The sequence below is a fragment of the Aromatoleum evansii genome (genome assembly GCF_012910805.1).
In the GTDB taxonomy this organism is placed as follows: Bacteria; Pseudomonadota; Gammaproteobacteria; order Burkholderiales; family Rhodocyclaceae; genus Aromatoleum; species Aromatoleum evansii.
Genome location: NZ_WTVK01000007.1, coordinates 1 through 113,415, shown reverse-complemented (window position 1 = coordinate 113,415; position 113,415 = coordinate 1). Strand labels below are relative to the sequence as shown.

Sequence of the window (113,415 nt, the reverse complement as noted above, 5' to 3'; positions counted from 1 at the left end):
ATTGCGTCAGGCCGAAGCCCCCGTCGGTGCGCCCCAGGCGCCAGCCGTCCATCATCGAGCTGACATTGTCGCGGCCGTCGCGCTGGATGAACACGAAGCGTGCCTTCGGGAACAGGGCATGCAGGTAAGGCACGCGCAGCGTGTTGATGCAGGTCTTGTCGAGCACCGGCCCCGCGCCGAGCCGTGCGTAGAAGTACGCCAGCACGCGGTCGCGGTGCTCCGGCCGTGCATCGTCCGCCGTCGCGGCCTCCGAGTCCCAGCCGTTGTTCAGCGGGCCACGCAGCCCGTTCCAGAGTTGCGGAATCTCGAAATCGAAGTGCAGGAAATGCCCCGATGCCGCGATCGTCTCGAAGGTCACCGTCGTTCCCGAGCGCGAGCAGCCGATCACGAATACCGGATCGGGCATTGCCGGCCGCGTGATCGACCAGATCGCCTCTTTCGCCCGCCACCCCAAGGCTCGCAGGTTCTTGTCGCGAATCTCGCGATCGAGCAGTTTCGGCAGCTTTGCGAGGACCGCTAGCGACATCGTTCCCTCTACTTGTAGTCGGCGCCCGAGAGCGATGTGAGCTCTTTACCGCCTTCGGGGGGACTGCCGTTACCGTTCAGCGCTTCCGTGTAGATGCGCTCAAGTTCACGCACTGGCTGATCCGTGAACCGGCTTTGCACGACCTCAAAAGCCATGTTCCCGAGTCTGAGTCGTTCCTCGGGGTGATCCAGGAGCCAGCAGGTATGGCGCTTCAGCGTGTCGAAATCCTCTCGGTCGAACAGCAGCCCATTAATGCCATCCTGAATGATCTCCGGCGTGCCTCCCGTGCGCGACGCAATGATCGGCTTCCTGGCGGCTGCCGTCTCGAACAGCACCATCGCGCAGGCTTCCTCGCATTGAGTCGGCATGATCAACACGTCCGCTGTCGTATAAATATTCTCGGGATCGGTCCGGTAGCCCAAGTAGCGGATTCTAGGGTCGTTCGTAATAATTCCATTGAAGTGCGCCGCGAACGCTGGATCCGTTTCCATCATCTCGCCTGCAATCAGAAACTTCACGTCCGGCCGTTCGATCTCCGCAGCAAGGCGAAGAAACAGGTCAATTCCCTTGAGGCGTTTGACGTGGCCCAGAAAGCCCACGACTAGATCGCTATCGGCGAGCCCGAGCTCGTCGCGAACCGAATGCCCACGGGTAAATCGCTCCAGATCCGAGAGGTTGTGTATTGCCTTCACGCGGCAGGTGCCGAATTGCGAGTGGGTGGCCACATACTCTGATACTGCGATGATGTGCCGCGCATGCTTTATGAACGGTGTCGGGTCGGGATCGACCATGTGAAAGTGCATGATCAAAGGAATTCGCAGCAATCGGGCGGCTACCACTTCGGGTGGTTTCCAGCCCAGCGACCCAATATTCATGTGGATCAGGTGAACTTTGTGGCGTCGCAGAAATAACATGCTGCGCATGACGTCCAGCGCAAACCTGAATGGGTTGCCGTTCCAGTCGTGCTTCGGACAAATGGCTGCTGCAATCCCTTTCTGGCTCAGGGTGTCGATCAATGCCCCCCGCTCAGTGACGACCACCAGCGGATCGAATTTGTCGCGATTGACACGCACGACGAAATTCAGCAGGGCGCGACTCGCGCCGCCCCAGTCCTCGTATGTCCCGAGGTAGTAGCAAACTCGTGCTGCCATCGTTGCCATCCGTGATTACCAATTCAAATGCCGAGCATTACTTGGCTACACATCCGACGTTTCCCGTTAGAAGACCTCTTGGGGGACGCCTGTAGATGATCTTTGATGAACCGATTCGATAAAGGAAAGATACTTCTTCGTTATCGTGGAAACAGAGAAACTGCTACTGGCCGCATTGTAGGCGGCCCTGCCAACGCTTTCGCGAAGTTCAGCATCCTGCGCCAATGTGCTCAACAGTTCGACCCGCTCATCGTCGTCGCGTGCGAGAAACCCCGTCTTGCCATTTTCGATCACCAACTCATCGGCGGCAGATAGGGTCAATTCTCCATGCGCGGACATTCAAGTCGTTCTCGCCGGTTTTTATTGGGCCGAAGCCGATTTTGATCCGGGAGGAAAAGGCACTTCGGGTCCGAAGCGATACCAGTTTGTGCGGGCTGACAAGTAGCATTTTGTCTTTGAGCCGATGTAGTTCGGTACGCATCGGTTGACCCTCCTGTCCTCAATGCGGGGGAGTGCCCACTCCCTGTGTCTGGTTGCCTTTTGCGCCCAATGCGAGTCTTGTGCGGATTCTGGATCGCATCAGACAACTCTAAGCGGGCGATCTCGATTGAGTCGAGGGCGTGGGTCACGCCCGAGAACGGGTGGCTCAAGGAACTGGCCCCTGCCCGCCGAGCAGAAGAAGGAGGCGTTGCGGGGGGGGGGGCACATGAACCGGCCACCCGCTTTCAGCGCCGCTTCGGGCGACGTCCTGCGCGGCATTGAAAGCGAAATGACATCAACCACGCCGTGCTCAACCAAATTGCACAACTTGATGAACACACGTACAGAGCCTGCGACAACGGCTGAGATCGTGAAACCTGCACGTAGGTCGGCTCGAAGTTCGTGATGTAATGGCGTGGCGGGTTGATCTGTACGGAATTCCTGGCTAGCCGATGGTGTGGCTGCAGGTCTGTTGGGGGGCGTCCGATGAATCTGACTACCGGCGGAGTCGAGCATGTAGCCTGCTTGAAGGAGGAAGCTGCGCTGCCCCTCGTTGTCGATCTTGACGGGACGCTGACCCCCTGTGACACCCTGCTTGAATCGTTGCTTATCTTGTTGAGACGCGATCCCGTGCAACTCGTGCGTTGCGCCTTGCGGCTCCGTCGAGGACGGGCGGCGTTCAAGGAGGCTGTTGCAGGTCGCGTCAATCTGCCGGTGCACTTGCTGCCGTTTAGGGAAGATCTGCTCGAATACCTCATTGACCAGAAGCGCCTGGGACGGAAGCTCGTCCTGGCAACGGCTGCGCATCGCTCGATCGCTGAGCGTGTGGCCGGTCACCTGCGGATCTTCGACCTGGTGATCGCGTCCACCGACACCAATTTGAAGGGGGGCGAGAAGTTGCGGGCGATTCAGGGGGCGGTCGGGGCGCAATTCGCCTATGCGGGCAACGACGAAGCGGATCTGCCTATCTGGGCCGAGGCCCAGGCAGCGGTCCTCGTCGGCGTATCGCGCGATGTCGCCACAAGCGCGCGGGAAAAGTGCCCTGTCGAGATCGAATTTCCCGGGCCACGAATGGACGTAAAGAGTTGGCTCAAGGCCCTCCGCGTGTATCAATGGGCCAAGAATCTGCTGATATTCGTGCCTCTGCTCACTTCGTTCAGTCTGTTCGATCCGAATGCCGTCGGCCTGACACTGGCTGCCTTCTTCTCGTTTTCTTTGCTGGCCTCTGCAAACTACGTCTTCAACGACCTTCTAGATATCCAGAGCGACAGGATGCACCCGAGCAAGCGGCACAGGCCCTTTGCGAACGGGCGCCTCGATCCCATTCGAGGAGCGGCGGTGGCGGCCGGCTGCGCGTGGGTCTCTATGTCGATGGCGTTTTTGGTCGGCAGCGGGTTTGCGCTGGCAATGCTCGGCTACCTTTTCTGCACCAACGCATACAGCCTGCATCTGAAGCGATACATTCTAATCGACGTGATTGTGTTGTCCTTGCTCTACACGCTCAGGATCGTTGCAGGGGGGCTTGCCATCGGGGTGACGATCAGTCATTGGCTCCTTGCATTCTCGGGATTCATATTCTTGAGCCTCGCGCTGATCAAGCGCTGTGCCGAGCTGCTGCTGCTCGACCGAGAAGGAAAACCGGCGCCGGCCGGACGCGACTACCGCCCTGATGATCTAAAGATTCTCTTCCCGGTGGGCGTTTGCGCGGGACTCAATTCTGTCGTGGTGTTTGGTCTATACATCACGGCGGCGGATACGCAGGCACGCTACGCCAATCCGGGTCTGCTTTGGTTCGCCGCAATCGGTCTTACTTACTGGATCACCAGGCTCTGGATCAAGACCTCGCGAGGTGAGATGCATGATGATCCGCTGGTATTCGCCGTAAGGGATTTCGGATGCCACAGTACGGTCTTGGCGATCGCGGTCATCGCCGTGATCGCCCATTCGGTGCCACTCACATGAAACTATTTCTGTTAGCCGTGGCGAGCATCCTGATCTCTGTGGCGGCGCAGTTCTCGCTGAAGGTGGGCATGAGCAGCAGTGTCATCCAGCGCGCACTGGCGAGCGACATCGGTCCGCGCGCGGTGCTCACGATACTCGCACATCCGGGGGTCGTGCTTGGGTTCGTCCTCTATGGGCTTGGGGCGCTGCTCTGGCTCGGCGTTCTTGCCCGCTGGGATGTGAGCAAGGCCTATCCGCTCGTCGGGCTCGGCTTCATCGTTGCAGTGCTTGTCGGTTGGCTCCACGGCGAGCAGGTCAGCACGATGCGAACGGTCGGGACTTTGCTGATCTGTAGCGGTGTCGTCCTCGTGGGCCGCAGCTGATCGGCCCTCCGGTCGTGGGAGTTGTCTCCTGCCACTGCTCCAGGCAAGTGGTGATGCGGTTCGTCGCGGGGTAGGTTGAGGGGTATGCGATGAGCAATGGGCGTTTTTCGGCATTGCCGTATTGGGCATGTGTCATTGGGCTGGTCGTCCTGGTGGAATGCCATCTCGTCGTCCGCGCGCTGCCGTTCCCTTATACGCCCGATAGTGCATCGTACCTCGACGATGCAGTGCGGATTCTTGCCGATTCGGGCCTCGGCGAGCCTCCGTCACACGGAGTGCCTGCACCGAACCCGCTATTCCCGCCAGGCTTCGCGTTGTCGATTGCTGCACTGGGGCTGCTGGGGTTCGATCTGCATCTGGCGGCCATGCTCATCGGCACGGCCAGTGCGTTGGCCGTGCCGGTCCTGCTTGTGATGGCATTCCGCCGTGTGCTCGACCCCACGGCGCGGGTAGTGCTCGCAGCGGCAGTCGTGACGACCCCGAGCTTCCTGACCCAATCGTTACTGGGACTGAGCGACCTGTTCGCCCTCGCTCTCGGATTAGGATCAATCGGGTTGGTGTTTCAAGGCCAGCGATATTCTAGTCTTGCGTTGGCTGGAGTCTTGGCCGGCTGTGCATACGCCGTGCGAAACGCGCATGCCGCGCTCTTGCTAGCGTTTCTGGGCTACTTCGCCATTGCGCTGTATCGGAACTGCGAACCGCGCCGCACCGAGTGTCTTCGCGCATTGGTCTTCTTCGCGGGAGTGGGGGCTATTGTGCTGCCCCTGCTCATGAGAAACTTGGCGACCTTCGGCGCGATCAACCCCTATGTGATGGGGCCGTCTACCATTGATGTCATCACCAATGCGCGCACGATGCTTCAGGAGTACGTCTTTGACTTGAGTGGCGTGCGACCTCTGGCAATCTATTTGGCATGGTCTGTGCCCGGTCTTGCCTTTCTCGCAATTCTTGCCGGGACTCTCGGCTGGCGCTGCAGAGGCTTGCTGATGCGGTTGGACGCGCGGAGCCAGAGGGCGCTGCTCCTCTGCGTGCTCTATGCGACGATCGGTTCGGCAATGGTGGTTGTTGCGCGTTCCAGGTTCGAATGGGGCGAGCCGATCAACGTCCGACACACACTCCAGTACTCGCCGTTCTGGTTCGCGGCAGGACTGCTTCTGTTGCGTGGGTGTGCGCCGCTCCTTCCATCTGGCGGTTTCTCTGCGCGCCGCATGGCCTGGGGGCTTACGCTCGTCGTGCTGGCGCTTCATCTGGTTTATCTCGTGAATTTCGATGGGCCGGCGCGGTTCAACGCTTTGCGTGCCGCCGCCGCGAATACGGCCTGGGAGGCGGGTCAAGCGATCGTCTGCAATACTCGTCGCAAGGTCATCAGCAATTGGCCGCATGTGTTCAGGATAGGGTGCGGAGTCCCGACGGCGCCTCTTGGCGAAGGGGCACGACTGCAGGAGATGATCGTGTCAATGCAGCGAGAGCGACCCCACGAGGAATGGATGATCGCGATCTTTCCGGGGCGAACCGGTTTTGGACCGGAGGGATTCCCGCTCCCGGCATCGCAGCGTGAACTACTGGAGAGGACGGGCGTCGCATTCGTGTTGAACGAGTCTCGTGGCGTGATCATGCTCCTTGATCCGCGCCCAAGATGAAAACCTGTCGCGCTTCTCTCTTACGCCGTGGTCGCGCGATGCGCGTGTGGTCCGTCGTGTCCTTTCACCACAAGCCATCCGCTCGCCTATAGGCGAGGGCGATGCCAGTATCCGACGATGCAGCCGAGCGTATTGATCGCATTCATGCTCTGTCTCAGCGAGCCCGGCTTTAGCGCGAGTTGCATGCCGACCGCTCTCGCTGTTTGGCGGATGAATTGCGAAACGAGGAATGGTGGCAGGTTGAACAATGTCCGGGCATAGTTCGGCAAGCGGTATCGCCCCTGCCGGACGCCAGCCAGATAGTGCAGCTTGAGAAAGTACCGCCGCGTCAGTTTCCAGTCATCGACGGCATGTCTGATCTCCATGTCCGGCCGATACCGGATTCGCGCGCCTCGCGCGAGCAACGCGCGGAACATCATCGCGTCTTCGCCCCCGCCCACGCCTTCGCCCGCCCGGTTGTACCGGACGTCGAAGCGCAGCAGGGGATCCTTCCGGAAGAGTTGCATGTCGTAGGCGATGTTTCCGCACCACACGGCCTTCGAATCATCCTCGATCCAGAACGGCTCGTTGCCATGGTTCAGCTCGCCGAGGAAACCGGCTATCTCGTCATCCAGCCATGCGGGCCGTTCGTTCGCGCCCAGGTCGACCGTGATTCGTCCGCCTGCGCATTGCGCTCCTTCGATAGCGATCGCGGAATGAGCCGCCCGCAATAGTCCCGGGAGCGGCAGTTCGTCGTCGTCGATGAACACGAGGATGTCGCTCCCCAAGGCTTCCTCAATTGCACGATTGCGCGCAGGGACGATGCCCTGCTGTGTCTCCGTGACGACTCTCAGGGGAGCGCCGGGCTCGCCGGCCAGTCGGTCTAACACGGCAGGCGTGTCGTCGCTGCTGTTGTTGTTCACCGCCAGGATCTCGAACGCGATCGGGGAGTCCTGAGCGCGCATCGCCCTGACCAGGCCGTCCAGCCGTCGCGCACGGTTGAATGTGCAGAAGGCGAAGGTGAGCTTCATTTCGAGCAGCTTCCGTTCGCGCGACTGCTTCGCACATCTCGCGACAAGGCATTCAGCAGCGCTCTGTGCACGCCGATGGGCAGCAGGGCCGGCAGAAGGTAGATCCAGTCGCGCCGCGTTACGAAACCCGCCCGCATCGCGCGCCTGAAGATCGCGCGCGCCGCCTCAAGGTCGCGTTTCCAGTACGCCTCATAACCTGTACGCAGCAGGTTGCCGAAGAGCAACTCGCGGCTTCGATCGCGCCCCAGAGTGGCGAGAAAAGCCGGGTGCGCCTCCAGATAGCGTTCCTGCGCCCGCAGCAATTGCAGTGCGGCGCGGGCGCGATCCGACGACGCCTGCACGCCGTCGTGAAAGTGATAGAACGCCAGAACGTCGGGCACTCTGACGATGGGGCGCGCAGCGGCGAGCTCCAGCCATAGCGCATAGTCTTCCGCATTCGTCAGGCTACGGTCGAACCCGCCGGCCGCGAGCACCGCGTCGCGGCGCGTCAGCGCCGCATGCACGGGCCAGCGGCAGCCGGCGAAGAGTTGCTCCTGCTTGTCCGGTCGCTCGTAGTCCGGCGGAACGAACGGCTGGCCGCGACCGCCGGGTAGCCCCAGGTTCTGCCATCCGCAATATGCGAGCACGGCGTGCGGGTTGGCCTCCAGCGCAGCCGTCATTCGCGCGAGAAAATCTGGTGCCCAGGTGTCGTCGGCGTCGAGGAAGGCGACGAGATCGCTACGCGCAAGGGCGAGCCCCGCATTTCTCGCTGCGCTCACGCCCTGATTCGACTGCGAGTGAACACGGATGCGTGGATCCGACACGCCGCGCAGCCACTCAAGCGTACCGTCGTGCGAGCCGTCATCGACGGCGATGAACTCCCAGTCGGGAAGGGACTGCGCGAGAACGCTGCCGACACTCGCGGGCAAGTGCCGCTCCGCATTGAAGCACGGCATCACCACGGAAACGGCAGGAACGGGGCGGATGGCGGACATGCTCAAGCCCGCAGGCGACGCAGCGCATAGCGTGCCACCTCCGGCCAAGCCACATCGTGGCTACCGAAGTAGAGCTTGCGCGCCAGACTGGAGGTGGAGTCGTGATTGAACACCGTCAACCTGCGCACTGAATACGGATTGCCGTCCCGCAGGGCCCAACCGGTGCGCGTCGTGCATGCCACGGCATAGCCCGCATTACGCACGGCACTGGCGCAGCGTGCGTCCCATGCGCCATAAGGATAGGCGAAGCTCGATACCGCGGCGCCCAGCACATCCTCCAGGGCGCTGCGCGAATCGCACAGTTCGCGCTCCATCGCCTCGTCGTCGAGCGTCGGCAGGCGCGCGTGGTTCACCGTGTGAGAGCCGACCTCCATGCCTGCGGCCTGCATTTCGCGCAACTCCCGCGCGTTCAACAGGCGCCCTGCCGGTCGACCATCGTCCGGCCACGTCGGTTCGCGCCCGAGCGACCCGGTGACGACGAACCACGTCGCGCGCATCCCGCGTGCGTGCAATGCCTCGCACGCCGCAAGGTTGTTCAGATAGCCGTCATCGAAGGTGATAACGGCGGTTCGTCCGGACGGTGGGTGGGCGTATGCAGCCAACTCCGCCATCGTGGGCGTTGCATAGCCCTCGTCCTTGAGGAAATCGAGCTGCGCGCCGAACCGACGCTTCGACACAGCCCACGGCCATGCCGGGGCTCCGACGGTCGTCTCCACGGAGTGATACATCAGCACCACAGGCCCGTGCGAGCCGGCGCGGCGATGAAGTGCAGAAGAGATCGGATCAACTTTCATCGCAAGTGTCGAACACCCGGAGAACTGTACTTTCTCACGAAGCGCACCCGGCGAACGTGCTACTTTACCCACTGGCCGGCAAATTCCAGTCGTCTCGGTGCGGCATGGGAGATTCTGCCGGGGACCCGTTCCTTTCGACTGGGGGATGCTTGAAATTAGCGGTCCTATTCTGGTTCTACAAGGAACCCGAGCTCTGCGAGAATCGGCTGGTCATCCTGCGGCGCAGGAATCCGCATGCGCGCGTGTACGGGCTGTACGGCGGCGATCCGGCCCAAGCGTCGGTCTTCCGTGAGCGCCTAGGCAAGTATCTCGACGACTTCTACGTTTTCGACCAGCCGCGAGACGCCCATTGGAAGTGGTATCACGGCGACCAGATGATCGTGCAGTGGTACCGCGAGCGCGGCGTCGATCTGGATTGGGACAGTATCTTCGTCGCGCAGTGGGACATGCTCGTCTTCGGTCCCTTGGAAAGGCTGTTCGCCGGGCTGCGTGAGGGCGAGATGCTGTTCTCGGGGCTGCGCCCGGTGCGCGAAGTCGATCCGTGGTGGTGGTATATCCGAGAGGGCTCGCCGGAACGGGCGGAGTACTTCCGATTCCTCGACTTTGTCCGCCAGGCACACGGATTTTCCGGCGATCCGCTGTGCGGCGAGTTCATCGTGGTCTGCCTGCCACGGGTATTCCTCGAACGCTACGCCGCCATCCCCAATCCGGATCTCGGTTTTCTCGAGTACAAGATCCCGATCTACGCGCAGGTCTTCGGTGTTCCCTTTTGCACAGCACACCCGTACAGCCCTTGGTGGGGCGACGATCCCACGACCAGGGATGCTCCGTTGCTTACACGTGCCCTGAACTCCGAAACCCGTGACGTGCCACTACGCAGCATCGTCGCGCACCTTGCCCTGCCGTGGGGGAACCGGATATTCCATCCGGTGTTCCGTGAGTATCCGCTCGATCTTGGTCATCGCCTTAGGCGACTTGGAGACGAGGCGTGCGAAGAGGTGTTGAAACCTCTTTGGTGGCGTCTGAGGCAGTACTAGAGGAGGAACTGGTAGCGTACGCTGCCATCGACATTGAGGTTCTGGCGCTCGACTTTCCCTGCTACATGCCGCTAAGAACCGATCTGCCCTTAAGGCGCCAACCGATGTGTCGTTCGTATACATAATCCGCAGCGACGGCAATCAATCTATCCCAACGCAATGATCTCGTTGGCAGGGATATTGCGCGATCAATAGCGGATCGTACCGACGAAGCCACTGCATCGCGACCATAATGCATGTCTATGAATTCCCGCCCCGCCGCCCCCAAGCGCGCCTGTTCATCGGCGTGTGCGGCGAGATACAGTAGAGCGTCCGCAAAATCATCCGCCGAATCTGCGATAAGGACTTCCTTGCTTGGAGTGAACCCCATCCCTTGTGCGCCGGTTGATGTGGTGACGACAGGCAACCCATGCACCATTGCTTCGCCAATCTTGCCCTTCATGCCAGCACCAAAACGCAGTGGAGCTACCGACACCGTCGCGGCGCGAAGATATGGGGCGGTGTCGGCAACCCAGCCGTGAACGCGGATCCCGTTTCCTTCCAATGCGATGATTGATTCGGGAGGCGCATCGCCGACAATGTCGAGAGTCGCATCCTTAAGAGAATCTCTCACGGTGGGCCACACTTCTCTGCAAAAGAACAGCATGGCATCAATATTCGGATCGTGCCGAAAACTTCCCACAAAAATCGCGCGCATTGTGCTCGGATGCTTTGCTTGCGCATCTGGGGGTAGAGGAGAAATGCGGGTGTGGATGTTAGGAATTACTGATACAGGAAGGGTGGGGATCTCGCGCTGGAGGGCTGAGCTGTCCTCCCCGCTTACGGCGATGACCATGTCCGCTAACCGGTAAATTGCAAGTTCCTGAGATTTTGTATTGCTCGCGCGACTAGCGTCGCTTTCGCTTCTTGATAAATCTGCTTTTGCTTTCAGGCGAAGATAGTGCAAATCTACCGAGTCAATTACTATTTTCGCCTGCGGTTGGAGAAATCGGGTGATCTCCAGCCACTGCATGGCGTAATAATAGAACTCAAAAAAAATCAAGTCAAAATTTGTGCTTCGAAGAACGTGCGGTACTGTGGTCTGAAAGATCTCAATCGATCTTTTAGATAATGTGTCGCGGTACCGAGTAATTTCCTCCGCGCCAACATGCGGAATCTGCCAATTTTGACCGACTGGGCAAAAAGACAAGGAGTGCCCTTGTTCGGACAAGATCTCAAGAATATTGAGTAGACGCAGGTCGCCCGACGCTCTGTCAAATAAGGGGTATGGCGAAATAACTAGAATCTTCATCTCTGCATGCCTCACGGAGGTCACGACGACAAGAGAATGCGGTCATGCATTTATGCTGTATCTGCGATCAATCTATGTATCAACGGTGCTATTGGAGAGGGTGTGCGGGTTCTTTCGAAAAGTCGCTAGTTAACTTTCCGTAACCAAATGCTTCCTGGAATGGTGAGGTTGTTTGTTGGCTTCTTTATGAACAAAGGCATGCTTTCGCGGATTGAATTGTTGAAATTCTCCACGATGTAGCTGTTGAAGAATACTATCTCGAAAGCATGATTAAATTGTAGAAATGCTCTTAAAATGTAGCACTCGTTCCAGAATCTTCCATCATAGATCCATGTGTCTGGGTACTCGAATGGAAAAAATATGTCGTGAATATGTACGTAAACGCCGGGATTAAGTTGCGGAAGAATTTCAAAAAACAAATAATTCACATCGCTTCCGATCCGACTGACATGCGTCGAGTCAATGAAAAGAATGTCTGATGGCCCGAGAGATTTGAAAATGTTGTAAGGGACGTCCTGCGCGAAAGAGGTGATGATGCTTAAATTGCCATTTTTCTTGTCTTCTTCGGTAAGTAACTGATTGAGTCTGTCCGGATAAGGCTCAATAAAGGTGAAGTGTGTCTCGGGGGTGAGAAACCGGTCGCGCGTATCAAGTGCGGCAGCCGATGAAAATCCAGACCCGATTTCAATAAACTTCCGTGGTTGTAGGTGTCGGAGTATGGAGTAAAGGCAAATTCCATCAGCGTATGCATAGAAGTCATTGTTTAGGTAGTAGCGACATTCTCTTGTGGGGTCTTCCGGGAATGGCATTTCGGAGTAGTGTGATTTAATTAACTCCAGAAAGTACATTTGTTGAGAAACGTTAAGGTCAATTCCCGGAAGGTGGTCGAATGATTTGTCAAATAGCTTGGCGTGTTGAAGCTTAATTTTGTCTAAGTCTGGGATTGTTGAATAGTAATGGCCTGGTGGGACGAAGCCCTTTTTCCAGAGATTGAGCTCTTTGGTCAAGCTAATTGTGCGAGTATTCAAAGAATGGAGTTCGTTTCTGAGATTCCTGGTGAATGGAATCTTGCGGGCGGCGTATTTCAAGATATTCTTCAGCATTTCGTGCCTTGTTTTCAGCTTCGCGACGAACTGCGATCAAAAGATAATACTGGGCTACGTTTGGGGTAGTGGGAGAGGTGATTGGAGGTGTCGTGCATCTACAGGTTCTTGCAGGAGATGCTGATGGCTCCAGTGTGCTTCTAGACTGAAGAATCCTCCCTGACATTCCGGCGACGATCTCTGTAAGTTTGAGCTCGTTACTCTGAAGTGGCAGAGGTTGTCGGCGTAAAATATATTCTTTATGGGTTCCTCGACATCTATGCTAAGTCGGGTTGCATACGCTCCTGGAAGTAAAGGAAAATTGTCGATTCTCATCGAGAATTCATGCGTCCCCTCGGAGAGTGTTTTTTTTCGTAGTGAGCCTGGTGTTATCGATGCCGTTAGATAAATGAAGTCTGTTGTGTGGAATCCAATGAAGAAGATTGGATTTCGTATCTCTCGATGTGCACGGATCTTGAAGCGGATATTTGCCGGTGCGTTATATTCGATAGTGTCTATTGTCTGCCCGGTTGGGTCGGTGAAGTTAAGGTCAAGCAGATCTGCTTCGCCTGTTGTTAGTGCGTTGCTTGCCTTCCCTTTGTCCTGCTGTGCGATGATGGTAACGTCACTTTGCTCAAAGAAGACGTTGCACACCAACTTGGCGTTTCCGTCTACTTTTATGGTTCCATGGTCCAGAAGAAGGACACGATTACACATTCTTTCTATTTGTCTAATGTTATGGCTAACGATTAGGACGGTTCTTCCTTGGCGCTTGATCAAGTTCTCCATGCGGTCAAAACACTTCCGCTGAAATGCAAGGTCGCCGACAGCTAGAACCTCATCGACGATCAAGATCTCGGACTCAACACTCGTCGCCACCGAAAACGCCAGTTTCACCTGCATCCCCGAGCTGTACCGCTTCACCGGTGTATCAATGAACTCGGCCATTTCCGCGAAATCGACGATTTCATCGAATTTACGGTCGATTTCGCGTTTCGACATGCCGAGGATCGCGCCGTTGAGATAGACGTTCTCTCGCCCGGTGAAATCGGGCACGAAACCGGCGCCGACTTCGATGAGTGGCGCGATCCGGCCATTGACCTTCACGGATCCGCGCGTCGGAGTGCTGATGCGCGCGAGCATCTTGAGCAGCGTCGATTTCCCCGCGCCGTTGTGGCCGATGATGCCGACGACTTCGCCCTGCTCGATGGTGAAGCTGACGTCATCCAGCGCCTTGAACAGGGGGCGTTCGGGCGCCGCGCGGCCGATAAGTCGCGCGCCGGCATTGAGCATGGTCTGCTTCAGGCTTTGCAGTGCCCCGAGCCGATATTCCTTGGTGAGATGTTCGACTTCGATAATCGGCATGTCGGTGGCTCAAATGACGTCGGCGAAGTAGCTTTCGGCGCGCTTGAAGTAGAGATAGCTCAGCGGCAGCAGCACCGCCACGAGCATTGCGCCCGGGACCATGGCGCCGACGTCGGGCGCCTGGCCGCGCAGCACGACGCTCTGGAACGCATCGATGATCCCGGCGAGCGGGTTCAGGGTGTAGAGCGTGTAGAGCAGGCCGGACCAGTCGCCCGCAGCCTGCTGGATCAGCAGCTTGTCCTTGACGAGCTGAAGCGGATAGATGACCGGGGACGCGTACATCAGCAGTGACAGAAGCACCGGCAGGGCTTGGCCGACGTCGCGGTAATAGACGTTGATCGCCGCGCCGGCGAAGGCGACCGCGAGCGAGGCGAGCACGGTGTAGGCGATGATGACCGGCACCCAGAGGAACTGCACGCTGGGCATCATGCCGTACCACGCCATCAGGCCGGCGAGGATCAGGAAGTTGATCCCGAGTTCGACGAGCTTGGTGACGACGGAGGTGAGAGGGAAGATCTCGCGCGGGAAGTAGATCTTCTTGATCAGCGCGGTATTGCCGACGACGCTGTTCACGCCCTCCGAGGCCGACTCCTGGAAGAAGGTCCAGGGCATGAGCGCAGCGAAGGTCAGGATGGGGTAGGGAATGTCGCCGCTGTCGATGCCGACGAAGCTCTTCACCAGGGTGAAGATCAGCATCAGCGTCACGGGCTTCAGCACGGCCCAGGCGATGCCTAGGTAGGCCTGCTTGTAGCGCACGGCGATGTTCTTCCACGCGAGCACGGCGATCAGCTCGCGGTAGGTGCAGAGTTCCTTCAGGCCATTCATCGGTTGGATCAACTCCCGGCGGGGCCTCGCGTTCAGTTGATGCGCAATTGGTGTGGCGACACTGCCTCGTTTCGACGCGATGAGCACGCCACCGCGGGCGTCCGCAATTGGACTGCGGAAACCCGACAAAATGCATTCTCCCAGCCCGTGATCGATCGGGCAGTGACATTTCACACTGTCGGGGCGTCCTTCTGCGCGCGTGAAAGCCGGGTGGAAGCGGGTCAGTGCGCGACGAAGAGGCGGTCGACCAAGGTCTCCAACCACGTTTGGGGCGCGGCCGCAGGCGACGCGCTGTCATCGAGCAGGTCGTATGTCTTGACCGATGGTGCATCGCCGATCTCGATGCGCGCGCCGAGTTGCCCGGGTGTGAACCACCAGCGTGTCGTGCGCCGCGGTCCCGCGATCTCGCAGCCCACCTCACCGCCCCGTTGCAGCAGACGCACGCGATGGGCGGGGCGCGTCTCCGCACTGGTCGGCAGCAGGACAACGAGGAAGCGGTCTTCGAGGGCGTCGTGCGCGGGCATGAGTTCGACCCTCCAGCCTCCCGCCTCCGGCGCCGGAGGCGGACGATGCATCGCCTCGACGAGTTTGCCTTCTTCGTCATAGTTGCGGCCATCGACGAAGAATTCGAATCCGCGCCCGCCCGTGGTCAGCAGGCGGCGTTCCTGCGGGAGCAGCACGCGGGCCTCGAGTCGGCCAGCCGACCGGGCCGCTCCGCGCGGCGGCGTACTGACGAAGAAGCCCTCGTTGTCGACCTCCGGCGCCGAGTTGGCGTGCAGGAGCCAGCGTTTGCGGAAGGCTGGGTCGGTGGCGCGCACGTCGTCGTAGATCACGATGACGTCGTCGATCCGGTCGTAGCCGAACACCCGCCACGCGCGTTCGACGCGGCGGCTGCGGTGCGAAGCTTCGCCTCGGGCGGAGTGGGCGTTCGTGTAGGCCGGGGTGAGGTCGGCGACTGCGACGGTGAGCGCATTCTCGTCGAGGAACCGGGCGATGCGCCCGGTGTGATAGAGCTCGCGCGCCTGCTCCCATTCGTCGCGGTCGATGGGCCCCGGGGCGACGTGCCAGCCGGAGCCGACGCGCCGCTGGCCGCCGTCGTTCGCGATGGGCCGCAGGCCCTCCGGGGTCGGGAGGGGGGCATCGTCGGCTGGATCGGTGACCGTGAGGGCGTTGTGAGCCACGGTCTGGTAGGCGTAGTTCATGTGGTGGTCCGAGCCGTAGCGCGGTCCGTAGATGCCGCTGTCGATGGCGAGCGGGCCGCCCTTGTCGATGGTGAAAGCGCCCTGGTCGAGATGGCTGTGCGACCAGAAGTTGTCGCCGGCCTTGAAAGTGACGTAGGTGGCGTCGGGCGTCCAGTCGCTGCGGGCGACGATCAGGCCGATGCCGTCGAAGTGCCGCGACAGGGGGAGCGCCGCGACGGCGCCAGAGTCGGTGAGCGTGCCGTCGGACAGCGGGCCCCAGGGCCAGCCGGTGGGCGTCGGGGCGACCGGCGCTGCGGCAAGACCATAGGCCGCGGCGTGGCGGTAGTGCAGGGCGAGCGGCGCGGCGTCGGGCGGGTGCCGCTGCAGGTTGCTTGCGTCGCCCGAGCGGATCTGGGTGCCGTCGGGGCGCGTGCGGTAGACGAGGAAGTCGAGGAAGCCGCGCAGCCCGGTCTCGGACGTGAAGAGATCCTCGCCGGTCGCGGCGAGCCACATCGCGGGGAGCGTGTAGACCGCCTGGCCGATGCCGACCGCGACGTATTCGCCGCCTTCGTGCCAGCCGCCGTGCGTGCCGAACACCTGGCGCCACACCGGAAGCACGTGCCGCGTCCACAGGTCGTGAGTGAAGGCCATGAGGGCGTCGCCGCGCGGGTGTTCGCGGTACAGGGCAATGGAGCACGCCATCAACGCCTGCAGCGGGCTGTTGTAGAGGATGGCGTTGTACGGGGAGAGGCGTTCGTGGCGGATGAAGTCGATGACGTACTGGCAGCCCTCGCCGAGCTTGTCCTGCAGGGCGATGCGCTCGGCGTAGCTCCACTGTGCGTGCAGCCAGTCGTAGGCGAGCGCGAGCGCCTTGACCTGGTCGTCGCCGCGGTCGATGAAGCGCATGTCCATCAGTCGGCGGTGCAGCAGGCCGAGATCCTGGCTGCCGGGGGCGGCCAGGGCTGCGAAGGCGACGGAATCGACGGGCCCCTTGCCTCCCCCTGCGGCATTGCGCCGCGCTGCAAGGTAGCCCGGATTGCGCGCCGCAAGTTGCGCCAGATCGGCCGCCGAGGGGTGCGGAAGCCGCGGATGGGCGTCGCGGAAGCCCGGCAGCGATAACGCCGGCAGGGCTTCGGGGGGCGGGAAGGTGGTGTGCGCGCCGTTGTCGGCGGGCGACCAGGACGCAGGCGGTCGGGTCGCGGCGACCACGGCGCCGAGCGCCGCGACCGGGAGCGCGACACCGAGGGCGAAACGCCACAGCGGGGTCGGTCCGCGGGGGGGCGATGGCGCGGCGGTGGAGCTGGCGTCCTGCACGCGGCGCAACACCCGGCTCGCCAGGGTATGGACGAGCCACACGCTCGCGCCTGCGATCAGGAGATTGGTCGGGTCTGGGTGCTTGGCGGCGGTGAAGAGCTTGAGGACTTCGATGCCGAGGCACAGGGCGACTGCGAGCAGGATCGCCGCGCGGGCCGCTCGCCGTCGACCGGGATAGGCGAGGGCGGCAGCGAGGCCGATCGGAGCGTAGCTTCCGGCAATCGCGAGCACGCTGCGCACCGCGGCGGTTTCGGAGGTGTAGTAGTGGTAATAGAAAGGCAGGAAGCGCAGTGCGGCGAGTTTTTCATTCGCGGCCCACAGCGGCTGGAGTCGCAGGGGCAGCACTTCGTTAAGGGCGAGCGCCAGCAGCAGATAAAGCGGCGCGCCCAGAAACACCACGCGGCGGGCAGCATCCGGTTCGATACGTAGTCGCCCCGCGATAGCGCTCCGCGCGAGGGATGCACCCCACGCCGCGCCGAGCCCGCGCGTGAGCACGGAGATCCCCTGTGTCGTGCCCGAAGCGAGCAGGATCTGCACGAGTTCGATCGCCAGGCCGAGGCACACCCCCGCGACGAGGCCGCCGATTGCGCCAGTCCGTAGCCGTTGCGATGAGCCTGCCCCGATCACCAGCAGCGCACCGAAGGGCATGGCCAGCACGGCCTCGGCGAGCAGCTTGGTGCCGCAGCTCAGCCCGGCACCGCAACCGGCCGCTGGCCCGAGCGCAAGGGTGCCCTCGGTGGCCAGTTTGGCGGCGAGTTCTGCCGTGGAAACCAGGAAGTCGTACGGGAAGAGGCTGAATGCGACGTAGCCGGTCGCGTAGAGCGCGAGCAGGGCGCGCAGGCTGTGCGTGCGGCCGCTGACGAAGCGCTCCCACATCGCGCCGAGGCGACGTCCCGATGCGAACCACAGGCCGCAACCCAGGCCGGTGCCGAGGAATTCCGCCACCAGATCGTTGAGCGAGACGGTGCGCGGCGGGAAATGGAGTTGCAGGAACTCGATGCCCACCGCGAGCGCGAGGCTGGCGCTCAAGGCTGCAGCCAGGGCCAGGATTCGTGGTGCCCGCCTGTCGTCCTGGATTGCGCCCGTTGCGAGGTAGGCGAGGACCAGATACAGCAGGATGTTCGCCACCCAGTCCGCGCGGGACGCCACCCCCAGCGAGAGATACGGGGTTGCGAGAAAGGCCTGCCAGGCATCGGGCCGGGGCTGGAAATCGAGCGGCACCAGACTGCCGTAGAACACGAATAGCGCCCACGCGAGCGTCGCGGCCGCATAGCGATTTCGCGTAACGGGGGCGGAAGCTGGCAAGGCGTGCTCCGGCGGAGGGCGGACGGGGGCGGGCGCCACTGCCGCCGCGAAGGGACTGCTTCGTATTATCGATCGCTCGCCCCGTGCGGACAATCGGCGTGACCGATTGCACTCGTGCCAGGCGTCACGCCAGCGAAGCGATCAGGGCACGTCTACACTGATTTGGTTTCCACCTTGTCGCGCTCGCCTGACGGTAACGTTCGCCCCTGGAGGATCGTCATGAAATTCCTGTTTGTACCCGTCATCCTGTCGCTTGCGGTGATGCCCGCCATGGCAGAGGCCGCGTGCACGTCGACCTCCCAGATAACGGATGCCGCTGCGCTAAGTACGCTGTTGGCGGGCAAGACGCTGTGCGCCACGCGCGGCACGGATCGATGGCAGGAGTTTCATCAGGCGGGCGGCGCCCTGATCGACTACAAGAAGGGGCAGACCGACCCGGTTGACCCGACCAAGCAGGTTGGTACCTGGACCGTGACCGGCAACGGTTCTGGCACGCAGGTGCGCTACAGCTACGGTCAGGGCGCGAACTATACGTACAAGGTGCATACCATCGTCCAGGACGCCAGCTACAGCCTTTGCAGCTCGACCGAGGATCTCGTGGTTTCGATGCGCGTCGGTCTGGGACCCTGCTAGACCAGCACCTCGACCACCGCCGGATGCCCCAGGAAAGCCTGCGGGCTCGCGCTCGCGCCATAGGCTCCGGACTGGAAGATCACGACGAGGTCGCCGACCAGCGCTTCGGGCAACGCCATGCGCTCCGCCAGCAGGTCGAGTGGCGTGCACAATGGCCCGACCGCCGTCGTTACCGTGGCGGCCGGTGCGTCGGCGCGATTGCCGATTGCCGTCGGATAATTCTTGCGGATGACCTGGCCGAAGTTGCCCGAGGCGGAGAGGTGGTGGTGCAGGCCGCCGTCGCACACGAGGAAGACTTGGCCGCGTGAGACCTTGCGATCGACGACGCGGCTGACGTAGATGCCCGCTTCGCCGACGAGGTAGCGCCCCAGCTCGATGACGAGGTTCGCGTCGGGCATGCGGCTTTGCGCAGCGTGCGCGATTTCTGCGAGATTCGCGCCGATCGGGCCTAGATCGAGCCGTGTCTCGCCGGGGAAGTAGGGGATGCCGAAGCCGCCGCCGAGGTTCAGCACCCGCACCGGTGAAGGTGCCGCGTCGGCGAGGCGGAGCGCGAGTTCGAAGCTCTTCTGCTGCGCCTCGACGATCGCTTCCGCGCGCAGGTTCTGGGAGCCTGCGAAGAGGTGGAAGCCCTCGAAGGAGAGCCCGAGACGGCCGACCTCGGCGAGCAGTTCCGGCACCGCCTCGGCATCGACGCCGAAGGGCTTGGGGCCGCCGCCCATCTTCATGCCCGAGCTCTTGAGCTCGAAATCCGGGTTCACGCGCAGCGCGACCCGCGCCGGCCAGCCGAGGCGGGCGGAAATGTCGGCGAGCCGGCGCAGTTCGCCGGCGGATTCGACGTTCAGCAGCACACCCGCCGCGACCGCCTGTTCGAGCTCGGTGTCGCGCTTGCCGGGGCCGGCGAAGCTGATGTCGGCCGGCGGGCAGCCTGCGTCGAGCGCGATGCGCAACTCGCCGGCCGAGGCCACGTCGAGTCCGTCGACGAGCTCGGCCATGACCCCGACCAGCGCAGGCATCGGATTGGCTTTCACGGCATAGTGCAGGTCGATCGCATCGGGCAGCGCCTCGCGCAGTTCGCCCACGCGCGCGCCCAGCAGTTGCCGGTCGTAGGCGTAGAAGGGCGTCTGTCCGACCCGCGCGGCAAGGCGCGTGAGCGGCACGCCGCCGACGATCAGCTCGCCGTTGCGGATCGGGAACTGCGCCATCGGCGCGTGGACGGGGGTGGGTTTGGCCGTGTTCACTGCGCGGATTCCTGTTGCTGGGTTTCGGTGGCAAGCAGCTTGCGGTCGATCTTGCCGTTCGGGTTGCGCGGCAGCGGGCCGCTGCGAACCTCGATGCGCGCCGGCACCATGTAGGCGGGCATGCGGCTGCGGCAGTCGGCGAGCAGCGCGGCCGTGTCGAGCGTGGTGCCCGGTGCGGGGGTGGCGACGACGCAGATCGCGTGACCGAGCGCCGGATGTGGCAGGCCGAAGGCGACGCATTCGCCGACGCGGCCCGTGCCATAGACGATCTCTTCGACCTCCGTGGGACTCACCCGGTAGCCCGACGTCTTCATCATCTCGTCGCGGCGGCCGATGAAGTACAGGAAGCCGTCCTCGTCGCGGCGCACGGTGTCGCCCGAGAACACCGCGATCTCCGGTATCTGCAGCCCCGCCTCGCGTCCGCCGATGCCCGCGGGCAGGGGCTTGTAGCGCTCGGCGGTCTTTTCCGGATCGTTCCAGTAGCCCATGCCGACGAGGGCGCCGCGCTGCACCAGTTCGCCCGGTTCGTTCGGCGCGCATTCGCTGCCGTCCTCGCGCAGCACCAGCACTTCGGCGTTCGGGATCGCCTTGCCGATCGAGTCCGGGCGACGGTCGATCTCCTCGGGTGGGAGATAGGTCGCGCGGAAGGCTTCGGTGAGCCCGTACATGAGGAAGGGGTGGGTGCGCGGCAGTTTCGCCCGCAGCGCCTTCAGCGTCTCGAAGGGCATGCGGCCGCCGGTGTTGGCGATGTAGCGCAGGTGTTCGCCGACGGTCTCGGGCCAGTCGAGCCCGGCGAGCTGGATCCACAGCGGCGGCACCGCGGTGAGTCCGGTCACGCGCTCGCGCACGACGGCGTTGAGCACGTCGCGCGGCAGAAGGTAGTCGATTAGCACGGCGCGCGCGCCCGCGTGGAAGGCTGTCGTGAGCTGGGAAAAGCCGGCGTCGAAGGACAGTGGCAGGGCCGCGAGCAGGGTGTCGCCTGCGTGGTTCTCGAGGTACTGCGCGACGCTGCGGGCGCCGGTGACGACGTTGCGGTGGGAGAGCACGACGCCCTTGGGGCGGCCGGTGCTGCCCGAAGTGTACAGGATCGCCGCCATGTCGGTGTCGATCACGCGGTGGCCGCTGCGCGGGGGGGCGGCGGCAAGATCGCTCCAGCGATGCACGGTCGCGCCTTCCACGGTCGGCAGCTCCGCCGGATTGCCGACCAGCACGATCTGGCGCAGGTCATGGCATTGCGCGAGCACCGCCTGCAGCAGCGGCAGGCGTTCGGCGCTCGTCACCAGCACGCGCACGTTGCAGTCGCGCAGGATATGCCCGACCTGTTCGCCCTTCAGCAGCGGATTGACCGGCACGAACACCCCGCCGGCGGCACTCGTCCCGAAGGCGGCGGCGACGAACTCGAAGCGTTTTTCGAGGTAGATCGCGACCCGTTCGGCACGCGCGAGGCCCAGTCCGAGCAGTCCCGCCGCGAATGCACCGCATTGCGTTTCGAGTTCCGCGTAGGATAGGGTTTGTGCACCGCGGGTTAGTGCCGCTTGCGCGGGATTGCGTGCGACGGCGGCGCGAATCAGGTCGTGGAGCAGGGCGGTCGGCATCATTGCGGTGGTCTGGGCTCGGCGTTGCGCATTCTTTCTCGCATGCAGGCGGCGCGGGCGAGTACGGACCGGAAGTATAATGCGCCGCTCTGCGCCCGCAGCCTGCGGACGCTTGTGATCGTAAAGTGTGTTGGTTGGTGCTGTGAGGTTTTTGCCTTGAACATCCAGGAACAGGTTTTGGCTCTGCTCGACGAAGTGTTGAGCCTCGATGGCCGTGGTTTGCAATTCGATGCCGACACGGCGCTGCTCGGCAGCGTGCCCGAACTCGACTCCATGGCCGTGCTCGCGGTCATCCACGCGATCGAGGAACGCTTCGGCATTGAGGTGCCCGACGACGAGATCGACGGCAGTTCCTTTGCGACCGTCGGAACCGTCGTCGATTTCGTCACCCGTCTCAGCGCCCGCTGAACCGTCTCAGAACGGGAAGAATACCGGCACCAGCAACAGGACGGCGGCCGAATAGGTCAGGCTGACCGGCAGGCCGGCGCGGATGAAATCCATCGTGCGGTAGCGGCCCGGCGACATCACCATCAGGTGGGTCTGGTAGCCGAAGGGGATCAGGAAGCCTGCGCTCGCCCCGTAGGCGATCGCCATCACGAAGGGCATCGGGTCGACGTCGAACGCGCGGGCGGTCGATAGCGCAATCGGGAACGCGAGCGCGGCAGCGGCGTTGTTCGTGATGACTTCGGTCAGCACGACAGTGATCAGGTATACGCCGACGAAGGCCCCGACTACGCCGTGCCCGTCGAACAGGCTGCGCATGGCGTCGGCGACCAGCTCGGCCGCGCCCGAGGATTCCAGCGCCTTCGCGATCGTGAGCGCCGAGCCTATCGTCACCAGCAGGTCGAAGGGAAAGCGCCGGCGCATCTCGCTCACCGACAGGATGCGCGTCGCGAGCAGGATCGCGAGCAGCACCAGCAGGCAGTTCAGCAGCGGCCAAATACCGACCGCGGACACCGCGATCGCGAGCGCGAAGCCGCTCAGCGCGAGCGTGCTCTGGCGCGGCGTCAGCCTCGGGCGCAGCACGCCGGTGTCGAGCAGGTGGAAGTTGCGGTCGATGTTGCGGTGCTGGGCGAAGTCGGGGCCGACGGCGAGCAGCAGCGCGTCGCCCACGCGCAGCGGGATTCGCCCGAGCTGGCCGGTCAGGCGCTTGTCGCCGCGCCGGATGCCGACGACCCCGGCGTCGAACTGCGAGCGGAAGTCCACTTCCCGCAGCGTGCGATTGGGCAGGATCGACTCGTTCGAGATCACCACCTCGACGAGGTTGGAGCCCAGCAGCGCGTCGGCGCGCGTGCCGAACACCTGCAGGCCGGGAATCTGCTGCAGCGCCTGCACCTTTTCGACCTGCCCGGTGAAGATGAGGACGTCGCCCTCCTCGAGAATCTCGTCCGGCCCCACCGGCGAAATCAGCCGCCCCTCGCGCTCGAGCTCCAGCAGGAACAGACCATCGAGGTTGCGCAAGCGGTTCTGCTCGATGCTGCGACCGGCCAGGGGCGAATCGGGGGTGATCTGTGCTTCGAGAAAGTAGCTCTGGCGGTTCTCCCGTGCGGCCGGTTCATGCGCCGGAAGTAGGCCCGAGCACAGCACCATCACGGCGATGCACGCGAGCGCCAGCGGAATGCCGACGAGGCTGAACTGGAACATCTTCAGCGGCGGGAGCCCCGCGTCGATCACGAAGGAATTGACGACGAGGTTCGTCGAGGTGCCGACAAGGGTCGTAACGCCGCCCAGGATCGCGGCGTACGAAAGGGGGATCAGCAGCTTCGATGGCGCCACGCGGCGTTGCTTGGAGACGACCCCCAGCAGGGCGCCGACGACTGCGGTGTTGTTGAGGGCCGCCGAAAACAGCGTCGTCACGGCCGACAGGCGCAGGATCGCTCGTGCCGCCCCCCCCCGCAGTACGAGATCCGAAAAGCGGTCCAGGAGTGGCGAGCGCTCCAGCGCCAGCGACACCAGCAAGAGCACGATCAAGGTGATCAGCGCTGAATTGGTGTAGCCGGTGAGCCACTCGCGCTCGCTGACGAGCCCGGCGAGGTAGTACGCCGCGGCCCACACGGTGAACAGGATCGCCGGTGCGACGCGGCCGCGGATCAGCAGCGCGAGCAATGCGGCAATGGATAGGAGGACTGCGTAGGCCGTCATCGGGATTGGGGCGCTACGCCTTCTTCAAGGCCCCATGCGGCGAAATGGGGGTTCTCGAAACCCCGCTTGGCATAGGCGAGCGGACGCCCGTCCAGGTCGGTGACGTGCCCGCCGGCGGCAGCGAGCACCGCATGGCCGGCGGCGATGTCCCATTCCATCGTGCGCCCGAGCCGGGGGTAGAGGTCGGCTTCGCCGGCCGCGATCAGGCACAGCTTGAGCGAGGAACCGGCGCTCGCGAGCTTGGCGACCTTGCGGTCCGCGAGAAAGGTGTCGAGCGCCGCGGCGTCGCCGTGCGAGCGGCTGGCGAGCACGGTGAGCCCCTCGGCCGGCGGCACGCGGCAGGAGATTGAACGGCGCCCGTTTCCATCCTCGACGAAGGCGTCGCCCCCGACCTCCCCGGCATAGAGTTTGTCGAGAGCGGGCGCCAGAACCACGCCGAGCAGCGGCCGGCCGTCTTCGACGAGGGCGATATTGACCGTGAATTCGCCGTTGCGCTTGATGAACTCCTTGGTGCCGTCGAGTGGATCGACGAGCCAGAAACGCCTGCCGATTGCCGGAACCCGCCCCGCTGCGACGGCCTCTTCGGCCACCACCGGAACGTCCGGCGTGAGCGCTGCGAGCCCCGCGAGGATCACCGCCTCGGCGCGTTCGTCCGCCTCGGTGACCGGCGATGCGTCATCCTTGCCGCGCACCGAAAAGTCCGTCGCATAGACCGACATCACGACATCCCCTGCGTCGCGCACGATCGGCAGCAGTCGCTCGAGGAGATCGGAAAGGGGAAGAGCATTTGACACAGGTGTGGCTCCAGCCGGTTGGTATACTTGACGACGCGGCATTGTAGGCCCGATCACGCGGGCCGGCTGTGCAATTCATCGTCATCACGAGGACATCGATGTCTCTTACCCACCTGCAGCGTCTCGAAGCCGAAAGCATCCACATCATGCGCGAGGTGGTCGCCGAAGCGGAAAACCCGGTGATGCTGTATTCGATCGGCAAGGACAGCGCCGTGATGCTGCACCTTGCGATGAAGGCCTTCCACCCCGCGCGCCCGCCGTTCCCGCTGCTGCACGTCGACACGCGCTGGAAATTTCGCGACATGTACGCCTTCCGCGACGAGATGGTGGGCAAGCTCGGGCTGGACCTCATCGTGCATATCAACCCCGACGGGGTCGCGAAGGACATCAACCCCTTCACCCACGGCTCGGCGATCCACACCGACATCATGAAGACCGAGGGCCTCAAGCAGGCGCTCGACAAGTACGGATTCGATGCGGCCTTCGGCGGCGCACGCCGCGACGAGGAGAAATCCCGCGCCAAGGAGCGCATCTTCTCCTTCCGCACCGCGCAGCACCGCTGGGACCCGAAGAGCCAGCGCCCCGAGCTGTGGAAGCTCTACAACGCCCGCAAGCACAAGGGCGAGTCGATGCGGGTGTTTCCGCTGTCGAACTGGACCGAGCTCGACATCTGGCAATACATCTACCTCGAGAAGGTGCCCATCGTGCCGCTCTACTTCGCCGCCGTGCGCCCGGTCGTGGAGCGCGACGGCGCGCTGATCATGGTCGACGACGAGCGCATGCCGCTGCATCCGGGTGAAGTGCCGATGATGAAGAAGGTGCGCTTCCGCACGCTCGGTTGCTACCCGCTGACCGGCGCGGTCGAGTCCGAGGCCGACACGCTGCCCGCGATCATCCAGGAGATGCTGCTGACCAAGACCTCCGAGCGCCAGGGCCGTGTCATCGACCACGACTCGGCCGCCTCGATGGAAAAGAAGAAACAAGAGGGGTACTTCTGACATGGCCCACATCTCGGATCTGATCGCCACCGACATCGAGCAGTACCTGCAGGCCCACGAGAAGAAGAGCCTGCTGCGCTTCATCACCTGCGGCAGCGTCGACGACGGCAAGAGCACGCTGATCGGCCGCCTGCTGTACGAATCGAAGATGCTCTTCGAAGACCAGCTCGCCGCGATGGAAGCCGACTCGAAGAAGTACGGCACCCAGGGCGAGAATCTCGACTTCGCGCTGCTCGTCGACGGCCTCGCCGCCGAGCGCGAGCAGGGCATCACGATCGACGTCGCCTATCGCTTCTTCTCCACCGACAAGCGCAAGTTCATCGTCGCCGACACGCCGGGCCACGAGCAATACACGCGCAACATGGTGACCGGCGCCTCGACCGCCGACGCCGCGGTGCTGATGGTCGATGCCCGCCGCGGCGTGCTCACGCAGACTCGGCGCCACAGCTACCTCGTGTCGCTGCTCGGCATCCGCCACATCGTGGTCGCGATCAACAAGATGGACCTCGTCGACTACGCCGAGCCCGTGTTCCGGCGCATCTGCGACGACTACCGCAGCTTCGCCGCCCAGATCGGCCTCGATGACGTGACCTTCATCCCGATGTCCGCCTACAAGGGCGACAACATAATCGAGCCCAGCGCCAACATGCCCTGGTATCACGGCACGACGCTGATGGGTTACCTCGAAACCGTCGAGGTCGACGACGAGCGCTTGCAGAAGCAAGCCTTCCGCCTGCCCGTGCAGTGGGTCAATCGCCCGAACCTCGATTTCCGCGGCTTCGCCGGCACCGTCGCCGGCGGCATCGTGAAGCCCGGTGACCGCATCCGCGTCCAGCCCTCGGGCAAGGAAAGCACGGTCGCGCGCATCGTCACGCGCGACGGCGACCTGGAGCAGGCCGTCGCCGGCCAGTCGATCACGCTGACCCTCGCCGACGAGATCGACATCTCGCGCGGCGACGTCATCTCGACGGCCGACTCGCCCGCCGGCTCGGCCGACCAGTTCGAGACGACGCTCGTATGGATGCACGACGAGCCGCTGCTGCCTGGGCGCCCCTATCTGCTCAAGATCGGGGCGAAGACCGTCACCGCGACCGTCACCCACATCAAGTACCAGGTCAACGTGAACACCCTGGAGCACGTGGCCGCGCGCACGCTGGACCTCAACGCGATCGGCGTGTGCAACCTCAGCCTTGACCGCCCGATCGCCTTCGATCCCTATGCCGACAACCGCGACACCGGCGGCTTCATCCTCATCGACCGCCTGAGCAACGCGTGTGCAACCTCAGCCTTGACCGCCCGATCGCCTTCGATCCCTATGCCGACAACCGCGACACCGGCGGCTTCATCCTCATCGACCGCCTGAGCAACAACACCGTCGGCGCGGGGCTGATCCACTTCGCGCTGCGCCGCAGCCAGAACATCCACATGCAGCACGTCGATGTGGACAAGACTGCGCGCGCCGCGCTCAAGCACCAGAAGCCGTGCGTGCTGTGGTTCACCGGCCTGTCCGGCGCCGGCAAGTCAACGGTTGCCAATCTCGTCGAGAAGAAGCTGCACGCACAGGGTTATCACACCTACCTGCTCGACGGCGACAACGTGCGCCACGGGCTCAACAAGGACCTCGGCTTCACGGAGGCCGACCGCGTTGAGAACATCCGGCGCGTGGCCGAAGTGGCGAAACTGATGGTCGATGCCGGCCTCATCGTCATCACCGCCTTCATTTCGCCCTTCCGTGCCGAGCGCCAGATGGCGCGCAGCCTGGTGGCCGAAGACGAATTCCTCGAAGTGTTCATCGACACGCCGCTCGAGGTCGCCGAGGGACGCGACGCCAAGGGTCTGTACAAGAAGGCACGGCGCGGCGAACTCAAGAACTTTACCGGGATCGACTCCCCCTACGAGGCGCCGGAAGCGCCCGACGTGCGCATCAACACCGTGACGATGAGCGCCGACGAGGCGGCCACGTATCTCGTGTTGGAGTTGCAGCGCCGCGGCGGTCTGGGCGACTGAGGCGACTGAGGGCAGCAAAAAGCCGGAACTCCCTTGCGGGCAGTTCCGGCTTCCTTGTGCGTAATCCGCGGGCTTACTTGCTCTTGATCATCGTGCCGACGCCGTGGTCGGTCAGGATCTCCAGCAGCAGGCAGTGTTCGACGCGACCGTCGATGATGTGCACCGACTTGACGCCGTTGCGCGCCGCATCCAGCGCCGAGCCGATCTTCGGCAGCATGCCGCCCGACAGCGTGCCGTCCTCGACGAGGCCGTCGATCTGGCGCGGCGTGAGGCCGGTCAGCAGATTGCCGTCCTTGTCCAGCACGCCCGGCGTGTTCGTCAGCAGCACCAGCTTCTCGGCCTTGAGGATCTCGGCGAGCTTGCCGGCCACCACGTCGGCGTTGATGTTGTAGGTCTCGCCCTCCTCGCCGACGCCGATCGGCGCGATCACCGGGATGAAGTCGCCCTGGTCGAGGAAGGAGATCAGGCTGGGGTCGATCTGCGTGATCTCGCCGACTTGGCCGATATCGACCAGGTCTCCCGGCGGTGCGTCCTTCTTCTGCATCATCAGCTTCTTCGCGCGGATGAAGTTCGCGTCCTTGCCGGTCAGGCCCACGGCCTTGCCGCCCGCCTGGTTGATGAGATTCACGATCTCCTTGTTCACCTGGCCGCCCAGCACCATCTCGACGACTTCCATCGTCTCGGCGTCGGTCACGCGCATCCCCTGCACGAACTCGCCCTTCTTGCCGACGCGTGCGAGCAGGTTCTCGATCTGCGGACCGCCGCCATGCACCACGACCGGATTCAGTCCCACCAGCTTCAACAGCACGACGTCGCGTGCGAAGCAGTCCTTCAGCTTCGGATCGGTCATCGCATTGCCGCCGTACTTGATGACGATCGTCTTGTCGAAGAAACGCTTGATGTAAGGCAGGGCCTCCGCGAGGATCTCGGCCTTCAGGGCGGGCGTCACCTTATCGGTGTCGGGGGAGTCGGACATGGCAGCTTCCTGGATGATTGTGCGCCGCCATTTTAAAGAGTCATGCTGCAAAGCAGAAGCCGCAATCCCCCTTTGCGGAGGATTGCGGCTTGCCGGACGCGCAGCAGTCGGGACGTCAGTCGATCGTCAGCCGCTTCACCTGCTCATGTGCCTTCTTGGGCAGGCTCAGCTCGAGCACGCCATCCTTGAACTTGGCGCTCGATTTGGCTTCGTCGATTTCCTGGCCGAGCTGGAAGCTGCGCGACACCTTGCCGAAATAACGCTCGGTGCGCAGCACACGCTCGCCTTCCTTGACCTCCTTCTCCTGCTTGCGTTCGGCACTGATCGACACCACCGGGCCGTCGATGTGCACGTGAATATCCTCCTTCATGATGCCCGGCAGTTCTGCGTGGACCTGGTAGGCGTCGTTGTCCTCCTTCACATCCACGCGCATCTGGGGAGCTTCGCTGACGCCGCCGCCGATATCGACCGGACGGACGAAGAAACCGCGCAGCAGGTCATCGAAGGGATCGCGACGAATCAGGTTGCTCATGGCTTTCTCCTCTCTGACAACAGGGTCTTCTCATCCCAAATATAGATACGGGATGCGGCATTTCAAGAGAGAAGAGGGCCCCTGGCGTGCAATCGCGGATTCATCTGAGCGGCCCCTCGATGAAATAAATCCGCATTCATCCGAGCCGTCGAGCGTCACATCGACATGTCGGCGCGGCGGGGCATTCTTTGCCCGCGGAATGCCGGCGGGCGAGCCCGCGCGTCGGAGTGTGGCGTTGCCGCCCGCGATCATGGTTCCGGACGAAGGTGCGGGTTAGTAATGCCCGGCGTGCCTGAAGGCGATGTTCCTAGCGTCTGCCGCCTGCCGGGAAGTGATCGGGCAGGTTCAGGATCGCATCGCGATTGGTCCACGAGAAGACCTTCGCCGCAGCGGCGTCGCGCGGCAGCCAAAGCGTCGCGTCGTGCTCGTCGGGCGCGAGCGTGACCGGCTGGCCCTCGGGCACGCACAGGCTGAAGACGTGCTCGAGATTGTGGGACACCTCCGGCGCATAGCGGTGGCGCCACTCCTCGCGGATCGCGAAGCGGTTGCAGTGCCGCCAATCGACGAGGTCCTGCAGCCGGGCCGCGATCCCCGTTTCCTCGCAAATCTCCCGCAGCGCCGCTTCCGCAGGCGATTCTCCCGGCTCCAGGCTGCCGGTGACCGACTGCCAGAAGCCCGGCGGCGACACGCGCTGCAGCAACAATACGTCGAGCGCCGGCGTATGTACCACGACGAGCACCGACTCGGGCAGCTTGTAGGCCATCGCTCGCCTCAGAATCCGCGCAGACGGGCGATACCGTCGGCGGTCAGCCCGACGAAGATCCAGAAGGGAACGTCTTGTGCGGCCCAGTCGCCGGCCGCCTCCCCGAGAATCTCGAGCGCCTCGAGAAAGTCCCGTTCCGCGGCGATGCGAAATCCATCCGCGTGCTCGAGGATCAGCACGTGGCCTTGGGCCGGCCACCAACTCATGTCCGTCGCACAGTCCGCAAGGGCGTCCCAGTTGTGGCCGAACCAATCGGGAAATCGCAGTGCCGCAGCGACCCGGCGCAGGAACTCGGCCTTGTCCCGGCAACCGGACAGGTCTGCACGCGCGACTCCCAAGCCCACCGCAGCGGCTGCGGCGGCTATGGCGCCCCCGCCGTCCGCCGGCAAGTGATACACCCCGGCGCCGGAGGTCTGGTGCAGTCTGTCGGCGAGTCGATCAAGGTCGTCCATCCCTTTCTCCCGCTTCAGCGCCGCGGATCGATGCGGCGGAAACTGCGATAGTGATCGGCGGTGTAGTAATACACCTCGGGAGGATTCCCCCCCGTGACGATGCGGCGCGCGCCACGGCCGTTCTCGCCCGGCGTCGGCACGGTGTATTCGCGGTAGTAACCGCGCGGTTTCTCGGGCAGCAGGCGCTCCCGGTTCTGGAACACTGTGCCGTCCTTGCGATAGGGAAAAGGTCCGCCACGGTCGATCAGCGCGAGCGTCGCCTGCGCCTCGCGCGGGAGCGCGTCGGTCGTCGCGTTGTCCGGCCCGCGGCCGCATCCCGGCAAGGCTGCGAGCGCCGTTGCAGCGAACAGCGCGAATCTCAGTATCAGTGCCCGCAAGTGAATCTCCTGATGGCTGGTCGGATCGGGGGGCCGGAATTCGGCCCTCCCGGGATCAACCGCCCTGGCGCGGATTGTATTTCCTGACCAGCTGCTGCATGAAGCCGCTCAATGCATCGAGACGCGGGTTGCCGGGGTCGAGCCGCCGCGTGCGCGCGATCAGGCCGCGAGCCTGGGCCGCCAGGCGCTCGTTCCAGCCGCGGTTCTCGATGTGCCGCAACAGCGCGAGTGCGGCATTGAAGAGCACGTGCGGATTTCCCGGCATCTTCTGCACCGCGGCCATCATCTCCCGCACTGCGCCGTCGAAGTCCCCGGCCTTGACCATGTCTGCGCCGGCGGAAATCAGCCCGCGCACCTCGACATGGACGCGCTCCTCTAGCTCGTTCGACAGCTCGCCATGCCCCCGCTCCTGCAGGATCGCGCGGGTCTTCTCCACCGTGCGCTCGTCCGCTGCGTTGCGCAGGATGTCGATCACCAGCTGGCTGCCTTCGGCCTCCATGTGGTTGTCCAGGCAAGCCTTGACGAGCTCCTGCTTCATGTCGGTCGACAGGGACGACAGCGCCGCACCTGCCTGCAGCGCATTCTGGAGCGCGGCCTGCGCGAGATCCCCCGCGCCGGTGCTGGTGTGATACAGGGCCTTCGAGAGCGAGGCGCATACCGGCGTCGCCGCCATCCCGCCCATGCTCGACTCCAGATCGCGGATTGTCGCCTGCGCTTCGTCGGTGCGGCCCTGGCTGAGTTGTGCCCGGACCAGATGGACGTGGTCTTCCGGGTCGCGGAAATCCGAGTATTTACCCTTGCGCACAACCTCGGCGAGCGTCCGCTCGGCAGCAGCGCCGTCACCGGCGGTGAGCTGCACACTGCCCAGGTGGCGCAGGCGTCCCAGGCGGTGCGGCGACAGCGCGACGGCGCTGGTCAGCACGTCGCGCGCCTCCTCGATGCGCCCCGTTTCCTCGCGCGTGCGCGCGAGCCAGTCGTAGGCGTCGACGTATCGGCTGCTTTCGGCCACCAGTGCGCTCAGGATCTCTTCCGCGCCGGCGTAGTCCTTCCTCGCGAACAACATCTTGGCGAGGCCGAGCCTTGCCCACGGCACCACCTTGGCGGCGAGAATCTCGCGGTAGATGCCCTCGGCCTGTTCCACGTGCCCGAGTGCGGCGTGCAGTTCCGCCTCCAGGCGCAGGAAGTCGATGCGGTAGCGCGGGTGAGTTTCCGCCCGGGTCGTGCAGACTTCGATCGCCCGCTGCGTTTCGCCGGCCTCGATGAGCCGGTAGACGGGCAGGAAAATCTCGCGTTTTTCCAGCGCCCGCAACAGCCGCATGTGCAGCATGTCGGGGGTGAGCGGCTTCAGGATGTAGTCGTTCGGCGCGAGCTCCGCCGCACTGACCACGCGTTCGTAATTGCGCTCGCCCGTGATCATGATGAACAGCGTGTCGAGCGGAATGATCTCCTTGTTGCGCAGATCCTCGAGCAGGTGTTGTCCGTCCTGGCCATCGCCAAGGCTGTATTCGCTCAGGATCACGTCGAAGCGTCGGTCGCGCAGGCGGCTGATGGCCGCCCCGGCAGAGGGGGCGAACTTGACGTTGGCAATCCCGAAGCTGTTGAGCATCGACCGCAACTGGCTGCGCATGCCCTGGTTGCTTTCAACGATGAGGAGATTCAGGCGTTCGAGGTCTGCCATGGGATCGATTGGGGCTGAACAGGTGACGCCACGTCGGGGGCGTTTCCCAAGCTTACGGCAATGTCGGGGAAATTCTGTAGCTTTTCCGCGTATGCCGCTGCTGATGGCACGCACGGCCCAAAGAAAAAGGGCAGATGGTCGCCCATCTGCCCTCCGATGATGCTGCGCGCGTGAGCGGTCAGGCCTTGGCGACCTCGACCTGCGTCTCGACCTTCTGGCGCAGACGGATGTGAAGTTCGCGCAGCTGCTTCTCGTCGACCGCGCTCGGCGCGTCGGTGAGCAGGCACTGAGCACGCTGGGTTTTCGGGAAGGCGATCACGTCGCGGATCGACTCGGCGCCGGTCATCAGGGTTACGATGCGATCGAGGCCGAACGCAAGACCACCGTGCGGCGGCGCGCCGTACTTGAGCGCGTCGAGCAGGAAGCCGAACTTGACCTGCTGTTCCTCCGGACCGATGTTGAGCGCCTCGAACACGCGCGACTGCACCTCTGCGCGGTGGATACGCACCGAGCCGCCGCCGATTTCCCAGCCGTTGAGCGCCAGGTCGTAGGCCTTCGCGAGGCATTCGCCGGGGTTCGACTCGAGCAGTTCGACGTGGTCGTCCTTCGGGCTCGTGAACGGGTGGTGGCAGGCGACCCAGCGCTTATCGTCCTCGTCGTATTCGAACATCGGGAAGTCCACGACCCACAGCGGACGCCAGGCGTCGCCGGTGACATAGCCCTTCTCGTGGCCGAGCTTGATCCGCAGGGCGCCGAGGGCGTCGTTGACGACCTTGGTCTTGTCGGCGCCGAAGAAGATCAGGTCGCCGGATTGCGCACCGGTTCGCTCGAGGATCGTGCGCAGCGCGGTCTCGTGCAGGTTCTTGACGATGGGCGACTGCAGGCCCGCCTCGTTCGGCTGGGTGGCGTCATTGACCTTGATATAGGCGAGGCCCTTGGCGCCGTAGATGCCGACGAACTTGGTGTATTCGTCGATCTCGCCGCGGGTGAGGGAGGCGCCACCCGGTACGCGCAGCGCGGCGACGCGACCGCCGCTGGTCGCCGGTCCGCTGAACACCTTGAACGCCACGTCCTGCACGGCATCGGTGACTTCCGTGAGTTCCAGCGTCACGCGCATGTCCGGCTTGTCCGAGCCGAAGCGGCGCATCGCCTCGGCATAGGTCATGCGCGGGAACGGATTCGGCAGTTCGACCGCGAGCGCTTCCTTGAACACGAAACGGATCATGTCTTCCATGATCGCGGTGATCTCGGTCTCGTTCAGGAACGAGGTCTCGATATCGACCTGGGTGAATTCGGGCTGGCGGTCGGCGCGCAGGTCCTCGTCGCGGAAGCACTTGGTGATCTGGTAGTAGCGGTCGAAGCCGGCGACCATCAGCAGCTGTTTGAAGAGTTGCGGCGACTGAGGCAGCGCGAAGAACTGGCCCGGATGCACACGCGAGGGAACGAGGTAGTCGCGTGCGCCCTCGGGCGTGCTCTTGGTGAGCATCGGCGTCTCGATGTCGATGAAGCCCTGCCCGTCCAGGAAGCGGCGGAAGGCCATCGCCACCTTGTAGCGCAGCATCATGTTCTTCTGCATCTGCGGACGGCGCAGGTCGATGACGCGATTCACCAGCCGCACGTTTTCGGACAGGTTGTCGTCATCGAGCTGGAAGGGCGGCGTCGCAGAGGCGTTGAGCACCTCGATCGTGTGGCAAAGCACCTCGATCTCGCCCGAGACGAGGTTGGCGTTCTCGGTGCCCGCGGGACGGCGGCGCACCTTGCCGGTGAGGTTGATCACGTATTCGTTGCGGATCGACTCCGCCGTACGGAAGGTGTCGGCGCGGTCCGGGTCGCACACGACCTGCACGAGCCCCTCGCGGTCGCGCAGGTCAATGAAGATGACCCCGCCGTGGTCACGGCGGCGGTGGACCCAGCCGCACAGGGTCACGGTCTGGTCGAGATCGGCGGCGGTTACCTGTCCGCAGTACTTGGTTCGCATGGGTTCAGTTCCGAAACGAAGGCGCGGCCGCTACGGGCCGCGAGGTTACTCATTCAGGAGCGCCGGGCGCGCTGGAGCGATGTGCGGGGAAGGTGCCACCACGCCCATCGAGATGATGTACTTCAGGGCTTCATCGACACTCATGTCGAGTTCGATTACGTCTTCCTTGGCCATCATGAGGAAGAAGCCCGAGGTGGGGTTGGGCGTGGTCGGCACGTACACGCTGACATGCTCGCCCTTGAGGTGATTGGCAGCGTCGCCGCCGGGTTTGCCGGTGAGGAAGGCGATCGTCCATGACCCCTGGCGCGGGTACTGGACCAGCAGCGCCTTGCGGAATGCCTGCCCGGAGCTGGAAAACAGCGTATCGGAAACCTGCTTCACGCCGTAGTAGAGCGACTTCACCACCGGGATGCGGGCGAGGAGGGCTTCCCAGTAGCGGACGACCTTCTGGCCGATGACGTTGGCCGCAATGAGACCGGTGCTGAGCAGGATGACAAGGCCGACGACGAGGCCGGCGCCGGGAATGTCGAAGCCGAGCAGGCTCCTCGGCTGAAGGCCGTTAGGCAGCCACTCGATGATCTGGTCGAGCGTGCCGACGATCCACGCCAGGACCATGAAGGTGATCGACAGCGGGATCCAGATCAGCAGTCCGGTGATGAAATACTTTTTCACGTGCCGCGGACGCCCTCAGCCCGGGTGGCAGGCGCACGCGCCGCCACAGCCGGCGGGCGCAGCGGCGGGTTCTGCTTTCGCCGGCGCGGACGAGCCGCTGCCCTTGAAATCCGTCGCATACCAGCCGGTGCCCTTCAGCTGGAAGCCCGCTGCGGAGAGCTGCTTCTGATAGCTGTTCGCGTTGCAGGACGGGCAGACGGTGAGCGGTTCGTCGCTCATCTTCTGGAGATGTTCCTTCTGGAACCCGCAGCTGTCGCAACGATATTCATAAATGGGCATGGCAACCTCCGGAAATCAAGCTTCGAAGTCTAGCGCAACGCAGCATTGGCGAGAAGGGAGGCGCCGGCCGCGCGCATGGCAACCATTCCGATATGGGGGCTGGGGCGCAGTATTCAAGCTCGCGTTAGAGGTTGCCGAGGTAGGCGCTCGTCAGGCTCTGCCCCCAGAACATCGCCAGCACGCCGGCCGCAGCAAGATAGGGGCCGAAGGGGATGGGGACGTTGCGGCCGTGTCGCGCAAAGACGATCAGGCTGATGCCGACCGCCGCGCCGACCAGCGACGAGAACAGGATCGTGAGCGGCAGCATCTGCCATCCCAGCCAGGCCCCGATGGCGGCGAGCAGCTTGAAATCGCCATAACCCATGCCTTCCTTGCCGGTTGCCAGCCTGAACAGCCAATACACGGACCACAGCGCCAGGTAGCCGGCCATCGCACCGATCACGCTGGTGGAAATGTCCGCGTAGGTCCCGCCGAGGTTGAGCGCGAGTCCCAGCCACAGCAGGGGCAGCGTCAGGCTGTCGGGCAGAAGCTGGGTGTCGAGGTCGATGAAGGCCAGGGCGATCATCGTCCACACGAAGACGAGGGCGCCGAGGCTGGCGAAGCCGAAGCCGAAGTGCCAGGCCGCGTAACCCGACAGGACGGCCGTCAGCATTTCGACCACGGGGTAGCGGCGGCTGATGGGGGCGCTGCAATGGCGGCAGCGCCCGCGCAGCATCAGGTAGCTGACAACCGGGATGTTCTCCAGCGCGGTGATCAGGTGCCCGCAATGCGGGCAGCGCGAGCGCGGGGTGGCGAGGTTGAAGGTTTCCTGCTGCGGGAGCGGTTCATTGCGCAGTTCCGCCGCCTGCGCGTGCCATTCGCGCTCCATCATCTGTGGCAGGCGATGGATCACGACGTTCAGGAAGCTGCCGACGAAAAGGCCGAGGAGCGTGGCAAGGAAAGTGAAGACGATCGGGTCGCGAAGGAAGTCTGGCATGGTCGTGCTTGTGTGGCGCCGCCCGGCGCGTCGGGGCCGGGCGGCAGGGAGGGGTCAGACGACCTGGCCGAGCTTGAAGATCGGCAGGTACATCGCGACGACGAGGCCGCCGATGACCACGCCGAGGAAGACCATGATGAGCGGTTCGAGCAGGGTCGACAGGCCCGCGACAGCGTCGTCAACTTCCTGCTCGAAGAAGTCTGCGACCTTGCCGAGCATGGAGTCGAGCTGGCCGGACTCCTCGCCGATCGACACCATCTGCACGACCATGCTGGGGAAGACGCTGGAGTTCTGCATCGCCACGGTCAGGCTGGTGCCGGTGCTCACTTCGTTCTGGATCTGCTTCGTCGCCGTCTGGTATACATAGTTGCCCGAGGCTCCGCCGACTGAATCGAGGGCTTCGACAAGCGGCACACCCGCTGCGAACATCGTCGATAGCGTGCGCGTCCAGCGCGCGATCGTCGCCTTCAGGACGATATCGCCGACGACGGGCAGTTTGAGAATTATCCGGTCGAGTGCGATCTGCATCGCCGTCGAGCGCTTGTACGTGTAGCTGATTCCCGTGATGACGCCCGCGATGAGGCCGAACACGACGTACCAATATTCTACGAACGCGTCGGAGATGCCGATCACGACCATTGTCGGCGCGGGCAGCTCGGCACCGAAGCTCGCGAACACCTTCTTGAACTCGGGCACCACGAACAGCATGATCACCGTCACGACGATCGCAGCGACGACGATGACCGCCATCGGATAGAACATCGCGGACTTGATCTTGCCCTTGATCGCGAGAATCTTTTCCTTGTAGGTCGCGATGCGGTCGAGGAGGCCGTCGAGGATGCCCGCCTGCTCGCCGGCGCCGACCAGGTTGCAGAACAGTTTGTCGAAATACACGGGATGCTTGCTGAAGGCCTGGGAGAGGCTGGAGCCGGTCTCGACGTCGTTGCGCACCTCATTGAGCAGGCGTGCCAGGCTGGGGTTGCCGGAGCCCTTGATGCCGATGTCGAAGGCCTGCAGCAGTGGTACGCCGGACTTCATCATCGTCGCCAGCTGACGCGTGAACAGCGCGATGTCCTTGTCGGTGATCTTGTGCCCGCGGGACATCTTGGCCTTCTTGACCTTGAGGACCTGCACGCCCTGACGGCGCAGCGTGGCCTGCACGACCGACTCGCCGCTGGCGCGCATTTCGCCGCGCACCTGCTTGCCGTTCTTGTCCTTGCCTTCCCACGTGTAGAGGGTTTCCTTGGGGCCGGCAGCGGCGCCTCTGGCTCGGGTGGTGGTGGTCGCCATGAGCGTTCGATGTTCCCTATTCGTTGGTGGTGGCGAGCACTTCCTCGAGCGAGGTTGCACCCTGTTTCACTTTCAGCAGGCCGGACTGGCGCAGGTCGCGGACGCCTTCGCGCTGAGCCTGTGCCGCAATGTCCATCGAATTGCCGTTGGTCATGATGATATGGGCAATTTCCTCGGAAATGGGCATCACCTGATAGATACCCAGGCGCCCCTTGTAGCCGCTGCCCTTGCAGCGTTCGCAGCCGACAGGGCCGTAAGGGCGCCAGCTGCCGTCGAGGTCCTCGCCGCTGAAGCCTGCCTCGAGCAGGGCTTCCACCGGGATATCGACTGGTTGCTTGCACGTGCACAGGCGTCGCGCCAGGCGTTGTGCGGTGATCAGGATGACGGAGGAAGCGATGTTGAACGGGGCGACGCCCATGTTGCGCAGGCGCTCGAGCGTGGTCGGGGCGTCGTTGGTGTGCAGCGTCGACAGCACGAGGTGGCCGGTTTGTGCCGCCTTGATGGAGATTTCGGCAGTTTCGAGGTCGCGGATTTCGCCGACCATGATCACGTCCGGATCCTGGCGCAGGAAGGCGCGCAGCGATGCGGCGAAGGTCAGGCCGGCCTTGTCGTTCACGTTGACCTGGTTGATGCCGGCCAGGTTGATTTCCGCCGGGTCCTCGGCCGTCGAGATGTTGACGCCGGGCTTGTTGAGGATGTTGAGGCAGGTGTAGAGCGAGACGGTCTTGCCCGATCCGGTCGGTCCCGTCACGAGGATCATGCCGTATGGGCGTTCGATCGCATCGAGCAGCACCTTTTTCTGCTCCGGCTCGTAACCGAGCGCGTCGACCCCCAGCATCGCGGAGGATGCATCGAGAATACGCATGACGATCTTTTCGCCATGCAGGGTCGGCAGCGAGGACACGCGGAAGTCGATCGACTTGTTCTTAGACAGGACGAGCTTCATGCGCCCGTCCTGCGGGATGCGCTTTTCCGAAATATCCAGGCGCGAGATGACCTTGATGCGTGCCGCGATCTTCTCCTTCAGGATCAGCGGCGGCTGGGCGATTTCCCGCAGGATGCCGTCGGTGCGGACGCGGATGCGGTAGTACTTTTCGTACGGCTCGAAGTGGATGTCGGACGCGCCTTCATTGATGGCGTCGATCAGAACCTTCTGGATGAACTTGACGACCGGGGCGTCATCGACTTCCGCGGAGGCGTCCTCGCTGGCCTGCTCCGTGGCCTCCTGGTCCTGCAGGAGGTCCATGTCGAACTCTTCGCCCGTCAGGTCCTTGAGCGTGTCCTCGGTCGATTCCGACAGGGTTTCGGCAAGGCGTGCCAGGCGATCGGCCTCGACGACGATGAGGTCGACCTGCATCCCGGTCTGGAAGCGGATCTCGTCGAGCGCGCGCATGTTGGACGGATCGGCCGTCGCAACGGTGAGGCGGTTCTGGCGTTTCCCCAGGGCGACGACCTGGTGCTTGGCCATCAGCTTGCGGTCGATCGCATCGCGGGGGATGCTGGTGCGATCGACGGACGAAATGTCGAGCAGCGGGTAGCCGAAGGTCTCGGCGGCGAACCAGGCGACGGCCTTGGTGGTCAGGAGTTTGCGTTGCGCAAGTTCGAGGATGAAGCCGTTCGGGACGTTTGCCGCGCTTTTGGTGCACGCCGCCGCATCGGCTTCGGTGAGCCGGCCGTGCTGGATCAGTGCTCGCGCGAGTCCGCTCAGGGCGGTCTGGGGGTTTGCTGCCATGTCCCGGTCTTAGCTAACTGACATTCGATCTTGCCCGCCGCGTAAGGAATTGTAAAGGTCGCGGTCGAAACGTCCGGCGGCAGTCGGGGCCGCCCGCCCTCGCTCAGGTGGCGCGCCCGAGCAGCACCTCGATCACGAAACGGCTGCCGACATATGCGAGAACCAGCGCAATGAAGCCCGCCAGTGTCCAGCGCAGCGCGACGCGGCCGCGCCAGCCCCAGGCACGCCGTCCGACCAGCAGGGCCCCGAAAAGCAGCCATGAGACGATTGCAAAGACGGTCTTGTGGTCGAGGCGGAAAGGCTGCCCGAACAGCGCTTCCGAGAACACGACCCCGGAACCCAGGGTAAGGGTCAGGAGGATGAACGCGATGCCGATGAGTCGGAACAGCAGCGTCTCCATCGTGAGCAGCGGGGGCAGGCTTGCGAAGGTCTTGGTGAGCCGCCCGCTGTGCAGCTGCCGCTCGGCGATGGCCATCAGCATCGCGTGCAGCGCCGCCAGCGTGAAAACGCTGTAGGCCAGCATGGCCATGATGAAGTGGGCGCGGAACCCGGGGCTGCCGGCATTGACGAGGAGGTGCTGTCCGCGAAAAACGAGGGGCAACAGGCTGCCCGCAACCCCGGCGGCGACGACGAAGCCGTGCAGTCCGTCGAGGCGGGCGTAGAAGGTTTCGATCCAGTAGAAGCAAACCGCCAGCCAGATGACGAGCGATACGGCGAAGCCGAAGCCGAAGCGCATGCCTTCGCCAGGAAATAGTTCTCCCTGTAGCGCCAAGCCGTGGGCGACGATCGCGCCGAACATCGTTAGCCGCTCCGCGACCGACATGCTGCGCCGCGGCTGGTTCGGCGCCGCTCGGGCCGTGACTCGCCAGAAGTGGGCACCCAGGACCGCGTAGAGCGTCGCGGCGAACAGATGAAGTAGAATGGTTTGCATAGTTCCCCGCAGTTTACTCCAAGGCCTAGGGCCCCAGCCAATATGCTCGACAATCTCACTCAGCGCCTGTCCAAGGTCGTCAAGACCCTGCGCGGCCAGGCTCGCCTCACCGAAGACAATATCCAGGATGCAATGCGCGAGGTGCGCCTTGCGCTCCTTGAGGCGGACGTGGCCCTGCCCGTGGTCAAGGACTTCATCGCGCGGGTGAAGGAGAAGGCGGTCGGCCAGGAAGTCGTCGGCTCGCTGACGCCCGGCCAGGCGCTGGTGGGTGTCGTGCACGACGAGCTCAAGGCGCTGATGGGTGGAACCCACTCCGGCCTGAATCTGGCTACGCAGCCACCGGCCGTGATCCTGATGGCCGGCCTGCAGGGCGCCGGCAAGACGACCACCACCGGCAAGCTCGGCAAGCTGCTGCACGAGCGGATGAAGAAGAAGGTGCTCGCGGTCTCGGCGGACGTCTACCGGCCCGCCGCGATCGAGCAGCTGAAAGCAGTGTCGGCGCAGGCGGGGATCGATTTCTACCCGACGACGCCTGACCAGAAACCCGTCGATATCGCCCTCGCGGTCGTCGATCATGCGCGGCGCCACTACTACGACGTGGTGCTGTTCGATACGGCCGGCCGACTCGCCATCGACGCCGCGATGATGGACGAGATCAAGGCAATCCATGCCGCGATCAACCCGGTGGAGACACTGTTCGTGGTCGATGCGATGCTCGGCCAGGACGCGGTGAACACGGCACGGGCGTTCAACGAGGCGTTGCCGCTGACCGGTGTCGTGCTCACCAAGCTCGACGGCGATGCGCGCGGCGGCGCGGCGCTGTCGGTCCGCCATGTGACCGGCAAGCCGCTGAAGTTCGCCGGCGTCGGCGAGAAACTCACCGGCCTCGAGGAATTCCATCCCGAGCGCATGGCCAGCCGCATCCTCGGCATGGGCGACATCCTCGGCCTTGTCGAGGAGGCGCGGCGCGGGGTCGATGAGGAGAAGGCGCGCGCTTTCGCCGAGAAGCTCAAGACCGGCAAGGGCTTCGACCTCAACGACTTCAAGGAGCAGATCGCGCAGATGCGCAAGATGGGCGGGCTTGCCTCGATGATGGACAAGCTGCCCGCGCAGTTCTCGCAGATGGCCGGAAAGTTGCAGGGCGGCGTCGAGGAGAAGGCCATCGGGCGCATCGAGGGCATCATCAATTCGATGACGCCGCTGGAGCGTGCCAAGCCGGAGCTCCTGAAGGCGAGCCGCAAGCGGCGCATTGCGGCGGGGGCGGGCGTGACGGTGCAGGAAGTCAATCGCCTGCTCAATCAGTTCGAGCAGACGCAGAAGGTGATGAAGCAGTTCTCCAAGGGCGGCATGCAGAAGATGATGCGCGGCATGAAGGGTATGCTGCCCGGGATGATGCGCTGAGAGGGGCTGGCGATGCGCGAGATCCTGCTTGCGTTCGGACGGGCGCTGCGCAGCCTTGGGCGCAAGGGGGTGTTCGTCCACCTCGTGTGGCCCAGTCTGTTGGCCGTCGTCGCCTGGATGACGGTTGCGGTCCTGACATGGTCCCCGCTGGTCGAGACGGTCGTGGCCTGGATTCAGGGCTGGGCCTTCGTCGGCGAATGGATCGCCGCGTCCGAGATCGGCGCCACCGCCACGCTGATCGTCGTCGAGATCGCGCTGGCGCTTGCCTTCCTGCCGCTGATCTACGTCACGGCGGCCCTGCTGGTCGCCGTGATCGCACTGCCGATGATGCTCGAGCAGGTGGCGCGCAAGGATTATGGCGAACTGGAGTTGCGTCGCGGCGGCTCGAACTTGGGCAGTGCGTGGAATGCGACCGTCGCGGGGCTGCTGTTTCTGCTAGGCATGGTTATCTCGCTGCCGCTTTGGTTGATCCCCGGGGCGGGTCTTGTCGCGTCCGTGGTGTTGACCGCATGGCTGAACCAGCGAGCCTTCGGTTATGACGCGCTGATGCTGCATGCCGATCGCGAGGAGCTCAGGCGGCTGCCTCGGGTGCAGCGGACGTCGATGCTGCTGCTTGGCGGCGCATGCGCGCTGCTTGCCTATGTGCCGTTCGTCAATCTCGTGGCGCCCGCGTTCTGCGGTCTGGCCTTTGTTCATTTCATGCTCGAAGCGTTGCGGCGCGAGCGCATCGAGCGGGGCGTGACCGTCCTCGACGCGCTGTCGGCTCCGCAGGTGCGGGAATAGCGGATGGCGTTCGGCGCGATCATCATCGGTGACGAGATCCTGTCCGGGCGGCGCAGCGACAAGCATCTGGCGAAACTCGTCGAGATGCTCGGTGCGCGCGGACTCAGGCTCGCCTGGGCGCGATATGTCGGCGACGACGCGCAGCGGCTTGTCGCGACGCTGCGTGAGAGCTTCGCGACCGGCGATGTGGTATTCAGCTTCGGGGGCATCGGCGCCACGCCCGATGACCGCACGCGCCAGAGCGCGGCGGCCGCGCTCGGTGTCGAACTTGCGCTGCACCCCGAGGCGGAGGCGATCCTGCGCGAGAAATTCGGCGCCGAGATTACGTCGCATCGCCTGCAGCTCGGCACCTATCCGCAGGGCAGCGCGATCATCCCGAATCCGTACAACCAGGTGCCGGGCTTTTCGATCCGCGGGCATTACTTTGTGCCCGGCTTCCCGGTGATGGCGTGGCCGATGATCGAATGGGTGCTCGATACGCAGTTCCGCCACCTTCACCATGCCGATGATTTCACCGAAGCGGCGATCACAGTGCTGGATGCCATGGAGGGAAAGCTTGTCGATCTGATGGAGGCCGTGACCGCAGCGTTTCCCGAGCTGGAGCTGTTCAGCCTGCCCAGCGTGCCGACGGCGCCGGGCGAACTGCGGACCATCGAGCTTGGCGTGAAAGGCCCCGCGGCGAGCGTCTCGGCTGCAATGGCGCGCATCTGCGCAGAGGTCGGAGCGCGCGGATACGCATGGCAGGCGAAGGCGTGAGCCGAGCCGCGGGTCTGGCGCGCCCGTCGCGGCCGGCGACCGAGGAGTCCCGCAGCATCCGTCTCGGCGAACGGGATCTCGACTATGTGCTGCGCCGCTCTCCGCGACGCAGCTTCGCGCTGCAGGTCGATCAACGCGGGGTTCGTGTCGCCGTGCCGTGGCCCGCGACGCAGCCCGAAATCGACCGCTTCATCCGTAGCCACCATGACTGGCTGGTGGGGAAGCTCGCCGCGCGGGTGCCGCTCGCGGCGATGGCAGTCGAGGATGGTGCCCTGTTCCCGTTGCTGGGCGAGACCTGCCGCCTGCGCCTCGCGGGCGGTGTACGTTCCGCGCGCTGGCGCCTGGGGGTGGACGGTGTCGAAGAGCTGGTAGTGCCCGACGGCGCGGGCGCCCGCAAGGCACTCGTCCGTGCGCTGCGCGCGCGTGCCCTGCCGTGGTATGGCGAACGTGTCGCGGAGTTCTGCTTCCGGCTCGGCCAGGCCGTGCCTCCGGTACGCCTGTCCTCGGCACGCACGCGCTGGGGCAGTTGCAGCAGCCGCAGCGGTATCCGTCTGCACTGGCGCCTGATCCACCTGCCGCCGGCACTGATCGACTACGTTGTCGCCCATGAGGTGGCACATCTTGCCGAAATGAACCACTCGCCGCGTTTCTGGGCTGTCGTGGGCGCGCTCTATCCGGACTGGAAGGCGGCGCGCGCGCGACTGCGCGACGTCGGGCGGGCGCTGCCCGTCATCGATGGCGCCGACGCGGCGCTTCTTGCTGAAGACTGAAGAGGACCGTTGAAATGAGACTGCTTCATACCATGCTGCGCGTTGGCGACCTCGATCGTTCGATCAAGTTCTACACCGAGGTCCTCGGGATGCGGCTGCTGCGGCGCCACGACTACCCGGAGGGGAAGTTCACGCTGGCTTTCATCGGTTACCAGGACGAGTCCGCCGGCGCCGTCATCGAGCTCACGCACAACTGGGGCGTGGATTCCTACGAGATGGGCAATGCCTTCGGCCACATCGCGCTGGCGGTTCCCGATGCCTACCGTGCGTGCGACGAGATCCGCGCGCGTGGCGGCAAGGTGGTGCGCGAGGCGGGGCCGATGAAGCACGGCACGACCGTGATCGCATTCGTCGAGGATCCGGACGGCTACAAGATCGAGCTCATCCAGCACGCCTGAAAGTATTCTCTGATGCCGTCAGGGTAATGTCAGTGTCATGTAAAATGGCGGTTTGGCCTGAACCGGAACCGCCCATGGATTTTGCTCCACTGCTTCGCCCGCTGGCCGGTAATCGCTGCGGCGAGGACCTCACCTTCTCTGCGCTGTTCGACGAGATCCAGGAGGCGCGCCGCTGCGACGACCCCTCGGTGAGTCAGGGCGAGTGGGTGAGACCGCTCAAAGAGGCCGACTGGCCGCGCGTTGCCCGTCTTTGCGAGGATGCGCTGGCATCCAGGGCGAAGGATGTCCGTCTCGCCGTCTGGTTGACCGAGGCGGTGGCGCGAACCCGCGGATTCGCCGGTCTCGCCGATGGCTACCGCCTGGTGGCCGGCTTGTGCGAAGCGTATTGGGATGACATCCATCCGCTTCCCGACGACGGTGACCAGGAGATGCGTGCCGGCAATCTCGACTGGCTGGTGGCCCAGTCCCGCCGCATCGTGCGCGATACGCCCATTACCGATTCCCCGCGGGGATCCTTCTCGATGGGTGATCTCGAATCCGCGCGTAATCTGGCCGCCTGCCTGGAGCGGAACCCGCAGGAAGCCGAGTTCCTCATGCGTGCCGCGCCGGTGACGCTCGATCAATTCGAGGCCGCGCGCCGCGACACGTCCCGTGATTTTTTCAGCCGCGTTGCCGCCGAGGCGGAAGCGGCGCGGGGGGCGCTGGACGAGCTGGAGCGGGTCGTGGATGCCAAGCTCGGACTGGATGGCCCGGGTTTCGACGATGCACGCCAAGCGCTCATCGAGGTGCTGGAGACCGCGCGGCGGTTCGGTGGCGAGGCGCCGGCCCCGACTCCGCACTTGCTCGGGGCTGCGCCCGCGGGCGGCGGGCGCAGCCCCGCCGGTGAGCGGGCACCGGGTGCTGCGGTTCAGGGGGTGATCGCTACGCGGGCCGATGCGATAGCGCGGCTCCGCGAGGTGGCGGACTTCTTCCGACGCACCGAGCCTCACAGTCCGGTGGCCTATCTCGCCGACAAGGCGGCACGCTGGGGCGAGATGTCGCTGCACGAGTGGCTGCGCACCGTGGTCCGCGACGACGGGGCGCTCTCGCACGTGGAGGAGCTGCTCGGGCTCGTGTCCCAGGATGTGCCCGGGCGCTGAACGGCCGGGCCCGGGTCACTCGGCAAGCCGGAATTCGATCCGGCGATTGCGCGCGCGACCCTCCGGCGTGTCGTTGGGTGTCACGGGACGGTCGGGGCCGGCGCCCCGCGCGCTCAATCCAGCCGCCGGAATGCCCTTGCCCGTAAGGTAGTTCTTCACCGTGTCGGCACGGGCGAGACTCAAGGCGATGTTGGCTGCCCGGTTTCCGGTGGAGTCCGTATGTCCGATGATATCGACGCGGGGACGCTCGAGTCTGGCAATGACTGCAGCCATTTCGTCGAGGATGGCAACGCCGGTCGGCGTCAGGATCGCGGATCCGCTCTCGAACTCGACCACGCGATCAGCAAGCGTCTGATCGAGCATTGCCTGCGCGCCGGCTGGCACGCGCAGCCCGTTATTGACCGTGTAGGTCGGATTGAGCGCCGTCGCAATCTCGCTGGCGAGCTGCTGCCGTCGGGCTTCGTTGGCAACGTTGCCGCTGATCGTGACCTGGGTGCCGTTGACCTCCAGCTGGCCCTGGCGGACGTCGCGGATGCCGTTCCCGAGGGTCTTGACGACGTGGCCGCTCCAGCCCGGTGGCGCGACGACGCCCCCCGAGTCCAGACGGTCGACAACCTTCTCTGCGCCATAGAGTTCGCGCAGGCGGGAAATGATGGCCACGCGGGCGCTCTCGTCAGGTACCGTGCCCGTGACGTGTACCAGACCGTCCGACGCGAGGTTTTGCGGTGGCGGTGCGCTCATGCCGGCCGCGGCATAGAGCAGCCCCGCCGCGAGTGCGAAACTGAGCTTCAAGATCATTCTCCGAAAAATACTTCCCTGAAGGTGGCGAGCCCCATGGCGAGGGACGTCCCGGGCTGGGCGAGATAGCTCGACAGCTTGGCGATTCCGTAGTCGCCGGTCAGGTCCGGGTGCGTGTCTATCCACTCGGGATCTTCCAGGCTCACGACGGCGTCGGGTGCGCTTGCCGGCGAGATCAGGCTGACGAGGGGCAGTGGCGAGGCACCGTTGAAGCCGACGGTCAGCGTGTTGCGTCCCGCAACCGGTGCCTGCAGCAGCTGGAGTTCGCAGGAGGTGTTGCGGAGAAAGCCGTTGATGAGGTTTACCCAGACCTGCGCCAGCCCGTCCCGCAGTCCGACATCGTCCGGAAGGGGCAGCCGCAGGCCGCGTTCGATCGCGGGCCGGTTGCTCCCGAGCAGCGGACGCAGCAGCACGCCGAGGGCGAGGATGATGCGGCGGGCCTGTCCATTACCGCCGTCGTGTCCGAGCAGCCGGTCAAGGTCAGCCATCGTCGTTGCGTCGGGCATTGCGCTGGTTCCCGACGGTTGTGCGATGTGCGCGAGCTCCTCGCTGCAGTCTATGCGCGCAAGGGCGTGCAGCATCGACGCGGGTTCCTCGGCCGTTCGAGCCAGGCCGACCAGGTGCCCGAACTTTGCCCACAGCGAGGACAGGGCCAGTGGCCCGGGCGGGGCGTGTCCGGCCTCCGACTCGATCGTCGACGCGACGAGAAAGGGGAAGCGGCGGGACGATGCGTCGTGGCTCGGCTGCAGGTGGCCGACGACGGAGAGGCGGCTGCGCGGACCGACGAAGGCGAAGTGCACCGGGCTCATGCTGTCGTAGGGAACGCGCCAGCGCGGATCTGCCGACAGCTGGTTCATGCTCTCCGAGATCCAGCGATCGAGCATCGCGATGAGTTGCGTCGATCCGCCTCCCTTCACGAAATCGCCACGCGCGGGCAGCTTGCCGAAATAGCCTGTGGCGTGGATGGCAGCCGCCTTCATTGCACGCCCCCGCGCTGCTGAGTCGCGGTTGCGAGCGTGGCCGCGCCACCGGGGGCGATGGCGGCCTGTGTCTTCGCGTCGTCTCCGGCTACGCTGGCGGGGAGCGGGGCGTTGCGGCCGCCCCTGGGGCTGGTCTCTTTGCCTGTCTGCACGTCCGGGCTGCTCACGATCTTGAGCGTGACAGGCACCGACACCTCGCCCGTCTGCCAGGCGAGGTTGAACGAGCCGTCCGCGTTGCGTGTGCGCGTGGCCGAGTTGATCAGCTTTTCGAGCCCGAAGCGGCCGCTGAAGTTGGCGACCTCGATTTCCTGTCCGTCGAAGGTCGTCGCGACGACTCGCGCGCCGGGAGTTCCCGCCGGATTGGGCCACACGAAGGTGGCCCACTGGGCGGCGCCGTTGCGGTAGCGCAGTCTTTGCCCATCGATCTCGATGGTGTATTCGGTCGTGCCCGGCGAGGGCTGCGGCAGCATCCGGAAGCTCGTCTGCGCAACCGGCGCGGCCGGGGTGGCGCTGCCGCCCTCCAGGGGGGCGACCCAGCCCGGGAAAGCCGCGAGGAATTCGGGGCGCAGGCGGATACCGAGATCGCCCCAGGTCCGCGCCTCGATATAGTCGCCGCGCCGCACCATCAGCGGCCCGATGCTGCTAGCCGCGTACTTCGAGATCGCGCCCTCCGGGCCGAAGATCTGCGCGATCTCGGCCGGCGTCGCTTCGATTCCCGACGCGGCGTCGAACGGATACTTCCCGGCAAGCTGCCGGCCGAAGGGCTCATGGACGTTCGCGATCCAGCCCTTGTCGAGCTCCCGCTCGGCCGGGCCGATCAGGGCTGCGAAGGTCTGCAGCAAGGGGCGCACCAGTAGCGGGCGGAGCACTTCACGCTGATTGTCGGGCATGCCCGTCAGCATCTGCTCGTCCACGAACCGCAGCGTGTCGGCAAGTTCCGAGTTGCCGCCTTCGATCGTTTCGCTCATCAGCTTCACGGCGCCGGGACCCGGGTCGCCCTGGTTGGCGAGAAGATTGAGGCGCGTCCGCAATCCGGAAAGCCGGCGCAGGTACAGGTCCAGTATCGATTCCCCGTTGTCGCGGCGCGCAATCAGACGACCGACCCCGGCGAATTCCTGGCCGATGGCGCCCATCGGGCTGGCTGGAGCGGTCGTGGAAGTGGGGACCTCGAGCGTGACCGGCGCGGGCGACATGCGCAGGATCGACTGCTTGAACCATTCGATGAAGCCTTTTTGCGCACGCGCGGCTACCGCATGGCTGACCCCGGGGTTGTCCCAGGCGGTCTGCTCATCCACCGTCCGCAGCAGTTTCCCCAAGGGAGATGCGGCCACGTCGCCGAGGCGATTCATGGCCGCCACGGCGGCGGGGAAGCCGTCGAATCCGCTGACGCCGATGCCTGTGACGAATTTCTGCCATTCCTGGACGTATTCCTTCTTGTATTTCGCCACGAGCATCTTCTGGATCTGCTCGGGACTGCCGGCGAGGGAGAGGTCGTCCTTCGCGCTGGTGTCGAGGACCCAGTCCGTGCTGCGCAATTCTCCCGTCGCAGCATCCTTGATCGCGTCCTCGACATAACTGCGCCACGCTTCGGCGGTGAATGTGCCGGAGATTACATGGCTGCCACTGACCAGGCCGGTGTCGTCCGGCCCGACGAGGTTCGCGACCGTCACGGGCGGGAAGCGGGTGGCCGCCCGCGCCTTGATGTCGCCGTAGACGCGCTCGATTGCGGGCATGCCGCGCACCACATGGCGCAGCGTCGCACGCGTCTCGTCGATCACCGAGAGCTTGCCTGCGATGGTCGGCCAGCCGGGGTCGTTCGCATGCCGCAGATGGAAACTGATGATCCGCTCCGCGCTGCGCATCATCTGCTCGCGCGGCATGGAGCCGCGATTGGCATCCAGCCAGGTCCGCCAGTAGCGGCTGAGCTGATCGGAGAGATGGCCGACCTCGGTATGCGCCCGGTCGCCCAGCATCAGATAGGTCTTCAGGGCGTTGTAGGCGTCTTCGACGTTGGTCGGCGAGGTTTCCTTGTACGGCTGCGCCTCCTCGGGCGCCTCGCCCGCAACCGCCCCCTGGCCGGGGGTGTCGCTCGGCCGCAGCCGGCCGGCATTGCGATTGACGGCTGCAAGGAAACCTTCGATGCTCTCGCTCACCGGGCGGAGCATGATTTCCCTGACGCCCCGGTAGTACTCCTCGAGCAATCTGGATTTCACTTCATTGCCCTGGAACAGCCCGAGGCCGAGCGAACGCGACGGTTCCGTGTCGAAGCGTTCGAGCTGTGCGATGCGCTCCTGGAGCAGTTCGAGCGCTTCGAGCCGCGACTGCAGGTCGACGCGGTCTTCCTGAATGCGCACGGCGCGTTCGAGGTCGGCGCGGACGTTGTCGACGAGGCTGCGGTTGTTGGCGTAGGACCAGCTCCATCCCGCCAGCGAAAGGCCCAGCAGCGCCGCCGCTGCCAGCGAGGTGGCGTGATGCAGGCGTTTCTTGCGCCGGCTCGCGTAGTGCCGTACCAGGTTGCGGTCGGCGAAGATGACCTTCGAGAAGAGATCCTTCAGGAAAAAGCCGTTGTTCGAGGCGATCCGTGCAGCAGCCGGGCCATCGCCGGCAAGTCCGAAGCGCTTTTCCACCCGCTCGCTGGAGCTGCTGGGCGTCTCCCCGCTCTGGATCGCCGAGGTGATGTAGAAGCCGCGGAAGATCGGCTTGAACTGGAAAGGGTTCTCCTCGAACAGAGTGGCGATGAAGGACCGCAGGGCCGGCTTGATTGCGGCGAACTCGAGCGGGAACGTGAGCAATCCGGGCGGCATCCGTTCGCCGCGGGCAATCGACATCTGAGCCACGCTCATTTCGCGCAGCCCTTCATACAGTTCGTCGAAGTGGCGGTCGAACAGCCCGATGGCGTCGTTGCTTCCAGCGGTTTCGTAGGGCAGGGTCGCTCCCCACACGCGGTCGCGCTCGTTCCAGTCCACGTCCTGGAAGAACTCGTTGAACCCCGCGATGAGGTCGGCCTTCGAGAACATCACGTAGATCGGCGCGAACACTTCGAGCCGTTCGGTGAGTTCCTGAACCCGTTGGCGCAGATTCTTGGCCAGCGTGATCGCGAAGCCGGGCGGATTGCGGAGCAGCTCGCCGACGCTCACCGTGACGATGATGCCGTTGATCGGCGCGAGCGGACGATTCTTCTTCAGCAGGTCGAGAAAACCCAGCCATTCCTCGCGGTCCTCTTCGTGGACGGAGTAGCGGCCGGCGGTGTCGAGGAGGATCCCCTCGGTCGTGAAGAACCAATCGCAGTTGCGCGTCCCGCCGAGCCCCTGCACGACGCTGCCGGCGGCATCGCCGAGAGGGAAGGTGAGCCCGGAGTTGACGACGGCCGTGCTCTTGCCCGCCGCGGGGTTGCCAATCGTGATGTACCACGGCAGCTCGTACAGCGCGGCGCGTCCGGAGACCAGCCCCAGCTTCGATGTCTTGATCGTGCGGATGGCTTCCTTCATGCGCCGGCGCAGGGTTTCGATTTCCCCCTTCGTCCGGCCTTCGCCATCACCCGTGCGCGGGTCGAGCATCCGTTCGAGTGCGGACTCGGCGAGGCCGGCCCGGCGTCGCCGCCAGGCCCACACGGCGATCCAGAGCGCGAGGAGGGCGCACGAGGCGATCGCCGCCCAGGTCAAGGCGAGTTCAAGCGTTTCGGCACCCAGCATCAGGAAGCCGGCGAGGGCCAGTACGCCGATGAAGGACAGGGTGCGCGAGTCGGTGAGAAAGGTGCGGAGATAAGACATCGGTCAGGTGGCGTCAGGAGCAGGGTCTGGCTTTGGCGCGGGGGACGTGGGCGCCGGCGGGCGGGCGTCGACGATGATCGCCGCGCGGGCGTTGGGGGATTGGCAGGTCAGGCACAGGGCGACGCCCTCGTTTGCGCTGGCGGCCTCGGCCGCACAGAGCAGCGTCACGAGTCCGCCGATCGGCGCGCTAAAGCCTGTCGCGTTTCCGAGACTGAGCATGTCCGCCAGCGGTTCGAGCGTCGGGAAGCGTTCCGAGAGCGTCCGCAGGAGATCCTTCGTGATCGGAGCCCGGTGGTCGGCGTCGGCAAGTACATTCGAGACGCGCGCCGCGTCGATTTGCGTGTCCGTCAGGATGGCGTCGATGAGGCTGCCCAAGAGGGGGGCGCCCGCCTTTGCCCGGGAAGCATCAGCGGGGCTGACTCTGCCTGAAGCAGCGTGCGACAGGCGGGGCGACGACAGGCGCCCGACGAGGGCCGCTCCCGCGCGGTTCGCGAGCACCAGCACCGCTGCCGCCTCGCCCGGGATACGGCCGTCCTGCGTGCTCGCCGTAAACAGGTCCGATGCGGCCTCCCAGGCCGCAACCGTCCGCTCGTCGACATGCGACACGGCGCCCAGTACCAGTGCAAAGGCCGGGGAAGACAGGCGGTCGAGCTCGTCAGCCAGGGCGTCGATGAGCTCGAAGGCATGGGCGTCATCCCGCGGGTGGTGGAATCGAACGTCCGTCGCCGCAATGTCGCGCGGAGCGAGGTGCTCGCGCCGTAGCCAGGTCGCGAGGCGGTCGCCGTGTGCGTCCTCCCTCTCCCGGTCCGAAAGCCACAGGACGATCCGGATTGCAGGGGCGGGAGCGATGAACTCCGCAAGGTCGTCGAGCGCACGGGGGAGTGCGCTGTGCAGCAGTGCCAGCGCACGCGCATCCTGTTCTCCGTCAGTCAGACAAATGTCGACGGAATGGTCGTGCGGCGTCCCGCCGGGATCCTCGGGTGAAAGGTCGGCGACGCGGGCGGCGAACACGGGAAAGCCATGCGCATCACGGAGGTCGTCGTCGAGCGCCGGGGCGCATCCTTGCCGGGCTGCATCGAGTACTTGCGCCGCCTCGGTGCCGTGCGCGCACTGCAGGGCGAAGGCGATCAGGTATGTTTCCGGGCGATGCGCGGGGGCGGATGCAGCGGCTGGCCGGGTCTCGCTGTTTCCGCTCGCATGGGCAACCGTGGCGGCAGGGGGCTGGCGCAGGTGCTCGATGACGGTGCGCAGGAGCCAGAAGCCGGCCAAGAGCGTTGCCGGCAGGAGGAGCAGATGCGTGGCGAGTTCAACCGTTCCGGGTTCGTATCCGACGGCCCGCCACCAGCCGAGGACGAGCGCCCAGACCAGTGCGGTCGCGAGAACTCCGAGGACGACGGGCCTCAGTACGAAGGCGAACATGGGATCGCGACCCGGCGTCAGTCGACCGTGAGCGCCTGCGAGGCGATCAGGATTGCGCCGCAGGCAGTCCTGTCGCCATGGCGCGCGGCCGGACGCCCGTCGATGAGGGTGGTCGGGTCGCCGGTCGCGATGACGGTCACGCGGCCGTGCCCTTTGCGCGGGCAGGTGACCTGGTCGCCGACTCTTGCGATGCCTTTGCCATTGCAGTCGCTACTGAGCGAAGCGCCGATCACGGTGCCGCCGTGATCGGTCCGGTCGCCGATGACGATGAATGGACGTGCCATGGGAAATGGATCCTCCTGGTTGCTGGTGGGTGTTGCGGGCCGGCCTGTGCTTCGGTTCAGGAACGTCCGGCCGGAAGCGCTTCGCGGCGGCGCAGTTCGACGTGCCCGAGATCCATCATCTTCCAGCGTCCGCCCCAGGTCAGGCCCGCTGCCTCGGCGAGCACGCCATAGAATTCGTAGCCGCGCATGGCCCAGGGGTCGCGTTCGGAGATGACGAGTCTGCCGTCGCGCAGGAATGCGACATCGGCGGCGAGGCCGTGCTGGTGATAGCTCAGGTTCGGGGCGGCCTGGGTGACGGAGGGGCCGCGCAACAGCAACTCCGCCTGACGCTCCGGGCTGCGATAGCCTTCGAGCAGTACTGCCTGGTAACCGTGTTGCTCCTCGAGCAGTTTGAATACGGTGAGCAGGCGTTGCCGGAACTCGCCATCGAGCAGATTCCAGTCCCGACTCGCATTCCCGAGCGACGGCCTGAGCATCTCGACTTCGGTCGTGGCAAAGACGGCGGGCGGAAGCGGAGGTGGCGGTGCGAGGTGCTCTCCGGCCAGCAATGCGGCGATCTTGCGGTCGGGCGGCGTGTCGTCCGGAGCGAACTCGAAGATTGCCCGTTGCGACAGTGCGAGCACGGCCAAGGGCGGTACGAGGGCGAGCACGAGGGCGGAAAACGCAACCGGGCGGTTTTCGATCAACGGAATCGAAATCCCGGTGCCCCCGTAGCGCACGAAGCCGAGACCGGTCGCCACGAACCTGATGGCGGCCCGGAACCTGCCTTGCAGGGCTGCGGCAATTCCATGAATGCGTGCCGATCCGCCGGCAAGAAAGGTGGGGCGACGCGCCGGATGGCGGATGAGCGCCAGTCCGATGCAGACGAGCGCGAAGTATGCGACCGGGGCGGCGAACAAAAGGGGTGAATTCACGGTGCCGGGGCTGGGCAGGGAAATGCCTGTGTCGTTACAATCGGCTATTGTATATGAATATGGCAAATGGATCGGTGCTCGTGATGTCTGATGCTTTCAACGGAACAGCCGCCGCGATGGCGGCTCAGCCCCTGCCCAGCCTCTTTGCGTCGAGTCTGCGCGCGCAAGGACCTGGTGATGTTCGAATCCTCGACGAGCTGTCCGCGGACAGAGGATTGGGGGCGCGAGGGGGGAGGGCCGGCGTGGTTCTGGCCGCCGGTGCCGCGCTGGCGGTCGTGGGCGTGCTGTTTTTCGCGATGTGGGAGTCCTGGCGTGCGCCCGTCGGCGAAAGTGCAGGCGGACGGGAGCCCTTGGATGTGGTCCCGGTGAGTGCGCCGATGGAGACGGAAACCCGTCCGGAGCGCCTGCCTACGGTGCAGGCGTCCGTGATGCCGCCCGTGCCGGAGTTCCGTGCGCCGGCAGCGACCATCGTCGAGATGCCGGCGCAACGCGTTGAGCCGCCGAGAATCGTCGACAGCCGGTCGGGCGGGGTGAAGCGCGTTGCGCAACGGGAGGTGGCGCGCGCCTCCGCTGCAAGCGCGAAGCCGAAGCCGGGCGGGGAGCGCGCGGCGGAAGCGAGGCGTGGCGCTCCGCCAGTGCGGATGCAGCCGGCTGTGCCGAAGCATGCTGAAGAGCGGGTCGATGCTGACGTCCAGGTGATCGAAGCAATCGTCACCCGCGCGCGCTGACATCGATATCACCGTCCTCATTGAATCTTCGGTCCCGCGCGCGCGGGGCAGGATCGCTGCCCCGGGGGTGAGGATCGGTGCGGCAGAAAATGAAAACGCCAAGACAAGTCATTGTCTTGGCGTTGAATTGGTGGAGCCGGGGGGAATTGAACCCCCGTCCGCAAGCCCTCCACAGACAGCTCTACATACTTAGCCAACCTATTTGGATTTAACTCCTGTCTTAGCCGGTCGGCAGGCCGGACAGAAGCGAGTCACCTTACCTTTAGCTGTTGCGCCAAGTGGCCCGGCGCAACTCGCGAGTCTCTGTAAATGACACTGCAGCGGCTCAGCTTACGCTGAGACCACCCGGCCCAGAGACCTGCCGGTGCAGCGCCCGCCGGGATTAAGCGGCGAGAGCGAAACGCTCGTCGTTGGCGTTTGTTTGTTTCCAGATGGATTTACGAGGTGACTGGTCCTCGGTATGCACTGCGCTGCTTTGCGACCCACGTCGAAGCCAGGTCGGCCCCTTGTGTATCACGCTACGAATCTGGTGGCGGTACACCCGATTTCAAGTGCCAGTCTAGCACTTTTTGCACCGGCGACCGGAAACTTTCGCTTCCCGGTCGCGCGAGTCCGTTCTTGCGTTTGCGTCAGGCCTCGCGTCGTGCCTGAAGCATGTAATTCACGCTCGTATCGTGACCCAGGGAATAGGTCTGGGTAAGGGGGTTGTAGCTCATTCCGAGGAGCTCGGCGCTCTCCAGTCCGGCATTCCTGCAGAAGCGTGCAAGTTCCGACGGCTTGATGAACTTTGCGTACTCGTGCGTTCCCCGCGGCAGCAGGTTCAGGATGTACTCCGCGCCGACCACGGCAAACAGATAGGCTTTGAAATTGCGGTTGAGCGTGGAGAAAAAGACTTGCCCGCCCGGTTTGACGAGCTTGGCGCAGGCCGCGACGGTGCTGGCGGGGTCGGGGACGTGTTCGAGCATCTCCATGCACGTCACGACGTCGAATTCGCCGGGATGCCGCGCAGCGAACTCCTCGGCGCTGCAGTGCTGGTAATCCACCTTGTGCCCCGATTCGAACAGGTGCAGGCGGGCGACGCCCAGCGCTTTTTCAGACAGGTCGATCCCGGTGACCTGGGCTCCCAGTGCCGCCATGCTTTCTGACAGGATCCCCCCGCCGCAGCCTACGTCGAGGACGCGTTTGCCCGCGACGTTCGCGTGGCCGTCGATCCAGCGCAGCCGCAGGGGATTGATTTCATGCAGGGGTTTGAATTCGGACGTGGGGTCCCACCAGCGGTGGGCGAGGTCGCTGAATTTCTGCAGTTCGGCCGGATCGGCGTTGGTATTCATGGCTCGGGTCTCGACTTTGTTCGGGCGAAGACGCTATTGGAGCAAGGGGGAGGCGGAAATGAAAAGGCCCTGCCGAAGCAGGGCCTTTGACCGAATCAGGCGGGATTACTTCGTGCCGACCAGTTCGATTTCGACGCGACGGTCCGGCTGCAGGCACTCGATCAGCTTCTTGCGGCCCAGCTTGTCCGAGCAGTTCTTGCCGGTAACCGGCTGGCGCTCGCCCTTGCCTTCGGTGTAGACGCGGTTGGCTTCGATGCCCTTGCTGACCAGGTAGGTCTTCACGGCGTTGGCACGGCGCTCCGACAGCTTCTGGTTGTAGGAATCGGAACCCAGACGGTCGGTGTGACCGACGGCGAGGATCACTTCGAGCTTGATGCCCTTAGCCTTGGTGGCGAGGTCGTCGAGCTTGGTCTTGCCTTCGGGCTTCAGCACGGCCTTGTCGAAGTCGAACAGCGCGTCGGCGGACAGCTTGACCTTGTCGGCGGTGGGCTTCGGCGTGGCGGCGGCGGGAGCCGGTGCAGCCGCGGGAGCGGCGGCCGGAGCCGGTGCGCACTTGTCCTTCGGCACGATGTCGCTGTCGCACTCGCAACCGACCGGCAGTTGGCCCGCCATCGCGGTGCCGGCAGCAGCCGGGCTCCAGTAGCCGGTGCGCCAGCACAGGCCGGTGCCGCTGCGGGCGACGACGTTGCGGCCGTCGATCAGGTAGGGGATTTCACCCTTGCCATCCACCACGACGTCTTTCACCTGGGCAAAGACAGTGGATGCGGAGAGGCCGATCGAGGCGATGGCGGCCAGGGCGAACATCTGCTTTTTGGTCTGTTTGATCATAATTTCCTCGTCGATTGGCAAGAGGATGAATAGGGTAACAATTAAGCCTGCCAAGGCTGATGCGTTGATTCCCGCGACAGCAACTCGCAGCACATATCCAGTTCAGTTACTAAGTCTAGTTTGCCACAGCGCGGCAAAGCCAAGCAATTCCGTGTCGTTTAATTGCAACACTGCATTCCCTTTATCCACGCGGATCTCGCCCGCAACCCATACGTGCGAGACATGTTCGCGGCCCGCCACGTGCACGAGGTGGGACGCCGGGTTGAAGCACGGGCGGGTCTCGAAGGTGTCGAGGGCGATCGCGCAGAGATCGGCTGCCTTCCCTGCTTCGATGGAGCCGATGCGGTCGCCGAGGCCAAGGGCTCGGGCACCGTTCAGGGTGGCCATGCGCAGCGCGGCATGCGCGGGCAGGGTGGTGGCGTCGAGCGTCGATACCTTGGCGAGAAGGCTGGCGTGGCGGATTTCCTGGAACAGGTCCAGGCGGTTGTTGCTCGCGGCGCCGTCGGTGCCGAGGCCGGTGAGGATGTCCGCCGCCTGCAGCCTGGCGAGCGGTGCGATGCCGCTCGCGAGTTTCATGTTCGAGGTGGGGCAGTGGGCAATGCTGCAGTGGTGGCGCTGCAGCAACTCGATGTCGGAGTCGTCGAGATGCACTGCATGCACGCCGATGAAATTTTCGCCCAGCAGGTCGAGTCCGGCCAGCCTCGCCAGCGGGCGCTTGCCGAATTGGGCGATGGAGTCCGCGACTTCCTGTGCGGTTTCGTGGATATGGGTGTGAATCGGGATGTCGAGCTCTGCGGCAAGGGCTGCGATGCGCACGAACGTGGCGTCCGAGACGGTGTAGGGCGCATGCGGCGCGAGGGCGAAGCCGATCAGCGGGTGGTTCTTCCACGCGTCCCTCGCAGCGAGGCCCTTGCGCAGATAGTCGTCGGCGTCGCTGGCGTAGGGCGTCGGGAATTCGAGCGTGGTGAGGCCGATCACGGCGCGCATGCCTAGCAGGTCGAAGGCCTCGGCGGCTGCGGCGGGGTGGAAGTACATTTCATTGCAGGTGGTGGTGCCGCCGCGCAGCATCTCGGCGATCGCCAGCAAGGTGCCTTCGCGCACGAAAGCGCTCGAGACGTGCTTCCCTTCGGCGGGCCAGATCGCTTCCTGCAGCCAGCGCATCAGGGGAAGGTCGTCCGCGATGCCGCGCATCAGCGCCATGGGGCTGTGTGCGTGGAGGTTTACCAGGCCGGGAATGAGAACGTGATCGGACAGGCTGATGCTGCGGTCCGCGCGGTAGCGGGTGCGGGCGAGCTCCTGCGGGAGAAGATCCATGATCTTTCCGCCGCGGATCACTACCGCGTGGTGTTCCAGCGTCAGGTTTGCGGGTTCGACGGGAATGACCCAGCGTGCATTGATCACGAGGTCGGCGGGTTGGCTCACCGTGAAGTCTCCATGTAGTGGTCGGGCGGCGTGTTGCCCGCCTGCCAGCCGGTCCGGGGGCGGGAATCGCGGATGGCGCGGTTTTCGCGACGCGCGGGCGGTCGCCGGGCGGCTGTGCTTCCGATTTAAGCACATGGGTCGGGGGCGAACAATTGCGCACCTGAACGGCGCGGGCGGGAGCCGCGGTCGGCGTGTTAAGATTTAACGTTTTTACCTCGCCGTTTTTGCCGTCGCCGCCAAATGACTTCGTTTGCCAAGGAAACTCTGCCCATCAGTCTCGAAGACGAGATGCGGCACTCCTATCTGGACTACGCGATGAGCGTGATCGTCGGGCGTGCATTGCCCGACGCCCGCGATGGTCTGAAGCCGGTGCATCGACGCGTGCTGTACGCGATGCACGAGCTGTCGAACGACTGGAACAGGCCGTACAAGAAGTCGGCCCGTATCGTCGGCGACGTGATCGGCAAGTACCATCCGCACGGCGACTCGGCGGTCTATGACACGATCGTCCGCATGGCACAGGATTTCTCGCTGCGCTACATGCTGGTCGACGGTCAGGGCAACTTCGGCTCGGTCGATGGCGACAATGCCGCGGCGATGCGTTACACGGAAATCCGGATGGCGCGCATCGGCCACGAGCTGTTGGCCGACATCGACAAGGAGACCGTGGATTTCGGGCCGAACTACGACGGCTCGGAGAAGGAGCCGCTGATCCTGCCGGCGCGGATCCCGAATCTGCTGATCAACGGTTCGTCGGGCATCGCCGTCGGCATGGCGACGAACATCCCGCCGCACAACCTCGGCGAAGTGATCGATGCCTGCCTGTTGTTGCTGAACGAGCCGGCGACCGACATCGAGGATCTGATCCGCGTCGTGCAGGCGCCGGACTTCCCCACCGCGGGCCTGATCTACGGCCTGTCCGGGGTGCATGACGGATACCGCACGGGGCGCGGGCGCGTGGTGATGCGCGCACGCACGCACTTCGAGGATCTGGAAAAGGGCAACCGGCAGGCGATCATCGTCGACGAGCTGCCGTATCAGGTTAACAAGCGCACGCTGCTGGAGCGGATCGCCGAACTCGTCAACGAGAAGAAGATCGAGGGGATCAGCGAGATCCGCGACGAGTCGGACAAGTCCGGCATGCGCGTCGTGATCGAGCTCAAGCGCAACGAGGTGCCCGAAGTCGTGCTGAACAACCTGTTCAAGCAGACGCAGTTGCAGGACACCTTCGGCATGAACATGGTGGCGCTGGTTGATGGCAAGCCGCGCACGCTGAACCTGAAGCAAATGCTGGATTGTTTCCTCGCGCACCGGCGCGAGGTCATCACCCGGCGCACGGTGTTCGAGCTGCGCAAGGCGCGCGAGCGCGGGCACATTCTGGAAGGCCTGGCGGTCGCGCTGTCGAACGTCGACGAGATCATTGCGCTGATCAAGGCGGCGCCGACGCCGGCGGACGCGAAGCGTGAGCTGATGGCGCGGCAGTGGCGTTCCGTGCTGGTCGAGGAGATGCTGACGCGCGCGCTGGCCGACAGTTACCGGCCGGAAGGACTGGCTGCCGAATTCGGGTTGTCGGCACAGGGCTACCGCCTCTCCGAGGCCCAGGCTCAGGCGATCCTGGAACTGCGCCTGCAGCGACTGACCGGTCTGGAGCAGGACAAGATCGTCGCGGAGTACCGCGAGGTCATGGATCTCATCACCGATCTGCTCGACATCCTCGCGAATCCCGCGCGCATCACCGCGATCATCGTCGAGGAGCTGGGCGCAATCCGCAACCAGTTCGGCGACCCGCGCCGCTCGGAGGTCGTGCTCAACACCGGCGAGATCAACATCGAGGACCTGATCGCTCCCGAGGACATGGTGGTCACGCTGTCGCACGGCGGCTATTTCAAGCGCCAGCCGCTGGCGGATTATCGCGCGCAGCGCCGCGGCGGGCGCGGCAAGCAGGCGACGGGGATGAAGGACGACGATTTCATCGACCACCTCTTCGTCGCCAACACGCACGACTACATCCTGTGCTTCTCCAGTCGCGGGCGCGTGTATTGGCTGAAGGTATATGAAGTGCCGGAAGGCACGCGCAATTCGCGCGGGCGCCCGATCGTGAATCTCTTTCCGCTGCTCGAAGGGGAGAAGATCAACGCGGTCCTGCCGGTGCAAACCTTCGACGACAATCACTTCGTGTTCATGGCGACCGCCGAGGGTACGGTGAAGAAGACGGCGTTGACCGCCTTCGCCAATCCGCGCAAGGCGGGCATCATCGCCGCGAGTCTGGATGATGGCGATCGCCTGATCGGTGTTGCGATTACCGACGGCGAGAGTGACGTGATGCTGTTCTCCGATGCCGGCAAGGCAGTGCGTTTCCCCGAGTCCGACGTGCGGCCGATGGGGCGCGAGGCGCGCGGGGTGCGCGGCATGACGCTGGAGGAAGGGCAGCAGGTGATCGCGATGCTCGTCGCCAAGCGCGAGGACCTGTGCGTGCTGACGGCGACCGAGAATGGCTACGGCAAGCGCACGCCGGTGGCCGAGTACACTCGCCACGGTCGCGGTACGAAGGGCATGATCGCGATCCAGACGTCCGAGCGCAACGGCCGTCTGGTCGGGGCCTGCCTGGTCGAGGAGACGGACGAGGTGATGCTGATCTCGACCGGCGGGGTGCTGATCCGCACCAAGGTGCAGGATATCCGCGAGCTCGGGCGGGCGACGCAGGGCGTCACGCTGATCAACCTCGATGCCAGCGATACGCTGGCGGGCATCGAGAAGGTGGCCGAGTCGGAGGCAGACGAGACGACGCTCGGCGAGCAGGCGGACTCCGCCGATGCTCAGGATGAGGCAGGCGACGACGTTCCCGCCGAATGAGACGCGCACTAGGAGTGACTGGATCATGACCCGGGTGTTCAATTTCAGTGCCGGTCCCGCGGCCTTGCCGGAGCCGGTGTTGCGCCAGGCCGCCGAGGAGATGCTCGACTGGCACGGCGCCGGCTGCGGCGTGATGGAAATGAGCCATCGCGGCAAGGAGTTTACGTCCATCATCGAGCAGGCCGAAGCCGACCTGCGCGAGCTGATGGCGATTCCACGTAACTACCGCGTGCTGTTTCTGCAAGGCGGGGCCACGCAGCAGTTTGCGCAGATTCCGATGAATCTGCTGGGCGGCGGTTCGGCGGACTATCTCGTGACGGGGACCTGGTCGCAGAAGGCGCACAAGGAGGCGCAACGCCTCGCGGGGGCGCTGGGTGGCAAGGTGCGTCTCGTCGGTAGCACGGAATCGTGTGGTTTCACTCGGGCATTGCGGGCCGACGAGCTCGCGCTCGATCCGGACGCCGCCTACGTCCATCTGTGCACCAATGAAACGATCCACGGTGTGGAGGTCGGCGATGACGACCTGCCTCGGTCCGCGGCTCCGCTCGTGGGCGACATGTCCTCGCACATCCTGTCGCGGCCGACCGACGTCAGCCGTTACGGCCTGATCTATGCCGGCGCGCAGAAGAATATCGGTCCCTCGGGGCTGGTCATCGTGATCGTGCGCGAGGACTTGCTGGGGCGCGCAAGCCCGCTGACGCCGACCGTGATGGACTACAAGGTCATGGCGGACAACGGTTCGATGCTGAATACGCCGCCGACGTACAGCATCTACGTCGCCGGGTTGGTGTTCCAGTGGCTGAAGGTCCAGGGGGGACTGGCTGCGATGGAGCGGCGCAACGTCGAGAAGGCGGCGCTTCTGTACGATTTCATTGACGGCAGCGGCTTCTACCGCAACATGGTCGAGGTTCGGAGCCGCTCGCGCATGAACATTCCGTTCCTGCTTCCGGACGACGCGCTGAACGATGCGTTCCTTGCGGGTGCGAAGGCCGCGGGGCTGACGCAGTTGAAGGGTCACAAGTCCGTCGGCGGCATGCGTGCCTCGATCTACAACGCGATGCCGGTCGAGGGCGTGCGTGCGCTGGTGGAATACATGCGCGGATTTGCCGCGCAACATGGTTGAAACGGCTTGAGCTGCCCCGGGCGGGGTGAAGAGGCGAGCATGAGCGACGAACTGCAGAATCTCAGGAACAATATCGACCGGCTCGACGAGGAGATCCTCGCGCGCCTTGCCGAGCGCGCGCGCAGTGCGCAGCGCATCGGCGTGATCAAGCAGGGGAACCTGTATCGCCCCGAGCGCGAGGCGCAGGTGCTGCGGCGCCTTGCCGCCGCGAACCCCGGCCCCTTGCCCGACCAGGCGGTGCAGCGGATCTTCCGCGAGATCATGTCGGCCTGCCTCGCGCTGGAGCATCCGACCAAGGTGGCCTACCTGGGGCCGGCCGGCACGTTCTCGGAGAGTGCCGCGCGCAAGCATTTTGGCGGCGCCGCGGCGCTGATGCCGACAGCGGCGATCGACGACGTGTTCCGGGCGGTGGAGGCGGGGAATGCCGACTATGGCGTCGTTCCCGTAGAGAACTCGACCGAGGGTGCGGTGGGTGGGGCGCTGGACCTGTTGCTCGCCAATCCGCTGAAGATCTGCGGCGAGGTGAACCTGCGCATCCATCAGCACCTGTTGTCGAAGGCCGAGGGGATCGGGGCGGCAAAGCGCCTGTATTCCCACGCCCAGTCGCTCGCGCAGTGCCATGAATGGCTCAACCGTAACCTTGCGCACCTGTCGCGCGTGCCGGTGGCGAGCAACGCCGAGGCCGCGCGCATGGCCTCCGAGGACCCGGAGTCGTGCGCCATTGCCGGCGAGGCGGCGGCAGAGCTGTACGGGCTCAACGTACTGGCGGCGAACATCGAGGATGATCCGAACAATACGACGCGTTTCGTGGTGATCGGCGATCATGATGCGGGCCCGTCCGGCGAGGACAAGACTTCGCTCGTGTGCTCGTCGCTGAATCGTCCCGGGGCGATGCATGCGCTGCTCGAGCCTCTGGCGCGGCACGGCGTCGATATGACCAAGCTGCAGTCGCGCCCCGCGCGTGGCGGGCTGTGGGAGTACGTGTTCTACGTCGATATCGATGGCCATCGCGAGGATGCGAACGTCTCTGCGGCGTTGCAGGAACTCAACGAGCGCGCCGCGTTCGTCAAGATCCTTGGCTCCTATCCGGTGGCCGCGATCTGACGCGTCGCCTCGGGCGCGAGGCAGGCTGTCGTGCCGGACGTCCGGCGAGGCGTGCGTCTGCCTCGTCGGCAAGTGATGGATGAGGGACGCGGATCCCCGGAGTTTCGTGCATGGGTGTTATCGACAAGCTGGTGGTGTGCGGCGTCGGCCTGATCGGCGGGTCCTTCGCGCTGGCGCTACGGCGGGCAGGAATGGTGCGGCGTATCGTCGGCATCGGGCGTAGCACGGAGTCCCTCGCGCGCGCGGTCGAGCTGGGGGTGATCGACGAGGTGTGTGGCGACTGGGCGTCCGCGCTCGACGGCGCGGACTTCGTGTTGCTCGCCCCGCCGGTCGGCCAGATGGACGCCGTCATGGCGGCGATGGCGCCGCATCTGGCGCCGGGCACGGTCGTCACCGACGCCGGCAGCACCAAACGTGACGTAATCGAGGCGACCTATCGTCATCTTGGCGGGCATCTCGCGCATACGGTGCCGGGGCATCCCATCGCCGGCGCCGAGAAGAGCGGCGTAGAAGCGGCTTTCGCGAGCCTGTACGACGGCCGGCGGGTCGTCGTCACGCCCTTGCCGGAAAACGAGCCGTCCGCCATCCTGCGCGTCCGCGAGGCCTGGGAGGCCTGTGGGGCCGTGATCCACGAGATGCCGCCGCAGGAGCATGACCGGGTGTTCGCCGCGGTCAGCCACCTGCCGCACCTGCTCGCATTCGGTCTCGTGCACGATCTTGCGGGGCGGGCCAACGCCGAGCAGCTGTTCAGCTTTGCGGCCGGCGGATTCCGCGACTTCACCCGTATCGCGGCGAGCCACCCGGAGATGTGGCGCGACATCTGCATTGCGAATCGCCAGGCGCTGCTCGCCGAGCTGGACCAGTACCTCGCCGAGCTCGCCTACATGCGCGCCTTGCTCCTGTCGGGAGATGCGGCTCGTCTCGAACAGCTATTCAGCGAAGCGCGCCATGCGCGCAACGTGTGGGGCGAGCAGTTCGCCAATTCCGCCAACCCAGCTGCAAGGTCGGAGTGACCATGGAATTTCTTGATTTGCCGCCGCTGCTCGGCGCGAGCGGGTGTGTCCGCCTGCCCGGATCCAAGAGCATCTCGAACCGTACGCTGCTGTTGGCGGCGCTGGCCGAGGGCGAAACCGACATTCGCGACCTGCTCGCGTCGGATGACGTCGAGCGCATGCTCGAGGCGCTGCAGGCGCTCGGCGTCGAATGGTCGCGCGACGGCGAGAGCGACAACTATCGCGTACGCGGCGTCGGCGGCCCCTTCCCGGTGAAGGCCGCCGATCTCTTTCTCGGCAATGCGGGGACTGCGTTCCGGCCCTTGACGGCGGCACTGGCGCTGTCCGGTGGCGAGTACCGGCTGTCCGGTGTGGCGCGCATGCACGAGCGCCCGATCGGCGATCTGGTCGATGGCTTGCGCGAGATCGGTGCCGATATCACCTATGTCGGCAATGAAGGCTTTCCGCCGCTCCACATTCGTCCGGCCGCGATCCGTCCCGGTGGCGTGGTGCGTGTGCGCGGCGACGTTTCGAGCCAGTTCCTGACGGCCCTGTTGATGGCGCTGCCGCTCACGGGTGTCGAGACGACGGTCGAGGTCGTCGGAGAGCTCATATCGAAGCCCTACATCGGCATCACCCTCGATCTCATGGCGCGTTTCGGCGTCGTCGTCGCGCGCGAGGGCTGGCAGCGTTTCACCGTGCCGGGCAACGCCCGCTATCGTAGTCCCGGCGTCGTCTTCGTCGAAGGCGATGCTTCGTCGGCCTCGTATTTTCTCGCGGCGGGCGCGATCGGCGGCGGGCCGCTGCGCGTTGAAGGGGTCGGGCGCAGCAGTATCCAGGGGGATGTGCGTTTCGCGGAGGCGCTCGAGCAACTCGGTGCCCGCATCGAGATGGGCGACAACTGGATCGAGGCGCGCGCGCCCGACGGGGGGCGCCTCAAGGCCTTCGACCTCGATCTCAACCACATCCCGGATGCAGCAATGACCCTGGCGGTCGCCGCCCTCTTTGCCGACGGCCCGTGCCGCCTGCGCAATATCGCGAGCTGGCGGGTCAAGGAGACCGACCGCATCGCGGCGATGGCGAACGAACTGCGCAAGGTCGGCGCCACGGTCGAGGAGGGGCCCGATTACCTGTGCGTGACGGCGCCTGCGCGGCTCGTCCCGGCGGCGATTGACACCTATGACGACCACCGCATGGCGATGTGCTTCTCGCTCGCGGCGCTGGGGGACTGCCGCGTTCGGATCAACGATCCGAAGTGTGTGAACAAGACCTTTCCGACCTACTTCGAGCGCTTCGCCGAAGTCACCCGCCCGGTGCCGGTCATCGCGATCGACGGGCCGTCGGCGTCCGGCAAGGGCACGGTCGCGGCGCGGGTGGCCGAAGCGCTGGGCTACCACTGCCTCGACAGCGGATCGTTGTATCGGCTCGTCGCCCTCGCGGCGATGCGGGCGGGAGTGTCCTTCGACGACGAGCCCGACGTCGCGGTGCTGGCCGGCTCGCTGCCGGCACGCTTCGCCGAGGGGCGCGTGTTCCTTGGCGACGAAGACGTTACCGAAGCCATCCGGACCGAGGAAGCCTCGGTCGGCGCTTCGAAAGTGGCGGTGTTGGCGGAGGTGCGTGCGGCCCTGCTCGACCGTCAGCGCGAATACCGTCATGCGCCCGGCCTGGTCGCCGAGGGGCGGGATATCGGTTCGGTGATCTTCCCCGATGCCGGTACCAAGTTCTTCCTGACGGCCACTGCCCAGGCGCGCGCGGAGCGGCGCTATAAGCAGTTGATCGAAAAGGGAATGGCTGCTAACATGGAAAGTCTTCTGAAGGATCTTCAGGATCGGGATGCGCGCGACGCCGCCCGGCCCGTGGCGCCCCTGCAGAAGCTGCCGGATGCGGTGCTTCTCGATACCACCGAAATGGACGTCGAGCAGGCCGTCGGCTTTGTGCTTGACCGGGTCCGCTCCTGACGGGGTGTTTCCGCTGAAGGTGGGTCGCCGGCTCCGGGTTCCGGGGCGATCCGTTCTTATCAATCTACCGCTGGTGGCCGCTTTCGGGCGGCTTTTGGATTTCAACTCCTTATGACCTCTGTTTCCTCCGTTTCCGATTCCATGGAAAATTTCGCCGCGCTGCTCGCCGAGAGTGAGGCCCGTCAGGACATGCGTCCTGGTGAAGTGATCACCGCCGAGGTGGTCAGCATCGACCACAACTTCGTGGTCGTGAACGCCGGCCTCAAGTCCGAGAGCTACGTTCCCATCGAGGAATTCCGCGACGACCGCGGTGAGCTCGAAGTCCAGGTTGGTGACTTCGTGCACGTCGCCATCGACGCCCTGGAAGACGGTTACGGCGAAACCCGCCTGTCGCGCGAGAAGGCCAAGCGCATCGCCGCCTGGAACGATCTCGAGAAGGCGCTCAACGAAGGCACGCTGGTCAAGGGCCTGATCTCGGGTCGCGTGAAGGGCGGTCTGACCGTCATGACCAACAGCATCCGCGCCTTCCTGCCGGGCTCGCTGGTCGACATGCGTCCGGTCAAGGACACCACGCCGTACGAAGGCAAGGAATTCGAATTCAAGGTCATCAAGCTCGACCGCAAGCGCAACAACGTCGTCGTGTCCCGCCGTGCGGTGCTCGAGGAGACGATGGGCGAAGAGCGTGAAAAGCTGCTGGCCAACCTCAAGGAAGGCACTGTCGTCAAGGGTATCGTCAAGAACATCACCGACTACGGTGCGTTCGTCGACCTGGGCGGCATCGACGGCCTGCTGCACATCACCGACCTGGCTTGGCGTCGTGTGCGTCATCCGTCGGAAGTGCTCAATGTCGGCGACGAGATCGACGCCAAGGTGCTCAAGTTCGACCAGGAAAAGAACCGCGTCTCGCTGGGCCTCAAGCAGCTGGGCGAAGATCCGTGGGTCGGCATCGCTCGCCGCTACCCGCAGGGCACCCGCCTGTTCGGCAAGGTCACGAACATCACCGACTACGGCGCGTTCGTCGAGGTCGAGCAGGGTATCGAGGGCCTGGTTCACGTGTCCGAAATGGACTGGACCAACAAGAACATCCACCCGACCAAGGTTGTCCAGCTGGGCGACGAAGTCGAAGTGATGATCCTCGAGATCGACGAAGACCGTCGCCGCATCTCGCTGGGCATGAAGCAGTGCATGTCGAACCCGTGGGACGATTTCGCGATCAACCACAAGAAGGGCGACAAGGTGCGCGGCCAGATCAAGTCGATCACCGACTTTGGCGTGTTCATCGGCCTGGATGGCGGCATCGACGGCCTGGTGCACCTGTCGGATCTGTCGTGGAGCGATACGGGCGAAGACGCTGTGCGCCGCTTCAAGAAGGGTGACGAGGTCGAGGCCGTGGTGCTGGCGATCGATGTCGAGCGCGAGCGCATCTCGCTGGGCGTCAAGCAGCTCGAAGGCGACCCCTTCACCAACTTCATCGCCACCCACGAGAAGAACAGCCTCGTGCGCGGTACCGTGAAGTCGGTTGATGCCCGTGGCGCCGTGATCGCGCTGAACGAGGATGTCGAAGGTTATCTGCGTGCTTCGGAAGCTGCCGCCCATCGTGTCGACGATCTGACCACGGTGCTCAAGGATGGCCAGGAACTCGAGCTGATGATCATCAACGTGGATCGCAAGACCCGTTCGATCAATCTCTCGATCCGCGCCAAGGACCAGGCCGAACAGAGCGACGCGATGCAGAAGCTGGCTTCGGATACCGCCTCCAGCGGTACGACCAACCTGGGTGCGCTGCTGAAGGCCAAGCTGAACGAGCAGAAGCAGTAAATCTGATCGGTCATGACCAAATCGGAGCTGATTGCGAGGCTCGCGGCGCGTTTTCCGCAGCTCGTCGCAAAGGATGCCGATTACGCGGTCAAGATGGTGATCGATGCGATGTCCGATGCGCTCGCGCGCGGGGATCGCATCGAGATCCGCGGGTTTGGCAGCTTTGCGTTGAATTACCGCCCGCCGCGTGTCGGGCGTAACCCGAAATCGGGTGACAAGGTGCATGTGCCGGAGAAGTACGTGCCCCATTTCAAGGCAGGCAAGGAACTGCGCGAACGCGTGGATATCGCGGGTTGAGCGTGGAGTTCCGAAATTTGCCTCGTGATCGACAGGGAAGGCGGCGTGAGCCGCCTTCTTTTTTGTCATCTGCTCGGGGATAATTCGAACCCATGCGTATCCTCATGTGGTTCTTCCGCCTTCTGTTGTTCTTCCTGCTGTTCGGATTCGCAGTGAAGAACGACCATCTCGTCGGCCTCAAGTTCTTCTTCGGAAGTGCCTGGCAGTTGCCGCTCGTTTTCGTAATCCTGGTGACCTTCATCGCGGGTGCCCTGCTGGGGGTGACTGCCACCTTCGGTTCGCTGCTGCGCCAGCGCCGCGAGATCGGCCGCCTGCGCCGCCAGCTCGCGCGCGCCGAGCGGGACCGTCAGGCCGCCCCGGGTGTCGCCGCTCCGCCCGCGTCCGAGATGCAGGCACCGGAAACCTTCTGAACCGATGGACATTGAACTTTGGTGGTTTCTTGCCCTGCCGCTGTTTTTCGCGCTGGGCTGGCTGGCCGCGCGCATCGACATCCGCCAGGTCGTGCATGAGTCGCGCGCGCTGCCGCGTTCCTATCTTTCTGGCCTGAACTTCCTGCTCAACGAGCAGCAGGACAAGGCGATCGATGCGTTCATCGAGGCAGTGAAGATCGATCCGCAGACGATCGAGCTGCACTTTGCGCTCGGCAGCCTGTTCCGGCGGCGCGGCGAGACCGACCGTGCCATCCGCATGCACCAGAATCTGGTGGATCGTGAGGACCTGTCCGAGGAGCAGCGGCTGCAGGCCTTGGCCGAACTCGGGCAGGACTACCTCAAGGCAGGCCTGCTCGATCGTGCGGAAGCCGTGTTCGCGCAACTGCGCAATTCCCGCCTCAACGATCTCGCCATGCGTTATCTGCTGGAGATCTACCAGCAGGAGAAGGACTGGGCGAAGGCGGTGGAAGCGGCCAAGGCCCTGCCCGATCACGAGAGTGTGATGTGGCGCAAGGAGGTGGCGAACTTCTACTGCGAACTTGCGACGTCGGCCCTCGCGAGTTCGAAGTACGAGGAAACGCAGAAGTATCTGGACGAGGCCTTCTCGATCAACCGGCGCTGCGTCAGGGCGAGCCTGGTTCAGGGCGACCTGCTGGCTGCGCAGGGGCGTTACGAGGAGGCGATCGACGTGTGGAAGCGCGTCGAGAGCCAGGATCCCATCTATCTGGCGCTGGTCGCCGAGCGCGTGATGGACGCGCATGCGAAGCTGGGGCGGGTCGAGCAGGGGCAGACGCTGTTGCGCTCATGGCTCGAGCGGCATGCCTCGCTGGATCTTCTCGACGAGGTCTTCCACTGGGAGCTCGAGAAGGAGGGGTCGCGCGCCGCGTACGATCTGGTGCGCGAGGAGTTGCGGCGCAATCCGACGCTGCTGGGTCTCGACAAGCTCCTGGAGGCGGCGCTGCTGCATGCGCCTTCCGAGCAGCGCGGCGACATCGAGCTGGTGAAGCAGCTCATCCACGGCCATACGCGCAGGGTGGCGCGCTACCGTTGCGCCGAGTGTGGCTTCAAGGCGCGCCAGTTCCAGTGGCGTTGCCCCGCCTGCGGCGGTTGGGAAACCTACCCGCCGCGGCGCACTGAAGAGTACGATCTGGCGCCGTGAGCGCCGCGCGCTGATCGAGGTTTCCGGCGGTTCGCGGAATGCGGGCCGCTTTCCATTTCCCGTGGGGTAATTGATGAAGATCACCGTGGTCGGTACCGGTTATGTGGGCCTCGTCAGCGGCGCCTGCCTCGCCGACGTGGGTAACGACGTGCTGTGCCTGGATGTCGATCCCGCAAAGATTCGCATCCTCGAGGAGGGCGGGATCCCGATCCACGAGCCGGGCCTGCTGGAGATCGTGCGACGAAACGTCGCAGCGGGACGCCTTTCGTTCACCACTGATGTGGAAATGGCAGCCAGGTTCGGTGCGATACAGTTCATCGCCGTCGGCACGCCGCCGGACGAGGACGGATCGGCGGATCTTCAGTACGTGCTGGCGGCGGCGCGCAACATCGGCCGTCACATGGACGGTTATCGGGTGGTGGTCGACAAGTCGACGGTGCCGGTGGGCACGGGCGACAAGGTGCGTGCTGCGATCGCCGCCGAACTCGGGGCGAGGGGCGCCGACCTTCCGTTCAGCGTGGTGTCGAACCCGGAGTTCCTGAAGGAAGGGGCCGCGGTCGAGGATTTCATGCGCCCGGACCGCATCATCGTGGGGGCCGAGGATGAGCGAGCGATCCAGGTGATGCGGGAACTCTACGGACCGTTCCAGCGCAACCACGAGAAGCTGCTGGTCATGGACGTGCGCAGCGCCGAACTGACCAAGTACGCGGCGAACGCGATGCTGGCGACCCGCATCAGTTTCATGAACGAGCTGGCGAACCTGGCCGAGGCGCTGGGGGCCGATATCGAGCTGGTGCGTCAGGGCATTGGCTCGGATCCGCGCATCGGCTGGCACTTCCTGTACGCCGGCTGCGGCTACGGCGGTTCGTGTTTCCCCAAGGACGTCAAGGCGCTGGTGAGCACCGGGCGCGAGCATGGACGGGACCTGCTGATCCTGAACTCGGTCGAGCAGGCGAACGACGCGCAGAAGCTGAGAGTGGTGGACAAGATCGTGGCACGCTTCGGATCCGATCTTTCGGGAATGCATTTCGGCTTGTGGGGGCTCGCGTTCAAGCCCAATACGGACGACATGCGCGATGCGCCGAGCCGGGTGGTGATTGGTGAGCTGTTCCGCCGCGGTGCAACGGTGTCGGCCTACGATCCGGTGGCGATGGGCGAGGCGCGGCGCATCTTTGGCGACGAGCCGCGGCTGCGTTACGTCGACCGTCCGATGGCGGCCCTCGAGGGGGCGGACGCGCTGGTGATCGTGACGGAGTGGAAGGAGTTCCGCAGTCCCGACTTCGGCCGGATCCGCGAGCTGCTGCGTCATCCGGTCGTGTTTGACGGCCGCAACATGTACGAGCCCGCGACGATGAAGCGCGCCGGCCTCGAGTATCACGGGATCGGTAGACGCTGACAGGCGCGCCGCGCACCGATGGCGCTATAAGCTTATGCCGGGGGCGGGTTATCGATTCGGGGGGCGGCGGCTTAAGATCGGGGCGGACCAACCATTCCGGAACAAGGCAAGATGGATTTCAAGACGCTCGACGATTATGTGGGTCAGACTCCGCTGGTGCGCCTGCAGCGCATCGGGGCGGGGCGCAACAACGTGATCCTGGCCAAGCTCGAAGGCAACAACCCGGCCGGCTCGGTGAAGGACCGCCCGGCATTGTCGATGATCGTGCATGCCGAGCGGCGCGGCGACATCCGCCCCGGCGATACGCTGATCGAGGCGACGAGCGGCAACACCGGCATCGCGCTGGCCATGGCAGCCGCAATCCGCGGCTATCGCATGATCCTGGTCATGCCCGAGAACCAGAGCGTGGAGCGTCGCCAGACGATGCGCGCCTTCGGCGCCGAGCTGGTGCTGACGCCGCGCGAGGGGGGCATGGAGATGGCGCGCGACGTCGCCGAGCGCATGCGCGACGAGGGCAAGGGCATCATCCTCGACCAGTTTGCCAATCCGGACAATCCCTTGGCGCACTACGAGGCGACCGGACCGGAGATCTGGGAACAGACGGGCGGACGTATCACCCACTTCGTCAGCAGCATGGGAACGACGGGCACGATCATGGGTTGCTCGCGCTTCCTGAAGGAAAGGAAGCCTTCGATCAGCATCATCGGCTGCCAGCCCGAGGAGGGCTCGCAGATCCCCGGCATCCGCAAGTGGCCCGAGGCGTATCTGCCGCGCATCTACGAGAAGCCGCGCGTGGATGCGCTGGAGTACGTGAGCCAGGCCGATGCCGAGGAAATGACGCGGCGGCTTGCGCGCGAAGAGGGTATCTTCGCAGGCATTTCGTCGGGTGGGGCGATGCACGTGGCGGTGCGGCTTGCCGCCAGGCTGGAGAATGCCGTGATCGTCTCGATCGTGTGCGATCGCGGCGACCGTTATCTGTCGACGGGCGTATTCCCCGGCTGACGATCTTTCTGGAGACTCGCGGATGCCGGTGCTCGTATTCGATATCGAAACCATTCCGGATGTGGCCGGCATCCGTGTGCTCAACGGCCTGCCCGAGGACTTGAGCGACTACGAGGTCGCCGAGTTCGCGTTCCAGCAACGTCGCGCGGCGGGCGGGAGCGATTTCCTGCAGCATCACCTGCAGCGTGTGGTGACGATCTCCTGCGCGTTGCGCGATGCGAACCAGTTCCGCGTGTTTTCGCTGTCGGAGCCAGACAGCGGCGAGGGGGAGATCATCCAGCGCTTCTTCGACGGCATCGAGCGCTACACGCCGCAGATCGTGTCGTGGAACGGCGGCGGGTTCGACCTGCCGGTACTGCACTACCGCGGGCTGCGACATGGGGTGTCCGCTCCGCGCTACTGGGATCAGGGTGAGGGGGATTATCACGACTCGCGCGATTTCAAGTGGAACAACTACATCGGTCGGTATCACAGCCGGCATCTCGACCTGATGGATCTGCTGGCGATGTACCAGCCGCGCGCAAACGCGCCGCTGGATGAGCTCGCCAAGCTGATGGGCTTTCCGGGCAAGCTCGGGATGGACGGTTCGGCAGTGTGGCCGGCCTGGCAGGAGGGACGGATTGCCGAGATCCGCGACTACTGCGAGACCGATGTGGTGAATACCTATCTCGTGTATCTCGGTTTCCAGCGCATGCGCGGCCAGCTCGACACGGCGGCGTATGAGGCGGAGCTGGATGTCGTACGCCAGTCGCTCGCGCGCATCGATGCGCCGCACTGGAAGGAATTTCTCGCCGCCTGGCCGGCGGCTCGCACATAGGGAGGTATCCGGATGTCCCTGATCGCCACCATCGTCATCGGTTTCATCGTCGGCCTGCTTGCCCGCCTGCTGCATCCGGGGAGGGATGGCCTCGGCATCATCATGACGACGCTGCTCGGGATTGGCGGCGCGATGCTTGCGGGCTACGGCGGCCAGTTTCTCGGGCTCTATCGCCCGGGCCAGCCCGCCGGCTTCGTCGGCTCGGTCATCGGCGCGATCGTGATCCTGTTCGTCGTTTCGCGACTGAAGAGGTAAGCGCCTGCGTAGAGCGAAACGGCCAGCGCGAGGCTGGCCGTCGGTGTTGTTGGCCGAGGCGGTTGGGCCGCCCCGGGGCGCTCAGTAGACGTCGTGCTGCGTGTTGTACACGTTGAAGTGGCCGGTCGGCGTGATCAGCTTGGGATCCTTGATCACGGTCTTCAGCTCCAGGGTCTTGTCATCGACGACGACGATCGCCGACTCCTTGTCCTTCGCCGACCATACCGAGAACCACACCTCGTCGCCCGCCTTGTTGTACTCGGGCTGCACCACGCGTTTGGCTCCATCGTCCTTCAAGCCGGCCCAATCGCCGATCGGCAGGACCTTGTAGCCGGCCTGCAGGTTCTTCAGGTCATACACGGCGACCGACTGGCTGACCTTGGCCTCGGGATGCAGCGGGTTGTCGACGTAGAGGTGCTTGGACTTCGGGTGCGTCTTGATGAACAGGGAACCGCCGCCCTGGCTCTTCAGGTTTTCGACCAGCTTCCAGGCGTACTGCTTGTGGTTCTTCGGGTCGGTGCCGACCAGCGCGATCGACTCGTCGCCGAGGTGGCCGGTCGCCCAAACCGGGCCGTACTTCGGATGGACGAAGTTGGCGCCGCGTCCCGGGTGCGGGATCTTGCCCACTTCGACCATGCCGGCGAGCTTGCCTTCCTTGGCGTCGATCGCGGCGATCTTGTTCGACTGGTTCGCCGCCACCATGAAGTAGCGCTTCGACGAGTCCCAGCCGCCGTCGTGCAGGAAACGTGCGGAGCCGATCTCGGTCATCTTCAGGTTGGTGATGTCGGAGTAGTCCACCATCAGGGTCTTGCCCGTTTCCTTCACGTTCACGACGAACTCGGGCTTGAAGTGCGATGCGACGATGGAGGCCACGCGCGGTTCCGGATGGTATTCCTGCGTGTCGACGGTGAGGCCGCGTGTCGATACGATCTTCAGCGGCTCGAGCGTGTCGCCGTTCATGATGACGAACTGGGGCGGCCAGTAGGCGCCGGCGATGGCGAGCTTGTCTTCGTAACCCTTGAATTTCGACGTGTCGACCGAGCGTGCTTCGAGGCCGATACGGATTTCGGCGACGTTGTCGGGTTTCTCCATCCACAGGTCGATCATGTTGACGCGTGCATCGCGGCCGATCACGAATAGATAGCGACCCGAGGCGGAAATGCGGGAGATGTGTACCGCGTAGCCGGTCTTGACGATGTTGATGATCTTCTTCGTGTCGCCGTCGATCAACGCCACTTCGCCGCTGTCGCGCAAAGTGGTCGAGAAGATGTTGGCGATGTTGTAGTTGTTCATCTTCTTCGTCGGCCGTTGCGCCGGCGGGACGATGACTTTCCATGTCTGCTTCATTTCCGCCATGCCGAATTCGGGTGGCGTGGGAGCGGTCTGCTGGATGTAGCGGGCCATGAGGTCGACTTCGTCGTCGGTGAGTTCACCCGAGGTGCCCCAGTTGGGCATGCCGGCAGGCGAGCCGTACTTGATGAAGACCTTGAGGTATTCCGTGCCGCGCGGCAGCGTGATGTCGGGAGTGAGCGGCTTACCGGTCGCCCCCTTGCGCAGCACGCCGTGACAGCCCGCACAGCGCTGGAAGTAGATGTTGCGGGCCTTGTCGAACTCGGCCTTGCTCATTTTCGGCGCGTCGGGGTTGGTGTCCTTGTACAGATCGATGTCGGCGATCGGCGAGCCGCCAGCGTGGTATTTGGCTTCGGTATCTTCCACGTGCTTGTCGGTGCCCTGCGCGAAGGCCTGGGAGATGGCCAGCGGCAGGCTGGCGACCAGGAATGCTCCGGTGATCCAGTTACTCTTCATGCTCATGACCTATCTCCTTTCAAGAAAACACTTGGACGCGGGAATTTGCCAAGTACGTTGTTGACGGGTATTCATGCCGTCAGCGCAAGCTCTTCGGTTTGCCGTTCCGTGCCGAGCAGTGCGTGAAGCGAGACGATCGATCCGATCATGATCAACGCCGGCGACTTGAGTCCTGCCTGCTTTACGGATTCTGCGAGCCGGTCGAGCCGGTCGGCGAGGACGACCTGCCGGGCCGTCGTGCCGGCATGCACGACCGCTGCAGGGGTGTCGCCGGGAAGCTTGTGGGCGACGAGCTGCCGGCAGATGATGTCGAGCGCGCCCAAGCCCATGTAGATCACGACTGTCTGGTTGGGGCGCGCAAGGGCCGGCCAGTCGAGGTTTACGGTGCCGTCCTTGAGGTGTCCGGTGGTGAAGATCACCGATCGAGCATGATCGCGATGGGTGAGCGGCATGCCGGTACAGGCGGAGATGCCGCAGGCGGCCGTGATGCCCGGCACGACTTCGCACGAGATGCCGTGTTCGAGCAGTTCCTCCATCTCTTCGCCGCCGCGGCCGAACATGAAGGGGTCCCCGCCCTTGAGGCGCACGACGTCGAGGCCCGTGCTGGCGAGCTCGACCAGCAGGTCGTTGATCTGGTCCTGCGGGAGAGAATGATTGCCTGCTTCCTTGCCGACATAGATCAGGCGGGCGTTGCGGTTGACCAGCTCGAGGACGCCGTCGCCGACGAGGTGGTCATACACGACCACCTTCGCGCTGCCGATCAGGCGGGCCGCCTTGAGTGTGAGCAATTCAGGGTCGCCGGGGCCGGCTCCCACCAGATACACCTTGCCGGTCGGGCGCGATGCGTCGCCCGCGCTGCACTGCCTCGGGTCAGGGACGCGATTGTGCATGCTCATGGATGGCTCTCCAGGACGCCGCGCGGCCGTACCAGCGCGGCTGGTTCTTGTGTGGCAATTCAGCTGTCAAGCGCCGACACTGTATCCCTACTCGCCGCCGGGGAAATTAACCGATATCAAGGAGCGCAAGATGATGCGTCTCGATACTTGTCTCGCCGTTTGCGGTTCGGCTTCGCGCATTCGCCGCGAGACGCACGGGGCGGGCGATCAACCTTGAGGAGGTGGCGGCGTGGCGCATGGGAGGTATCGGAACGTTTTCCTGGCTTCTATTGCCGTCGCTGCAGCATCGCCGGCCAGCGCGCAGGATGCGTTGCCGCAGGTGCAACCCGAGCGCGTCCGCGAGCTCGTGCATCTGGTGCGCCAGGACTGTGGTTCCTGCCATGGGCTGACGCTGCAGGGCGGGCTGGGGCCTGCGCTGACTCCCCCGGCCCTCCGCGACAAGCCCCGTGAGAGCCTCATAGCGACGATCCTCGGGGGGCGGCCCGGTACGCCGATGCCCCCGTTCCGCGGCATCGTCGTGGAAGAGGAGGCGGCGTGGATCGTGGATCGGCTTTCCGAAGGATTCCCGGCGGATCAAGGGGCCGCGCGCTGAGGGCGTCTGCGAGTCGCCGGCAGCCCGTCATGAGATGAGGATCGTATGCTGCACCTGATCGTTAAATACATGTGGTGGACCGTCCCGCTGTTGCTGCTGTCGGCGTGCGCGACTCCGCAGCCGGTCCTGCGCGGCACCGGGGACCTGGGTGTGGTGATCGAGCGCGCGACGGGGCAGGTGCAGGTGATCGAGACGTCCGGGCGCAAATCGCTGGCGCAGGTGTCCGGGCTGGGCGACCTGTCGCACGCGTCGGTGGTGTTCTCGCGCGATGGCCGTTACGCGTACGTGTTCGGGCGGGATGGCGGGCTGACGAAGGTCGACCTGCTGACCGCCACCATCGCAAAACGCGTCGTGCAGGCGGGCAACTCGATTGGCGGAGCGGTCTCCCAGGACGGGCGCCTGGTGGTGGCGCAGAACTACGAGCCGGGCGGCATCAAGGCCTTCGACGCGGATACGCTGGAGCTCGTGGCCGACGTGCCGGCCGACTATGGCACTGAAGGCAAGCGCTCGAAGGTCGTGGGGCTGGCGGATCTGCCGGGCAATCGCTTCGTCTATTCGCTGTTCGACGGGAACGAGATCCGCGTCACCGACCTGTCGGATCCCAGGAATCCGAAGACGCAGCGCTATCCTGCAGGAAAGCAGCCGTACGACGCCCTCGTGACGCCTGACGGCCGTTACTACATCGCGGGGCTCTTCGGCGAGGATGGGTTGTCGATGCTGGATCTGTGGCAGCCGGCGCAGGGGGTGCGCACCATCCTGCCCGGCTACGGGCGAGGCGAGCAGGCCCTTCCAGTCTACAAGATGCCCCACCTGCGGGGCTGGGCGGTGGCGGCGGGGCGCGCCTATCTGCCGGCGATCGGCCGCCACGAGGTGCTCGTCGTCGAGCTCGGAAGCTGGAAGGAGGTCGCGCGCATTCCGGTGAAGAGCCAGCCGGTGTTCGTGATGGCGCGGCCGGACGGACGCGAGGTGTGGGTGAATTTCGCGTTCCCGGACAACGGCTGGATGCAGGTCATCGATACGTTCAACAACAGCCTCGTCGATACCCTGCAGCCGGGACGGGCGATCCTGCACCTGGAGTTCACGCCCAAGGGCGAGGCGGTGTGGATCTCGGCGCGGGACGACAACAAGGTCGCGATCTACGATACGGGCACGCGACGCAAGCTCGCGGAGTTGCCGGCCGCGAGTCCCAGCGGGATCTTCTTCACCAGCCGCGCGTTCCGCACAGGGTTCTGAGTATGAGTTGTCATGGGGTGCGAACGGGCGATCTCGCCACCGCAGGCGTTCCCGATACGACGATCGGCGCGTCGAGCTTCCGTCTCCTGAACGACTACCAGCGCGAATTCCCGCTCGTGTCGCGACCATTCGCGAGGATCGGGGCGGAATGCGGTCTGGGGGAGGAGAAGACGCTGGACGCGCTGCGCGCCTGGCAGGCCTCGGGTGTCGTCAGCCGTGTAGGGGCGGTGTTCGCGCCGCGCCGCATCGGGGCGAGCGCCCTTGCGGCCCTCGCGGCGCCGGTGGAGCGCCTCGACGAGATCGCCGCGCGGGTGAGCGCCATCGCCGAGGTGAACCACAATTACCAGCGCGAACACGCCTACAACCTCTGGTTCGTCATCACCGCCGCATCGTCGGCGCGGCTCGAGGAGATCGTCGCCCGCATTGACAGCGAGACCGGCTGTCCCGTGATCGTGCTGCCGCTGGAAGAGGAGTTCCACATCGACCTCGGCTTCGACCTGAGGGGAAGCAACGGGCGTGCGGTCGACAGGGTGGCAGGCTCGCCCCCGGTCCCTGTCCCCGAGGCCGCCTGTGCCTTGCCGGGCCTGGAGCAGTCCCTGATGCGGGCACTTCAGGAAGGATTGCCGCTGGAGCCCCGTCCTTTCGATGCGCTGGGCCGCAAGGCGGGGATCAGCGAGGCGATGACGCTCGAACTCATAGAGCGCTGGCTCCACGAGGGCATGGTCAAGCGGTTCGGCATCGTGGTGCGCCATCACGAGCTCGGTTTCCGCGCCAACGCGATGTGCGTGTGGGACGTCCCGGACGAGGCGGTGAGCGGGATCGGCCGGCTCGTGGCCGCGGAGTCCGCCGTCACCCTCTGCTATCGGCGCCGCCGGGCGCTGCCGGCGTGGCGCTACAACCTCTTCTGCATGATTCACGGTCGCTCGCGGGAGGCCGTGCGTGCGGCGCGTGACGATATCGCGGCTCGCCTCGGGCTCGATCGATGGGCGCACGAGGTGCTTTTCAGCTGTCGCCGTTTCAAGCAGACGGGCGCCTGCTACCTCCCGGATACGGGCAAATGAGCGGCCGTCGCGCGCCCGCCGAGGCACCCGCCGTGCTCGACGACATCGATCGCGCGCTGATCAACGCCTTGCAGGGGGACTTCCCCCTGTCCCGGCAACCCTTTGCCGAAGTCGGACTGCGCCTGGGGCTCCCGCAAGAGACCGTCCTCGCCCGCGTGCAGCGCCTGCTCGACGCGCGCGTGCTGACGCGCTTCGGTCCGATGTTCCAGATCGAACGTATCGGCGGCGCCTTCTGCCTCGCGGCGATGAGCGTCTCGGAAGCGGCCTTCGAGCACGTGGCCGCACAGGTCAACGGGTTCCCCGAAGTTGCCCACAACTACCGGCGCGAGCACGCGCTCAACATGTGGTTCGTGCTTGCCACCGAGCTTCCGGACGGCATTGCCGAGTGTGCGCGCCGCATCGAGGCAGCGACGGGACTGCCGGTGTTCCTCTTCCCGAAGGAGCGCGAGTACTTCGTCGAAATGAAGCTGGAGGCATGAGGCCCGTGATCGCCGACGACCTTGAACGCCGCATCATCGTCGCAACCCAGGGCGGCCTGCCGCTGGTTCCCGATCCCTGGGGCGCGGTCGCCGCTGAACTCGGTGTGTCGCCCGAGGACCTGCTTGCGCGGATCGGTTCGATGCTGGAACGAGGGGTGATCCGCAGAATCGGGGCCGTGCCGAACCACTACGCGATCGGCTACACGGCCAATGGCATGAGCGTGTGGGACATCCGCGACGAAGCGATCGACGTGGTGGGCGAATGGCTGGGCAGCCTTCCGGCGGTCACTCACTGCTATCGCCGCCCCCGCCGCCTGCCCGATTGGCCGTACAACCTGTTCGCGATGGTGCATGGTCGCAGCCACGAGGCGGTGCGCGATCAGCTCGACGAGATCGCGGCCCACCTCGAGTCGCTCTTCCCCTCCGCATGTCGCGCCCGCGACGTGCTCTTCTCCTCGGCGATCCTGAAGAAGACCGGCCTGCGCATCCGCGACGCAGGCTGATCGACTCTTCCTCCGCGCGGCTTCATGCCGTCATGATTGCTCCGGCCTTTGGTCGGAGCAGCATCGCTGCGCATGTCAAATACATATATCCACTTGCCGTCTGGGGAAATTTAAGACACATCAAAGAACCCCAAAGTCATCAGGTCAATACTCCGCGCCAGTTGTTTGACATTCAGTGTCGCTTAAGGAGAGAAAGGTGCAAAACCACAATTGGATCGGAAAGACCCTGGCTCTGGCGTTGCTGCCGATGGCGGTCGGCGCGGCGTGGGCGCAATCGGCTCCGGAAATGACCGCCGACGAAAAGGCGAAGGCCAAGCAGATCTACTTCGAGCGCTGCGCCGGCTGCCACGGCGTGCTGCGCAAGGGTGCGACCGGCAAGAACCTCGAACCGCACTGGACCAAGACCGCGGCCGACGGCACGAAGACCGAAGGCGGCACGCTCAGGCTCGGCACCGACCGCCTCGAGAAGATCATCTCCTACGGTACTGAAGGCGGGATGGTCAATTACGACGACATCCTGACCAAGGAAGAAATCAACATGATGGCGCGTTACATCCAGCAGACGCCGGATGTGCCGCCCGAGTTCTCGCTGCAGGACATGAAGAACAGCTGGAAGCTCCTCGTTCCGGTTGCCGAACGTCCCAAGAAGCAGATGAACAACATCAACCTGAAGAACGTCTTCGCGGTGACGCTGCGCGACGCCGGCAAGCTCGCGCTGATCGATGGCGACACCCACAAGATCTGGAAGGTGCTCGACACCGGCTACGCGGTGCACATCTCGAGGCTGTCGGCATCGGGCCGCTACGTCTATACGGTCGGTCGCGACGGTCTCACCACCATCATCGACATGTGGTACGAGGAGCCGAAGACGGTCGCGACCGTGCGACTCGGTTCGGATGCGCGCTCGGTCGATACGTCGAAGTTCAAGGGCTACGAGGACAAGTACCTGATCGGCGGCACCTACTGGCCGCCCCAGTACTCGATCATGGACGGCGAAACGCTGGAACCGATCAAGATCGTCTCCACCCGCGGCCAGACGGTCGACGGCGAGTACCACCCCGAGCCGCGCGTTGCCTCCATCGTCGCGTCGATGGTCAAGCCCGAGTGGGTCGTGAACGTTAAGGAGACGGGGCAGATCATGCTCGTCGACTACACCGACATCAAGAACCTGAAGACCACGACGATCGAATCCGCCAAGTTCCTGCATGACGGCGGCTGGGATATGTCCAAGCGCTACTTCATGGTCGCCGCCAACGCGTCGAACAAGGTCGCCGCGGTGGACACCAAGACCGGCAAGCTCGCGGGCCTGATCGACACGGCCAAGATCCCGCACCCCGGTCGCGGCGCGAACTTCATGCACCCGCAATTCGGGCCGGTGTGGACCACGGGCCACCTGGGCGCGGACGTGATCTCGGTGATCTCGACGGCTTCGGACAATCCCAAGCACGCCAAGTACAAGGACAAGAACTGGAAGGTCGTGCAGGAGCTGAAGATGCCGGGCGCGGGCAACCTGTTCGTCAAGACGCATCCGAAGTCCACGCACCTGTGGGCGGATGCGCCGATGAACCCCGAGCGCGAAATCGCCGAGTCGGTCTATGTGTATGACCTGAAGGATCTCGGCAAGACGCCGACGCGACTGGACGTCGCCAAGGATTCGGGCCTGCCGGAAAGCAAGGCGATCCGCCGCGCGACGCACCCGGAGTTCAACGAAGCGGGCAACGAAGTCTGGATCTCCCTGTGGGGCGGCAAGACCGACCAGTCGGCGATCGTGATCTACGACGACAAGACCCTCAAGCTGAAGAAGGTCATCACCGACCCGGCAATCGTGACGCCGACCGGCAAGTTCAACGTCTTCAACACGATGCACGACGTTTATTGATCGGTTCGCCGGTCGCCTGATTGGCCCCCCCGCGCTTCGTGCGCGGGGGCCGGGAAGGGAGAAGGAAGTGTCATGACAGAAAGAGACGACAAGCAGCCGGAAGGACGGAGAGGCTTCTGGGCTTCGTTGTGCCGCCCGAGCTCGAAGTATTCATTCGGGGGGCTCCTGATCGTGGGGTTCGCGATCGGCGTGCTCTTCTGGGGCGGTTTCAACACCGTCCTCGAGGCGACCAACACGGAGGCGTTCTGCATTTCGTGCCATGAGATGCATGACAACGTCTACCAGGAATACAAGAAGACCATCCACTACACGAACCGCACCGGCGTGCGTGCGACCTGCCCCGACTGCCACGTGCCGAAGGACTGGACGCACAAGATGATCCGCAAGGTGCAGGCCTCGAAGGAAGTCTGGGGCAAGCTGACCGGCACCATCGATACGCCCGAGAAGTTTGCGGCCAAGCGCCTCGAGCTGGCGCGCAACGAGTGGAAGCGCATGAAGGCCGCGGACTCGCGCGAGTGCCGCAACTGCCACAGCCTCGAGAGCATGAATGCGGACTCGCAGAAGCAGCGGGCGCGCAAGCAGCACGAGATGGCGCGCGAGGACAACATGACCTGCATCGACTGCCACAAGGGCATCGCGCACACGAAACCCGAAGGGATGACTGAGGAAGACGACCTGTAAGCCACGCATGCAGGCCTCCGACTGAATCAACTGAGGAATCGACGATGAAGAAAACGATAATTGCCGGCGTTGTCGGCGCAATCCTGACTGGCGCCACAGGTGCGGCAATGGCGGCGGCTCCCGACTGGGGCAAGGTTCCCGCGAAGGACATCACCGTGTTCTATCCGGGCGTATCCCCGATCGAGTGGATCACCAAGGGAACGGAGCACGGTGGTGCGCGCGGCATGAAGAAGGGTGAAACGTGCGCCGACTGCCACCATTCGGAAACGGCCGACATGGGCAAGAAGATGGCCAGCGGTCAGAAGATCGAACCGACGCCGATCGCCGGCAAGGCGCCTTCGATTCCCGTCAAGGTGCAGGCCGCTCGTGACGCCGACAACCTCTACGTGCGCTTCTCCTGGAAGCAGCCGCCCGCATCCGGCGGCGCCAAGATGGACGCGAAGAATCCGGTCAAGGTCGCCTTCATGCTCGAAGCCGGCGGCAAGGTCGAACTGGCCGATCTCGGCGGCTGCTGGTCCACCTGCCACATCGACTCGCGCACCATGCCGAGTGCCGCGGACACGAAGCTGAAATATGTGAAGGGCGGATCGCTGGCCGAAGGCAAGTTCTACGACCTGTACCAGTGGCGCAGCGGAGAGAAGAAAGGCTTCAACGGCTACGTCGCGGACAAGCGCGTGATGGAAGGCGGCCAGGCGCTCGTGAGCGCGGACGGGAAGCTCGAGGGCGACACCTGGACAGTCGTCTTCGCGCGCAAGCTGGCAGGCGGGGAAGGCGACGTCGCGCTCGAATCGGGCAAGACGTACAACTTCGGCTTCGCCATCCACGACGACAGCGCAGCCGGTCGCTTCCACCACGTTTCCCTCGGCTACAAGCTCGGCATCGACGCGAACGCCGATATCACCGTCGCGAAGTAAGGCGCGCTCAAATGCGCCGGCCCGGAAGCCGCCTTTCCCCGTTCGCCGGGGAAGGCGGCTTCCGCCTTCTCCAACCGGACTTTTGCGAGGGATGATCGTGCATCCAATCAACCGGGCCTTGCAGGCAGGCGTGTTTCTCGTGATCGGGTTCGCCGACATCGCGTGCGCCGCCGAGCACGAAGTGAATATCGCGGATTACAAGTTCAGCCCGGCGGTCGTGGAAATCCGGGCAGGCGACACGGTTACCTGGATCAATCGCGAGAAGCGGACCAGCCATTCCGTGGCGTTCGATGCCAGCGGCGAGGAATCCGAGCGCTTCTTTCCCGGCGAGAAATGGTCCCGCGCCTTTCCGCAGGCCGGGCGTTACGAGTACCACTGCGGACCTCATCCCGAGATGAAGGGCGCTGTCGTCGTCACCGAGTGAAGACAGGACGGGGTGCCGCCCGTCCGCGGACCTTGACCGGCGTCATTTCCCGCAAGGCTGCGCTTCGCTGTAATGGCAGCACTGAGGAGAGTCCCATGTTCCGCATCTCGCACTTCATCCGTGAACTCGACCACCCGACGCCCGTCGCCCCGCGGCGCAATCCGCCCGGCCCGGTGGTCATCTGGAACCTGATCCGACGCTGCAACCTCACCTGCAAGCACTGCTATTCAATATCGGCCGACAAGGATTTTCCCGGCGAACTCTCCACCGACGACGTCTTGCGCGTCATGGACGACCTCAAGGCCTTCCGCGTCCCGGTGCTGATCCTGTCCGGCGGCGAGCCGCTGCTGCGTCCCGACATCTTCGAGATCGGGCGTCGCGCGAAGGCGCTGGGCTTCTACGTCGGCCTGTCGAGCAACGGCACGCTGATCAACGACAGCAACATCGGCGCGATCGCCGACACCGGTTTCGACTACGTCGGCGTGAGCTTGGACGGCATCGGCGCGACACACGACAAGTTCCGCCGCCTCGAAGGCGCCTTCGAGGCCTCGATGGCCGGCATCCGCCTATGCCTCGCGCGCGGCATCAAGGTCGGCGTGCGCTACACGATGACCGAGGACAACGCCCACGACCTGCCGGCGCTGCTGCGTCTGGTCAAGGACGAGGGCATCGACAAGTTCTACTTCTCCCACCTCAACTACGCCGGCCGCGGCAACAAGCACCGTGCCGACGACGCCCGTCACCAGACCACGCGCGATGCGATGGACCTGCTCTTCGAAACCTGCCTCGACCTCCATCGGCGTGGCATCGAGAAGGACTTCGTCACCGGCAACAACGATGCCGATGGCGTCTATCTGCTGCACTGGGTCGCCCGGCGCTTCCCGGAACACGTCGAGCACATCCGCGGCAAACTCGTGCAATGGGGCGGCAACGCCAGCGGCGTGAATGTCGCCAACATCGACAACCTGGGTGTCGTCCATCCCGACACGATGTGGTGGCACGTTCCGCTCGGCAGTGTCCATGAGCGCAAGTTCTCCGATATCTGGAGCGACCTCTCGAACCCCCTCATGGCCGGACTCAAGCAGCACCCGCGCGTCCTTTCCGGGCGCTGCGGCGCCTGCCGCCATCTCGAGATCTGCAACGGCAGCTCACGGGTGCGCGCGCAGCAGATCACCGGGAATGCGTGGGCCGAGGATCCCGGCTGCTACCTGAGCGACCAGGAGATCGGCCTGGAGGCCGGGGAGAGCCGCGGCGAGCGCATCGTCACCACCCCCTTTGTTCCCCGCCGGCGCACCTCCTGATTTGAGGCCTCCATGAAATCCACGCAAACCCTGCCGCTTCCCGTGCGGCGAGTCCTGATCCTGTCCGGTTTCCTCTTCGGTGCGGCCCTTGCGCTGCACGTCGCCGACTCCCGCGCCGCCGAAAGCCCCCAAGCCACCTACCAGCAACACTGCGCGGCCTGTCATGGCCCCGACCGCCTCGGCGCGACAGGCCCCGCACTCCTGCCCGAGAACCTCGCTCGCCTGCGCAAGGAGGAGGCCGCCACGGTGGTCCGCGACGGTCGGACGGCCACCCAGATGCTGCCGTTCGGTGCGCTGATCCCGCAGGATCAGATCGCTGCGCTCGTCTCGTGGATCTACACCCCGGTCGTTCCCGCACCCGCCTGGGGCGAGGCCGACATCCGCGCCTCTCGCATTGCCCACATCGATCCCGCGACGCTGTCCGCGAAGCCGGTGTTCGACGCCGATCCGATGAACCTCTTCCTCGTCGTCGAAACCGGGGACCACCACGTGTCGGTCCTCGATGGCGACAAGCTCGAGCGCATTCACCGCTTCCAGAGCCGCCACGCGCTCCACGGCGGGCCCAAGTTCACCACCGACGGCCGCTACGTGTTCTTTGCCTCGCGGGACGGCTGGATCAGCAAGTACGACCTGTGGAACCTCAAGGTCGTCACCGAGATCCGCGCCGGCATCAATACGCGCAACGTCGCGGTGTCGCCCGACGGCAAGCACGTTGCGGTCGCCAACTACCTCCCGCATACGCTGGTGCTGCTCGACGGGGATCTCAACCTGCTGAAATCGATCCCCGTTACCGACCGCGACGGCAAGACGAGTTCGCGCGTGTCCGCGGTCTATGAAGCCACCCCGCGCAACAGCTTCGTCGCGGCGCTCAAGGACGTTCCCGAGATCTGGGAGATCAGCTACAACCGCCACGCCGAGGAGATCCCGACCGGCTACGTGCACGACTTCAAGTACCGCGAAGGCGCCTTCGTCCCCGGCTACCTCAATCCCCGCCGCACCACGCTCGCCGACCCCCTCGACGACTTCTTCTTCACGCAGGACTACTCGACCGTCCTCGGGGCCTCGCGGGATGGCGTCGGACAGGTCGTGCACCTCGACGTCCGGCGCAAGATTGCCGACCTCGCCCTCGACGGCATGCCGCACCTCGGTTCCGGCATCTCCTGGGATTGGCAGGGGCGGCGCGTCATGGCCAGCACCAACCTGAAGGCCGCCGAAGTCACCGTCATTGATCTCAAGGACTGGAGCGTCGTGAAGCGCATCCCGACCCGCGGTCCCGGCTTCTTCCTGCGCAGCCACGAGAACAGCCGCTACGCCTTCGTCGATTCCATGATGAGCCGCGAGGCGAAGAACACCCTGCAGGTCATCGACAAGCAGACGCTGGAGATCGTCAAGGAACTGAAGGCCGCCCCGGGCCAGACGCTCGCGCACATCGAATTCACGCGCGACGGCCGTTACGCACTCGCCAGCCTGTGGGAGATGGACGGCGCGCTGATCGTGTATGACGCGAAGACGCTCGAGGAAGTGAAGCGCCTGCCGATGAAGAAGCCGGTCGGCAAGTACAACGTCTGGAACAAGATCACGCGCGAGGAGGGCACCAGCCACTGATCGGCCGCCGATTTGCGCGGTGAGGGTGGTATCGAAAGATTTTTTGCGAAAGGTGTTGCGCAAGCAGGAATCGATGCCTATAATGCGCAGCTCTTAGCAGGCGCGTAGCTCAGCTGGTTAGAGCACCACCTTGACATGGTGGGGGTCGTTGGTTCGAGTCCAATCGCGCCTACCAACGTATGGAGCAGGAAGGTGATCTTCCGAACTACTACTGAAGCCGGAAACTGAAAAGTCGGGCTCCGCTGTAGTGCTCTAGGAAGAAAGTGCGGCCCGTCCGCACTTTTTTTTCGTCCACGTTTTTCATCGTCTGCTTATTGCCACCCCTTCGAGGCCTAGAGATCATGCCGAACATCACGCTCCCTGACGGTTCCGTACGCAGCTTCGACCATCCGGTGACCGTGCTCGACGTCGCGGCATCGATCGGTGCCGGTCTCGCCAAGGCGTCCCTTGCCGGCAAGGTCGACGGCAAGCTGGTCGACCTCTCGCATCGCATCGAAGGGGATGCCTCCTTGGCGATCGTCACCGACAAGAGCGAAGAAGGCGTCGACATCATCCGCCACTCGACGGCCCACCTGCTCGCGCATGCGGTGAAGGAGCTTTTCCCTGACGCGCAGGTCACGATCGGCCCCGTGATCGAGAACGGCTTCTACTACGACTTCTCGTACAAGCGCCCCTTCACGCCGGAAGACCTCGAGAGCATCGAAAAGCGCATGGCCGAGCTCGCCAGGCGCGAGATCCCGGTCGCGCGCGAAGTATGGTCGCGCGACAAGGCGGTCGAGTTCTTCAAGTCGCAGGGCGAGAACTACAAGGCCGAGATCATCGCCTCGATCCCGCAGGGCGAGGATGTCTCGCTCTATCGCCAGGGCGATTTCATCGATCTGTGCCGCGGTCCGCACGTGCCCTCGACGGGCAAGCTCAAGGTCTTCAAGCTGACCAAGCTTGCGGGCGCCTACTGGCGTGGCGATTCGAAGAACGAGATGCTCCAGCGCGTGTATGGCACCGCGTGGGCGAAGAAGGAAGATCTCGAGAGCTATCTCCACATGCTCGAGGAAGCCGAGAAGCGCGACCATCGCAAGCTCGGACGCCTGCTCGATCTCTTCCATCTGCAGGAAGAGGCGCCCGGCATGGTGTTCTGGCATGCCAACGGCTGGACGCTGTGGCAGCAGGTCGAGCAATACATGCGCCGCACCATCCTCGAAAACGGCTACCAGGAAGTGAAGACGCCCCAGATCGTCGATCGCTCGCTGTGGGAGAAGTCCGGTCACTGGGGTATGTATTCCGACCTCATGTTCACGACGCAGTCCGAAAAGCACGACTACGCCGTGAAGCCGATGAACTGCCCGTGCCACATCCAGATCTTCAATCAGGGTTTGAAGAGCTATCGCGACCTGCCGTTGCGCATGGCCGAGTTCGGCTCCTGCCATCGCAACGAACCGTCGGGCTCCTTGCACGGCATCATGCGCGTGCGCAACTTCGTGCAGGACGATGCCCACATCTTCTGCGCCGAGGACCAGGTGCAGGCGGAATCCGCGGCCTTCATCAGCCTGCTGCAGAAGGTTTATGCCGATTTCGGCTTCACCGAGATCCTGATCAAGCTGTCCACGCGTCCGGAAAAGCGCGTCGGAACCGACGAACAGTGGGATGCGGCCGAGGCTGCGCTCGCGGCGGCGCTCGATGCGCAAGGGCTCGCCTATGAGCTGCAGCCGGGCGAGGGCGCCTTCTACGGGCCGAAGATCGAGTTCTCGCTCAAGGACTGCCTCAATCGCGTGTGGCAGTGCGGCACGCTGCAGCTCGACTTCAATCTGCCCGTGCGTCTCGGTGCCGAATATGTCGCCGAGGACAACACGAAGAAATTCCCGGTGATGCTGCACCGCGCGATCCTCGGCTCGCTCGAGCGCTTCATCGGCATCCTCATCGAGCACTTCGCCGGCGCACTGCCGCTGTGGCTCTCGCCGGTGCAGGCCGTGGTGCTGAACATCTCCGAAGGTCAGTCGGAATATGCGACGGAAGTCACAAAACGCTTGAAGCGGGCGGGTTTCCGGGTCGAGGCGGATTTGCGTAACGAAAAGATTACCTATAAAATCCGCGAACATAGCGTGCACAAGCTGCCTTACCAGATCGTCATCGGCGAGAAGGAAAAGGCGGCAGGCCTCGTTGCCGTGCGTGCCCGAGGGGGCCAAGACCTTGGCCAGATGACCCTCGATACCCTGATCGAGCGTTGGCAGCGCGAAGTTCAAGCGCGGTCGGCCTCGATTTGATTTTTGGCATTCGTGGAGAACTGAACCATCGCTCAAGAGAAAAAGCAGCGCGTCAATGAGGAGATCAGCGCGCCCGAAGTTCGTCTGCTCGGTGAAGACGGCGAACCGATCGGTATTGTTTCCCTGAGAACGGCTCTCGAGGCGGCAGAAGAAGCCGGCCTCGATCTTGTCGAAATTGCGCCGATGGCGCAGCCCCCGGTCTGTCGTGTGATGGACTTCGGCAAGTTCAAGTATCAGGAACAGAAGAAGGCCCACGAAGCCAAGCTCAAGCAGAAGCAGGTGCAGATCAAGGAAGTGAAGCTGCGCCCGGCGACTGACGAGAACGACTACCAGATCAAGTTGCGCAACCTCAAGCGCTTCCTTGAAGAAGGTGACAAGTGCAAGGTGACGCTGCGTTTTCGCGGTCGGGAAATGGCGCACCAGGAATTCGGTCTGCGTCAGCTCGAGCGGATCAAGGCCGATCTGGAAGAGCACGGCCAGGTCGAGCAGATGCCCAAGATGGAAGGGCGTCAGATGGTGATGGTCATCGCGCCGATCAAGAAGAATCGCTGATCGCGACGAAGAATCTGCCTTCCTCCCTCGGGCGGGAGGCAAACCCCGGCGAATGTTGGTCGCCGGAAAACAAGTGGTGTCGGGTTGAAAATGCGCCGCAGGGCGACGCTACCTGACGTCATTCATAAACTTTGGAGTTAGCAATGCCGAAGATGAAGACCAAGAGCGGAGCCGCCAAGCGGTTCAAGGTCCGCGCTAGTGGTGGGATCAAGCGGTCCCAGGCGTTCAAGCGCCACATCCTTACCAAGAAGACCACCAAGAGCAAGCGCCAGCTGCGCGGCATGACGGAAGTCCACGCCGCCGACGAGAAGCTGATCCGCGCCATGCTGCCTTACGCTTGATAGGAGACCGCCATGCCCCGAGTTAAACGTGGTGTAACCGCCCGCGCACGTCACAAGAAGGTTCTCGATCAGGCCAAGGGTTACCGCGGCCGCCGCAAGAACGTATACCGCATCGCCAAGCAGGCGGTGATGAAGGCCGGTCAGTACGCCTACCGTGACCGTCGTCAGCGCAAGCGCCAGTTCCGTGCCCTGTGGATCGCCCGTATCAACGCCGCTGCGCGTGAAGTCGGTCTGACCTACAGCACCTTCATGAACGGCCTGAAGAAGGCTGCGATCGAAGTTGACCGCAAGGTGCTGGCCGACCTGGCCGTGTTCGACAAGCCCGCTTTTGCGGCGCTCGCAGATCAGGCCCGGGCCAAACTCGCTGCGTAATCGAACGCAGCACGAAAAAAGGAGGCCTGGCCTCCTTTTTTTTTCCTGAATTTTCCACGGCAAGCAAATGGATAAGCTCGATCAACTCGTTCAACAGGCTGCGGCCGAGTTCGCCGCGGCAGCGGACGGCGCCCAGCTGGAACAGGCCAAGGCGCGCTTTCTCGGCAAGACGGGCGTGCTCACCGAACAGCTCAAGGGGCTCGGCAAACTCGCGCCCGAAGAGCGCCGCGCAGCCGGTGCCGAGATCAACCGCGCCAAGGACGCGATCGAGGCGGCGCTCGAAGCCCGCCGCAATGCCCTGCGCGAAGCCGTCCTGCTCGCCCAGCTCGCCGCCGAAGCGCTCGACGTGACGCTGCCCGGGCGCGGCACCTCGGTCGGCGGTCTGCACCCCGTGAGCCGCACTCTGGAGCGCATCGAAGGGCTGTTCCGCTCGATCGGCTTCGTCGTCGCCGACGGCCCCGAGATCGAGACCGACTGGCACAACTTCACCGCGCTCAACACGCCGGAAAACCACCCGGCGCGTTCGATGCACGACACCTTCTACCTCGAAGGTAACGACGAGGTGCTGTTGCGCACGCATACCAGTCCCGTGCAAGTGCGCGCGATGCTCGATCACGCCGCTCGCCATGCCGGGGCCGAACACATGCCCGAGCTGCGCATCATCGCGCCGGGCCGCGTGTACCGCGTCGATTCCGACGCCACACATTCGCCGATGTTCCATCAGGTAGAAGGCCTGTGGGTCGGCGAGAACGTCAGCTTCGCCGACCTCAAGGGCGTGATCGCCGACTTCCTGCGCAAGTTCTTCGAAACGGAAGACCTGCAGGTGCGTTTCCGTCCCTCGTTCTTCCCTTTCACCGAGCCCAGTGCCGAGATCGACGTCGCCTTCATGAGCGGCGCGCTCAAGGGGCGCTGGCTCGAGATCGCCGGCTGCGGCATGGTGCATCCGAACGTGCTGCGTTTCGGCGGCATCGATCCCGAACGCTACACGGGCTTTGCCTTCGGCATGGGGCCGGATCGCCTCACGATGCTGCGCTATGGCGTCAACGATCTGCGCCTGTTCTTCGAAGGCGACCTGCGCTTCTTGAGCCAATTCAGGTAATCGAATCATGCAATTCTCGGAACAGTGGCTGCGGAGCCTCGTCAATCCTCCGCTCGACAGCGAGGCGCTCGGACATCTCCTGACGATGGCCGGCCTCGAGGTGGAAGAATCCGCGTCGGTTGCGCCGCCCTTTACGGGCGTCGTCGTCGCCCGCATCGTCGAGGCGGAAAAGCATCCCAATGCCGACAAGCTGAAGTTGTGCAAGGTCGACGCGGGGCAAGGGGAGCTGCTGCAGATCGTCTGCGGTGCGCCCAATGCGGCCGTCGGCATGAAGGTCCCGTGCGCCGTCGTCGGTGCGAAGCTGCCTGGATTCGAGATCAAGGCCGCCAAGCTTCGCGGCGTGGAGTCCTTCGGCATGCTGTGCTCGGCGCGCGAGCTGGGCTTGTCGGAAGATCACGCCGGGCTGATGGATCTTCCGGCGGATGCGCCGATCGGCACGAGCCTGCGCGACTACCTGGCGCTCGACGACACGCTGTTCACGATCAAGCTCACGCCCAACCGTTCGGATTGCCTGAGTCTGCTCGGGGTCGGACGCGAGGTTGCGGCGCTGACCGGCCAGGCCTTGTCGGCACCGCTGGTCGTGACGATTCCGGCGACGATCGACGACCGTCGCGCCATCGTCCTTGATGCGCCGGCCGCGTGCCCGCGTTATTGCGGGCGCATCGTGCGCGGTGTCGATGCGAAGGCGCCGACGCCGGACTGGATGAAGCAGCGGCTGCAGCGTTCCGGCATCCGTTCGATCAGCGCCCTCGTCGACATCACGAACTACGTGATGCTCGAGCTCGGCCAGCCCCTGCATGCCTTTGACAATGCGCGCCTGTCCGGTGCCATTCACGTGCGGTATCCGCGCGAGGGCGAACAGGTGCTGCTGCTCAACGAGCAGACCGTCACCCCGGCGGCCGACACCCTGCTGATCGCCGACGAGGCGCGTGCCTTGGCGTTGGCGGGCATCATGGGGGGGGAGGACAGCGGGATCACGCTCGACACCACCGACATGTTCCTCGAGAGCGCCTTCTTTGCGCCCGATGCGATCGCGGGACGCGCGCGCAGCTACGGTTTCGTGTCCGACGCGTCGCACCGCTTCGAGCGTGGCGTGGACTTCGAGCTCGCGGCCAGCGCGATCGAGCGCGCGACGCAGCTGATCCTCGAGATTTGCGGCGGCGCCGCGGGGCCGGTGGTCGAGGCGGTGTCGAAAGAACACCTGCCGGCGCGCAAGCCGGTCCGTCTGCGCCCGGCACGCGCCCGCCGCCTGCTCGGCATCCGCCCCGATGACGCCGAGATCGAGAAACTCCTCAATGGAGTGCACCTCGGTGTCCACCGGGAGGGAGAGGACCTGTTGGTCGTGCCTCCGTCCTTCCGCTTCGACATCGAGATCGAAGAGGACCTGATCGAGGAGATCGCGCGTCTCTATGGTTACGACAATATCCCGGCGGTGCCGCCGCAGGGAGGGCTGGCGATGCTGGACCGTTCCGAGTCCGGCCGCAGCGCCTGGGATGTCCGGCATCTGCTGGCCGGACGCGACTACCAGGAGGTCGTCAACTACGCATTCGTCGAAGAGGCATGGGAGCGCGACTTTTGTGCCAACGAGACGCCGATTCGGCTCGCCAACCCGATCGCCAGCCAGATGAGCGTGATGCGCAGCAGCCTCATTCCGGGGCTTGCCGGCAACCTCGTCGCGAACCGCAAGCGCCAGCTGAACCGCGTGCGCGTGTTCGAGATCGGGCGCTGCTTCGAACGCAAAGCGGACGGCGAGCCCGTCGCGGGCTTCCATCAGCCGGTGCGTGTCGCCGGTCTTGCGGCCGGGCCGGCGCTGCCCGAGCAGTGGGGCGCGCCGACGCGTAATGTCGATTTCTACGACGTCAAGGGCGACGTCGAGGCGCTGTTCGCCCCGCGCGCACTGAAATTCGAGCCTGTTTCGGAGCCCGCGCTCCATCCCGGTCGCGCTGCGGCGGTGCTGCTCGACGGGCGTCGCATCGGCGTCGTCGGCGAACTGCATCCGGTGTGGGTGCAGCGTTATGACCTGGGCACTGCGCCGGTGGTGTTCGAGCTCGACATGGATGGCGTGCTGCTCGCCGATCTGCCCGCTTATGCGGAGATCTCGCGGCAGCCCGCGGTGACCCGCGACCTCGCGCTGGTGGTCGAGCAGGCGCTGCCGGTGGCGCGCGTCATCGACGTGCTGAAAGAGTCCGCGCCGGCCATCGTGAAGGCGGTCGAACTCTTCGATGTGTACCATGGCAAGGGCATCGATCCGGGGAAAAAGAGCCTTGCGTTCAGGGTGTTGATGCAAGATACTCAGCGGACGCTTGAGGATGCGGAGGTGGATGCCGCAGTCACTGCGATTGTGCGTCACGCTGAAACTGTGCTCGGTGCCCGCTTGCGTGGATAGTCCCAGAATGAACGTAACCCTGACCAAAGCAGAGCTGGCCGACATGCTGTTCGAGCGTGTCGGCCTCAACAAGCGTGAAGCCAAGGACATGGTGGAAGGCTTCTTCGAGGAGATTCGCCTGGCCCTCGAGAAGGGCGAGTCGGTGAAGCTCTCCGGGTTCGGCAACTTCCAGCTGCGCGACAAGCCGCAACGGCCCGGACGCAATCCGAAGACGGGCGAGGAGATTCCGATCACCGCCCGCCGTGTTGTCACCTTCCATGCCAGTCAGAAGCTGAAGGCAGCCGTGGAGCAGCTGAGCGATGCAGGCAAGCAGCCATAACGAGGCCTCCGGGCCTCTGCCGCCGATTCCGGCCAAGCGCTACTTCACGATCGGTGAGGTGAGCGAGCTGTGCGCGGTGAAGCCTCATGTGCTGCGTTACTGGGAGCAGGAGTTCACCCAGCTCAAGCCGGTGAAGCGCCGCGGCAATCGCCGCTACTACCAGCATCACGAAGTGCTGCTGGTGCGTCGCATCCGAGAGCTCCTGTACGACGAGGGTTTCACGATCTCGGGTGCGCGCAACAAGCTCGGCGAGTCGGCAATCCATCAGCAGGAAGAGGCGGAGGAATCCGATCGGCTGCGTGAAGCCCTTGCCGGGGTGCGGGCGGAGATCGTCGCGACGCTCGCCGTGCTGAAAGCGTGATTCGGCACTGGCAAATTCCATTTGTGCTGCTATAATGGCGGCTTGTGTCGGGGCGTAGCGCAGCCTGGTAGCGCACTTGCATGGGGTGCAAGGGGTCGCGAGTTCGAATCCCGCCGCCCCGACCAATAAATTCAAACAAGAACCGGCCGCTGGCCGGTTTTTGCTTTTCTGCACTCCGTCGGGGTGGCCGGGCGAGGGTGTGTCGGTGTGCTAAGATGCTTCGCCGCTTCTGCGATACATCCGGCCTCGCGTCGTGGCTTGTATCCCTCCGAACGGAAAAAACATGCGCATTCTGGTCAGCAACGACGACGGTTATTTTGCTCCTGGCATCGCCGCCCTGGCGGCAGCCCTGGCCGAGGTTGGGGACGTGACCGTCGTGGCGCCCGAGCGCGACCGCAGCGGCGCGAGCAACTCGCTGACCCTCGATCGCCCCCTGTCGCTGCGCCGTGCCGCCAACGGGTTCCATTTCGTCAATGGAACGCCCACGGACTGCGTGCATCTTGCCGTGACCGGAATGCTCGATCACCTGCCGGACATGGTCGTGTCGGGGGTCAATCACGGCGCCAACATGGGTGACGATACGCTGTATTCCGGTACCGTCGCGGCAGCTACCGAGGGCTACCTGCTCGGCGTGCCGTCGATCGCGATTTCCCTGGTGAGCAAGCAGGCGAGCGATTTTTCCGCCGCGGCGCGGGTGGCGCGGGACCTCGCCGCGCGTTTCCAGCGCGAGCCGTTCCGGCAGCCCGTGCTGCTCAATGTGAACGTCCCGGATCGACCGTACGAGGAGCTGCGCGGACACAGGATCACGCGGCTGGGCAAGCGCCACAAGGCCGAGCCGGTCATCCGCAGCGTCACGCCGCGCAACGAGACGGTGTATTGGGTCGGGCCCGCGGGCCAGGCTGCCGACGCCGGTGAAGGAACCGACTTCCACGCTGTGGCGGAAGGCTATGTCTCGATTACGCCGCTGCAGATCGACCTGACGCATTACAACCTGATGTCGGGGGTCTCGGAGTGGCTGGCGCGATGAGCCTGCGCCGCCCGGATGCGGGCCAGGCCGCGACACGTGCGCGGGGCCGCATGGTGGAGCGTCTGCGCGCCCAGGGCATCCGGGATGAAAAGGTGCTCGCGGCGATGATGCAGGTGCCGCGGCACGCCTTTGTGGAAGAGGGGCTGGCGTACAGCGCGTATGACGACACGGCCTTGCCCATCGGCTATCAGCAGACCATTTCGCAGCCCTTCGTGGTGGCGAAGATGATCGAGACGCTGCGCGCCGGCCGCGAACTCGGGCGGACGCTGGAGGTCGGAGCCGGTTGTGGTTACCAGGCCGCGGTGTTGTCCTTCGTTGCTACCGAGGTCTATGCGGTGGAGCGCATCCGGCCCTTGCTCGATGTTGCGCGCGAAAATCTCCGGCCCCTGCGACTGCCCAACGTGCGCCTGAAATGTGCCGATGGCACGATGGGTTTGCCCGAGGCGGCGCCATATGACACGATTATTGTTGCGGCTGCCGCGCCGAGCGTGCCGGCGTCACTCAAGGAGCAGCTTGCCCCGGGCGGGCGGCTCATGCTGCCGGTGGGAGGCGCGGAGCAAAGGCTCGTGATGATCGAGCGGCAGGGGAATGTTTTCAGGGAGAGTCGCCTCGAAGCTGTGCGGTTCGTCCCATTATTGACTGGTACGGAATGAATGATTCAGTGAAGTTTGGTCCTGTGCACCGCTGGTTGACGCTATGCGGTCTGGTCGCCGTCCTCGTGGGATGTGCGGCCCCCCGGCCTGCCCCCGTCAGGGACGGTACGCCACCGCCTGCGGCCGAGGCTGCCGTCGGTGCGGTGCCGAAGGCCGAAGCTCCGACGCACGTGGTGCGTCCCGGGGATACCTTGTTGGGGATTGCGCGGCAGTATGGCGTCACGGTGAAGGATCTGGTCGCCTGGAACGGCCTTGCGGACCCTAACCAGATCCATGTCGGTCAGGCCTTGCGGGTCGGCGCTGCGCCGGCCGCGAGCCCTGCCGCTGCGGCCGGTGCGACCTCCGGCGCGGTGGCGCAGCCGATCGCCATCACGCAACCGGTCGACGTCCAGGCGGTAAAGGCTCCGGGCGAAGCCGCGCCGCCGGCGGCGGGCGGCCTCAAGCAGGAACCGCGCGGGGGCAAGCAGCCATATAGCGACGAGGCTTGGGCCTCGCTGAATCCGCGCGCGAGCGCCCCTTCGACGCCTCCCCCTGCTGCGCCGGAGCCGGACAAGGCGCCGGGCAACACTGCGTGGCTGTGGCCGGCCTCCGGCCAGGTGATCGAGACGTTCGATGAGAGCACGAACAAGGGCGTCGACATTGCCGGCAAGGCCGGGGATCCGGTGGTGGCCTCGGCGGGCGGCAAGGTGGTGTACTCGGGAAGCGGCTTGCGCGGCTATGGAAAACTGGTCATCATCAAGCACGATGCGAATTACCTTACAGCCTATGCGCATAACCAGCAGCTGCTGGTGAAGGAAGGCGATTCGGTGTTGAAAGGCCAGAAGATTGCAGAACTCGGAAGCACCGACGCTGATCGTCCCAAGGTGCATTTCGAGATCCGCAAGCAGGGCCGCCCTGTGGATCCGCTGAAGTATTTGCCTGCACGCTGACGAGGAGGCTATGTACGATCCGGCAAGTCATGACGATGTAGAGAGTCAGGAACCGGATCTGCCCCTCGAGGTGGAGGTTTTTGTCGAGCGTGCCGCGCCGGCGTTCGAGAACGAGTTCCTCAGCGACGTCACCCAGATCTACCTCAACGAGATCGGCGCGAATCCGCTGCTGACCGCGGAAGAGGAGGCAGCGTTGGCGCGGCGGGTGAGGGTGGGCGATTTCCAGGCCCGCCAGACGATGATAGAGCGCAACCTGCGCTTGGTCGTCAATATCGCCAAGCATTACCTCAATCGCGGCATTCCGCTGCTCGACCTGGTCGAGGAGGGCAACCTCGGCCTGATGCACGCGCTGGAGAAGTTCGATCCCGAGCGCGGGTTCCGTTTCTCGACCTACGCGACGTGGTGGATACGCCAGAACATCGAGCGCGCGATCATGAACCAGTCGCGCACGATCCGCCTGCCGGTCCACGTGGTGAAGGAACTCAACCAGGTCCTGCGCGCCCAGCGCAGCCTGGAGGCGGCCGGCAACGGCGAGTTCACGCTGGAGCAGGTCGCGACGATGCTGGACAAGTCGGTCGACGAAGTGCGGGCGATCCTGTCCCTTAGCGAGCACACGGCCTCGCTGGATGCGCCGCTGGATATCGATCCGACGCTTTCGATCGGCGAGTCGCTGGCCGATGATCAGGCCGCGTCGCCCGACCTGTCGATTCAGGATGCCGAGGTCGAGGCGCTGATCCGCGAATGGATCGGCATGCTCAACGAGAAGCAGCGCCTGGTCATCCGTCACCGCTACGGGCTGGACGAGTGCGAGGTGATGACGCTGGAGGAACTCGCCGCACGTCTGTCATTGACGCGCGAACGGGTGCGCCAGATCCAGCTCGAGGCGCTGAGCCAGTTGCGGCGCACGGTCAAGCGGCGCGGCATCTCGCGCGACGAGCTGCTCTGACTTGCCCTGGCACCTGCTCCCGTAGCCGGTGCGTTTCTCCTACCGCTCCGTGGTCGTGCTTGCGTACTGGTCGCGCAGGGCGCGTGCGAGTTCGTACACGGCCATCGCGTAGAAGCTGCTTTTGTTGTAGCGGGTGATCACGTAGAAGTTGCGGTAGCCGAGCCAGTATTCGGTGGGGGCGCCCGGAGTGGCGAGGTCGACGAGCGTTGCCGGTGCTGCCGGAGGGTTGGCGCTGGCGGCGACGATTCCGGCGGCGGCGAGCGCCTCGGGCGCGAGTGAGGGTTCGATGCCGGCATCGACGAGCGCCTGCGCGTTCGCTTCGGCAGGAACGAGGGCGGGGATGGCGACGGTTTCGCCGCGCACCCAGCCGTGGCGCGCGAGGTAGTTCGCGACGCTGCCTATCGCGTCGATGGGCTCGTTGTCGAAATCGATCTGGCCGTTGCCGTCGAAGTCCACGGCATAGTTGCGGATGCTGCTGGGCAGGAATTGGGGGTAGCCGAGCGCGCCGGCGTAGGAGCCGTAGTAAGAGAGCGGGTCGCGGACCTGTTCGCGGGCGAGCAGGAACAATTGCTCCAGCTCCCCGCGGAAGAGCGCCGCGCGCGGCGGGTAGTCGAAGGCCAGGGTGGCGAGGGCCGAGACCGTCTCGAAGTTGCCAGTGTTCCGCCCGTAAAAGGTTTCCACGCCGATGATGGCGACGATGATTTCGGGCGGCACGCCGAACTGATCGGCGGCCTTCTGCAGCGCGCCGGCGTGCGCCTGCCAGAAGGCGATGCCGCCTTCGATGCGCTTGCCGTCGAGGAAGCGTGCGCGGTAACGCTGCCACGAGCGCGTGCCGGGTGTTGTCGGCGGGCGGATGAGGTCGATGACGCGGGACTCGTGGCGGGCCTGTCCGAGCGCTGCGAGTACCGCACTGCGCTCGAAGCCGTGTTTTTCCTGCATCGAATCCGCGAAGCGCAGGGCTTCGGGGTGTTCGGCATAGGTGCCGCTGGCGAGTCCCGGCAGCGAGATCAGCCCGAGGCTCAGTGTTGCGGCGGCAAGGGTTCGTTTCATTTCAGCTTCAGTCTCCGGATGGATCGGGCGAGCAGCCGCACGCTGCGCGGGTCGGCCGGTTGTGCGCCGTAGCGCAGGCTGGCGTAGCGTTCGCTGATCGCGCGCAGGGGGGCGGCGCGCCCGGGAAAGGTCATTGCCAGCCGTTTGCCGTAATCGAGCGGCCCTTCCCACGGGTGCCTGCCCGCGCCGTGGCGGGCGAGCTTGCGGGAAAAGCGTGCCCAGGCGGCGTCGAGCGGGTCGCGACGCCTGCGCTGCGCAAAGGCCCAGGCCATGAGCAGCAGCATCAAGGTCGTCGCCGAGACGCCGAGGAGCATGGCCAGCATGCGCCAGTCGGGCTGGCGGAATCCGATCCGTTCGAGCAGGTCGCGTTGCCGGTCCGAATTGTATCCAAGAACCCATTGGTTCCATGTATTCGACAGGGCTTCCCAACGGTGCCGCATGTCGCGCAGCCAGTCGAGGCCGGGGCGCCGGAGCAGCGGCAGTGCGTCCCATTCCTGCAGTGCGGCGCTCAGGCCGGACTCGATGCGGGCCGGAGCCGACAGCGCGGTGGGGTCGACGCGAACCCAGCCGCGTCCGGCGAGCCACACTTCCGCCCAGGCATGCGCGTCCGACTGTCGCACGACAAGGCTGCCGTCCACGGGGTTGATCTCTCCGCCCTGATAGCCGGTGACGACGCGGGCCGGCAAGCCGGCTGCGCGCATCAGGAACACGAAGGCCGAAGCGAAATGTTCGCAGAAGCCCTGCCTGGTGTCGAAGAGGAACTCGTCGACCGCGTGGGTGCCGAGAAGGGGAGGGTTGAGGGTATATGTGAGGCCCATGCCGCGCATGCGTTCGAGGGTGCCGGCGAGGATCGCGGCCGGGTTGGCGCTCTTTGCCGCAATCTCGAGTGCAAGCGCCCTGCCTCGCGGGTTGACGTCGGCGGGCAGCCTTCGTGCTTCGGCGAGCACGAAGGCGCTCTCGTCCTTGCCTACGGTTGTCGCCGGATACGACCGTAGTTCGACGCGCGTGCGCGTGCGCAGCGGTTGTTCGGCGAGCAGGCGGTAGTCGCCGGCGTAGCGTGCCTTGGGGACGTTTGCGGCCGGAAAGTCGAGCGCGAGGAGCCAGGGCTGGTTGTGCGGTTCGAGCGTGAGGCGGTATTCGTAGGCGCGGCCCGAAGGTGCGTAGCCGGGCGCCGCGGCGATCGTGCTGAATCCCGGCCGCCAGGTTCGCCCGTCGTAGCGGGAGAGCACCGGACCGCGCCAATAGCGCTGGGGCGGTGGGGGGGGAGGGCCGTTGAACTCGGCGCGGAAGGCGATGGCGTCCGACAGGCCGAGCTGGCTGATCGAGCCCGGGGTCATGGTGTCGGAGAGGCCGGTCATGCCGCTGTAGGCGTCCGAGGGCAGGCCCCACAGCGGTCCCTGCACGCGCGGGAACAGCACGAACAGGACAAGCATGAAGGGCAGCCCCTGGGCGAGGAGTAGCGTGCTGGTCCGCAGTTGCGCGGCGGGCCGCGCGGCGGCGTCCTCGAGGCTGAGGAGGGTGGTGGTGGTGAGCAGCGCGCCGGCAAGCGCGAGCGCGGCAATGCCCGGCGTCTGGTTGTAGAAAAACAGGCCGAGTTGCAGGAAGTAGGCGAGCAGGACGGCTGCACGCAGATCGCGCGTGGTGTGCGATTCGAGGAGTTTCAGGCACAGCAGCACGGCAAGCAGTGCAACGCCGGGATCCTTGCCGAAGAAATGGCCGAATTCGAGCCGCACGCCGATCCCCGCCGCAATCGCAACCAGCAGGATCAGCAACTGTCGGGGGGGCTTTCCGCGCCGCCACAGCAGTGCGGCGCGGATGGCAATGAGGCTGGTGCAGAGGGCGATCAGCCAGTAGGGGAGTTCGACCGCGTGGGGCGCAAGGGTCGCCGTTACGGCGGCGAGCAGCCAGCCGAGTTGGGCGGACGTGGGCGCTCGCATTTCAGGCATTGGCCGCGCCGTCCGTTCCGAAGAGGGCGAGATGGCGCAGGCAGTTCGCAATGTGTTCGGATCCTTGTCCAGGGGCGATGCTGGCCGCGGGCAGCGTCAGGGAGAAGGCGAGCCCCCTCTGCTCCGCGGCCACGATCCATGCCGTCATGCGCGAGAGGCGCGCTTCGGCGCCAAGGTCCGCGGGGAGATCGTTCCAGTCGAGATGGATCTTCCCCCCATCCATGCCGGTGAATTGCTTGGTGAGCATGGGGCCGCCGCGGGCGAGCGTCTTCCATGCCACTTGCCGCGGGGAGTCTGCGGGCTGGTGGCGGCGAAGGCCGGCAAAGTCGTCGTCGCCGGCCGACCCGGCCCGCCGCCCCGGTGTGCTCGACGGGCCTTCCGGCAGCGGCGGCGGGTTCGGTTCAGGAGTCGGGTAGACGAGGCAGCGCTGATCGGGCACCAGCACGCTCCAGGCCCGGATCAGGCCGAGGGGGTAGGTCGTTTCGATGCGGACGCGGCCGAGCGTCATCCAGCCGCGCGCCGTCGTCGCTACCGGTATGTTCACGTCGGCACGGTCTTCCGCGTCGATCTCGAACGGCACCTCCGCCCCGCGCGCTCCGAGGCGCAGCGATGGCCGTCGCGCATGCCGGCGATTGCCTACGATGATGTGGAAACCGGCGCGTTCGCCGGCAAAGACCGGCTCGGCGCGTCCCGGTGCGAAGGACAGGTGCAGCAGGTTGCGAAATGCATGCACGATGCTTGCGACCGCCACCCCGCCGAGAAGGAATACCAAGGCGTAGCCGAGGCTCAGGTTGTAGTTTATCGATGCGATCAGCATGACGAGGAGTGCAGCCGCGAAGGCCAGGCCTGCAGGTGTCGGCAGCACGTAGATGCGCCGCTGGCCGAGCACGATCGGGGCGGGTTCCGGCGGTCCGATGCGAAACAGCAGGCGATCGAGCGCGACGCGCACGCGGAGGAGATGGCGACGCCAATCGCCAAGGCGATGACGCGAAGCGTCGGGGCGCGCGGGCATCAGACGACGGCTACGTCGCGCACGAGCTGGGCGAGCACCTCGGGTGTCACGCTGCGCCCGTCGCCTGCGGTGTGCAGGCGATGGGCGGCGACGTGCGGGAAGACGGTCTGGACGTCCTCGGGGAGGACGTGGTCGCGCCCCGCGATGAGCGCCCACGCCCGCGCCGCGGCGATCAGGCCCAGGCCGGCGCGCGGGCTCAGGCCGGTGACGAGCTCGGGGCTGTGGCGGGTGCGGGTCAGCAGTGCCTGGACGTAATCGATGAGCCGTTCGGATACGGCGACGGCGTGCGCTGCCTGCTGCATCGCGAGGAGATCTTCGGGCTGGACCACGGCCTGCTGGCGTTCAAGCAGTTCGCGCCGGTCCTCGCCCATCAGCAGCGCCCGTTCCGCGCTGCGATCGGGGTAGCCCAGGCGGATCCTCAGCAGGAAGCGGTCGAGCTGGCTCTCGGGCAGCGGGAAGGTGCCGATCTGATGGGACGGGTTCTGCGTTGCGATGACGAAGAAGGGATCGGGGAGCGGATGCGTCTCGCTGTCTGCGGTGACCTGGCGTTCCTCCATGGCTTCGAGGAGGGCGCTCTGGGTCTTGGGTGTGGCGCGGTTGATCTCGTCGGCGAGGATGAGCTGGCTGAAGATCGGGCCGGGATGGAAACGGAAGCTGCCCGCTTCGCGATCGAAGATCGAAACCCCGACGATGTCGGCGGGGAGCAGGTCGCTCGTGAACTGGATGCGCTGGAAGTGCAGCCCGATGAGGCGTGCGATGACGTGTGCGAGCGTCGTCTTGCCCACCCCGGGGAGATCCTCTATCAGCAGGTGTCCGCGCGCGATGAGGCAGGCCAGCGCAAGCCGCAACTCGCGATCCTTGCCGAGGATGATGCAGTTGGCGGCTTCTAGAACGCGAATTGCGTAACGATGGGGCATGGCGCGGGCGCACTGTGAAATTCACCGGGAAGCGGTGATAATAGAGCAAAGACCGACAGGACGCGCCCTTCAAGGACGCGCCGATTTCAGGGCAGGGATGCGGGACGCTTCGCCCGCACGCGAGAGAGGGGGGGTATGACGACGACTGCGTTCATCACGCACCGCGATTGCTGGCTGCACGACATGGGAACCTTCCATCCGGAATGTCCGGATCGGCTGGCGGCCATCAATGATCGGCTGATTGCCGCCGGTCTCGACATGTACCTTTCGTTCTACGATGCCCCGCTGGCGACCGAGGAGCAGATCGTCCGGGTGCATCCGACGAATTATCTCGCGGAGCTCAATGCCAGCGTGCCCGACCACGGCATCCGCCACCTCGACCCCGATACCGCGATGAGTCCGGGAACGATGAAGGCTGCACTGCGTTCGGCCGGCGCCGGTGTGCTGGCGACGGATCTGGTGCTGAAGGGCGAAATCGAAAATGCGTTCTGCGCCGTGCGTCCGCCGGGCCATCACGCGGAGCGCGGCAAGGCGATGGGGTTCTGTTTCCTGAACAACGTGGCCATCGCGGCGCGTCATGCGCTCGAGGCGCACGGGTTGGAGCGCGTGGCGATCGTCGATTTCGACGTGCATCACGGCAACGGCACGGAAGACGCCTTCAGCGACGACCCGCGGGTGCTCATGGTGAGCATCTTCCAGCATCCTTTCTATCCGTACAGCGGTGCGGACTGCACGGCCCCGAACATGGTCAACGTGCCCGTGCCTGCAGGCACGCGCGGCGACGCCTTCCGCACCATCGTCACCGAGCGCTGGGTGCCGGCGCTGAGGGAGCACAAGCCGCAGATGGTCTTCATCTCGGCGGGCTTCGATGCGCATTACGAGGACGACATGGGTTCGGTCGGGCTGGTCGAATCGGACTACGTGTGGGTGACCCAGCAGATCAAGGCAGTGGCCGAGGAATGCGGGCACAAGAACATCGTGTCCATCCTCGAGGGCGGTTATTCGCTGTCATCGCTGGCGCGCTCGGTCGTCGCGCACGTCAAGGCGCTTGCCGACCTTTGAGCACCAGCTTGCGGGGCGCCCGTAGCGGATCCTGCGGGCGCGCGCGGGATCCTCGGGACCGTCCCGAGAGCAAGCCACTGGCCGTCCGGCTTCGATCAGGTAGAATCGGTTCTTTTAATTTTCGGCCGCTTCCATGATTACCGGATCGATTGTCGCCATCGTCACCCCGATGAACGAAGATGGCAGCCTGGACATTCCGCGCCTGCGCACCCTGATCGACTTCCACGTTGCCGAGGGAACCGACGGTATCGTCATCGTCGGAACGACCGGCGAGTCGCCCACGGTGAACGTCGAAGAACACTGCGAGCTGATCCGCGTCGCGGTCGAGCATGCCGCAGGACGCATCCCGGTCATCGCCGGGACCGGCGCGAACTCGACCGCCGAGGCCGTCGAGCTCGCCCGCTTCGCGCAGAAGGCCGGCGCCGTGGCGCACCTGTCGGTGGTGCCGTACTACAACAAGCCGACTCAGGAAGGCCTGTACCGCCACTACCGTTCGATCGCCGAGGCGGTCGAACTGCCCCTGATCCTGTACAACGTGCCGGGGCGCACCGTGGCGGACCTGTCCAACGACACCGCGCTGCGCCTGGCCCAGATTCCCAATATCGTCGGCATCAAGGATGCGACAGGCAGCATCGACCGTGCTTGCGACCTGATCGAGCGCGCGCCCAAGGACTTCGCCTTGTACACCGGTGACGACATGACCGGCATGGCTTTCATGCTGCTGGGCGGGCATGGGGCGATCTCGGTGACGGCCAACGTCGCCCCGCGCGCGATGCATGAGATGTGCGCCGCAGCGATCGCCGGCGACGCGATCAAGGCGCGCGAGATCAATGCGCGGCTGGTCGGCCTGCATCGCGACCTGTTCTGCGAGGCCAATCCGATCCCGGTGAAGTGGGCGGTCGAGCAGATGGACCTGATCGGCTCGGGCATCCGCCTGCCGCTCACGCCGCTGTCCGAGGGCTTGCACGAGCGGGTGCGTGCGGCGATGCGTCGTGCCGGCGTGAACGTCTGATTTTTCCTGGAATTACCGAAACTCATGAATCGTACCTTGCGTACTGCGGCTTCGCTGCTCGGCGCGGCCATCGCCCTGTCGGGTTGTTCCGGCTCCCTCGTCGAATCCAAGAAGATCGATTACAAGAGCGCACGGCAGCTGCCGTCGCTGGAAATCCCGCCTGACCTCACGGCGCCCACCCGCGACGATCGCTATGTGGTGCCGGACGTTTCGCCCAAGGGCGTGGCGACCTATTCGGCTTATGCGACCGATCGCGCGCAGCCCCAGCCGGCCGCGAGCGAGCAGCAGGTGCTGCCCAAGGTCGAGAGCATGCGCGTCGAGCGTGCGGGCACCCAGCGCTGGCTGGTGGTCCAGGGCTCGGCAGACGCCATGTGGCCCAAGGTCAAGGACTTCTGGCTTGAAACGGGCTTCATCCTCAACATCGAGCGTCCTGAAGTGGGCGTGATGGAGACGGACTGGGCCGAGGATCGCGCGAAGATCCCGCAGGACTTCATCCGCTCGGCGCTGGGCAAGGTGCTCGACGGCGTGTTCTCGACGCCGGTGCGCGACAAGTTCCGCACGCGGCTGGAGGCGGGCAAGGATCCCGGCACGGTCGAGATCTACATCAGCCATCGCGGCATGATGGAGATCTATCCCAACGAGGCCAAGGACACGACCGTGTGGCAGCCGCGCCCGGCCGATCCCGAGCTCGAAGCGGAGATGCTGCGTCGCCTGATGGTCCGGCTCGGCGCGGCGGAAGAGCGCGCGGCGGCAATCGTCGCGGCGGCGCCGTCGACGGAACGCGCGGCTCTCAAAGGGGCGAACGGCGGCAGCGTGACGCTGGCGATGGACGAGTCCTTCGACCGCGCTTGGCGTCGCGTGGGCCTGGCGCTGGATCGCATCGGCTTCACGGTCGAGGATCGTGACCGCTCGAAGGGGCTTTACTTCGTCCGTTACGTGGATCCGGATGCGGACGTGCAGACGAAGAAGTCCGAGGGCCTCCTGTCCAAGCTCGCTTTCTGGCGCAGCAACGAGCAGGTGGTGCAGAAGGGGGGCGAATATCGCCTGCGAGTCCGCGGCGAGGGCGAAAAGTCGGTGGTCAGCGTGATGACCCGCGAGGGGGGGGAGGATTCGTCCGACACCGCCCGCAAGATCCTCGGCCTGTTGCAGGAGCAGTTGCGCTGAGGGGGCGGGTGCGGCTTGCGGCGCCGACAGGCCCGCAGGCCGTGCCGCGATGCATGCGGCCAGGGTGCCGCAAAACTCGGTCGAGGCGGCAGCAAATGCCGCCAGACAACAAAAAAGCCGGCTCGAGAGCCGGCTTTTTTGCGTCGCTGCGAGAGCGAGATTACTTCTGTGCTTCGGCGGGAGCAGCGGCCGGAGCGGCAGCCGGAGCAGCTTCCTGAGCCGGGGCAGCGGGAGCAGCAGCCGGGGCGGCTTCTTGAGCCGGGGCAGCGGCCGGGGCGGCAGCCGGAGCAGCTTCCTGGGCGGGAGCAGCGGCCGGGGCAGCAGCGGGGGCTTCAGCCTTCGGAGCTTCGGCCGGCTTGCCGCAGGCGGCGACGGCGAGAGCGAGCAGGGAAGCAACGAGGAGCGACTGTTTCATGTTCGATGTCCTTTCTTATGGGGCTAGGTGGGTGATCAGTTCCGGTCGGGCGAGCCAAAAAAGATTCGCCGCCCGATGAACCTCAAGAAATTCTAGCATGTGATTCAAGTGTGCCAATAGCCTGTTGATGCAATGCAATAACGAAAAACGACAGGTCAAAGGGCAAGCGGCGTGCCGACTGCACTCGCCTCCCCATTCATCCAGAATGTTTCAAATTGCGTAGCGAGGAGCGCCAGCCCGCCAGCCCCGTCGGTGCCGATCTTTCCGCGTGGCAGATCCTGATGGAAACGGGTGACGACGTGGCGCTCGTCTGCGATCAGGAAGGGCTGGCTCCAGCTGCGCGCGCCCGGATCTACCGTGCGCACGCAGGTGCAGTGCGAATGGTGGGCGAGCAGGCGGGTCAGGCGCGGGCATTCCCGTTCGATCCAGCCGGTGGTGTGCAGGAGGATGCGCACGGCATCGCGGCGCGTGCTCTGCGCGCACAGGCGCTCGAGCAGCGCGATGCCTTGCGGGCTCTCCAGTCCGGTCTCGCGCAGGTCGGGGTCGAACATGATCAGCGTCTGTCGGGCGTTGCCGATGGCGGCGAAGAGGGCCGCGCGATAGTCGCCGTAGCTGTCGAAGGTCTGTTCAGTCTGTTCGCGTGGGGTATCCATGGTCCGGGCCTGCACGTCGTGCCGGGCGGGGGCGGAGGCGGATGCGAGCGCCCGTTTGCCGTCCGGTTCGGGGGAATTATAGGAGCCCGTGGCGGCAAGTACTTGGCGAGCAGGTAAAATCACGCTCTTTTGGGCGGACGCTTGATGCCTGTTGCTGTCATCGAATCTCTGGACCACGAAGGACGGGGCTTCACCCGCGTGGATGGCAAGGCGGTGTTCGTCGATGGCGCGTTGCCGGGCGAGAAGGTCGAGTACCGGGTGGTGCGCGAGCGGCCGAGCTACGATCTGGCCGAGCTGGAGCGCGTGCTCAAGCCCAGCGGGCAGCGGGTGGTGCCGCCTTGCCCGCATTACGGCACCTGCGGCGGCTGTTCGATGCAGCATTTCGATTCGGTGGCGCAGGCGGCGACCAAGCAGCGGGTGCTGGAAGACGCGCTGTGGCACATTGCCAAGGTCACGCCGGAAGTGGTCTATCCGGCAATCCACGGGCCGGCATGGGGCTATCGTTACCGTGCGCGCATTGGCGTGCGGATGGTGCCGTCGAAGGGCGGGGTGCTGATCGGTTTTCATGAGCGCCGCAGCAGTTACATCGCCGACATGCAGAGCTGCGCGGTGCTGCCCGCGCATGTGTCGGCATTGCTGCCGGCTTTGCACGAACTGGTTGCGGGACTTTCGATCCCTGACCGCTTGCCGCAGATCGAGATTGCGGTGAGCGAGGACGTCACGGTGCTGGTGTTCCGCAACCTGCTGCCGTTCACGCCGCAGGACGTGGCGCGCCTGGCGGCGTTTGCGGACGCGCATGGCGTTCAGGTGTGGCAGCAGCCGGGTACCAGCCCGGCGACGGCCAAGCCGCTGCACCCGAAGAAGGGGCCGGGACTCGCCTATACGCTGCCCGAGTTCGATGTGACGCTGGATTTCCTGCCGACCGACTTCACTCAGGTGAACGTCGATATCAATCGGCTGCTGATCCGGCGCTCGATGCAGCTGCTGGATCCTCGGCCGGGCGAGCGCATCGCCGACCTGTTCTGCGGGCTGGGGAACTTCAGCCTGCCGATCGCGCGCCGCGGGGCGCATGTGATCGGGGTCGAGGGCAGCGATGCACTGGTCGCGCGGGCGCTGAAGAATGCGCGGCGCAATGGTTTGGCCGAGCGTACCGAGTTCTATGCGGCGAACCTGTTCGAGGCGACCGAGGACAGCCTCGCCGCACTCGGCCGGCTGGACAAGTTGCTGATCGATCCGCCCCGCGAGGGGGCGATCGCGGTGGTGAAGGCGCTGAGCGCTCAGCAGCTGCCGCCACGCATCGTGTATGTGTCTTGCAACCCGGCGACGCTCGCGCGCGATGCGGCGGTGCTGGTGCGCGAAAAGGGTTACGTGCTGCGCGGCGCGGGGATCGCGAACATGTTCCCGCAGACCTCGCATGTCGAGTCGATCGCGCTGTTCGAGCGGGGATGACATGAGAAGGCGGGGTGATATACTCCGCCGCTTCCGGAGGTGTGGCAGAGTGGTCGATTGCACCGGTCTTGAAAACCGGCAACGGGCAACCGTTCGTGAGTTCGAATCTCACCGCCTCCGCCAGATCCTGCCCATGTTCCCCGCATCGTCCGGCGACGGGATCTTCCGCCTCGCATTTTCCGCATGTCGCGTGTCATTCTCCTGAACAAGCCGTATGGCGTGATCTGTCAGTTCACGGCGGAGCCGGGGCGGCCGACGCTCAAGGATTTCGTGCCCGTGCCCGGCGTGTATGCGGCCGGGCGGCTGGATACCGACAGCGAGGGCTTGCTGCTGCTGACCGATGACGGCGCATTGCAGCACCGCATCGCGGATCCGCGCCACAAACTGCCCAAGACCTACGTCGTGCAGGTGGAGGGGGAGGCGGATGACGAGGCGCTGGCGCGGCTGCGCGCGGGGCTGGATCTCGGGGATTTCGTGACACAGCCGTGCGCGGCGCGGCGCATCGCGGAGCCGGACTGGCTGTGGCCACGCGATCCGCCGGTGCGTTTTCGCAAGAGCGTGCCGACGTCGTGGCTGGAGATCGTGCTGCGCGAGGGGAAGAATCGGCAGGTGCGGCGGATGACCGCGAAGGCGGGTTTCCCGACGCTGCGCCTGATCCGGGTGGCGATCGGCGGATGGTCGCTTGCAGGGCTGGCGCCAGGGGCGTGGCGCGCCGAGGAGGTCGAGGGCGGGCGCGTCGGCAGCCAAGGACGGGCCCGGCGTTCTCATTAACCCGCGCAGCAATATTCCGTTCGGGCTGAGCCTGTCGAAGCCCCGCCACGGCCCTTCGACAGGCTCAGGGTGAACGGCTGTACTTGCTTGCCGGCTTGATAACGGCGCTGCGGCGCGCGCGGTAGAATCGCGCTTTCCCATTTTCTTCCCGGGTTTGCCTGCGATGAGTTTCTCGTCATTCTTCGGCCGCTGTGCGGCGATCATGGCCGCGTTCTGTGCCTGCCTGTCCGCTGCGCGTGCGGAACTGCCGCTGGTCGAACTGGGCGCGGGGATGCACCGCATCGAGGCGGAATTGGCGCATACGGACCAGGCGCGCCAGATCGGCCTGATGAACCGCAAGGCGATGCCGCAGCAGCGCGGCATGGTGTTCGTGTTCACGCAGGAGGCGCGCCATTGCATGTGGATGAAGAACACGTTGATCCCGCTGTCGGTGGCATTCATGGATCGTGAGGGGCGCATCCTGAACATCGCAGACATGAAGCCGCAGACCGAGGACAGCCATTGTGCCGCGGCGCCCGCGCGCTTCGCGCTGGAGATGAATGCGGGGTGGTTCGTGTCGCGCGGCATCGGCGCGGGCACGGTGATCCGCGGAGTCGAGCGCCTGCCTGCCGGACGCTGAGCGGACGGCGGCCGGTCGGCCACCGCAGTTTCCAAGACGCGATTTAGGGCTGTTTTCCCGCGCTTATCCGGCGGCGGGGCTTGCCGCCGGGCGGCGATAATTGCCGCACGTCGCCGAACGTCCGTGCTGAACGGAGCGCATCCGGCGTCCAGGCAAGGAGTCGGCCGTGGCCGAAGACAGCGATCTCGAGAAAACCGAACAGCCATCGCCACGACGGTTGGAGCAGGCCCGCGAGGAGGGGCAGGTTCCGCAGTCGCGCGAGCTGTCGACCTTCCTCGTGCTGATCACGGGTATCGGGGCGCTGTGGATGATGGGGGAGTGGATCTCGGGGCGCATCCTCGGGATGCTGCGCGCCGGTTTCGTCATCGAGCGGGAGCGCGCCTTCGACGCGAAGCTGATGCTGGAGAGCTTCGGCGATCTGTTCACCGATGCGCTGCTGACGATGATGCCGCTGTTCGGGATCCTGATGGTCGCGGCCATCGCGGCGCCGGTGCTGATGGGAGGCTTCGTGTTCGCTCCCAAGATGCTGGGGCTGAAGCTCGAACGCATGAATCCGATCCAGGGCATCGGCCGCATGTTCTCGATGCACGGGCTGGCGGAGCTGGTGAAGTCGCTGCTGAAGGCGGCGGTGGTGGGCCTGATGGGCGTCTTCGCGGTGTGGCGCGAGCATGAGCACATCTTCGGCCTGACGGGCGAGGCGGTGGAAGCGGCGGTGCCGGACTTTCTCCAGATGGTGTTGTTCGCGACGCTGCTGATCATCATGGGGCTGGCGATCCTGGCGCTGATCGACGTGCCTTTCCAGCTGTGGCAGTACAACAAGAAGCTGCGCATGACGAAGGAAGAGGTCAAGCGCGAGAGCAAGGAGCAGGATGGCGACCCGCAGGTGAAGGGGCGCATCCGCGCGATGCAGCGCGAGATGGCGCGTCGCCGCATGATGGCGCAGGTGCCGAAGGCGGACGTGGTGGTGACCAACCCGACGCACTTCTCGGTGGCGCTGAAATACGACGCGAACAAGATGCGTGCGCCCATCGTCGTCGCGAAAGGGCGCGGCGAGGTCGCGCTGAAGATCCGCGAGCTGGCGAAGGAACACAAGGTGCCGATGCTGGAGGCGCCGCCGCTGGCGCGCGCGCTGTACAAGCACTGCGAACTGGAGCAGGCGGTGCCTGGGGCACTGTACACGGCGGTGGCGGAGGTGATGGCCTACGTGTATCAGCTCAACCACTGGATGGCTCATGGCGGACTTCCGCCGGCGGCGCCCGGCAGGCTGCCGGTACCCGCCGACATGGACCCTGGCGCGCCCGACTGAGCGGGCGTGCGGAACGGACGATGCGATAGAGGCTGGCAATGAACGATGTGCTCAACCTGCGTGCGCTACTGACGCCGACGAACCTGCGGCTGCTCGGCGCCCCGATCTTCATCATCATGGTGTTGTCCATGATGGTGCTGCCGCTGCCGCCGTTCGCGTTGGACGTGTTCTTCACCTTCAACATTGCGGTGTCGGTGATGGTGATGCTGGTGGCGATGTATACGCGCCGGCCGCTGGAGTTTTCGGTGTTCCCGACGGTGCTGCTGGTGACGACCTTGCTGCGCCTGGCGCTCAACGTCGCGTCCACGCGCATCGTGCTGCTCGAAGGTCACAACGGCCCCGACGCGGCGGGCAAGGTGATCGAGGCCTTCGGCCACTTCCTCGTCGGCGGCAACACGGCAATCGGCCTCGTGGTGTTCGTGATCCTGGTGGTCATCAACTTCGTCGTCGTGACCAAGGGTGCCGGTCGGATTGCGGAGGTGAGTGCGCGCTTCACCCTCGACGCGATGCCTGGCAAGCAGATGGCGATCGACGCCGACCTCAATGCAGGGTTGGTCGATGAGGCAGAGGCGAAGCGTCGGCGCAAGGAGGTTGCGCAGGAGTCGGAGTTCTTCGGTGCGATGGACGGTGCGTCGAAGTTCGTGCGCGGGGATGCGGTTGCGGGCATTGTGATCCTGCTGATCAACATCGTCGGCGGGCTGCTCGTCGGCGTCGTGCAGCACGACATGCCGGCCGGTGTCGCGGTCGAAACCTACACGCTGTTGACGATCGGCGACGGCCTGGTCGCGCAGATCCCGGCCCTGATCATCTCGGTCGCGGCGGGTATGGTGGTGTCGCGCGTCGGCGACGACGCGGACGTGGGTGGCCTGGTGATCAACCAGGTGTTCTCGAATCCGCAGGTGCTGATGCTCACGGCCGCGATCATCGGGGTGCTGGGCCTGATCCCGGGGATGCCGAACCTGGTGTTCATCCTGATGGCCGGATCGCTCGGCTGGCTCGCGTGGCGGCGACTGGGCATCGTGCGCAGGGCCGCAGCGGAGGCGGCGCGGGTTGCACCGCCGGCCGCGGCAGCGGCGCCGGCCGCCGAGAGCCAGGAGGCGAGCTGGAACGACGTCGCGCCGGTGGACGTGCTGGGGCTGGAGGTCGGCTACCGGCTGATTCCGATGGTCGACAAGGGGCAGGACGGCGAGCTGCTGAAACGTATCCGCGGGCTGCGCAAAAAATTCGCCCAGGATGTCGGCTTCCTGTCGGCGCCGGTGCACATCCGCGACAACCTCGAGCTCAAGCCGAATGCGTACCGCATCGCGCTGAAGGGGGTCGAGATCGGTTCCGGGGAGGCCTATCCGGGGCAGTACCTCGCGATCAATCCGGGGCGCGTGACCGGGCCGCTCGCCGGGCGCGAGACGCGCGATCCGGCCTTCAACCTGCCGGCCTACTGGATCGACGCGAGTCAGCGCGAACAGGCACATGCGCTCGGCTATACCGTGGTCGATGCAAGCACGGTGGTGGCGACGCACCTCAATCACCTGATCCTGAATCATGCCGCGGAACTGCTCGGGCGGCAGGAGACGCAGGCGCTGCTCGACCACATCGGCAAGACGACGCCCAAGCTCGTCGAGGATCTCGTGCCGGCACTGCTGCCGGTGGCGACGGTACAGCGCGTGCTGCAAAACCTGCTCGAAGAGGGTGTCAATATCCGCGACATGCGCACGATCATCGAGACGCTCGCGGAGAATGCGCCGCGCACGCAGGATCCGCTCGAACTCACGTCGCGCGTGCGTCAGGCGCTCGGCCGTTCGATCCTGCAGAGCTTGTTCCCGGGCAATGCCGAAATCCAGGTGATGGCCCTCGATCCGGCGCTCGAACGCATCCTCATGCAGGCGATGTCGACGGGCGGCGGCGACGGCGGGGTCATCGAGCCGAGTCTTGCCGACGGCATGCTGCGCCACGCCGCCGAGGTGTCGCAGCGGCAGGAGGACATGGGGCTGCCGCCGGTGCTGCTGGTGCCGCCGCAACTGCGCTGGCTGCTGTCGCGCTTCCTGCGCCGCGCGGTGCCTTCGCTCAAGGTCATCGCAAATTCGGAAGTGCCCGAGACGCGCACGATCCGCGTCACGGCGATGGTGGGCGGGGCCTGTCTCTTATACAAATCTCCGA

102 protein-coding genes, 3 tRNA genes, 1 other RNA gene and 2 pseudogenes (1 of these 108 only partly in view) are annotated in these 113,415 nt (G+C 64.8%); 62 read left to right on the top strand and 46 right to left on the bottom strand.

The window, feature by feature from the left end:
* The 3 genes in view from GO615_RS05185 to GO615_RS05175 are tightly spaced (at most 57 nt apart) and all read right to left on the bottom strand, a layout consistent with a single transcriptional unit that may run on beyond the window.
* Window positions 1-526, bottom strand: partial view of a sulfotransferase family protein gene (locus GO615_RS05185; RefSeq protein ID WP_169125972.1) — the 5' portion only. It extends 437 nt beyond the left edge of the window; only the first 526 of its 963 coding nucleotides appear in the window; it begins with the start codon at window positions 524-526; its stop codon lies off the left edge, out of view.
* Window positions 527-534: 8 nt separating this feature from the next.
* The gene (locus GO615_RS05180) at window positions 535-1,686 is read right to left on the bottom strand and encodes a glycosyltransferase family 4 protein (RefSeq protein WP_169125971.1); all 1,152 of its coding nucleotides are present in this window, start codon (window positions 1,684-1,686) and stop codon (window positions 535-537) included.
* A 57-nt stretch (window positions 1,687-1,743) separates the two neighbouring features.
* Entirely contained in the window at window positions 1,744-2,016 is a 273-nt protein-coding gene (locus tag GO615_RS05175; protein ID WP_169125970.1) for a glycosyltransferase, read from the bottom strand.
* A gap of 627 nt (window positions 2,017-2,643) precedes the next feature.
* Between GO615_RS05175 and GO615_RS05170 the strand changes: the two genes are divergently transcribed.
* The 3 genes from GO615_RS05170 (at window position 2,644) to GO615_RS05160 (ending at window position 6,121) form a co-directional block, all read left to right on the top strand.
* On the top strand, window positions 2,644-4,119 hold the full coding sequence (locus tag GO615_RS05170) for a UbiA family prenyltransferase (RefSeq protein WP_169125969.1): 1,476 nt from the start codon (window positions 2,644-2,646) through the stop codon (window positions 4,117-4,119).
* A complete protein-coding gene (locus GO615_RS05165) occupies window positions 4,116-4,481 on the top strand; it encodes a DMT family transporter (RefSeq protein ID WP_169125968.1) in 366 nt (121 codons plus the stop codon). Before GO615_RS05170 ends, GO615_RS05165 begins: the two co-directional genes overlap by 4 nt.
* An 89-nt stretch (window positions 4,482-4,570) precedes the next feature.
* The gene (locus GO615_RS05160; RefSeq protein WP_169125967.1) at window positions 4,571-6,121 is read left to right on the top strand and encodes a hypothetical protein; all 1,551 of its coding nucleotides are present in this window, start codon (window positions 4,571-4,573) and stop codon (window positions 6,119-6,121) included.
* A gap of 86 nt (window positions 6,122-6,207) precedes the next feature.
* Here the strand turns inward: GO615_RS05160 and GO615_RS05155 are convergent, their stop codons facing one another.
* The 3 genes and pseudogenes from GO615_RS05155 to GO615_RS05145 all read right to left on the bottom strand — a co-directional run bounded on the left by GO615_RS05155 (window position 6,208) and on the right by GO615_RS05145 (window position 8,971).
* Window positions 6,208-7,131, bottom strand: coding sequence for a glycosyltransferase (locus GO615_RS05155; RefSeq protein ID WP_169125966.1), 924 nt, complete (start codon window positions 7,129-7,131; stop codon window positions 6,208-6,210).
* Between the two features lie 623 nt (window positions 7,132-7,754).
* A pseudogene (locus GO615_RS29645) lies at window positions 7,755-8,105 on the bottom strand (glycosyltransferase family 2 protein); the annotation flags it as partial.
* A gap of 2 nt (window positions 8,106-8,107) precedes the next feature.
* Entirely contained in the window at window positions 8,108-8,971 is an 864-nt protein-coding gene (locus GO615_RS05145) for a polysaccharide deacetylase family protein (protein ID WP_343037720.1), read from the bottom strand.
* 77 nt (window positions 8,972-9,048) lie between these two features.
* Here GO615_RS05145 and GO615_RS05140 point away from each other — a divergent pair, with 77 nt between their 5' ends.
* Entirely contained in the window at window positions 9,049-9,936 is an 888-nt protein-coding gene (locus GO615_RS05140) for a hypothetical protein (RefSeq protein WP_169125964.1), read from the top strand.
* A gap of 61 nt (window positions 9,937-9,997) precedes the next feature.
* Here GO615_RS05140 and GO615_RS05135 read toward each other — a convergent pair whose 3' ends face one another.
* The 5 genes from GO615_RS05135 to GO615_RS05115 form a co-directional block, all read right to left on the bottom strand.
* Window positions 9,998-11,227: a glycosyltransferase gene (locus GO615_RS05135; RefSeq protein WP_169125963.1), complete on the bottom strand. Its 1,230-nt coding sequence runs from the start codon at window positions 11,225-11,227 to the stop codon at window positions 9,998-10,000.
* Between the two features lie 125 nt (window positions 11,228-11,352).
* A complete protein-coding gene (locus tag GO615_RS05130) occupies window positions 11,353-12,315 on the bottom strand; it encodes a class I SAM-dependent methyltransferase (RefSeq protein ID WP_169125962.1) in 963 nt (320 codons plus the stop codon).
* Window positions 12,316-12,384: 69 nt separating this feature from the next.
* Window positions 12,385-13,674, bottom strand: a complete 1,290-nt coding sequence (locus tag GO615_RS05125; RefSeq protein WP_169125961.1) for an ABC transporter ATP-binding protein — start codon at window positions 13,672-13,674, stop codon at window positions 12,385-12,387.
* 9 nt (window positions 13,675-13,683) lie between these two features.
* On the bottom strand, window positions 13,684-14,499 hold the full coding sequence (locus GO615_RS05120; protein ID WP_211166959.1) for an ABC transporter permease: 816 nt from the start codon (window positions 14,497-14,499) through the stop codon (window positions 13,684-13,686).
* Window positions 14,500-14,720: 221 nt separating this feature from the next.
* Complete coding sequence (locus tag GO615_RS05115) at window positions 14,721-18,299, bottom strand: VanZ family protein (protein ID WP_169125959.1); 3,579 nt, start codon at window positions 18,297-18,299, stop codon at window positions 14,721-14,723.
* A 219-nt stretch (window positions 18,300-18,518) separates the two neighbouring features.
* Between GO615_RS05115 and GO615_RS05110 the strand changes: the two genes are divergently transcribed.
* Window positions 18,519-18,932 (top strand): hypothetical protein, encoded by a 414-nt coding sequence (locus GO615_RS05110; RefSeq protein WP_169125958.1) that lies wholly within the window; start codon window positions 18,519-18,521, stop codon window positions 18,930-18,932.
* Here the strand turns inward: GO615_RS05110 and GO615_RS05105 are convergent.
* Window positions 18,929-20,134, bottom strand: a complete 1,206-nt coding sequence (locus GO615_RS05105) for a pyridoxal-dependent decarboxylase, exosortase A system-associated (RefSeq protein ID WP_169125995.1) — start codon at window positions 20,132-20,134, stop codon at window positions 18,929-18,931. The two genes, GO615_RS05110 and GO615_RS05105, sit on opposite strands and share 4 nt — an antisense overlap.
* Window positions 20,135-20,166: 32 nt before the next feature.
* On the bottom strand, window positions 20,167-21,768 hold the full coding sequence (locus GO615_RS05100; protein WP_169125957.1) for an acyl-CoA ligase (AMP-forming), exosortase A system-associated: 1,602 nt from the start codon (window positions 21,766-21,768) through the stop codon (window positions 20,167-20,169).
* Window positions 21,769-21,921: 153 nt separating this feature from the next.
* Between GO615_RS05100 and GO615_RS05095 the strand changes: the two genes are divergently transcribed.
* Window positions 21,922-22,173 carry an acyl carrier protein gene (locus tag GO615_RS05095; RefSeq protein ID WP_050417203.1) on the top strand — a complete coding sequence of 84 codons (252 nt, stop codon included), beginning with the start codon at window positions 21,922-21,924 and terminating at the stop codon, window positions 22,171-22,173.
* A gap of 6 nt (window positions 22,174-22,179) precedes the next feature.
* Here the strand turns inward: GO615_RS05095 and GO615_RS05090 are convergent, their stop codons facing one another.
* Window positions 22,180-23,907, bottom strand: coding sequence for an SLC13 family permease (locus GO615_RS05090; RefSeq protein WP_169125956.1), 1,728 nt, complete (start codon window positions 23,905-23,907; stop codon window positions 22,180-22,182).
* The gene (gene cysQ, locus GO615_RS05085) at window positions 23,904-24,743 is read right to left on the bottom strand and encodes a 3'(2'),5'-bisphosphate nucleotidase CysQ (protein WP_169125955.1); all 840 of its coding nucleotides are present in this window, start codon (window positions 24,741-24,743) and stop codon (window positions 23,904-23,906) included. The genes GO615_RS05090 and cysQ overlap by 4 nt, the downstream gene beginning before the upstream one ends.
* A 56-nt stretch (window positions 24,744-24,799) precedes the next feature.
* Here cysQ and cysD point away from each other — a divergent pair, with 56 nt between their 5' ends.
* Both cysD and cysN read left to right on the top strand, forming a co-directional pair.
* On the top strand, window positions 24,800-25,699 hold the full coding sequence (gene cysD / locus GO615_RS05080) for a sulfate adenylyltransferase subunit CysD (protein ID WP_169125954.1): 900 nt from the start codon (window positions 24,800-24,802) through the stop codon (window positions 25,697-25,699).
* A gap of 1 nt (window position 25,700) precedes the next feature.
* Window positions 25,701-27,706: pseudogene (cysN, locus tag GO615_RS05075) on the top strand (sulfate adenylyltransferase subunit CysN).
* 73 nt (window positions 27,707-27,779) lie between these two features.
* On the opposite strand, the gene argB reads toward cysN, so the two are convergent.
* From argB to GO615_RS05010, 13 genes are all read right to left on the bottom strand, one after another.
* Complete coding sequence (gene argB, locus GO615_RS05070) at window positions 27,780-28,682, bottom strand: acetylglutamate kinase (RefSeq protein ID WP_169125953.1); 903 nt, start codon at window positions 28,680-28,682, stop codon at window positions 27,780-27,782.
* A gap of 115 nt (window positions 28,683-28,797) precedes the next feature.
* Entirely contained in the window at window positions 28,798-29,214 is a 417-nt protein-coding gene (locus GO615_RS05065; protein ID WP_169125952.1) for an Hsp20/alpha crystallin family protein, read from the bottom strand.
* 307 nt (window positions 29,215-29,521) lie between these two features.
* Window positions 29,522-29,977, bottom strand: coding sequence for a dihydroneopterin triphosphate diphosphatase (gene nudB / locus GO615_RS05060; RefSeq protein WP_169125951.1), 456 nt, complete (start codon window positions 29,975-29,977; stop codon window positions 29,522-29,524).
* Between the two features lie 8 nt (window positions 29,978-29,985).
* On the bottom strand, window positions 29,986-30,429 hold the full coding sequence (locus tag GO615_RS05055; RefSeq protein WP_169125950.1) for a barstar family protein: 444 nt from the start codon (window positions 30,427-30,429) through the stop codon (window positions 29,986-29,988).
* A gap of 14 nt (window positions 30,430-30,443) precedes the next feature.
* Complete coding sequence (locus GO615_RS05050) at window positions 30,444-30,806, bottom strand: guanyl-specific ribonuclease (RefSeq protein WP_169125949.1); 363 nt, start codon at window positions 30,804-30,806, stop codon at window positions 30,444-30,446.
* A gap of 55 nt (window positions 30,807-30,861) precedes the next feature.
* The gene (locus GO615_RS05045; protein ID WP_169125948.1) at window positions 30,862-32,484 is read right to left on the bottom strand and encodes a tetratricopeptide repeat-containing response regulator; all 1,623 of its coding nucleotides are present in this window, start codon (window positions 32,482-32,484) and stop codon (window positions 30,862-30,864) included.
* A 178-nt stretch (window positions 32,485-32,662) separates the two neighbouring features.
* Window positions 32,663-34,462, bottom strand: coding sequence for an aspartate--tRNA ligase (gene aspS, locus GO615_RS05040; RefSeq protein ID WP_169125947.1), 1,800 nt, complete (start codon window positions 34,460-34,462; stop codon window positions 32,663-32,665).
* 45 nt (window positions 34,463-34,507) lie between these two features.
* Window positions 34,508-35,134: a DUF502 domain-containing protein gene (locus tag GO615_RS05035; protein ID WP_169125946.1), complete on the bottom strand. Its 627-nt coding sequence runs from the start codon at window positions 35,132-35,134 to the stop codon at window positions 34,508-34,510.
* 15 nt (window positions 35,135-35,149) lie between these two features.
* Window positions 35,150-35,413 carry an FmdB family zinc ribbon protein gene (locus GO615_RS05030; RefSeq protein WP_169125945.1) on the bottom strand — a complete coding sequence of 88 codons (264 nt, stop codon included), beginning with the start codon at window positions 35,411-35,413 and terminating at the stop codon, window positions 35,150-35,152.
* A 124-nt stretch (window positions 35,414-35,537) separates the two neighbouring features.
* Complete coding sequence (locus GO615_RS05025) at window positions 35,538-36,389, bottom strand: prepilin peptidase (RefSeq protein WP_169125944.1); 852 nt, start codon at window positions 36,387-36,389, stop codon at window positions 35,538-35,540.
* 54 nt (window positions 36,390-36,443) lie between these two features.
* Window positions 36,444-37,679, bottom strand: a complete 1,236-nt coding sequence (locus GO615_RS05020) for a type II secretion system F family protein (RefSeq protein ID WP_169125943.1) — start codon at window positions 37,677-37,679, stop codon at window positions 36,444-36,446.
* A 16-nt stretch (window positions 37,680-37,695) separates the two neighbouring features.
* Entirely contained in the window at window positions 37,696-39,411 is a 1,716-nt protein-coding gene (gene pilB, locus GO615_RS05015; protein ID WP_169125942.1) for a type IV-A pilus assembly ATPase PilB, read from the bottom strand.
* A gap of 103 nt (window positions 39,412-39,514) precedes the next feature.
* Window positions 39,515-40,342, bottom strand: coding sequence for a cytochrome C assembly family protein (locus GO615_RS05010; RefSeq protein WP_169125941.1), 828 nt, complete (start codon window positions 40,340-40,342; stop codon window positions 39,515-39,517).
* Window positions 40,343-40,384: 42 nt separating this feature from the next.
* On the opposite strand from GO615_RS05010, the gene ffh reads away from it, so the two are divergent.
* The 6 genes from ffh to tssA all read left to right on the top strand — a co-directional run bounded on the left by ffh (window position 40,385) and on the right by tssA (window position 45,589).
* On the top strand, window positions 40,385-41,743 hold the full coding sequence (ffh, locus tag GO615_RS05005) for a signal recognition particle protein (protein WP_169125940.1): 1,359 nt from the start codon (window positions 40,385-40,387) through the stop codon (window positions 41,741-41,743).
* 12 nt (window positions 41,744-41,755) lie between these two features.
* The gene (locus GO615_RS05000; RefSeq protein ID WP_169125939.1) at window positions 41,756-42,526 is read left to right on the top strand and encodes an EI24 domain-containing protein; all 771 of its coding nucleotides are present in this window, start codon (window positions 41,756-41,758) and stop codon (window positions 42,524-42,526) included.
* Window positions 42,527-42,529: 3 nt separating this feature from the next.
* Window positions 42,530-43,282 carry a competence/damage-inducible protein A gene (locus GO615_RS04995; protein ID WP_169125938.1) on the top strand — a complete coding sequence of 251 codons (753 nt, stop codon included), beginning with the start codon at window positions 42,530-42,532 and terminating at the stop codon, window positions 43,280-43,282.
* Window positions 43,279-44,052, top strand: coding sequence for a M48 family metallopeptidase (locus tag GO615_RS04990; protein WP_339380132.1), 774 nt, complete (start codon window positions 43,279-43,281; stop codon window positions 44,050-44,052). Before GO615_RS04995 ends, GO615_RS04990 begins: the two co-directional genes overlap by 4 nt.
* Window positions 44,053-44,066: 14 nt before the next feature.
* Window positions 44,067-44,450 carry a lactoylglutathione lyase gene (gene gloA, locus GO615_RS04985; RefSeq protein WP_169125936.1) on the top strand — a complete coding sequence of 128 codons (384 nt, stop codon included), beginning with the start codon at window positions 44,067-44,069 and terminating at the stop codon, window positions 44,448-44,450.
* Between the two features lie 74 nt (window positions 44,451-44,524).
* On the top strand, window positions 44,525-45,589 hold the full coding sequence (tssA, locus tag GO615_RS04980; protein ID WP_169125935.1) for a type VI secretion system protein TssA: 1,065 nt from the start codon (window positions 44,525-44,527) through the stop codon (window positions 45,587-45,589).
* A gap of 15 nt (window positions 45,590-45,604) precedes the next feature.
* Here the strand turns inward: tssA and GO615_RS04975 are convergent, their stop codons facing one another.
* The 6 genes from GO615_RS04975 to GO615_RS28825 are packed head-to-tail and all read right to left on the bottom strand — an operon-like array spanning window position 45,605 to window position 53,754.
* Entirely contained in the window at window positions 45,605-46,387 is a 783-nt protein-coding gene (locus GO615_RS04975; protein WP_169125934.1) for an OmpA family protein, read from the bottom strand.
* A complete protein-coding gene (tagF, locus tag GO615_RS04970; RefSeq protein ID WP_169125933.1) occupies window positions 46,384-47,367 on the bottom strand; it encodes a type VI secretion system-associated protein TagF in 984 nt (327 codons plus the stop codon). The genes GO615_RS04975 and tagF overlap by 4 nt, the downstream gene beginning before the upstream one ends.
* Window positions 47,364-51,137, bottom strand: coding sequence for a type VI secretion system membrane subunit TssM (tssM, locus tag GO615_RS04965; protein ID WP_169125932.1), 3,774 nt, complete (start codon window positions 51,135-51,137; stop codon window positions 47,364-47,366). Before tssM ends, tagF begins: the two co-directional genes overlap by 4 nt.
* Before the next feature lie 3 nt (window positions 51,138-51,140).
* On the bottom strand, window positions 51,141-52,556 hold the full coding sequence (locus tag GO615_RS04960) for a hypothetical protein (protein ID WP_169125931.1): 1,416 nt from the start codon (window positions 52,554-52,556) through the stop codon (window positions 51,141-51,143).
* Window positions 52,557-52,573: 17 nt separating this feature from the next.
* Window positions 52,574-52,840, bottom strand: a complete 267-nt coding sequence (locus GO615_RS04955) for a PAAR domain-containing protein (RefSeq protein ID WP_169125930.1) — start codon at window positions 52,838-52,840, stop codon at window positions 52,574-52,576.
* A 56-nt stretch (window positions 52,841-52,896) separates the two neighbouring features.
* The gene (locus tag GO615_RS28825; RefSeq protein ID WP_339380131.1) at window positions 52,897-53,754 is read right to left on the bottom strand and encodes a M15 family metallopeptidase; all 858 of its coding nucleotides are present in this window, start codon (window positions 53,752-53,754) and stop codon (window positions 52,897-52,899) included.
* Between the two features lie 242 nt (window positions 53,755-53,996).
* On the opposite strand from GO615_RS28825, the gene GO615_RS04945 reads away from it, so the two are divergent.
* Window positions 53,997-54,482 (top strand): hypothetical protein, encoded by a 486-nt coding sequence (locus tag GO615_RS04945; RefSeq protein ID WP_169125929.1) that lies wholly within the window; start codon window positions 53,997-53,999, stop codon window positions 54,480-54,482.
* A 128-nt stretch (window positions 54,483-54,610) separates the two neighbouring features.
* Here GO615_RS04945 and ssrA read toward each other — a convergent pair.
* The 4 genes from ssrA to GO615_RS04925 all read right to left on the bottom strand — a co-directional run bounded on the left by ssrA (window position 54,611) and on the right by GO615_RS04925 (window position 58,063).
* Window positions 54,611-54,988, bottom strand: a transfer-messenger RNA (tmRNA) gene (gene ssrA, locus GO615_RS04940).
* Between the two features lie 123 nt (window positions 54,989-55,111).
* Entirely contained in the window at window positions 55,112-55,813 is a 702-nt protein-coding gene (gene ubiG, locus GO615_RS04935) for a bifunctional 2-polyprenyl-6-hydroxyphenol methylase/3-demethylubiquinol 3-O-methyltransferase UbiG (protein ID WP_169125928.1), read from the bottom strand.
* A 105-nt stretch (window positions 55,814-55,918) separates the two neighbouring features.
* Window positions 55,919-56,641, bottom strand: a complete 723-nt coding sequence (locus GO615_RS04930; RefSeq protein WP_169125927.1) for an OmpA family protein — start codon at window positions 56,639-56,641, stop codon at window positions 55,919-55,921.
* A gap of 102 nt (window positions 56,642-56,743) precedes the next feature.
* The gene (locus tag GO615_RS04925; RefSeq protein WP_169125926.1) at window positions 56,744-58,063 is read right to left on the bottom strand and encodes a TRZ/ATZ family hydrolase; all 1,320 of its coding nucleotides are present in this window, start codon (window positions 58,061-58,063) and stop codon (window positions 56,744-56,746) included.
* 240 nt (window positions 58,064-58,303) lie between these two features.
* Between GO615_RS04925 and gyrA the strand changes: the two genes are divergently transcribed.
* The 13 genes from gyrA to GO615_RS04860 all read left to right on the top strand — a co-directional run bounded on the left by gyrA (window position 58,304) and on the right by GO615_RS04860 (window position 73,268).
* Window positions 58,304-60,916, top strand: coding sequence for a DNA gyrase subunit A (gene gyrA, locus GO615_RS04920; protein WP_169125925.1), 2,613 nt, complete (start codon window positions 58,304-58,306; stop codon window positions 60,914-60,916).
* A gap of 25 nt (window positions 60,917-60,941) precedes the next feature.
* The gene (gene serC / locus GO615_RS04915; protein ID WP_169125924.1) at window positions 60,942-62,039 is read left to right on the top strand and encodes a 3-phosphoserine/phosphohydroxythreonine transaminase; all 1,098 of its coding nucleotides are present in this window, start codon (window positions 60,942-60,944) and stop codon (window positions 62,037-62,039) included.
* Window positions 62,040-62,078: 39 nt separating this feature from the next.
* The gene (gene pheA, locus GO615_RS04910) at window positions 62,079-63,143 is read left to right on the top strand and encodes a prephenate dehydratase (protein ID WP_169125923.1); all 1,065 of its coding nucleotides are present in this window, start codon (window positions 62,079-62,081) and stop codon (window positions 63,141-63,143) included.
* A gap of 110 nt (window positions 63,144-63,253) precedes the next feature.
* Window positions 63,254-64,156: a prephenate dehydrogenase gene (locus GO615_RS04905; protein WP_169125922.1), complete on the top strand. Its 903-nt coding sequence runs from the start codon at window positions 63,254-63,256 to the stop codon at window positions 64,154-64,156.
* Window positions 64,157-64,158: 2 nt separating this feature from the next.
* Window positions 64,159-66,093 (top strand): bifunctional 3-phosphoshikimate 1-carboxyvinyltransferase/cytidylate kinase, encoded by a 1,935-nt coding sequence (locus tag GO615_RS04900; protein ID WP_169125921.1) that lies wholly within the window; start codon window positions 64,159-64,161, stop codon window positions 66,091-66,093.
* Between the two features lie 141 nt (window positions 66,094-66,234).
* The gene (gene rpsA / locus GO615_RS04895) at window positions 66,235-67,911 is read left to right on the top strand and encodes a 30S ribosomal protein S1 (protein WP_169125920.1); all 1,677 of its coding nucleotides are present in this window, start codon (window positions 66,235-66,237) and stop codon (window positions 67,909-67,911) included.
* A gap of 12 nt (window positions 67,912-67,923) precedes the next feature.
* A complete protein-coding gene (locus GO615_RS04890) occupies window positions 67,924-68,208 on the top strand; it encodes an integration host factor subunit beta (protein WP_015437141.1) in 285 nt (94 codons plus the stop codon).
* A gap of 92 nt (window positions 68,209-68,300) precedes the next feature.
* Entirely contained in the window at window positions 68,301-68,618 is a 318-nt protein-coding gene (locus GO615_RS04885; RefSeq protein WP_169125919.1) for a LapA family protein, read from the top strand.
* A 4-nt stretch (window positions 68,619-68,622) separates the two neighbouring features.
* Window positions 68,623-69,798 (top strand): lipopolysaccharide assembly protein LapB, encoded by a 1,176-nt coding sequence (lapB, locus tag GO615_RS04880; RefSeq protein WP_169125918.1) that lies wholly within the window; start codon window positions 68,623-68,625, stop codon window positions 69,796-69,798.
* 73 nt (window positions 69,799-69,871) lie between these two features.
* On the top strand, window positions 69,872-71,194 hold the full coding sequence (locus tag GO615_RS04875; RefSeq protein ID WP_169125917.1) for a UDP-glucose dehydrogenase family protein: 1,323 nt from the start codon (window positions 69,872-69,874) through the stop codon (window positions 71,192-71,194).
* A 111-nt stretch (window positions 71,195-71,305) separates the two neighbouring features.
* Complete coding sequence (gene cysM, locus GO615_RS04870; protein WP_169125916.1) at window positions 71,306-72,196, top strand: cysteine synthase CysM; 891 nt, start codon at window positions 71,306-71,308, stop codon at window positions 72,194-72,196.
* 22 nt (window positions 72,197-72,218) lie between these two features.
* Entirely contained in the window at window positions 72,219-73,013 is a 795-nt protein-coding gene (locus tag GO615_RS04865; RefSeq protein ID WP_169125915.1) for a 3'-5' exonuclease, read from the top strand.
* Between the two features lie 12 nt (window positions 73,014-73,025).
* A complete protein-coding gene (locus GO615_RS04860) occupies window positions 73,026-73,268 on the top strand; it encodes a GlsB/YeaQ/YmgE family stress response membrane protein (protein WP_169125914.1) in 243 nt (80 codons plus the stop codon).
* Window positions 73,269-73,349: 81 nt separating this feature from the next.
* On the opposite strand, the gene GO615_RS04855 is transcribed toward GO615_RS04860, so the two are convergent.
* Window positions 73,350-75,080 (bottom strand): nitrite reductase, encoded by a 1,731-nt coding sequence (locus GO615_RS04855; RefSeq protein WP_211166956.1) that lies wholly within the window; start codon window positions 75,078-75,080, stop codon window positions 73,350-73,352.
* 65 nt (window positions 75,081-75,145) lie between these two features.
* Window positions 75,146-75,964: a uroporphyrinogen-III C-methyltransferase gene (gene cobA, locus GO615_RS04850; protein ID WP_246262155.1), complete on the bottom strand. Its 819-nt coding sequence runs from the start codon at window positions 75,962-75,964 to the stop codon at window positions 75,146-75,148.
* Window positions 75,965-76,238: 274 nt separating this feature from the next.
* Here cobA and GO615_RS04845 point away from each other — a divergent pair, with 274 nt between their 5' ends.
* The 25 genes from GO615_RS04845 to rpoS all read left to right on the top strand — a co-directional run bounded on the left by GO615_RS04845 (window position 76,239) and on the right by rpoS (window position 97,885).
* Window positions 76,239-76,562: a c-type cytochrome gene (locus GO615_RS04845; protein ID WP_407281107.1), complete on the top strand. Its 324-nt coding sequence runs from the start codon at window positions 76,239-76,241 to the stop codon at window positions 76,560-76,562.
* Window positions 76,563-76,607: 45 nt separating this feature from the next.
* Window positions 76,608-77,795 carry a cytochrome D1 domain-containing protein gene (locus tag GO615_RS04840; protein ID WP_169125911.1) on the top strand — a complete coding sequence of 396 codons (1,188 nt, stop codon included), beginning with the start codon at window positions 76,608-76,610 and terminating at the stop codon, window positions 77,793-77,795.
* Window positions 77,796-77,797: 2 nt separating this feature from the next.
* The gene (gene ahbB, locus GO615_RS04835) at window positions 77,798-78,856 is read left to right on the top strand and encodes a siroheme decarboxylase subunit beta (protein ID WP_169125910.1); all 1,059 of its coding nucleotides are present in this window, start codon (window positions 77,798-77,800) and stop codon (window positions 78,854-78,856) included.
* Window positions 78,853-79,335 (top strand): Lrp/AsnC family transcriptional regulator, encoded by a 483-nt coding sequence (locus GO615_RS04830; protein ID WP_169125909.1) that lies wholly within the window; start codon window positions 78,853-78,855, stop codon window positions 79,333-79,335. The genes ahbB (GO615_RS04835) and GO615_RS04830 overlap by 4 nt, the downstream gene beginning before the upstream one ends.
* Window positions 79,332-79,838: a siroheme decarboxylase subunit beta gene (ahbB, locus tag GO615_RS04825; RefSeq protein WP_169125908.1), complete on the top strand. Its 507-nt coding sequence runs from the start codon at window positions 79,332-79,334 to the stop codon at window positions 79,836-79,838. Before GO615_RS04830 ends, ahbB (GO615_RS04825) begins: the two co-directional genes overlap by 4 nt.
* 247 nt (window positions 79,839-80,085) lie before the next feature.
* Window positions 80,086-81,717, top strand: coding sequence for a cytochrome D1 domain-containing protein (locus tag GO615_RS04820; protein WP_211166960.1), 1,632 nt, complete (start codon window positions 80,086-80,088; stop codon window positions 81,715-81,717).
* 72 nt (window positions 81,718-81,789) lie between these two features.
* Window positions 81,790-82,398 (top strand): NapC/NirT family cytochrome c, encoded by a 609-nt coding sequence (locus tag GO615_RS04815; RefSeq protein ID WP_169125906.1) that lies wholly within the window; start codon window positions 81,790-81,792, stop codon window positions 82,396-82,398.
* Window positions 82,399-82,442: 44 nt separating this feature from the next.
* Window positions 82,443-83,312, top strand: coding sequence for an ethylbenzene dehydrogenase-related protein (locus tag GO615_RS04810; protein ID WP_169125905.1), 870 nt, complete (start codon window positions 82,443-82,445; stop codon window positions 83,310-83,312).
* Between the two features lie 91 nt (window positions 83,313-83,403).
* Complete coding sequence (locus GO615_RS04805) at window positions 83,404-83,736, top strand: plastocyanin/azurin family copper-binding protein (protein ID WP_169125904.1); 333 nt, start codon at window positions 83,404-83,406, stop codon at window positions 83,734-83,736.
* A gap of 95 nt (window positions 83,737-83,831) precedes the next feature.
* The gene (gene nirJ / locus GO615_RS04800; protein ID WP_169125903.1) at window positions 83,832-85,037 is read left to right on the top strand and encodes a heme d1 biosynthesis radical SAM protein NirJ; all 1,206 of its coding nucleotides are present in this window, start codon (window positions 83,832-83,834) and stop codon (window positions 85,035-85,037) included.
* 12 nt (window positions 85,038-85,049) lie between these two features.
* Window positions 85,050-86,642, top strand: a complete 1,593-nt coding sequence (locus GO615_RS04795) for a nitrite reductase (protein WP_169125902.1) — start codon at window positions 85,050-85,052, stop codon at window positions 86,640-86,642.
* Between the two features lie 98 nt (window positions 86,643-86,740).
* A tRNA-Val gene (locus GO615_RS04790) sits at window positions 86,741-86,817 on the top strand.
* A 166-nt stretch (window positions 86,818-86,983) separates the two neighbouring features.
* Window positions 86,984-88,900 (top strand): threonine--tRNA ligase, encoded by a 1,917-nt coding sequence (gene thrS / locus GO615_RS04785; protein ID WP_169125901.1) that lies wholly within the window; start codon window positions 86,984-86,986, stop codon window positions 88,898-88,900.
* Between the two features lie 27 nt (window positions 88,901-88,927).
* On the top strand, window positions 88,928-89,452 hold the full coding sequence (infC, locus tag GO615_RS04780; protein ID WP_169125992.1) for a translation initiation factor IF-3: 525 nt from the start codon (window positions 88,928-88,930) through the stop codon (window positions 89,450-89,452).
* Window positions 89,453-89,595: 143 nt separating this feature from the next.
* Window positions 89,596-89,793, top strand: coding sequence for a 50S ribosomal protein L35 (gene rpmI / locus GO615_RS04775; RefSeq protein ID WP_015437124.1), 198 nt, complete (start codon window positions 89,596-89,598; stop codon window positions 89,791-89,793).
* Window positions 89,794-89,805: 12 nt separating this feature from the next.
* The gene (rplT, locus tag GO615_RS04770) at window positions 89,806-90,165 is read left to right on the top strand and encodes a 50S ribosomal protein L20 (RefSeq protein ID WP_018988925.1); all 360 of its coding nucleotides are present in this window, start codon (window positions 89,806-89,808) and stop codon (window positions 90,163-90,165) included.
* A 67-nt stretch (window positions 90,166-90,232) separates the two neighbouring features.
* The gene (gene pheS, locus GO615_RS04765) at window positions 90,233-91,264 is read left to right on the top strand and encodes a phenylalanine--tRNA ligase subunit alpha (protein WP_169125900.1); all 1,032 of its coding nucleotides are present in this window, start codon (window positions 90,233-90,235) and stop codon (window positions 91,262-91,264) included.
* Window positions 91,265-91,271: 7 nt separating this feature from the next.
* Window positions 91,272-93,650, top strand: a complete 2,379-nt coding sequence (pheT, locus tag GO615_RS04760) for a phenylalanine--tRNA ligase subunit beta (protein ID WP_169125899.1) — start codon at window positions 91,272-91,274, stop codon at window positions 93,648-93,650.
* Between the two features lie 7 nt (window positions 93,651-93,657).
* Window positions 93,658-93,969, top strand: coding sequence for an integration host factor subunit alpha (locus tag GO615_RS04755; protein ID WP_076602264.1), 312 nt, complete (start codon window positions 93,658-93,660; stop codon window positions 93,967-93,969).
* Window positions 93,950-94,330, top strand: a complete 381-nt coding sequence (locus tag GO615_RS04750) for a MerR family transcriptional regulator (RefSeq protein ID WP_169125898.1) — start codon at window positions 93,950-93,952, stop codon at window positions 94,328-94,330. The genes GO615_RS04755 and GO615_RS04750 overlap by 20 nt, the downstream gene beginning before the upstream one ends.
* A 48-nt stretch (window positions 94,331-94,378) precedes the next feature.
* Window positions 94,379-94,455: transfer RNA gene (locus GO615_RS04745), tRNA-Pro, on the top strand.
* A gap of 158 nt (window positions 94,456-94,613) precedes the next feature.
* On the top strand, window positions 94,614-95,357 hold the full coding sequence (gene surE / locus GO615_RS04740; RefSeq protein ID WP_169125897.1) for a 5'/3'-nucleotidase SurE: 744 nt from the start codon (window positions 94,614-94,616) through the stop codon (window positions 95,355-95,357).
* The gene (locus GO615_RS04735; RefSeq protein WP_169125896.1) at window positions 95,354-96,010 is read left to right on the top strand and encodes a protein-L-isoaspartate(D-aspartate) O-methyltransferase; all 657 of its coding nucleotides are present in this window, start codon (window positions 95,354-95,356) and stop codon (window positions 96,008-96,010) included. Before surE ends, GO615_RS04735 begins: the two co-directional genes overlap by 4 nt.
* A complete protein-coding gene (locus GO615_RS04730) occupies window positions 96,007-96,939 on the top strand; it encodes a peptidoglycan DD-metalloendopeptidase family protein (RefSeq protein WP_169125895.1) in 933 nt (310 codons plus the stop codon). The genes GO615_RS04735 and GO615_RS04730 overlap by 4 nt, the downstream gene beginning before the upstream one ends.
* A gap of 10 nt (window positions 96,940-96,949) precedes the next feature.
* Complete coding sequence (gene rpoS / locus GO615_RS04725) at window positions 96,950-97,885, top strand: RNA polymerase sigma factor RpoS (RefSeq protein WP_169125894.1); 936 nt, start codon at window positions 96,950-96,952, stop codon at window positions 97,883-97,885.
* A gap of 39 nt (window positions 97,886-97,924) precedes the next feature.
* Here rpoS and mltB read toward each other — a convergent pair whose 3' ends face one another.
* Genes mltB through GO615_RS04705 form a run of 4 tightly spaced genes read right to left on the bottom strand, consistent with a single transcriptional unit; the run spans window position 97,925 to window position 102,810 of the window.
* Entirely contained in the window at window positions 97,925-98,935 is a 1,011-nt protein-coding gene (gene mltB, locus GO615_RS04720) for a lytic murein transglycosylase B (RefSeq protein ID WP_169125893.1), read from the bottom strand.
* The gene (locus tag GO615_RS04715; protein WP_169125892.1) at window positions 98,932-100,881 is read right to left on the bottom strand and encodes a transglutaminase TgpA family protein; all 1,950 of its coding nucleotides are present in this window, start codon (window positions 100,879-100,881) and stop codon (window positions 98,932-98,934) included. The genes mltB and GO615_RS04715 overlap by 4 nt, the downstream gene beginning before the upstream one ends.
* Window positions 100,874-101,893, bottom strand: a complete 1,020-nt coding sequence (locus tag GO615_RS04710) for a DUF58 domain-containing protein (RefSeq protein ID WP_169125891.1) — start codon at window positions 101,891-101,893, stop codon at window positions 100,874-100,876. Before GO615_RS04710 ends, GO615_RS04715 begins: the two co-directional genes overlap by 8 nt.
* The gene (locus GO615_RS04705; protein WP_169125890.1) at window positions 101,893-102,810 is read right to left on the bottom strand and encodes an AAA family ATPase; all 918 of its coding nucleotides are present in this window, start codon (window positions 102,808-102,810) and stop codon (window positions 101,893-101,895) included. The genes GO615_RS04710 and GO615_RS04705 overlap by 1 nt, the downstream gene beginning before the upstream one ends.
* Window positions 102,811-102,945: 135 nt before the next feature.
* Between GO615_RS04705 and GO615_RS04700 the strand changes: the two genes are divergently transcribed.
* The 3 genes from GO615_RS04700 to bamC all read left to right on the top strand — a co-directional run bounded on the left by GO615_RS04700 (window position 102,946) and on the right by bamC (window position 106,048).
* Window positions 102,946-103,872 (top strand): histone deacetylase family protein, encoded by a 927-nt coding sequence (locus GO615_RS04700; RefSeq protein WP_169125889.1) that lies wholly within the window; start codon window positions 102,946-102,948, stop codon window positions 103,870-103,872.
* Between the two features lie 133 nt (window positions 103,873-104,005).
* Window positions 104,006-104,884, top strand: coding sequence for a 4-hydroxy-tetrahydrodipicolinate synthase (dapA, locus tag GO615_RS04695; protein WP_169125888.1), 879 nt, complete (start codon window positions 104,006-104,008; stop codon window positions 104,882-104,884).
* Window positions 104,885-104,908: 24 nt separating this feature from the next.
* Entirely contained in the window at window positions 104,909-106,048 is a 1,140-nt protein-coding gene (bamC, locus tag GO615_RS04690; protein WP_169125887.1) for an NlpB/DapX family lipoprotein, read from the top strand.
* 160 nt (window positions 106,049-106,208) lie between these two features.
* Here the strand turns inward: bamC and GO615_RS04685 are convergent, their stop codons facing one another.
* Together GO615_RS04685 and GO615_RS04680 are read right to left on the bottom strand one after the other, a co-directional pair.
* Window positions 106,209-106,463, bottom strand: coding sequence for a hypothetical protein (locus tag GO615_RS04685; protein WP_169125886.1), 255 nt, complete (start codon window positions 106,461-106,463; stop codon window positions 106,209-106,211).
* Between the two features lie 155 nt (window positions 106,464-106,618).
* Window positions 106,619-107,116, bottom strand: coding sequence for a DUF7931 domain-containing protein (locus GO615_RS04680; protein WP_169125885.1), 498 nt, complete (start codon window positions 107,114-107,116; stop codon window positions 106,619-106,621).
* A 144-nt stretch (window positions 107,117-107,260) separates the two neighbouring features.
* Between GO615_RS04680 and rlmD the strand changes: the two genes are divergently transcribed.
* The 6 genes from rlmD to flhA all read left to right on the top strand — a co-directional run.
* Window positions 107,261-108,565, top strand: coding sequence for a 23S rRNA (uracil(1939)-C(5))-methyltransferase RlmD (gene rlmD, locus GO615_RS04675; protein ID WP_169125884.1), 1,305 nt, complete (start codon window positions 107,261-107,263; stop codon window positions 108,563-108,565).
* Window positions 108,566-108,600: 35 nt separating this feature from the next.
* Window positions 108,601-108,688 (top strand) — tRNA-Ser (locus tag GO615_RS04670).
* A gap of 60 nt (window positions 108,689-108,748) precedes the next feature.
* The gene (locus GO615_RS04665) at window positions 108,749-109,336 is read left to right on the top strand and encodes an rRNA large subunit pseudouridine synthase E (RefSeq protein ID WP_169125883.1); all 588 of its coding nucleotides are present in this window, start codon (window positions 108,749-108,751) and stop codon (window positions 109,334-109,336) included.
* Between the two features lie 202 nt (window positions 109,337-109,538).
* On the top strand, window positions 109,539-109,955 hold the full coding sequence (locus GO615_RS04660; protein WP_246262152.1) for a DUF192 domain-containing protein: 417 nt from the start codon (window positions 109,539-109,541) through the stop codon (window positions 109,953-109,955).
* A gap of 166 nt (window positions 109,956-110,121) precedes the next feature.
* The gene (flhB, locus tag GO615_RS04655) at window positions 110,122-111,261 is read left to right on the top strand and encodes a flagellar biosynthesis protein FlhB (RefSeq protein WP_169125882.1); all 1,140 of its coding nucleotides are present in this window, start codon (window positions 110,122-110,124) and stop codon (window positions 111,259-111,261) included.
* A 38-nt stretch (window positions 111,262-111,299) separates the two neighbouring features.
* A partial coding sequence (flhA, locus tag GO615_RS04650) for a flagellar biosynthesis protein FlhA (RefSeq protein WP_169125881.1) occupies window positions 111,300-113,415 on the top strand: 2,116 nt, incomplete at its 3' end.

Excerpts from the sequence above, each read along its gene's own strand:
- GO615_RS05180 (WP_169125971.1), bottom strand. The coding sequence starts at position 1,686 with ATGGCAACGATGGCAGCACGAGTTTGCTACTACCTCGGGACATACGAG.
- GO615_RS05175 (WP_169125970.1), bottom strand. The coding sequence starts at position 2,016 with ATGTCCGCGCATGGAGAATTGACCCTATCTGCCGCCGATGAGTTGGTG.
- GO615_RS05170 (WP_169125969.1), top strand. The coding sequence starts at position 2,644 with ATGAATCTGACTACCGGCGGAGTCGAGCATGTAGCCTGCTTGAAGGAG.
- GO615_RS05165 (WP_169125968.1), top strand. The coding sequence starts at position 4,116 with ATGAAACTATTTCTGTTAGCCGTGGCGAGCATCCTGATCTCTGTGGCG.
- GO615_RS05160 (WP_169125967.1), top strand. The coding sequence starts at position 4,571 with ATGAGCAATGGGCGTTTTTCGGCATTGCCGTATTGGGCATGTGTCATT.
- GO615_RS05155 (WP_169125966.1), bottom strand. The coding sequence starts at position 7,131 with ATGAAGCTCACCTTCGCCTTCTGCACATTCAACCGTGCGCGACGGCTG.
- GO615_RS05135 (WP_169125963.1), bottom strand. The coding sequence starts at position 11,227 with ATGAAGATTCTAGTTATTTCGCCATACCCCTTATTTGACAGAGCGTCG.
- GO615_RS05125 (WP_169125961.1), bottom strand. The coding sequence starts at position 13,674 with ATGCCGATTATCGAAGTCGAACATCTCACCAAGGAATATCGGCTCGGG.
- GO615_RS05120 (WP_211166959.1), bottom strand. The coding sequence starts at position 14,499 with ATGAATGGCCTGAAGGAACTCTGCACCTACCGCGAGCTGATCGCCGTG.
- GO615_RS05110 (WP_169125958.1), top strand. The coding sequence starts at position 18,519 with ATGAAATTCCTGTTTGTACCCGTCATCCTGTCGCTTGCGGTGATGCCC.
- GO615_RS05105 (WP_169125995.1), bottom strand. The coding sequence starts at position 20,134 with ATGGCGCAGTTCCCGATCCGCAACGGCGAGCTGATCGTCGGCGGCGTG.
- GO615_RS05100 (WP_169125957.1), bottom strand. The coding sequence starts at position 21,768 with ATGATGCCGACCGCCCTGCTCCACGACCTGATTCGCGCCGCCGTCGCA.
- GO615_RS05090 (WP_169125956.1), bottom strand. The coding sequence starts at position 23,907 with ATGACGGCCTACGCAGTCCTCCTATCCATTGCCGCATTGCTCGCGCTG.
- cysQ (WP_169125955.1), bottom strand. The coding sequence starts at position 24,743 with ATGCCGCGTCGTCAAGTATACCAACCGGCTGGAGCCACACCTGTGTCA.
- cysD (WP_169125954.1), top strand. The coding sequence starts at position 24,800 with ATGTCTCTTACCCACCTGCAGCGTCTCGAAGCCGAAAGCATCCACATC.
- argB (WP_169125953.1), bottom strand. The coding sequence starts at position 28,682 with ATGTCCGACTCCCCCGACACCGATAAGGTGACGCCCGCCCTGAAGGCC.
- GO615_RS05065 (WP_169125952.1), bottom strand. The coding sequence starts at position 29,214 with ATGAGCAACCTGATTCGTCGCGATCCCTTCGATGACCTGCTGCGCGGT.
- nudB (WP_169125951.1), bottom strand. The coding sequence starts at position 29,977 with ATGGCCTACAAGCTGCCCGAGTCGGTGCTCGTCGTGGTACATACGCCG.
- GO615_RS05055 (WP_169125950.1), bottom strand. The coding sequence starts at position 30,429 with ATGGACGACCTTGATCGACTCGCCGACAGACTGCACCAGACCTCCGGC.
- GO615_RS05045 (WP_169125948.1), bottom strand. The coding sequence starts at position 32,484 with ATGGCAGACCTCGAACGCCTGAATCTCCTCATCGTTGAAAGCAACCAG.
- aspS (WP_169125947.1), bottom strand. The coding sequence starts at position 34,462 with ATGCGAACCAAGTACTGCGGACAGGTAACCGCCGCCGATCTCGACCAG.
- GO615_RS05030 (WP_169125945.1), bottom strand. The coding sequence starts at position 35,413 with ATGCCCATTTATGAATATCGTTGCGACAGCTGCGGGTTCCAGAAGGAA.
- GO615_RS05025 (WP_169125944.1), bottom strand. The coding sequence starts at position 36,389 with ATGCCAGACTTCCTTCGCGACCCGATCGTCTTCACTTTCCTTGCCACG.
- GO615_RS05020 (WP_169125943.1), bottom strand. The coding sequence starts at position 37,679 with ATGGCGACCACCACCACCCGAGCCAGAGGCGCCGCTGCCGGCCCCAAG.
- pilB (WP_169125942.1), bottom strand. The coding sequence starts at position 39,411 with ATGGCAGCAAACCCCCAGACCGCCCTGAGCGGACTCGCGCGAGCACTG.
- GO615_RS05010 (WP_169125941.1), bottom strand. The coding sequence starts at position 40,342 with ATGCAAACCATTCTACTTCATCTGTTCGCCGCGACGCTCTACGCGGTC.
- ffh (WP_169125940.1), top strand. The coding sequence starts at position 40,385 with ATGCTCGACAATCTCACTCAGCGCCTGTCCAAGGTCGTCAAGACCCTG.
- GO615_RS05000 (WP_169125939.1), top strand. The coding sequence starts at position 41,756 with ATGCGCGAGATCCTGCTTGCGTTCGGACGGGCGCTGCGCAGCCTTGGG.
- GO615_RS04995 (WP_169125938.1), top strand. The coding sequence starts at position 42,530 with ATGGCGTTCGGCGCGATCATCATCGGTGACGAGATCCTGTCCGGGCGG.
- gloA (WP_169125936.1), top strand. The coding sequence starts at position 44,067 with ATGAGACTGCTTCATACCATGCTGCGCGTTGGCGACCTCGATCGTTCG.
- tssA (WP_169125935.1), top strand. The coding sequence starts at position 44,525 with ATGGATTTTGCTCCACTGCTTCGCCCGCTGGCCGGTAATCGCTGCGGC.
- GO615_RS04975 (WP_169125934.1), bottom strand. The coding sequence starts at position 46,387 with ATGATCTTGAAGCTCAGTTTCGCACTCGCGGCGGGGCTGCTCTATGCC.
- tagF (WP_169125933.1), bottom strand. The coding sequence starts at position 47,367 with ATGAAGGCGGCTGCCATCCACGCCACAGGCTATTTCGGCAAGCTGCCC.
- tssM (WP_169125932.1), bottom strand. The coding sequence starts at position 51,137 with ATGTCTTATCTCCGCACCTTTCTCACCGACTCGCGCACCCTGTCCTTC.
- GO615_RS04960 (WP_169125931.1), bottom strand. The coding sequence starts at position 52,556 with ATGTTCGCCTTCGTACTGAGGCCCGTCGTCCTCGGAGTTCTCGCGACC.
- GO615_RS04955 (WP_169125930.1), bottom strand. The coding sequence starts at position 52,840 with ATGGCACGTCCATTCATCGTCATCGGCGACCGGACCGATCACGGCGGC.
- ubiG (WP_169125928.1), bottom strand. The coding sequence starts at position 55,813 with ATGAATACCAACGCCGATCCGGCCGAACTGCAGAAATTCAGCGACCTC.
- GO615_RS04930 (WP_169125927.1), bottom strand. The coding sequence starts at position 56,641 with ATGATCAAACAGACCAAAAAGCAGATGTTCGCCCTGGCCGCCATCGCC.
- gyrA (WP_169125925.1), top strand. The coding sequence starts at position 58,304 with ATGACTTCGTTTGCCAAGGAAACTCTGCCCATCAGTCTCGAAGACGAG.
- serC (WP_169125924.1), top strand. The coding sequence starts at position 60,942 with ATGACCCGGGTGTTCAATTTCAGTGCCGGTCCCGCGGCCTTGCCGGAG.
- pheA (WP_169125923.1), top strand. The coding sequence starts at position 62,079 with ATGAGCGACGAACTGCAGAATCTCAGGAACAATATCGACCGGCTCGAC.
- GO615_RS04905 (WP_169125922.1), top strand. The coding sequence starts at position 63,254 with ATGGGTGTTATCGACAAGCTGGTGGTGTGCGGCGTCGGCCTGATCGGC.
- GO615_RS04900 (WP_169125921.1), top strand. The coding sequence starts at position 64,159 with ATGGAATTTCTTGATTTGCCGCCGCTGCTCGGCGCGAGCGGGTGTGTC.
- rpsA (WP_169125920.1), top strand. The coding sequence starts at position 66,235 with ATGGAAAATTTCGCCGCGCTGCTCGCCGAGAGTGAGGCCCGTCAGGAC.
- GO615_RS04890 (WP_015437141.1), top strand. The coding sequence starts at position 67,924 with ATGACCAAATCGGAGCTGATTGCGAGGCTCGCGGCGCGTTTTCCGCAG.
- GO615_RS04885 (WP_169125919.1), top strand. The coding sequence starts at position 68,301 with ATGCGTATCCTCATGTGGTTCTTCCGCCTTCTGTTGTTCTTCCTGCTG.
- lapB (WP_169125918.1), top strand. The coding sequence starts at position 68,623 with ATGGACATTGAACTTTGGTGGTTTCTTGCCCTGCCGCTGTTTTTCGCG.
- GO615_RS04875 (WP_169125917.1), top strand. The coding sequence starts at position 69,872 with ATGAAGATCACCGTGGTCGGTACCGGTTATGTGGGCCTCGTCAGCGGC.
- cysM (WP_169125916.1), top strand. The coding sequence starts at position 71,306 with ATGGATTTCAAGACGCTCGACGATTATGTGGGTCAGACTCCGCTGGTG.
- GO615_RS04865 (WP_169125915.1), top strand. The coding sequence starts at position 72,219 with ATGCCGGTGCTCGTATTCGATATCGAAACCATTCCGGATGTGGCCGGC.
- GO615_RS04860 (WP_169125914.1), top strand. The coding sequence starts at position 73,026 with ATGTCCCTGATCGCCACCATCGTCATCGGTTTCATCGTCGGCCTGCTT.
- GO615_RS04855 (WP_211166956.1), bottom strand. The coding sequence starts at position 75,080 with ATGAGCATGAAGAGTAACTGGATCACCGGAGCATTCCTGGTCGCCAGC.
- cobA (WP_246262155.1), bottom strand. The coding sequence starts at position 75,964 with ATGCACAATCGCGTCCCTGACCCGAGGCAGTGCAGCGCGGGCGACGCA.
- GO615_RS04840 (WP_169125911.1), top strand. The coding sequence starts at position 76,608 with ATGCTGCACCTGATCGTTAAATACATGTGGTGGACCGTCCCGCTGTTG.
- ahbB (WP_169125910.1), top strand. The coding sequence starts at position 77,798 with ATGAGTTGTCATGGGGTGCGAACGGGCGATCTCGCCACCGCAGGCGTT.
- GO615_RS04830 (WP_169125909.1), top strand. The coding sequence starts at position 78,853 with ATGAGCGGCCGTCGCGCGCCCGCCGAGGCACCCGCCGTGCTCGACGAC.
- ahbB (WP_169125908.1), top strand. The coding sequence starts at position 79,332 with ATGAGGCCCGTGATCGCCGACGACCTTGAACGCCGCATCATCGTCGCA.
- GO615_RS04820 (WP_211166960.1), top strand. The coding sequence starts at position 80,086 with ATGGCGGTCGGCGCGGCGTGGGCGCAATCGGCTCCGGAAATGACCGCC.
- GO615_RS04815 (WP_169125906.1), top strand. The coding sequence starts at position 81,790 with ATGACAGAAAGAGACGACAAGCAGCCGGAAGGACGGAGAGGCTTCTGG.
- GO615_RS04810 (WP_169125905.1), top strand. The coding sequence starts at position 82,443 with ATGAAGAAAACGATAATTGCCGGCGTTGTCGGCGCAATCCTGACTGGC.
- GO615_RS04805 (WP_169125904.1), top strand. The coding sequence starts at position 83,404 with ATGATCGTGCATCCAATCAACCGGGCCTTGCAGGCAGGCGTGTTTCTC.
- nirJ (WP_169125903.1), top strand. The coding sequence starts at position 83,832 with ATGTTCCGCATCTCGCACTTCATCCGTGAACTCGACCACCCGACGCCC.
- GO615_RS04795 (WP_169125902.1), top strand. The coding sequence starts at position 85,050 with ATGAAATCCACGCAAACCCTGCCGCTTCCCGTGCGGCGAGTCCTGATC.
- thrS (WP_169125901.1), top strand. The coding sequence starts at position 86,984 with ATGCCGAACATCACGCTCCCTGACGGTTCCGTACGCAGCTTCGACCAT.
- rpmI (WP_015437124.1), top strand. The coding sequence starts at position 89,596 with ATGCCGAAGATGAAGACCAAGAGCGGAGCCGCCAAGCGGTTCAAGGTC.
- rplT (WP_018988925.1), top strand. The coding sequence starts at position 89,806 with ATGCCCCGAGTTAAACGTGGTGTAACCGCCCGCGCACGTCACAAGAAG.
- pheS (WP_169125900.1), top strand. The coding sequence starts at position 90,233 with ATGGATAAGCTCGATCAACTCGTTCAACAGGCTGCGGCCGAGTTCGCC.
- pheT (WP_169125899.1), top strand. The coding sequence starts at position 91,272 with ATGCAATTCTCGGAACAGTGGCTGCGGAGCCTCGTCAATCCTCCGCTC.
- GO615_RS04755 (WP_076602264.1), top strand. The coding sequence starts at position 93,658 with ATGAACGTAACCCTGACCAAAGCAGAGCTGGCCGACATGCTGTTCGAG.
- GO615_RS04750 (WP_169125898.1), top strand. The coding sequence starts at position 93,950 with ATGCAGGCAAGCAGCCATAACGAGGCCTCCGGGCCTCTGCCGCCGATT.
- surE (WP_169125897.1), top strand. The coding sequence starts at position 94,614 with ATGCGCATTCTGGTCAGCAACGACGACGGTTATTTTGCTCCTGGCATC.
- GO615_RS04735 (WP_169125896.1), top strand. The coding sequence starts at position 95,354 with ATGAGCCTGCGCCGCCCGGATGCGGGCCAGGCCGCGACACGTGCGCGG.
- GO615_RS04730 (WP_169125895.1), top strand. The coding sequence starts at position 96,007 with ATGAATGATTCAGTGAAGTTTGGTCCTGTGCACCGCTGGTTGACGCTA.
- rpoS (WP_169125894.1), top strand. The coding sequence starts at position 96,950 with ATGTACGATCCGGCAAGTCATGACGATGTAGAGAGTCAGGAACCGGAT.
- mltB (WP_169125893.1), bottom strand. The coding sequence starts at position 98,935 with ATGAAACGAACCCTTGCCGCCGCAACACTGAGCCTCGGGCTGATCTCG.
- GO615_RS04715 (WP_169125892.1), bottom strand. The coding sequence starts at position 100,881 with ATGCCTGAAATGCGAGCGCCCACGTCCGCCCAACTCGGCTGGCTGCTC.
- GO615_RS04710 (WP_169125891.1), bottom strand. The coding sequence starts at position 101,893 with ATGCCCGCGCGCCCCGACGCTTCGCGTCATCGCCTTGGCGATTGGCGT.
- GO615_RS04705 (WP_169125890.1), bottom strand. The coding sequence starts at position 102,810 with ATGCCCCATCGTTACGCAATTCGCGTTCTAGAAGCCGCCAACTGCATC.
- GO615_RS04700 (WP_169125889.1), top strand. The coding sequence starts at position 102,946 with ATGACGACGACTGCGTTCATCACGCACCGCGATTGCTGGCTGCACGAC.
- dapA (WP_169125888.1), top strand. The coding sequence starts at position 104,006 with ATGATTACCGGATCGATTGTCGCCATCGTCACCCCGATGAACGAAGAT.
- bamC (WP_169125887.1), top strand. The coding sequence starts at position 104,909 with ATGAATCGTACCTTGCGTACTGCGGCTTCGCTGCTCGGCGCGGCCATC.
- GO615_RS04685 (WP_169125886.1), bottom strand. The coding sequence starts at position 106,463 with ATGAAACAGTCGCTCCTCGTTGCTTCCCTGCTCGCTCTCGCCGTCGCC.
- GO615_RS04680 (WP_169125885.1), bottom strand. The coding sequence starts at position 107,116 with ATGGATACCCCACGCGAACAGACTGAACAGACCTTCGACAGCTACGGC.
- rlmD (WP_169125884.1), top strand. The coding sequence starts at position 107,261 with ATGCCTGTTGCTGTCATCGAATCTCTGGACCACGAAGGACGGGGCTTC.
- GO615_RS04665 (WP_169125883.1), top strand. The coding sequence starts at position 108,749 with ATGTCGCGTGTCATTCTCCTGAACAAGCCGTATGGCGTGATCTGTCAG.
- GO615_RS04660 (WP_246262152.1), top strand. The coding sequence starts at position 109,539 with ATGGCCGCGTTCTGTGCCTGCCTGTCCGCTGCGCGTGCGGAACTGCCG.